Here is a 115,343-nt window from a genome sequence, read left to right as displayed (position 1 = left end):
TGTTCCCCGCCGATCCGATCCTGTCCAACTTCTCCGGGCTCGCGGACGGCATGGCCGGCATCCCTATTTCCACCTTCTTTCTCAACTCGCTGATGTACGCGGGGCTCGCTGTGGTCGGCGTTGTCGTCTCCAGCTCGCTCACCGCGTACGCTTTCGCGAAAATCCAATTCAAGGGAAAGAACCTTCTCTTCACCCTGATGATCGGGACCTTGCTGCTCCCTTATCACGTGCTGCTCATCCCGCAGTACGTGATGTTCCAGAAACTCCAGCTCACCGACACCTACGTGCCGCTGCTGGCCGGCAAGTTCCTCGCCACCGAGGCCTTCTTCGTCTTCCTGATGGTGCAGTTCATGCGCGGCCTGCCGCGCGAGCTGGACGAGGCAGCCCGTCTGGACGGGTGCGGGCATCTGCGGATCTACTGGTCGGTCGTGCTGCCGCTGACCCGGCCCGCGATCATCACCACGGCGATCTTCACCTTCATCAACGCCTGGAACGACTTCCTCGGTCCGCTGATCTACCTCAACAACCCGGACCGGGCCACGGTCTCGCTGGCCCTCATGATGTTCCGCGACCAGCAGGGCATCTCCGACTACGGCGGCATGATCGCCATGGCGATGGCGGCGCTCCTGCCTGTGCTCGCCTTCTTCCTCGCCTTCCAGCGCTATCTGATCGACGGTATGGCGACCTCCGGACTGAAGGGCTGAGACGGCCATGGCGTTCCGTACGGATGCGGCACGGACGAGGGCCCGGCAGGCACGGCAGGCCCGCAACGCCCGCCAGGCCCCCCACGAGTCCGTCCTCGCAGAGCGGTTCGGCCTGTTCGCCGAGTGCCTGCTCACCGGGGTGTGGATCGCGGTGGCCGCGCTGCCGCTCGTCACCTACCCGGCCGCGTTCGCCGCAGGGGCGCGGCACCTGCGCCGGAGGATCGCCCACGAGGGCGGCGGCTTGCGGGAGTTCGCGGCCGACTTCCGGCACGCGGTGCGCCGCGGCTGGCTCGCCGGTCTCGCCGGGTGGGCCGCGGTGGCCGTGGTCTGGGTGGACGTCCAGGCCGTACGCGCGGGGCTGCCCGGCGGCCGCCTGGTGGCTGCCATCGGGATCTTCGCCCTGATAGGGCTGGCCGTCGCGGGGCTGCGCGCCGCGGCTGTCTGGGAGCCCGGAGCGTCCTGGCGGGCCCTCCTCGCGACCGCGGGGCGCCGCACCGTACTGGACCCTGCCGGATCCTTCCTGCTCGTCGGCGGGATGGCCCTGGTGGCCGGATCCGCCTGGGTCACCCCGCCGCTGGCGGTCCCCGTCCTGGGGGCCGTCGCGGCGGCCGCCGTCGCCGTCGAGGAGCGGCTCCGGCGTCGCTGACCCGCCAGCCGGTGCCCGCGTCGCCGACGAGCCACCGGTGATGTCCCGCAGGCCGGCGCCCCCGGGCGCCGCGCACTCCTCTGTCATGCCCCTGACTCCCCGCACGTTGAACGGAAAGGAAAGGCCATGTCTCCCATCCCCCGCAGGTCCGTGCTCAAGGCGGCCGCCGTCGCCGGTGCCGCCGCCCAGTTCAGCTGGGCCTTGGGCACACAGGACGCCGTCGCCGCGCCAAGAGCCGAGGCCGCGGACGCGGCACCCGATCCCGTGACGCTGAACTGGCTCGAGGACGGCGGCCTCGGCGCCGCCCCCGGCTCCACCGTCGGCGTGCCCTGGCCCAAGGGCGCGTACGACAAGGACCAGACCTTCGCGCTGGCAACCGCCGACGGCAAGGAGGTGCCCGTCCAGAGCTGGCCCCTCGCCTACTGGCCCGATGGCTCACTCAAGTGGACAGCGCACGCCATCGGCCCCCAGACGACCGCCGACAAGTTCACGCTCACCACTGGCACGCCCGCCGCGCCCGAGAAGAAGATCACCGTCGACAAGAGCGGCGGCACCATCGACATATCGACCGGTGTCATCACTGCCAAGATCGGCAACAGCGGGTCCACCCTCGTCAAGTCCGTCACGCGCGGATCGACCGAGATCGCCAAGAACGGACGCCTCGTCCTGCTGCGCCAGGGAGAGCTCGAGGACGGCGACCAGGGCCAGGAGAAGTACGAGCGGTTCGAGAGCGCGATCTCCGAGACCGTGGTCGAGCAGGACGGCCCTGTCCGTGCCGTCGTCCGCATCGACGGCAAGCACCGCCGCGGCGACCGCGCCTGGCTGCCCTTCTCCATCCGGCTCTACTTCTACGCGGGCGCCGAATCGTTCCGCATGGTGCACACCATCACCTTCGACGGCACCCAGGAGCCCGGAAAGGCCAGCGGCGACTTCATCCGCGGCCTCGGCGTGCGCTTCACGGTGCCGATGCGCGACGAGGCCTACGACCGGCACATCCGTATCGGCGGCGACGACACCGGACTGCTGCGCGAGGCCGTCAAGGGCATCACCGGACTTCGCCGCGACCCGGGCGCTGCCGTGCAGGCCGCACAGTTCGAGGGCAAGAAGCTCCCCGACCCCTCCACCTGGGACCAGCGCGTCACCACCCGCCTGCACCTCATCCCCACCTGGGGCGACTACACCCTCTCGCAGCTCTCCGCCGACGGCTTCACGCTGCGCAAGCGCACCAAGGCGGGCCACGGCTGGATCGCGGCGGGCGGCGGACGCAGGGCGAGCGGCTTCGGATACGTCGGCGGCGCGAGCGGCGGACTCTCCTTCGGCCTCCGGGAGTTCTGGGAGAAGTTCCCCGCCCAGCTCGACATCCGGGACGCGCACACCGACGAAGCCGAGGTCACGCTCTGGCTCTGGTCGCCCGAGGCGCAGCCCATGGACCTGCGCTTCTACCACGACGGCCTCGGCCAGGACACCTACGCCGAGCAGCTCGAAGGCCTCAACATCACCTACGAGGACTACGAGCCGGGCTTCGGCACCCCCTACGGCATCGCCCGCACCAGCGAACTCCTCTTCTGGGCCAACGACTCCACACCCAGTCCCGAGACGCTCGCCCAGCAGGTCAACGCCGTCCGCACCCCGCCGCAGCTCGCCGCGCCGCCCAAGCAGCTCATCAAGGCCAAGGTCTTCGGCGGCCTCTTCTCCGAGCCCGACCGCTCCACCGCCGCGAAGGCGAAGATCGAGGACCACCTGGACTTCCTGTTCACCTACTACAAGGACCAGGTGGACATGCGCCGGTGGTACGGCTTCTGGGACTACGGCGACATCATGCACTCGTATGACCCGGCCCGGCACCAGTGGCGCTACGACGTCGGCGGCTACGCCTGGGACAACTCCGAGCTCTCGCCGGACTTGTGGCTCTGGTTCGCGTACCTGCGCAGCGGCCGCGCCGACATCTTCCGCTTCGCCGAGGCCATGACCCGCCACACCGGCGAGGTAGACGTCTACCACCTGGGTGAATGGGCCGGGCTCGGCACCCGCCACGGCGTGCAGCACTACGCGGACAGCGCCAAGCAGCAGCGCATCGCCAACACCACGTACCGGCGCTACTACTACTTCCTCACGGGCGACGAGCGGGTCGGCGACCTCATGCACGCCAACGTCGACTCCGACGAGACGTTCCTCGTCCTCGACCCGATCCGGAAGATCCGCACCGAGCCGTACACGCCCGACCGGCACGCGCTGTCCATCGGCTTCGGCACCGACTGGAGCGGTCTGGTGTCGGCCTGGCTCACCGAATGGGAGCGCATGGGCCCCAAGTGGGAGAAGGCCAAGGCACGCGTGCTCTCCACCATGGAGACCATCGCGGCCCAGCCCAACGGCTTCGTGCAGGGCAGCGGCCTGTACGACCTCGACACCGGCAAGTTCGCGATCGCCGACAAGCCCGTCGTCGGCGTCTCGCACCTGTCGGCGGTCTTCGGCCTCAACGAGCTGTGCGCCGAGCTGATCGACCTGGTCGACATGCCCAAGTTCAACGAGGCGTATTTCGACTACTGCCGCTACTTCAACGCGACCAAGGCCGAACAGGCGGCCCGCTACGGCTCCAACTTCGGGTCCCTGCTGCTCTTCCAGGGCCACTCGCGCCTGGACGCCTACGCGGCCGTCCAGACCGGCGACGAAAAGCTCGCCACGCGCGCGTGGCAGAAGTTCTACAACTCCGACGGCTACAAGGAGTCCGCCCCCTGGAAGACGGAGAAGGTGAGCGGGCCGGTCACCCTGGTGCCCGGCAGCGAGGCCAACTGGGTCTACACCAACGACACAGCGCTGTACGGCCTCGCCGCCATCGAGAACCTGGCACTCCTCGGAGACAAGATGCCGTAGCCGAGGGCTAGTTCATCTTGTCCAGCACCTCCCGCATCCGCCGGGCGTCCCGGATCCGCTGCTCGTACGTCGCACCGACGGCGAGCAGCAGGAGCCCGGCGAGTGCGGGAGGTACCCAGCGGGGGAGCGCGCCCGCTATCTGGACGAGGTACGGGGCGAGTTCGTGCAGCGCGTCCAGGGTGAGCACGGCGCCGCCGATGAGGAGCGGCGCCTGGAGGTGGTGCCGGGCGCCAAGCAGGGTGATCAGCAGCGCCGCCGCGCCGAGCAGCAGCGGACGCAGCCAGTGCGGATCGCCCCAGGCCGCGATGAGGCTGGGCACGAGCGTGGCGGCGAGTCCGGCGCCGTATGCCGTCCACGACGAGGCCTGGGGGTCACGGCGCCTGCGCAGAGCGCCGACGAACAGCGCAGGGACGGTCACCGGCAGCGTGTACGCCTCCGGGGTTTCCACGTCCCAGGAGGCCAGCCTCACCCAGGTGGCCAGGACGAACAGGGCGGCCGCCGCGTAGCCGACGGGGCGGCGGTCGGACCGGACCGCGGTGCCGGCGGCGATCACCCCGCACAAGGCGAGCACCAGGGCGAGCATCGGCGGGTCGGCGACGGTCAGTGCGACGGCGAGCAGTCCGGCGGCGGCTCCCGTCACCTCGACCGGCACGGTCGCCGGGGAGCCACCGAGCCGCGCGGCGAGCAGGGCCGCGGTCACGGGCACCACCAGGACGAGCAGGGCCGTGTGCTCCGGCCGCCAGCCCACGGAGGCGCCCGTCGCGCAGGCCAGCGCGGCCGCGTACGCGAGCGCGGCCGGGGCCGTGACGGGAGCCAGGCGCGCGAACCACGAGGCAGCCGCGAAGAGCACGGTCAGGGCGACGAGGACCACCAGCGTCGCGCCCTCGGAGGCGAGCGACAGGAAGGCGAGGGAGAGGGAGGCGACCACCGAGAGGACGGTGGCGGCCGTCTGCGCGGTCGGGACCTGGCGGGCAGCGGCTGCTGCCGCGAGGGCAGCAGCCGTCGTGATGCCCTGGGCCGACAAGCCGACGCCGTAGGGGAGTTCAAGGACCGCCGGGAGGACGAGCGCGGTCGCCCAGGCCAGAACCAGCACGCCGGTCAGGGCCCGCGGCCGCCAGGTCGCGTTCCGGACCGCCGCCAGCACACCGGCGATGACGGCCAGGACGACGGCGGCCGCCGCCGCGTACGGCGGCCACGGAACGTCGACCGTCACTGCCGCGCGGGCGTCCGACGGCACGCCGGTCCAGGCCCGCTCCGCCCAGCCGACCGGGCCAAGCAGCACGACCACGACGAGCGGCAGGGCCCAGAGCAGAGCCAGCGCCTGGACCGTGCCGGAGGCCCACGCGAGGCCACGACGGACCGGCTTGGCAAGGTGCTGCCCGCGTACCGCCGCCAACAGCGCGACACCACCCGCCAGATAGCCGAGGACCGTCCAGCCGCCGGGCAGGACCGCGCGCAGGATCCCGCCGACCGCCGCGGCCAGGACGAGCCCGCCGACGAACGCGGTGCCCATGGCATTACCCGGTTTCGGCAGCTGCCGTGCGGCGCCCAGCGCGATGGCCGCCGCGAGGGCGAGGAGAGCCGACGCACGGACGGCGGCGCTCGGGCCACCCGCGTCCCAGGAGAGCCAGCCGGCCGTCAGTACGCCCAAGCCGCCCGTGCCGTACGCGCCGACGACGGCGACGACACGCACGGACTTGGAGGTGGTCCGGAGCGCCACAATCGTGTCGAACCCAGCCGTCACCAGGAGCGCGGCAGTGATCCAGTCCGGACCCGCGTCGACCGCGATCGCCCAGAGAAGCAGCGGGAGCTGGGCAGCGGCCAGAGCGGCGGGCAGGGGCAGGCGCAGCGGGAGGGGTCGGGCCTCCTCCCGCGCAGAGTGGTCGGAGGCGCCGGAACTCAGGTCGGGCAGCAGGCCGAGCCCCCGGCCGTATGCCGCCCACACCCCCGCCAGCACCGCCGACGCAACCGCCGCGTACCCCGTGCCGTCCGTGCCCGTGAGCGCGGCCGCATGCAGCGCGTAGGCGTCGAGCACCGTCAGCGCGAGTCCGAGTCCCGCCACCGACTCGGCCGTCGAGCGCAGCCCGCGCTTCAGGAGCGGCACCGGCGCGGCGAGCACGGCCAGCGTGACCGAGCCGAGCACCAGGGCCCGCCCGGCGATCCCGAGGTCACCCCAGCTGACCAGCGTGAAGGCCGCCGCGGCGACGGTGAGCAGGACGCCGCCGAGCACGAGGAGCACGTTCTGGACGCGCGGCGCGCTGGTCTCGGGGCGAGGCGCGACGGGCACCGGTGCGACCGGCTGCGCTTGCAGCGCGGCGACCAGCCAGGCCCGCCGGGCAAGCAACTGGGCCCGGCGGCCATCGAGTTGCCACAGCTCGGCGTCGAGGAGCCGCAGCTCTTCGGCCGGAGGCGGGATGTGTGTCATGCCTCGGAGTGTGGTCCCCGTCACGTCGTACGGCATGAGTGTGAGTACTCAGAACGTACTCAGCTCGCGTACGGGAGGCCTCCGTACAGGCACACTCGGTACATGGACTGGTGCCATTACCGCTTCCGCAGCCTCTGGAAGCTGCCGGCGCCGCCGGCCGACGTGTACGCCGTGCTGGAGCGTGCCCAGGAGTATCCGCGCTGGTGGCCGCAGGTGCGGGCGGTGACGCCCCTCGGTGAAGGGGTCGCCGTGGCCCGCTTCCGGTCCCTCCTGCCGTACGACCTTGTCGTCACGGTCCAAGAGCGGCGCCGGGACCCCACGGCCGGCGTCCTCGAGATCGGGATGACCGGCGATCTGGAGGGCTGGGCCCGCTGGACGCTCGCACCTGCCACCGGCGGGATGGGCACGCGCGCGTGCTACGACCAGGAGGTCGAGGTGCGCAAGCCGGTCATGCGGCGCCTCGCCGTGCCCGCACGTGGTCTGTTCCGGGCGAACCACGCGCTGATGATGCGCGGTGGCCGCCGAGGGCTGACCGCCCTGCTGAATGCGGTTTGAACGACACCCCCCGAGACCTGTATGGTTCACTGCGTTCCCGGGCGATTAGCTCAGTGGGAGAGCGCTTCGTTCACACCGAAGAGGTCACTGGTTCGAACCCAGTATCGCCCACCCGGAGAGGCCGGTCCGCCAGCAGGCGGACCGGTTTTCTGTTGTGCTCACGTTTCTGTTGTGCTCAGGCCGCTGCCGGAAGCTCCGGCCGCAGCGGCCACGCCGGGTCCACCGCCTCCTGTGAGCCGCTCCGGGCGAACCAGGCCTGCAGCCCGCGCGCCTGCGCCGCATGCCACACCGCCTGCAGCGTGTGCAACTCGGCCGGCGACAGACGCTCCAGCCGGGCCGAGAAGCGCCGGCCTATCGCTCGTACGACATCCAGGGCGGCCAGTGCGTCGGCGGCAGCGTCATGGGCGCCGTCGAGCACCACGCCGTAGTGCTCGCACAGATCGGTGAGCGTGCGACGGCCCTTGCGGTAGCGGTCCAGGTGCTTGTCGAGGACCCGCGGATCGAGCACGCACAGGGGGGAACTTTCCAGATAGTGGGAGAGCGAGGAGGCGCGATGGCGCCTCAACTCCCGGTCCAGCAGCGTCAGATCGAACGGCGCGTTCATCACCACGAGCGGGCGGCCCGCCGCCACATGCTCGGCGAGCGTCCTGGCCACCTCCTCCATCACCGGGGCCGGCCAGCGGCCGTTGCGTCGCAGGTGATCCTCCGTCAGACCGTGGACCGCCGTGGCCGCTTCGGGCACCGGCACGCCCGGGTTCACCAGCCAGCGGCTCACCCGCGCGCGGAGGCCCGCGGTGTCCTGGACGACGACGGCGGCGGACACGATCCGGTCGGTCTCGACGTCCACGCCGGTGGTCTCGGTGTCGAATGCAACCAGGGGTCCCTCGTACCAGCACGTCATACGCACACAACTCCTCGTTCACCCTTCGGCAGTTGACGTGCGTCCCCTGCCCGACCTGGTGATACCCGGCCGTTTGCGGCGTACGCAGGGGGGAGACAACACAGATACGGGCCACGCCACTTCAGGGCCCGAACGGGGATTCACCACAGCGGAAGGCTTGTTGGAGATGGCGCTCGCGCAGCCCGAAAGGGGCGGGCTGCTGCCCGAGCGGATGGCACCGCCGCGCGGCTCGCTCGCCACCACCGCCTGTATGGAGACGCTTCAGGTGGGCTATCTGCATGCCGTGGCGGCCGCCGCGGGCTGCTCGCTGTCCCAGCCCTTTCCGGACAACGGCATCGACTGGCACGTCAGCCACAGCGCCCCCGGGCACACGGTCGACGACGAAGTGACCATCAAGGTGCAGCTCAAGGCCACGTACCAGATCGCGCCGAACCCGCCGGGGCCCGCGTTCTCGTTCACGCTCGACAACGCGCACCTGGCGAAGCTCGCCCGCACCCCGGTCTCGGTGCACAAGATCCTCGTCGTGATGATCGTGCCCAGGTCCCAGGACGACTGGCTGCGCGCCGGCCACGACCGGCTCGACCTGCGGCACTGCTGCTACTGGATCAACCTCGCCGGGCACCCCATCACCGGCCGCCGCAGGACCACGGTGCGCATACCGACCGCGCGCATCTTCGACGACCGGGCGCTCTGCGAGATCATGACGCGGGTCGGGACCGGAGGGAAACCGTGACGCACCGCCCGATCGACGAACCACTGCGCCCGGTCGGCGCCGTGCGCGCTCACCCCGCCGACGCCGCGGCCCTGGGCGCGCAACCGCCCGAGCCAGCCCAGGTCGACCCCGCCGTGCTGAGCGCGCTCCTCGACCGGCACGGCTGGCAGCGCCGCGGCGGCGCCACCGGGCGGTACGCGCGCTGGACCCCGCCGGGCCCTGGCAGCGGCCGTACGAGCCTGCTCGTACCGGAGAGCCGCGCCTTCCCCGACAGCGACGACCTGCTCGGCGAGGCCCTGGTCGCGCTGAGCCGCAGCGGCACGCCCGCCGCCCGCGAGGTGCTGGTCGGGCTCACCGTGCCCAGCGACGAGATCCGCTGGTGGCGCGATGTACCCACCGGGCCCGCGGGCGCCGCGCCCTGGACCGCCGAGGAACAGCTCCGCAACGCCGCGCGGCAGCTGCTGCTCGCCGGAGCCTTGGCGGTGCGCGGGCGCGCCGGATACTACGGGGCACGCCATCGGCGGCCGGCCGCCGCGGCCCTTGGGAACGTAATGGTGGGGCCGGCGCCGGGTGGCCGCCAGCTGACCGCGTTCGTGCCCGTGACCCCCGGGCGCCCCCTCGCCGTACGGCTGCACCAGGCGCTGTACGCGGCCCGCGAGGCCATCGACTACCAGCGGGCCACCGGCGGCATGGACGCCTTCGACGGAGCCGTGGAGGCGGGTGTCAGCCATGAGCTGACGGAGGCGCTGGTCGCCCTCGTCCGTGGCTCGCAGGGCGCCCGTATCGCCGTGGAGTGGGCGCCCGCCGCCGGGGTCCCCGAGGGATGCGCGACGCCCGCGGAGCCGGTCGAGTTCTCGCCCGGCGATCTGTCCGTACTGCGTGAGGCGAGCGCGCGCTACAGGCGCGTGGAGCCGTCGGTTCCGGTGCGCCTCACCGGCACCGTGGTGCGTCTGCGCAGGTCGGGGCCGCGCGGCGAGGGCACGGTGCGGCTGCGCGTCATCGCGGGCGCGGAGGTGCCGCACGTACGGCTCACGCTGGACGAGGAGGCGTACCGCATAGCCGGACACGCGCACCTCGTCGGGCTGCCGATCCGGGTGCACGGAAGGCTGGAGAGCCGGGGCGGGTTCCGTCGGCTGACCGGGGCGTCCGGGGTGGCGCCGGTGCAGGTGGACGAGGCGGAGCGGGACCGGCTGATGAAGTCCCTCCAGGAGAATCTGGACTTCCTCGAGGAGGCGTGCGGCGCCGAGGACTGAACCTTCGCCTTGGAGTCCCGGCAGTGCCGGGTGTCAGGTCGCCGGACGGTGGGCGTACAGGTCCCGCAGCAGGGCGATCTCCGCGCCGTGGTGCAGCATCTCGCGGTTGATGTGCAGGACGAGCGTGGCCATGGGCTCCTCCGCGTAGGGCCCCTCGGCCGGGCCGCAGGGGCGGGCGAGGCCGCTCTCGCCCAGGCCGCGCACGCCCGCCGTCCACTCCGCGTACGCCGCGTCCAGCCGCTCGAGCGCCGCCGAAGCCGTGCCCGGATAGGAGTACGTCGTGTAGTCCACGGGCACCGCCCCGAAATGCGCGGCGTTACGGACTCCGAGGACGCCCACCAGGATGTGCCCCAGGCGCCAGGCGATCGTCGTCACCGGCGCGGGCTGCGGCTCCGGGTACGCGAAGTCGATGGTGAAGTCACCGGAGCCGGCCGCCATCGGCGCGGTGCTCGTGCCGCGCCTGCGCACGTTCCAGCAGTCCGGGACCGGCTCCCAGAAGTACTCGTCGTCGGTCAGCCCTGCCAGGCGAAGGCGCAGCTGGTGTCCCCAGTGCCAGTCGAGCTGGTCGATGAGGAGCTTGTTCCAGTCGAGTGCCATGCGGCTCACACTAGGACGCCGGGCGCGGGGCGTCCCGTCGAGCGCGGTCCGGGAAACCGTTTCGCGAGTGGGCCCGGCGACTCGGTACGATCCGTTAGTGCGCCGCCTTTCGTCGTGGCGTGCGAAATCCACCTTCAGGCAGGAGAGACCGGTGTCAGACGTCCGTGTGATCATCCATCGCGATTCCGAGCGGGAAGAGCGCGTGGTGACGACGGGCACTACGGCCGCCGACCTCTTCGCCGGTGAGCGCACCATCGTCGCGGCCCGCGTGGACGGCCAGCTCAAGGACCTCGCGTACGCGATCAAGGACGGCGAGAAGGTCGAGCCCGTCGAGATCTCCTCCGAGGACGGCCTGAACATCCTGCGCCACTCGACCGCGCACGTCATGGCGCAGGCCGTGCAGGAGCTGTTCCCCGAGGCCAAGCTGGGCATCGGCCCGCCGGTCAAGGACGGCTTCTACTACGACTTCGACGTCGAGCGGCCGTTCACCCCCGAGGATCTCAAGGCCATCGAGAAGAAGATGCAGGAGATCCAGAAGCGCGGGCAGCGCTTCTCGCGCCGTGTCGTCACCGACGAGGCCGCACGCGAGGAGCTCGCCGCCGAGCCGTACAAGCTGGAGCTCATCGGGCTCAAGGGCTCGGCGTCCTCGGACGACGGCGCGGACGTCGAGGTGGGCGCGGGCGAGCTGACCATCTACGACAACCTCGACGCCAAGACCGGCGACCTGTGCTGGAAGGACCTCTGCCGGGGTCCGCACCTGCCCACCACCCGGAACATCCCGGCGTTCAAGCTGATGCGGAACGCGGCGGCGTACTGGCGCGGCAGCGAGAAGAACCCCATGCTGCAGCGCATCTACGGCACCGCCTGGCCGTCCAAGGACGAGCTGAAGGCGCACCTCGACTTCCTCGCCGAGGCGGAGAAGCGCGACCACCGCAAGCTGGGCAGCGAGCTCGACCTGTTCTCCATCCCGGACCAGATCGGCTCGGGCCTCGCGGTCTTCCACCCCAAGGGCGGCATCATCCGCCGGGTCATGGAGGACTACTCGCGGCGGCGCCATGAGGAAGAGGGCTACGAGTTCGTCTACACCCCGCATGCCACCAAGGGGAAGCTCTTCGAGACCTCGGGCCACCTGGACTGGTACGCCGACGGCATGTACCCGCCCATGCAGCTCGACGAGGGCGTGGACTACTACCTCAAGCCCATGAACTGCCCGATGCACAACCTGATCTTCGACGCGCGCGGCCGCTCGTACCGTGAACTGCCGCTGCGCCTCTTCGAGTTCGGGACCGTGTACCGGTACGAGAAGTCGGGCGTCGTGCACGGCCTCACCCGTGCCCGCGGCTTCACCCAGGACGACGCGCACATCTACTGCACCAAGGAGCAGATGGCGGACGAGCTCGACTCGACGCTCACCTTCGTGCTGAACCTCCTGCGCGACTACGGCCTGACCGACTTCTACCTGGAGCTGTCCACCAAGGACCCGGAGAAGTTCGTCGGCTCGGACGAGGTCTGGGAGGAGGCGACCGAGACCTTGCGCAAGGTCGCCGAGAAGCAGGGCCTCCCGCTGGTCCCCGACCCGGGCGGCGCGGCCTTCTACGGTCCCAAGATCTCCGTCCAGGCCAAGGACGCCATCGGCCGGACCTGGCAGATGTCCACCGTGCAGCTGGACTTCAACCTGCCGGAGCGCTTCAACCTCGAGTACACTGGGCCCGACGGCTCCAAGCAGCGGCCGGTCATGATCCACCGCGCGCTGTTCGGCTCGATCGAGCGCTTCTTCGCGGTGCTCCTCGAGCACTACGCGGGCGCGTTCCCGGCGTGGCTGGCTCCGGTGCAGGCCGTCGGCATCCCGGTCGGCGACGTGCACGTGCCGTACCTGCAGGAGTTCGCGGCCGAGGCCAAGAAGCGGGGCCTGCGGATGGAGGTGGACGCATCGTCCGACCGGATGCAGAAGAAGATCAGGAACCAGCAGAAGCAGAAGGTCCCGTTCATGATCATCGTCGGTGACGACGACATGCACGCCGGGACGGTCTCCTTCCGCTACCGCGACGGTTCGCAGGAGAACGGCATCCCGCGGGACGAGGCGCTCGACAAGATCGCCGATGTGGTGGAGCGCCGGATCCAGGTGTGAGGCGGTAGCCCGCTCATGTGGGCTCAGGACCCCGGGGGCTTAGGGACTTCCCCGGGGTCCTTTCTCTGTCCGCGTGCGCCTCGGCTCAGCGCGCCTCGTCCTCACGCGTGAACAACTGGATGAGCCACGCATACACGGCCAGCCGGGGTTGATGGCGCCGACGCAAGGCGTCGCGCCAGGGCCCGGGCAGGGACTGCCCGGGCACCCACACCCCGTATCCGGCCAGATACGCCAGCGACGCCACACCGCGTGGGATCTCCGTCCGGCTCTCCCAGCGTGCCCGCCGGATGCCGGCGTGTGACGAGCGGCTGTCGTGATCCATCCGGCCGGCTCGGCCGGGTACCGTGCGGGGCCGCCCCGGCGACACGTTCCGAACGGGCGAAGCCATATGCTGCACAGCATGACGAGTGAGCCGGAGCAGCAGATCGGAGTGGGGACGCAGGACGCGTTCCAGCGTTTGTGGACGCCCCACCGGATGGCCTACATCCAGGGCGAGAACAAGCCGACCGGTCCGGGGGCGGACGACGGCTGCCCCTTCTGCTCGATCCCGGGGAAGTCCGACGAGGACGGGCTCGTCGTCGCGCGCGGCAAGCAGGTGTACGCGGTGCTCAACCTGTACCCGTACAACGGCGGTCATCTGATGGTCGTGCCCTATCGCCATGTGGCCGACTACACGGATCTGACCGGGCCGGAGACCGCCGAACTCGCCGAGCTCACCAAGCAGGCCATGGCGGCGCTGCGCCGTGCCTCCGGGGCCCACGGATTCAACATCGGCATGAACCAGGGCACGGTGGCGGGCGCCGGGATCGCGGCGCACCTGCATCAGCACATCGTGCCGCGGTGGGGTGGCGACACGAACTTCATGCCGGTCGTCGGCCACACGAAGGTGCTGCCGCAGTTGCTGGCCGATACGCGCAAGATGATCGCCGAGGCCTGGCCGGCGGCGTAACCGCGGCCCAGGCCTCCGCGAGCGGCGGCCTGCTACCCCTCGTATACGTCCGCCGTTGTCGGTGTCGGGGCCTGGATCAGGTTGCTGAGCAGGAGCGAGCGGGTGTCGAACTTCTCCGTGTCCACGCCGTTCTCGGCCAGCACCTTGAGTGCTGCGGCGTGCACCACGCGCAGTACCGGCGTGGCGGTGCGCAGCGCGTCGTCGGCCATGAAGCGGTGGCGCCACGGCTTGTCCGCCCAGGCGTGCCGCAGGCCGAACGGCTCGGGAAGCTTGAGTTTGCCGCCCAGGAAGTCGAGCAGCGGCGGATACCAGGTGAAGGGGGCGCGCACCGCGAGGCGCACCACCTCGTCGGGCTCGACCAGGGGCAGCTTCTTCTCCTGGACTTCCCAGAACTTGATCGGCTTGGGGACCTCCTTCACCTTGGCCTTGGGCTTGGTGGTGAAGAGGGCGTGCACGGGCCCGAGCGCATGCCCGGTGACCTCGATGCGCAACGTCTCGTGCAGCACCGTCACGGTGATCAGCATGGTGAGCACCAGCTGGCCGCCCCAGAGCGTGAACTGCACGCCCAGATAGTGGCGGTCGCCGCTGCCGAACTGCTGCTCGTTGCAGATGCGCTGGACCTCGTGCCCCCTGATCTGGAAGGCCTCGACGTCCGTGCCGCTCGGCCGGGCCACCTCGTCGGCGTTCTCACCGATGGGCGAGACGATCCAGTGCCGTATGGAGGGCTTGGGGAAGCCGCCGGTGTGCAGCGGGCCGCGCTCCAGCATGCGCAGCTGGTCGTGGATGGACCGGATGACGTCCCAGCTGCGGAAGGGATGGATCTCCGTGCCCTTCTCGCGGGGCACCAGCTCCTCGGCGAGCTGCCAGCTGCCCCAGCGGGTGCCCATGCCGAGGATGCCCTTGGGTCCGGCGTAGAAGACGACGTTGGACTGCTGCTCTGCGGTCAGCCGGGCCAGGCCCTGACGGAGCCGCTCGGCCGCGGTCTCGCCGGGGCTGCCCGGCACCGCCTCCGGGATCTTGGCGCCGATGCCCCCGCCGGACAGCAGACCGCCCCAGCGCTCGCGCATGTCCTTGGCGGTGCGCTCGCAGATCTGGCGTGCCCAGAACCAGCCGGCCACGGGTGCGACGATCGCCGCGCGTGTGTACCAGGCCCAGAAGCCGTCGAAAGGCAGCCGGAGGAGGAAGATCACTGCCAGCACGCCCACGGCGACCAGCACGGCGGTGGCGAGCACCGAGGCGCGCTTGTCCTTGGTGTCGTTGATCGTCTTTCTGATCTGGAAGACCAGCAGCCACACCGCGAGCCCCGGAAGGAAGAGCAGCCCGCACAGCGCCATCACGGCCGTGAGCCAGCTGTCGCGCTCGCGGCGGATGCGGTTCGCCGCGAGGCAATGCTCAACGACAGCCTGCGGTTCGGTTCCGAAGGACTGGATGAGTGGCTTGCGGGCGCCGCCGAGCATCCGGACCTGGACCGCGCGCGCGTACGCCTCGCCGAGGTTCGGCTCGAAGAGGTCCCAAAGCCCCTTCTTCCACTCGGACTTGTGCCAGTCGCTGTTGGCCTTGAGGATCTCCTCGACCTTGTTGTCCCGGTACGCGGCTGACGCAAGGGCCTGCGTCGCCGCGGTCTGGCCCGCGGCGCCCGACAGCGGCACCTGCGCCCCGGGCCTGAAATCGAATACGTCGTCCGCCACCCGCCCACCACCCCCATCGCCGCCGCGCCTTCGCTGCTGCGGCCCTTCCCGACTTCCCTACCCCGCACACCTGTTGATCAGCTCATCGACTTGATCAGGTCATCAGCGTATCGGGGAGCACCGACATCCGTCAGTGCGCTTACGGGGCGCACACACAGCACGCCATGGGTAGTGCGAACGGGCCGAAGGCCGCCCGCCCAGAAGGGGATTGGGCGGATGGCCCCGGCCTTCGGGCCGCCCGGCCGGGCCTCGTGTGGGAGACCCGGCCGGACGCGTGCCGTCTGCAACTACGCGGCAGCGCCGGTCTTTTCGCGAACCTTGTCGGCGATCTGTGGCGGCATCGGTTCGTGCCGTGCGTACCTGCGGCTGAACCGTGCGGTGCCGTGCGACAGCGACCGCAGGTCCACGGCGTAGCGGCCGATCTCGATCTCGGGGACCTCGGCTCGTACGAGCGTGCGCCCGCCGGGCGTCTGCTCGGTGCCGACCACCCTGCCGCGGCGCCCCGACAGATCGCTCATCACCGGCCCGACGTAGTCGTCGCCGACGAGCACCTGAACCTCGGCGACCGGCTCCAGCAGATGGATCCTGGCGTCCGCCGCGGCCTCCCGCAGCGCCAGGGCGCCCGCCGTCTGGAACGCGGCGTCGGAGGAGTCCACCGAGTGCGCCTTGCCGTCAAGCAGCGTGACCCGCACGTCGATGAGCGGATAGCCGGCGGCCACGCCCTTCGCGGCCTGGGCGCGCACGCCCTTCTCGACGGACGGGATGAACTGCCGCGGCACCGCCCCGCCGACGACCTTGTCGACGAACTCGATGCCCGAGCCGCCCGGCAGCGGTTCTATCTCGATCTCGCAGATCGCGTACTGACCGTGGCCGCCCGACTGCTTCACATGGCGGCCGCGCCCGGCGGACTTGCTCGCGAACGTCTCCCGTAGGGAGACCTTGTGCGGTACGACATCGACCTGGACGCCGTAGCGCCCGCGCAGCCGCTCCAGGGCGACGTCCGCATGCGCCTCGCCCAGGCACCAGAGCACCACCTGGTGGGTGTCCTGGTTCTGTTCGAGCCGCATCGTCGGGTCCTCGGCGACCAGCCGGGCGAGGCCCTGGGAGAGCTTGTCCTCGTCCGGCTTGCTGTGTGCCTGGATGGCGATGGGCAGTAGGGGGTCCGGCATGTCCCACGGCTCCATGAGCAGCGGATTGTCCCTGGCTGACAGGGTGTCACCGGTCTCGGCACGGCCCAGCTTCGCCACGCACGCGAGGTCGCCCGCGATGGCCTGCGAGATGGTCCGCTGCTGCTTGCCGAACGGGGCCGACAGGGCGCCGATGCGCTCGTCGACGTCATGGTCCTCGTGCCCGCGGTCGGCCAGACCGTGCCCCGAGACGTGCACGGTCTCGTCGGGGCGCAGAGTGCCCGAGAAGATGCGCACCAGGGACACCCGGCCGACATACGGATCGGACGCCGTCTTGACGACCTCCGCCACCAGCGGCCCGTCCGGATCGCATGTGACGTCCGGCCGGGACTTGCCGTCCGGGGTCGTGACCGCCGGGCACTCGTGCTCCAGGGGCGTCGGGAAACCGCGGGTGATCAGCTCCAGGAGCTCGACGGTGCCCAGCCCCTGGCGGCCGCCCTCGGCGGCGGGCGCTGCGGCCAGCACGGGATGGAAGCTGCCGCGTGCGACTGCGCGCTCCAGGTCCTCGATCAGCGTCTTGACGTCGATCTCCTCGCCGCCGAGATAGCGATCCATGAGGGTCTCGTCCTCGCTCTCGGCGATGATGCCCTCGATCAGCCGGTTGCGTGCCTCCTCGATCAGCGGGAGCTGGCCGGGGCCAGGCTCGGACTCCTTCCGCTCGCCGGACGAGTAGTCGAACAGCCGCTGGGTCAGCAGGCCGATCAGACCCGTCACGGGCGCGTGCCCGTCCGGTCCCGGCTCGCCGCGCAGCGGCAGGTACAGCGGCAGTACGGCGTCGGGGTCGTCCCCGCCGAACGTCTCCGCGCAGATCCGCGTCATCTCCTCGAAGTCGGCCCGCGCCGCCTCCAGGTGCGTGATCACGATGGCCCGCGGCATGCCGACCGCCGCGCACTCCTCCCACACCATGCGGGTCGAGCCGTCGACGCCGTCGGCCGCCGAGACGACGAAAAGGGCCGCGTCCGCCGCTCGCAGACCGGCCCTCAACTCCCCGACGAAATCGGCGTATCCGGGGGTGTCCAGGATGTTGATCTTGTATCCGTCCCATTCGACGGGAACCAGCGAGAGCTGCACCGAGCGCTGCTGACGGTGCTCGATCTCGTCGTAGTCGGAGACGGTGCCGCCGTCCTCCACGCGGCCCGCCCGGTTCACCGCCCCCGCGGTCAGCGCGAGGGCCTCCACCAGAGTCGTCTTGCCCGATCCGCTGTGGCCGACCAGAACCACATTCCGTACGGACGCGGGGTGGTCGGCCGTCGCCGCCCTGCCGGCGGCTCCGGGGTGTGCATTCGCCTTGTCGCCCATTGTCCTGCCTCCCGGGTGTGTGCACGGTGAGGTCTCTCAGGGCGTGGACCTGCGGATTCCCTTCTCCAGCCTCTGGCCGGGGGCACCCCAGCGGTGGCGGCTCCGGCGACGCCCCGATGTTTTCGAGCTTTGCACTCCCGTCACGCTGCGTCCATACGTCGTACGAGATCGCCCGGCCTGGACGCCCGGCACTCGCGTCCACGCGCGCGTGGCTACGATGGGCCAGCCGGTGGCCAGCAGGGGTCACGCGGCCCACCGACCCTCGGGAAGGCCATGCTGAACAAGTACGCGCGTGCATTCTTCACGCGTGTCCTCACACCGTTCGCCGCGTTTCTCATCCGCCGAGGGGTGAGCCCCGACACGGTCACGCTCATCGGGACGGCCGGTGTGGTGGCGGGTGCGCTGGTCTTCTACCCCCGGGGCGAGTTCTTCTGGGGCACCGTCGTCATCACGCTGTTCGTGTTCTCGGACCTGGTCGACGGGAACATGGCGCGCCAGCTGGGCCGCTCCAGCCGCTGGGGCGCCTTCCTCGACTCGACGCTCGATCGCGTGGCCGACGGCGCGATCTTCGGTGGGTTCGCGCTCTGGTACGCGGGTACCGGCAACGACGACATCCTGTGCGCCGTGGCCATCTTCTGCCTGGCCAGCGGGCAGGTCGTGTCGTACACCAAGGCGCGCGGAGAATCGATCGGCCTGCCGGTCGCCGTCAACGGTCTCGTCGAGCGCGCCGAGCGGCTGGTGATCTCGCTGGTCGCGGCGGGCCTCGCGGGTCTGCACGCGTTCGGGGTGCCCGGCATCCAGGTGCTGCTGCCGATCGCGCTGTGGATCGTGGCCGTCGGAAGCCTGGTCACGCTCATCCAGCGCGTCGTGACCGTCCGCAGGGAGTCCGCGGAGGCCGAGGCCGCCGCGTCCTCCCAGGACTCGCAGGAGAGTGGGGCCGCGTCATGAGCCCTGTCCAGGACCGGCTCTCGGACGCGCTGTACGGACTGGGCTGGGCCACGGTCAAGAATCTCCCCGAGCCCGTCGCCGTGCGGCTCGGCCGGACCATCGCCGACATCGCGTGGAAGCGCCGCGGCAAGGGCGTGCAGCGCCTCGAGGCCAACCTCGCGCGCGTGGTGCCCGACGCGAGCCCCGAACGCCTCGCCGAGCTCTCCAAGGCGGGCATGCGCTCGTACCTGCGCTACTGGATGGAGTCCTTCCGGCTCCCGGTCTGGAGCAAGGAGCGGGTGAACGTCGCCGTCGAGGTGAAGGACATCCACTACGTGACGGACAGCCTCGCCGCTGGCCGGGGTGTCATCATCGCGCTGCCCCACCTGGCCAACTGGGATCTCGCCGGCGCCTGGGTCACCACACATCTCGGTGTCCCGTTCACGACCGTCGCCGAGCGGCTGAAGCCGGAGACGCTGTACGACCGGTTCGTCGCCTACCGCGAGAGCCTCGGCATGGAGGTGCTGCCCCACACCGGCGGCTCCGCCTTCGGCACGCTGGCGCGGCGCCTGCGCGCAGGCGGCATGGTGTGCCTCGTCGCGGAGCGTGATCTGTCGGAGTCGGGCGTCGAGGTGCAGTTCTTCGGCGAGGCCACGCGGATGCCTGCTGGGCCGGCCATGCTCGCCCAGCAGACCGGCGCGCTGCTGCTGCCGGTCACCCTCTGGTACGACGACTCGCCCGTCATGAAGGGATGCGTCCACCCACCCATTTCCGTGCCGGAAACAGGTACCCGGGCCGAGAAGACGTCTGTCATGACACAGGCGATGGCCGACGCCTTCGCCACGGGGATCGCCGAGCATCCGGAGGACTGGCACATGCTGCAGCGCTTGTGGCTCGCGGACCTGGAGCCCGGGAAGGGGCCGAGGGCATCCGCCGAGCCGGGGGAGCCGTCCGGCTCTGCCGATGCGGGAAATCCTTCCGGCTCTGCCGGGGCGGGGGAGCGGGCGTGAGGATCGGCATCGTCTGCCCGTACTCCTGGGACGTACCGGGCGGCGTCCAGTTCCACATCCGCGACCTGGCCGAGCACCTCATCCGCCTCGGGCACGAGGTGTCCGTCCTCGCCCCCGCGGACGACGACACCCCCCTTCCGGGGTACGTCGTGTCGGCGGGCCGGGCGGTCCCGGTGCCGTACAACGGCTCGGTCGCGCGGCTCAACTTCGGCTTCCTGTCCGCGGCGCGGGTGCGGCGCTGGCTGCACGACGGCACCTTCGACGTCATCCACATCCACGAGCCGGCGTCGCCGTCCCTGGGTCTGCTCACCTGCTGGGCCGCGCAGGGCCCCATCGTCGCCACCTTCCACACGTCCAACCCCCGGTCCCGGGCGATGATCGCGGCGTATCCGATCCTGCAGCCCGCGCTGGAGAAGATCAACGCGCGGATCGCGGTGAGCGAGTACGCACGCCGGACCCTCGTCGAACACCTGGGCGGCGACGCGGTCGTGATCCCCAACGGCGTGGACGTCGACTTCTTCGCCGACGCCGAGCCCAAGGCCGAGTGGCAGGGGCAGACCATCGGCTTCATCGGCCGCATCGACGAGCCCAGGAAGGGCCTTCCGGTGCTGATGAAGGCCCTGCCGAAGATCCTCGCGGAGCGGCCGGAGGCCCGGCTGCTGGTCGCCGGGCGAGGCGACGAGGAGGAGGCCGTCGAGACGCTGCCCGCAGAGCTGCGCGACCGCGTCGAGTTCCTCGGCATGGTGAGCGACGAGGACAAGGCCCGGCTGCTGCGCAGCGTCGACCTGTACGTGGCGCCCAACACCGGCGGTGAGAGCTTCGGGATCATCCTGGTCGAGGCGATGTCCGCGGGCGCGCCCGTCCTCGCCTCCGACCTGGACGCGTTCGCCCAGGTACTGGACCGGGGCGCGGCGGGCGAGCTCTTCGCCAACGAGGACGCGGACGCGCTGGCCGTTTCGGCGGTACGCCTCCTCGGCGACGCCGATCGCCGGGCGGAGCTTCGCGCACGCGGCAGCGCGCACGTACGCCGCTTCGACTGGACGACGGTCGGTGCGGACATCCTCGCGGTCTACGAGACGGTCGCGGACGGAGCCGCCTCGGTGGCCGCCGACGAACGCAACGGGCTGCGGGCGCGGTTCGGGCTGGCGCGGTACTGAGCGTCGGGGGGACGGCGCACGCGCGCGTGCGTGCGTCCCTCGCTCCACGTGCGTCCCCTCGCGGAGGACGCTGGTACGAGGACGGGGTACGCGGATAGCCGCGCGGCTTGTGTGCCGCTCCGGACGTGCAGGCTGTTTTGAGGGCCACAAACCATGTTTCGTGCCGCACAGCAGGACGGGTGTCTTGCTGCCGGAGGCCGCGCGCCGCTCGGTGGGCGCAGATCAGCAGATCAGCAGGGTCAGCGGCGGGGCCGCGCTGCCTGCGGACCGGCGGTGCGGGCTATGCGTCGCTCAGGCCTCGCCGCCCGTGCCGGGTGGCGAGCCGCCCCCCGGTAGCCTTGCCGCCCGTGACCTCCACACTGATCTGGATCCTGGTCGCCCTCGTCGCGATCGGCCTCTACCTGAGCTGGACCGCGGGACGTCTCGACCGGCTGCACGCCCGTATCGACGCGGCGCGTGCCGCGCTCGACGCCCAGTTGCTGCGCCGCGCGTCCGTCGCGCAGGAACTGGCCACCTCGGGTGTGCTGGACCCGGCCGCCTCGATCGTGCTCTACGAGGCGGCGCACGCGGCCCGGCAGGCGGAGGAGGAGCAGCGCGAGGTCGCCGAGAGCGAGCTCAGCCAGGCGCTGCGGGCGATCTTCGGCGAGCCGCAGCAGGTCGAGGCGGTACGGGAGGCCCCCGGCGGCGAGGAGGCCGCCCGTGAGCTGGCCCAGGCGGTGCGCCGGGTGCCGATGGCCCGGCGCTTCCACAACGACTCCGTACGGGCGGCTCGCGCACTGCGGCGGCACCGCACGGTGAGATGGTTTCGGCTGGCGGGTCACGCCCCGTTCCCGATGGCCTTCGAGATGGACGACGAGCCACCGGTGGCACTGGCGGACCGCGCGACGTCGTAAGTCCCGCCGAAGGCCGACGAGGCCCCCGCTGGAGGCCGTGAGGCCCGCCGGAGGTCCGTGATGAAGCCCGCCGGAGGCCCGTCAAGCCCACCGAGGGCCCGCTGTTCCGCTACGGCCCGGTCGTGCAGGGCGCAGGCCGCAGTGGGAAAATGAGCCACCGCGTCACCATTGGCCCTTGATGTGGCCTGCATTCCGACGGTTTCCTCAACGATGCAGAAACTCTCTTCACCGAGCGAGGTCATCCGTGTCCAGCACGCTTCCCCACACCACCCAGCCCGGCTCCGACACCGCCCCGGCGACCGGCACCGCGCGCGTGAAGCGCGGCATGGCCGAGCAGCTCAAGGGTGGCGTGATCATGGACGTCGTCACCCCCGAGCAGGCGAAGATCGCCGAGGACGCGGGTGCCGTCGCCGTCATGGCCCTGGAGCGGGTCCCCGCCGACATCCGTAAGGACGGCGGCGTGGCACGTATGTCCGACCCGGACATGATCGAGGGCATCATCGACGCCGTCTCGATCCCGGTCATGGCCAAGTCCCGCATCGGCCACTTCGTCGAGGCCCAGGTCCTGCAGTCCCTCGGCGTCGACTACATCGACGAGTCCGAGGTCCTCACCCCGGCCGACGAGGTCAACCACTCCGACAAGTGGGCCTTCACCACGCCGTTCGTCTGCGGCGCCACCAACCTCGGCGAGGCCCTTCGCCGTATCGCCGAGGGTGCGGCCATGATCCGCTCCAAGGGCGAGGCCGGCACCGGCAACGTCGTCGAGGCCGTCCGCCACCTGCGCCAGATCAAGAACGAGATCGCCAGGCTGCGCGGCTACGACAACCACGAGCTGTACGCCGCCGCCAAGGAGCTGCGCGCCCCGTACGAGCTGGTCAAGGAGGTCGCCGAGCTCGGAAAGCTGCCCGTCGTCCTCTTCTCCGCGGGTGGCGTCGCCACCCCGGCCGACGCAGCGCTCATGCGTCAGCTCGGCGCCGAGGGCGTCTTCGTCGGCTCCGGCATCTTCAAGTCGGGGGACCCCGCCAAGCGCGCCGCCGCCATCGTGAAGGCCACCACCTTCTACGACGACCCGAAGATCATCGCGGACGCGTCCCGCAACCTGGGCGAGGCCATGGTCGGCATCAACTGCGACACCCTCCCCGAGGCCGAGCGCTACGCGAACCGCGGCTGGTAACCAGATGAGCGACGCACTTGTCATCGGCGTCCTGGCGCTCCAGGGCGACGTACGGGAGCACCTCATCGCCCTGGCCGCGGCGGACGCCGTGGCCAGGCCGGTCCGGCGTCCCGAGGAGCTCGCCGAGGTCGACGGTCTGGTCGTCCCCGGCGGCGAGTCGACCACCATCTCCAAGCTGGCCGTCCTCTTCGGCCTCATGGAGCCCCTCCGCGCGCGCGTGCAGGCCGGAATGCCGGTCTACGGCACCTGCGCAGGCATGATCATGCTCGCCGACAAGATCCTCGACCCACGCTCGGGCCAGGAGACCATCGGCGGCATCGACATGATCGTGCGCCGCAACGCCTTTGGGCGGCAGAACGAGTCCTTCGAGGCCGCGGTCGACATCGCGGGCATCGAGGACGGCCCGGTGGAGGGCGTCTTCATCCGCGCTCCCTGGGTGGAGTCCGTGGGTGCCCGCGCCGAGGTGCTCGCCGAGCACGAGGGCCACATCGTCGCCGTACGCCAGGGCAATGCCCTGGCCACGTCCTTCCACCCGGAACTGACCGGAGACCACCGCGTGCACGCCCTGTTCGTCGACATGGTGCGCGAGAATCGGAACCCCGGGGCCTTGTAGGATCTCTGGAGTTCGTTTTCAAAGATGGGTTACGCGAAGGAGACAGGCAGATGTCCGGCCACTCTAAATGGGCCACGACGAAGCACAAGAAGGCCGTGATCGACGCCAAGCGCGGCAAGCTCTTCGCGAAGCTCATCAAGAACATCGAGGTCGCGGCCCGCATGGGCGGAGTCGACCTGGACGGTAACCCGACGCTGTACGACGCCGTGCAGAAGGCGAAGAAGTCGTCGGTCCCGAACAAGAACATCGACTCCGCAATCAAGCGCGGTGGCGGTCTCGAGGCCGGCGGCGCCGACTACGAGACGATCATGTACGAGGGCTACGGCCCCAACGGTGTCGCGGTGCTCATCGAGTGCCTCACCGACAACCGCAACCGCGCGGCCTCGGACGTCCGCGTCGCCATGACCCGAAACGGCGGCTCGATGGCCGACCCGGGCTCCGTCTCGTACCTGTTCAACCGCAAGGGCGTCGTGATCGTCCCCAAGGGCGGCCTGACCGAGGACGACGTCCTGGGTGCCGTGCTCGACGCGGGCGCCGAGGAGGTCAACGACCTCGGCGAGTCCTTCGAGGTGATCAGTGAGGCGACCGACCTGGTCGCGGTCCGCACCGCCCTCCAGGACGCCGGTATCGACTACGACTCGGCCGACGCCAACTTCGTCCCGACCATGCAGGTCGAGCTGGACGAGGAGGGCGCCAAGAAGATCTTCAAGCTGATTGACGCCCTCGAGGACAGCGACGACGTGCAGAACGTCTTCGCCAACTTCGACGTCTCCGACGACATCATGGAGAAGGTCGAGGCCTGACGGGCGTGGCATTCGCCTCTGTGCAGCGGGCTGGTGGGACTCGTCCCCCGGCCCGCTGTCGTTGTCAGTGACACCGGATAGCCTGACGAAGACAGTCAAAGATCGTCGTCCGCGGACCGCAACCATCATTTGAGGCACCCAGACGGCGATCAACCAGGTCCGCGAGAGCGGCGGCGGTTCAGCCGCAAAGAAGGGCGGGGCGGGTGCGGGTACTGGGCGTGGACCCGGGGTTGACCCGGTGCGGTGTCGGTGTGGTCGAAGGCGTCGCGGGGCGGCCCCTGACGATGCGCGGCGTCGGTGTCGTTCGGACCCCCGTCGAGGCGGACCTGGGCCATCGCCTCGTCGCCATCGAACAGGGCATCGAGGAATGGCTCGATGAGTACCAACCTGAATTCATGGCCGTAGAGCGGGTGTTCAGCCAGCACAACGTCCGTACGGTCATGGGCACGGCCCAGGCCAGTGCGGTCGCCATGCTGTGCGCCGCCCGGCGCGGCATCCCCGTCGCCCTGCACACTCCGAGCGAGGTCAAGGCCGCCGTCACGGGCAGCGGCCGCGCCGACAAGGCGCAGGTCGGTGCCATGGTGACCCGCCTGCTCCGCCTCGGAGCACCGCCCAAACCGGCCGACGCCGCCGACGCGCTCGCCCTCGCCATCTGCCACATCTGGCGCGCCCCCGCCCAGAACAGACTTCAGCAGGCTGTCGCCCTGCACGCATCGAAAGGCCGTACGGCATGATCGCCTTCGTCAGCGGCCCGGTCGCCGCCCTCGCCCCGGACGCCGCGGTGGTCGAGGTCGGAGGCATCGGGATGGCCGTCCAGTGCACGCCCAACACCCTCTCGACCCTGCGCATCGGCCAGCAGGCGAAGCTGGCCACGTCCCTGGTCGTACGGGAGGACTCGCTCACCCTCTACGGCTTCGCGGACGACGACGAGCGCCAGACCTTCGAGCTCCTGCAGACGGCGAGTGGTGTCGGTCCGCGTCTCGCGCAGGCGATGCTCGCGGTGCACAGCCCGGACGCGCTGCGCCGGGCCGTCGCGACCGGCGACGAGAAGGCCCTCACCGCCGTCCCCGGCATCGGCAAGAAGGGCGCCCAGAAGCTTCTGCTGGAGCTCAAGGACCGCCTCGGTGAGCCCATCGGCACGGGCGCGGGAGTCGGCAGCCCTGTCACTTCCGGCTGGCGTGACCAGCTGCACGCGGCGCTCGTCGGCCTCGGCTACGCCACCCGCGAGGCCGACGAAGCGGTCACGGCCGTCACACCGCAGGCGGAGGCGGCCGGGGGCAACCCGCAGGTGGGCATGCTGCTGAAGGCGGCGCTGCAGACACTGAACCGCACTCGATGAGCCGGCCGGACACCGTGACCGGCCCGGTGGGCTCGCCGCATCACCGGTCCTCAGCCACTACGGCGGCACACGCGACCGGCTGGGTAGCGGATGCGGCGTCCGTCCTCCACCGGCGCGCAGCCGCCCACCTGCCGGACTCGGGGCCGCTCCGACGGCGCTGGCCGGGGCCCGGGCGTGCGGGGCGTGCGACGGTCCAGGTCTTGGGGCCGGATCTGTTTGGACGGCGTCGGCGGTGCTCCGGGCCTGTGGGGCGTGCGGTGGCCCGGCTCTTGGGGCCGGATTTGTTCGGACGGCACCGGCCGTGTCTCGGGCCTGCGGGGCGTGCGGCGGTCCAGGTCTTGGGGCCGGATTTGTTCGGATGGCGTCGGCGGCGCTCCGGGCCTGTGGGGCGTGCGGCGGTCCGGCTCGCGGGGCCAGATTCGTTCGGACGGCACCGGCGGCGCTCCAGGCCTGTGGGGCATGCGGCGGTCCAGGTCTTGCGGCCGGATTCGTTCGGACGGCACCGGCCGTGTCTCGGGCCTGCGGCGGTCCAGGTCTCGGGGCCTGAATCGCTCGGACCGCGTCGGCCGTGTCTCGGGCCTGCGAGGCGCGCGGCCGCCCGTGTCCCCGAGCCGCAAACCCCGCAGCGGAACCGGCCGCGCCCCGGGCCCGCGGCCGTGGACCCCAGCGCTTCCGCGCGCCGCCGGCCCCCGTACGCCCCCACCACCCGTACAACAGGCGGCACGCCCGCCACCAACCCGTGAGGCGATCACCCGTGAACTGGGACGACACGTCACCCGTCACCGACGACACCCAGGCCGGCCGACTGGTCGGAGCCGCGGCCGACGGTGAGGACCAGGCCGTCGAGGCCGCGCTGCGGCCGAAGTCGCTGGACGAGTTCGTCGGCCAGGAACGGGTCCGGGAGCAGCTGGACCTCGTGCTGAAGGCGGCCCGGCAGCGCGGCGCAACAGCCGACCACGTCCTGCTCTCGGGCGCGCCCGGTCTCGGCAAGACCACGCTCTCCATGATCATCGCCGCGGAGATGGGCGCCCCGATCCGCATCACCAGCGGCCCGGCCATCCAGCACGCGGGCGACCTCGCCGCGATCCTCTCCTCCCTCCAGGAGGGCGAGGTCCTCTTCCTCGACGAGATCCACCGCATGTCCCGGCCCGCCGAGGAGATGCTCTACATGGCGATGGAGGACTTCCGCGTCGACGTCATCGTCGGCAAGGGCCCCGGCGCCACCGCCATCCCGCTGGAACTGCCGCCGTTCACCCTGGTCGGCGCCACCACGCGCGCGGGCCTGCTGCCGCCGCCGCTGCGCGACCGCTTCGGTTTCACCGCGCATATGGAGTTCTACGAGCCCGTCGAGCTCGAGCGCGTCATCCACCGCTCCGCGAGCCTGCTGGACGTCGAGATCGAGACCGACGGCGCCGCCGAGATCGCGGGCCGCTCGCGTGGCACGCCCCGTATCGCCAACCGGCTGCTGCGCCGGGTCCGCGACTACGCCCAGGTCAAGGCCGACGGCGTGATCACCCGCGACATCGCTGCCGCGGCCCTCGGCGTCTACGAGGTCGACGCCCGGGGCCTCGACCGCCTCGACCGCGCCGTTCTACAGGCTTTGCTCAAGCTTTTCGCCGGCGGACCGGTCGGCCTGTCCACCCTCGCCGTGGCCGTGGGGGAGGAGCGCGAGACGGTCGAAGAGGTGGCCGAACCGTTCCTCGTCCGGGAGGGGCTGCTGGCCCGGACCCCGCGCGGCCGGGTGGCGACGCCCGCCGCATGGGCCCATCTCGGCCTCACCCCGCCACACCAGGCGACCGGCGGAAACGGACAACAGGACCTGTTCGGGGCGTGACGCTGGGGCTCTGAGCGGGTCAGGAACTACGCTGCGATGCTGAGCGTTGTTCCATCCGTGTGGACTCGCCTAGACTCCGCCGATGCCGCCTCTGTGGGCGGCAGGCCCACCCCCATCCATCAGGCCGCCCCACCAGCGCGGTCGTGCGAAGGAAATTCCGTCCCGTGAATATCGTGACCCTCCTCCCGTTCATCGTGCTCATCGGGGCCATGTTCCTGATGACCCGCTCTGCCAAGAAGAAGCAGCAGCAGGCCGCCAACATGCGCGACCAGATGCAGCCCGGTACCGGCGTCCGCACGATCGGCGGCATGTACGCCACGGTCAAGGAGGTCAACACCGACACCGTCCTCCTCGAGGCCGCCCCCGGTGTCCACCTCGTCTTCGCGAAGAACGCGATCGGCGCCGTCCTCGAGGACGAGGAGTACAACCGCATCGTCCACGGCGCCGGCGACGACCTGGAGGTCGACAGCCCCGTCGTCCCCGACGACGCTTCCTCCCTCACCGAGACCGACGAGCGCGCCGACGCTTCCGACGACTCGCGCATCGACCTCGGCAAGAAGGACGAGGCCGCGCAGGCCGATGCCGCCGACACCGAGCCGAAGAAGACCGACGGCGAGTCCGACGCGAAGTAGCCACGACCGGGGACCGCGGAGCGCTCGCCTGCGCACCGCGGTCCCCGGGGCGTGCGGATGTTCGGCACGTCTCGACACCATGTCATGGCCGTATGCGCGTAGATTCTCGCGCAGGACGGTTGGAGAGGAAGAACGAGAAGGTGGCAGCACCGAAGAAGGGCCGGAGGACGAGCGCCCAGAGCAGGCCGGGCCGCTCGCTGGTCCTCATCCTGATCGCCATCGTGGCGCTCACCGGGGGGATGTTCCTCTCCGGGCACACCACTCCGCGTCTCGGCATCGACCTCGCCGGCGGCACCAGTATCACGCTCAAGGCGAAGAGTGAGCCGGGTCAGGAGAATGCGGTCAACCAGACCAACATGAACACGGCCGTGGGGATCATCGAGCGCCGTGTCAACGGTCTCGGCGTCTCCGAGGCCGAGGTGCAGACCCAGGGCAACGACAACATCATCGTCAACATCCCCCGGGGCACCAACGAGAAGCAGGCGCGAGAGCAGGTGGGCACCACCGCCCAGCTCTACTTCCGCCCGGTCATCGCGACGGAGGTCAGCGCCGGCGAGGCGACGGCCAGCCCCTCGCCGAGCGCGTCCGGCAGCGCCTCCCCTTCGGCTGACAAGGACAAGGCGACCTCGTCCGACTCCTCCGCCACCCCCTCGTCCTCCGCGACCCCCTCGGCCTCCGCCACCTCCCAGGGACGCGCGGTAACCGACGCACTCAAGGCGGACTCCACCGCGTCGCCGAGCGCGAGCGCCTCGCCGTCCGGCAGCGCATCCGCCGCGGCCAGCGCCTCCCCGGCCGCGACCGGCACGCCGGACCCCTCCAGCGACCTGCAGCAGCAGTACGCCGCGCTCGACTGCACCGACCCCGAGCAGCGCGCCAAGGCCGGTGACGGCGTCAAGCCGTCCGAGTCGACCGTGGCCTGCGGCACGAACTCGCAGGGCCAGTGGCAGAAGTACATCCTGGGCCCGGCCGAGGTCGAGGGCACCGACGTGGACGACGCCAGCGCCGTCTTCGACACGCAGAGCGCCGCGGGCTGGAAAGTCACGATGGAGTTCACCGACGCGGGCGCCAAGAAGTTCGCGGACATCACGGGCAAGCTCGCGCAGAACCAGTCCCCGCAGAACCAGTTCGCCATCGTGCTCGACGGCGAGGTCGTCTCCGACCCGTACGTCAGCCAGGCACTGACCGGCGGCAGCGCCGAGATCTCCGGCAGCTTCAACCAGGAGTCCGCGGAGAGCCTGGCCAACGTGCTCTCCTACGGTGCGCTGCCGCTCTCCTTCGAGGAGCAGAGCGTCACCACCGTCACCGCGGCCCTCGGCGGCGAGCAGCTGCAGGCGGGCCTGATCGCCGGCGCCATCGGCCTCGCGCTGGTCATCATTTACCTGGTGGTCTACTACCGGGGCCTGTCGCTCATCGCCATCTTCTCGCTGCTCGTCTCGGCCGCCCTGACGTACACGATCATGGCGCTGCTCGGCCCGACCATCGGCTTCGCGCTCAACCTGCCGGCGGTCTGCGGTGCCATCGTCGCGATCGGCATCACAGCGGACTCGTTCATCGTGTACTTCGAGCGCATCCGGGACGAGATCCGCGAGGGCCGCACGCTTCGCCCCGCCGTCGAGCGGGCCTGGCCGCGCGCCCGGCGCACCATCCTGGTCTCCGACTTCGTGTCGTTCCTCGCCGCCGCGGTGCTCTTCATCGTCACCGTCGGAAAGGTGCAGGGCTTCGCGTTCACGCTCGGCCTGACCACCCTGCTCGACGTGGTCGTCGTCTTCCTCTTCACCAAGCCGCTGATGACCATCCTCGCCCGCAGCAAGTTCTTCTCGAGCGGCCACTCCTGGTCCGGCCTGGACCCGAAGCGGCTCGGCGCGAAGCCGCCGCTGCGCCGCACCCGCCGCGTATCCGCCCCCGTCGAACCGAAGGAGGCGTGAGATGTCGCGACTCGGCACTCTCGGCGCCAGGCTCCACCGCGGCGAGGTCGGCTACGACTTCGTCGGCAAGCGCAAGATCTGGTACGGCGTCTCGCTCCTGATCACGGTGGCGGCCATCCTCGGCCTCACGGTGAAGGGGCTGAACATGGGCATCGAGTTCCAGGGCGGCGCCGTCTTCACCACCCCGAAGACCAGCGTCTCGGCCTCCCAGGCCGAGGAGAAGGCGGAGGAGGCCGCAGGGCACGACGCCATCGTCCAGGAGCTCGGGACCGGCGGTCTCCGCATCATGATCAGCGGTGTGGACACCGCCAAGTCCGACGAGATCAAGGCGGAGCTCGCCAAGGACCTCGGCGTCAAGTCGGACGACATCAACGCCGACCTCGTAGGCCCGAGTTGGGGTGAGCAGATCGCCAACAAGGCCTGGACCGGCCTCGGGATCTTCATGGTCCTCGTGGTGATCTATCTGGCGATGGCGTTCGAATGGCGTATGGCCGTGGCCGCGCTCGTCGCGCTGATCCACGACATCACCATCACCGTCGGGATCTACGCCCTGGTCGGCTTCGAGGTGACCCCGGGCACCGTGATCGGTCTGCTGACGATCCTCGGTTACTCGCTGTACGACACGGTCGTCGTCTTCGACTCCCTGAAGGAGAGCTCGAAGGACATCACCAAGCAGACCCGCTGGACGTACAGCGAGATCGCCAACCGCTCCATCAACGCCACGCTGGTGCGTTCCATCAACACCACGGTGGTCGCGCTGCTGCCCGTCGCGGGGCTGCTGTTCATCGGCGGCGGTGTCCTCGGCGCGGGCATGCTGAACGACATCTCGCTGTCGCTGTTCGTCGGTCTCGCCGCCGGTGCGTACTCGTCGATCTTCATCGCCACGCCGCTCGTCGCCGAGCTCAAGGAGCGCGAGCCGCAGATGAAGGCCCTGAAGAAGCGGGTGCTCGCCAAGCGCGCCGCGGCCGCTCAGGGCGAGGCCGCGGAGGCCACGGCACCCGGCGGCGCCCCCGAACCGCGGGACGCCGAGCCGGAGGACACGGCGCACGCGGTCGTCGGCCCCCGTACGCAGCCCGTCTCCCGCGGCCGCGGCCGCGGCCGACCCTCGGGGAAGCGCCGATGACCGACCTCCAGCAGCTCCTCCTCAGCCGTATCCGCGATGTGGCGGACTACCCGAAGCCGGGCGTGATGTTCAAGGACATCACGCCGCTCCTGGCCGACCCGGAGGCGTTCACCGCGCTCACCGACACGCTGGCCGACTTCTGCGTGCAGACCGGCGCCACGAAGGTCGTCGGCCTCGAGGCCCGCGGGTTCATCCTGGCCGCCCCGGCCGCGGTCCGCGCCGGCATCGGCTTCATCCCCGTACGCAAGGCGGGCAAGCTCCCCGGCGCGACGCTCCGCCAGGCGTACGACCTGGAGTACGGCTCGGCTGAGATCGAGGTGCACGCCGAGGACCTGGCCGCGGGCGACCGCGTCATGGTCATCGACGACGTCCTCGCCACCGGCGGCACCGCCGAGGCGTCGCTGCAGCTCATCCGACGTGCCGGGGCCGAGATCGCGGGCGTGATCATGCTGATGGAGCTCGGCTTCCTGGGCGGCCGCGCACGCCTGGAGGGCGCCCTGGACGGTGCCCCGCTGGAGTCGCTGCTCATCGTCTGAACACCTGGTCGACCTCGTCGTCACAGGCAGAGGCGGGTCCCGGAGGAATCCTGGGCCCGCCTCTCGCGTTGCAGGGGTACGAGGCCGTCTCACCGGCCAAGGGCTAACCGGAGGCCGGGGATCGATACCATGGGCTTCCGGGGCCTGATCGGGGGACCCGGATCGCGCACGAGGAGCCCTCTTGCCAGACGAGGCCCAGCCACTCTCCCCCAGCGCCGAACGCCTGGGGGCATCCCCAGCCGCCAAGGCCGACCAGAAGCAGCCCGGCCAGGCCGCGGCGGCCTCAGCCGCGCCCGCGAATACGGCCCAGGGCCAGGCGTCAGCGGAGCACGCGAAGCCCGCAGGCGCCCATGACACGGGGGCCGCGCAGACCGGCCGGGCAGCCGAGCAGGAGCGGCCCAAGCCACCGGCGGAGCAGCCGCGTCCCAAGCCCGCGGCCGAACGCCCAGCCCCCGCGCCCACTCCGACGCCCGCGACCCGGCCCGCAGGGGCAACCGCGCGCTCCGGCTCCTCCAACCGTGTACGCGCCCGCCTCGCCCGGCTCGGCGTCCAGCGGTCCAACCCGTACAACCCGGTCCTGGAGCCGCTGCTGCGTATAGTCCGCAGTAACGACCCCAAGATCGAGACCTCCACGCTCCGCCAGATCGAGCGCGCCTACCAGGTCGCCGAGCGCTGGCACCGCGGCCAGAAGCGCAAGAGCGGCGACCCGTACATCACGCACCCGCTCGCGGTGACGACGATCCTCGCGGAGCTCGGTATGGATCCGGCCACGCTGATGGCCGGCCTGCTGCACGACACGGTCGAGGACACGGAGTACGGCCTGGAGGCACTGCGCGTCGACTTCGGCGACCAGGTCGCCCTGCTCGTCGACGGCGTCACCAAGCTGGACAAGGTCAAGTTCGGCGAGGCCGCGCAGGCCGAGACCGTGCGCAAGATGGTCGTCGCCATGGCCAAGGACCCGCGCGTCCTGGTCATCAAGCTCGCCGACCGCCTGCACAACATGCGCACCATGCGCTACCTCAAGCGCGAGAAGCAGGAGAAGAAGGCCCGCGAGACCCTGGAGATCTACGCCCCGCTGGCCCACCGGCTGGGCATGAACACCATCAAGTGGGAGCTCGAGGACCTCGCCTTCGCGATCCTCTACCCGAAGATGTACGACGAGATCGTCCGTCTCGTCGCCGAGCGCGCCCCCAAGCGCGACGAGTACCTCGCGATAGTGACCGACGAGGTCCAGTCCGACCTGCGCGCCGCCCGGATCAAGGCCACGGTCACCGGCCGGCCGAAGCACTACTACAGCGTCTACCAGAAGATGATCGTCCGCGGCCGTGACTTCGCGGAGATCTACGACCTGGTGGGCATCCGTGTCCTGGTCGACACGGTCCGCGACTGCTACGCGGCACTCGGCACCGTGCACGCGCGATGGAACCCGGTCCCCGGCCGGTTCAAGGACTACATCGCGATGCCGAAGTTCAACATGTACCAGTCGCTGCACACGACGGTCATCGGCCCCAACGGCAAGCCCGTCGAACTCCAGATCCGAACGTTCGACATGCACCGCCGTGCCGAGTACGGCATCGCCGCGCACTGGAAGTACAAGCAGGAGGCCGTCGCAGGCGCCTCCAAGGTCCGCACCGACCTACCGAAGAAGGCCGGTAAGGACGACCACATCAACGACATGGCGTGGCTGCGCCAGCTGCTCGACTGGCAGAAGGAGACCGAGGACCCGAGCGAGTTCCTCGAGTCCCTGCGCTTCGACCTGTCGCGCAACGAGGTCTTCGTCTTCACACCGAAGGGCGACGTCATAGCGCTCCCCGCGGGCGCGACCCCCGTCGACTTCGCTTACGCCGTGCACACCGAGGTGGGCCACCGCACCATCGGCGCCCGAGTCAACGGACGTCTCGTACCGCTCGAGTCGACCCTGGACAACGGCGACCTGGTGGAGGTCTTCACCTCCAAGGCGGCCAGTGCGGCCCCGTCCCAGGACTGGCTCGGCTTCGTCAAGTCGCCGCGGGCCAGGAACAAGATCCGCGCCTGGTTCTCCAAGGAGCGCCGCGACGAGGCGATCGAGCAGGGCAAGGACGCCATCGCGCGTGCCATGCGCAAGCAGAACCTGCCGATCCAGCGCATCCTCACCGGCGACTCGCTGGTCACGCTCGCCCACGAGATGCGCTATCCCGACATCTCGTCCCTGTACGCGGCGATCGGCGAGGGCCACGTGGCCGCGCAGAACGTCGTACAGAAGCTCGTCCAGGCGCTCGGCGGGGAAGAGGCCGCCACCGAGGACATCGCCGAGACCGCACCGCCCCGTGGGCGCGGCCGCAAGCGCCGCTCCAGCGCGGACCCGGGGGTCGTGGTCAAGGGCGTCGACGACGTATGGGTCAAGCTGGCCCGCTGCTGTACGCCGGTACCGGGCGACCCGATCATAGGGTTCGTCACGCGCGGCAGCGGCGTATCGGTGCACCGCAGCGACTGCGTCAACATCGAGTCACTGTCCAGGGAGCCCGAGCGCATCCTCGACGTCGAGTGGGCGCCCACGCAGTCCTCGGTGTTCCTGGTCGCCATCCAGGTCGAGGCGCTGGACCGGTCGCGACTGCTCTCGGACGTCACGCGCGTTCTGTCCGACCAGCACGTGAACATCCTGTCCGCGGCCGTCCAGACGTCCCGCGACCGCGTCGCGACGTCCCGCTTCACCTTCGAGATGGGCGACCCCAAGCACCTCGGACACGTCCTGAAGGCGGTCAGGGGAGTGGAGGGCGTCTACGACGTGTACCGGGTGACGTCGGCGCGCAGGCCGTGACCTTCGCATAAGCGAGAGGGGCTCCCGTACCTCGGTACGGGAGCCCCTCTCGCGTATCGGACGACAGCCTCAGCCGCCGAACTCCTGCAGGCCCTTCAGCGCCTGGTCCAGGAGTGCCTGGCGGCCTTCCAGCTCCCGCTCCAGCTTCTCGGCCTTCGCGGTGTTGCCCTGCGCCCGCGCGGCCTCGATCTGGCCCTTCAGCTTGTCCACAGCAGCCTGGAGCTGACCGGTCAGACCCGCCGCACGCGCGCGTGCCTCCGGGTTCGTCCGCTGCCACTCGGCTTCCTCGGACTCCTGGATGGCCCGCTCGACGGCGTGCATTCGGCCCTCGACCTTCGGCCGCGCGTCGCGCGGCACATGGCCGATGGCCTCCCAGCGCTCGTTGATGGAGCGGAAGGCCGCACGGGCCGCCTTCAGATCCGTCACCGGAAGGAGCTTCTCGGCCTCCTCGGCCAGCTCCTCCTTGAGCTTGAGGTTCTCCGACTGCTCGGCGTCCCGCTCGGCGAAGACCGAGCTGCGGGCCGCGAAGAACACGTCCTGGGCGCCGCGGAAGCGGTTCCACAGATCGTCCTCGTGCTCGCGCTGCGCGCGGCCCGCGGCCTTCCACTCCGCCATCAGCTCGCGGTAGCGCGCGGCCGTCGGACCCCAGTCCGTCGACCCAGACAGCGCCTCGGCCTCCGCGACCAGCTTCTCCTTGGTCTTGCGGGCGTCTTCGCGTTGCGCGTCCAGCGCCGCGAAGTGCGCCTTGCGACGCTTGGAGAACGCCGACCGCGCGTGCGAGAAGCGGTGCCACAGCTCGTCGTCGGACTTCCGGTCGAGCCGGGGCAGGCCCTTCCAGGTGTCCACGAGGGCGCGCAGCCGCTCGCCGGCCGCCCGCCACTGCTCGCTCTGCGCCAGCTCCTCAGCCTCGGCGACCAGCGCCTCCTTGGCGTGCCGGGCCTCGTCGGACTGCTTGACCTTCTGTGCCTTGCGCTCCTCACGCCGCGCCTCGACCGCCTCGACAAGCTTGTCCAGGCGGGCCCGCAGCGCGTCCAGGTCGCCGACCGCGTGGTGCGCGTCCACCTGCTCGCGCAGATGGTCGATAGCGGTCTGGGCGTCCTTCGCGGACAGGTCGGTGGTCCTCACCCGACGCTCGAGGAGGCCGATCTCGACAACCAGGCCCTCGTACTTGCGCTTGAAATAGGCCAGTGCCTCGTCGGGCGAACCGGCCTGCCAGGAGCCGACGACCTGCTCGCCATCGGCCGTACGCACGTACACGGTCCCCGTCTCGTCGACGCGGCCCCACGGGTCGCTGCTCACAGCGCCTCCTCCACATGATGCTCGCGGCGGGCTCCGCGGCCCCCGGGCATCGTCCACAGTTTCGTCACGGCCAACATAGGCGACCGGCGGGGCGGCTGTCCGCATCCCGCGCGACCGAAATCAGGCACTCGGGCCTCAGGTTTTGGTCACAGCCGCCTTGTTGATCACGACCGTTGCGTTCGGGGCGCCGTCGCCCTGCCCGGTGCTCTCGCCGGCCGCCGCGATCTTCTTCAGCACCTTCATTCCGGATTCGGAAATCGTGCCGAACGGTGTGTAGTCGGGCGGCAGCTGACTGTCCTGGTAGACGAGGAAGAACTGGCTGCCGCCGGTGTCGCGGCCCTCCTTCGTGGAGGCGTTGTACTGGTTGGCCATCGCGACCGTGCCCGCCGGGTACACGTTGCCCTTCAGGCCTTTGTCCTTCAGGTTCTCGTCCGGGATCGTGTAGCCGGGGCCGCCCATGCCGGTGCCCTCCGGGTCGCCGCACTGGAGCACGTAGATGCCCATGGTGGTGAGCCGGTGGCACTTGGTGTGGTCCAAGTAGCCCTTGTTCAGCAGGAAGTTGAAGGAGTTGACCGTGTGCGGGGCCGCGGCGGCCTTCAGGTCGATGTCGATGTCGCCGCAGGTCGTCTGCAGCTTCATCGTGTACTTCGCCGACGTGTCGATGGTCATCGCCGGCTCCTTCTTGTAGCTCAGCGACTTCACCTTGCCCGCGGCGGCCTTCTCGCACGGGTCCGGGGCCTTGCTGGGGGAGGCGCTCGGTGTCGCCTCGGCGGCCGCCGTGTCCTTCGAGTCGTCAGCCTTGAACACCCCGGTCGCGTACGAGACGACGCTGCCCACCAGGACCACGCCGAGCACCGATGCGATCACCGCGTTACGCGCGCGTGCCTTGCGCCGTGCGCTCCTGCGCCGCTCCTGCTGCCGCAAGAACTTCTCCCGGGCGAGCTGCCGCCGCCGCTGTTCCTGGCTGACCACCGGTGTTCTCTCCTCGTGCGTCGCATACGTCGGGGTGGGACGCCTGCGTCCTGTGGGTCGCCTGCGTCATGAGTCAATGGCCTTTCGTTGTGCCCCGTACCGTATATGGGTTCGCTGTGGAATCGGCAGCGCCGGTAGGCTCTGATCTGCTGCAGCCTCTGCCGGAGAGCTTCGGACCAGCCACCGGAGCGGTACGGGAGGGTGCGGCGGCCTCCCGCCGGACGAGAAAAACGAAGGACGATCGTGCTCATTGCCGGGTTCCCCGCCGGGGCCTGGGGCACCAACTGCTACCTGGTCGCCCCCGCCGCAGGCGAGGAGTGCGTGATCATCGACCCGGGCCATCAGGCCACCCAGGGAGTCGAGGACGCACTGAAGAAGCATCGGCTCAAGCCCGTGGCGGTCATCCTCACCCATGGCCATATCGACCATGTGGCCTCGGTCGTCCCGGTGTGCGGAGCGCATGACGTACCGGCCTGGATCCACCCCGGCGACCGGTTCATGATGAGCGACCCCGAGAAGGCGCTGGGCCGTTCCATCGGGATGCCGCTGCTCGGCGAGCTGACCGTGGGGGAGCCCGACGACGTGCGGGAGCTGTCCGACGGCGCGGAGCTGAAGCTGGCGGGACTGGACTTCTCCGTCTCGCATGCGCCCGGCCATACCAAGGGGTCGGTGACCTTCCGGATGCCCGAGACCGCCGAGATCCCCTCGGTCTTCTTCTCGGGCGATCTGCTCTTCGCTGGCTCCATCGGACGCACCGACCTGCCCGGCGGCTCCATGGACGAGATGCTCGCGTCGCTGGCCCGCGTGTGCCTGCCGCTCGACGACTCGACCGTGGTGCTGTCCGGCCACGGCCCCCAGACCACCATCGGCCAGGAGCGCGCCACCAACCCGTATCTGCGGCAGGTGGCCGCCGGCCAGGGAGCGGCCCCCGAGGCTGCTCCCCGACGAGGAATGTGACGAGACTTCACCCGTGAGCACCTTCAAGGCCCCCAAGGGCACGTACGACCTGATCCCGCCGGACAGCGCGACGTACCTCGCCGTGCGCGAGGCCATCGCCGCGCCCCTGAAGAACTCCGGTTACGGCTACATCGAGACGCCCGGCTTCGAGAGCGTCGAGCTGTTCGCCCGCGGTGTCGGCGAGTCCACCGACATCGTGACCAAGGAGATGTACGCCTTCACGACCAAGGGCGGCGACGAGCTGGCGCTGCGCCCCGAGGGCACCGCGTCCGTGCTGCGCGCCGCGCTCGAGGCGAACCTGCACAAGGCGGGCAACCTGCCGGTCAAGCTCTGGTACTCCGGCTCGTACTACCGCTACGAGCGCCCGCAGAAGGGCCGCTACCGCCACTTCTCGCAGGTCGGCGCAGAGGCGATCGGCGCCGAGGACCCGGCGCTGGACGCCGAACTGATCATCCTCGCCGACCAGGCGTACCGCTCGCTGGGCCTCAGCAACTTCCGCATCCTGCTGAACTCCCTGGGCGACAAGGAGTGCCGTCCGGTCTACCGCGCCGCGCTCCAGGAGTTCCTGCGCGGCCTCGACCTGGACGAGGACACCCGGCGCCGCATCGACATCAACCCGCTGCGGGTCCTCGACGACAAGCGCGACGAGGTGCAGAAGCAACTCGTGGGCGCGCCGCTCCTCGGCGACTACCTGTGCGACGCCTGCAAGGCGTACCACGCGGAGGTCCGCGAGCTCATCACAGCCGCGGGCGTCGCGTACGAGGACGACCCGAAGCTGGTGCGCGGCCTCGACTACTACACCCGCACCACCTTCGAGTTCGTGCACGACGGCCTCGGCTCGCAGTCCGCGGTGGGCGGCGGCGGGCGCTACGACGGCCTGTCCGAGATGATCGGCGGTCCCTCGCTGCCGTCGGTCGGCTGGGCGCTCGGCGTGGACCGCACGGTGCTGGCGCTGCAGGCGGAGGGCATCGAGCTCGACATCCCGGCCGGCACCAGCGTGTACGCGGTGCCGCTCGGCGACGAGGCCCGGAAGGTCCTGTTCGGCGTGGTCACCGAGCTGCGCAAGGCCGGTGTCGCCGCCGACTTCGCGTACGGCGGGCGGGGCCTCAAGGGCGCGATGAAGTCGGCCAACAGGTCGGGTGCCCGGTACACGGTCGTGGCCGGTGAGCGCGATCTCGCCGAGGGCGTCGTCCAGCTCAAGGACATGGAGTCCGGGGAGCAGGAGGCGGTCCCCCTCGACGCGCTCCTGGAGAAGCTTCGCTCGCGGCTTGCCTGAGGTGAGCGCGGAGGCCGGACGGCAGGCGCCGTCCGGCCTAGGCCCTGTTGTCAAACTCCCTCCCCCAGCTACCGCGGGGAGGTGCCCCCAGCTACCGCTGGGAGGTGCCCCCAGCCCCGCGACGCCTGGCACGCACTCCCCCAGCTAACGCTGGGGGTGCCCCCAGGAGGTGCCCCCACGCCGCGTTGCCGAAAAGCCCTGTAGCTCCTCCCCGAAGGTCTTAAGGACCAGGGGGACCCCCACCGAGGACTCTCCGGCGCCTTGCGATCGCACGCACCAGACGCCGCGGGGCCCGCCCTTCGGGCGGACGGCGGGAGTTTGACGACAGGGCCCAGGTGCGTCATGGCGAAGAGCGTCCCGTGGGACCGAACGTTCCGGGACCCTCGGTCGTTCTTGATTTGTGTCCATCGAACGGTGGACGCACGCGCGCGTGCGGCACAATGACGGTGCCCGCAGGCCACCATTCGAGCGACGGAACGGCGTGATGAGCAAGACGATGACAGCAAGGGACGGCGTCGCCTCCTCCGATCCCGCCGGCCAGAACCGGCCCGAGGGCCCCCGGGCGGTCGGTGGGAGCCGCGGGCTCGCGCTGCTGCTGGTGATCACGGGCGCGGCGGGACTGCTGGCCGCCTGGGTCATCACCATCGACAAGTTCAAGCTGCTCGAGGCGAAGGTCGCGGGCACGACGTTCACGCCGGGCTGCAGCCTGAACCCCGTGGTCTCCTGCGGCAGCGTCATGGAGAGCAAGCAGGCCGCGGCCTTCGGGTTCCCCAACCCCATGCTGGGCCTCGTCGCGTACGGCATCGTGATCTGCGTCGGCATGAGCCTGCTGGGCCGGGCGCGCTTCCCGCGCTGGTACTGGCTGACGCTCAACGCCGGGACGCTCTTCGGCGTCGCCTTCTGCACATGGCTGCAGTACCAGTCGCTGTACAACATCAACGCGCTGTGCCTGTGGTGCTGCCTGGCCTGGGTCGCCACGATCGTCATGTTCTGGTACGTGACGTCGTTCAACATCCGTAACGGGCTGCTGCCCGCACCGGGATGGCTGCGCGGTTTCTTCGACGAGTTCACCTGGGTCGTTCCGGTGCTGCACATCGGGATCATCGGGATGCTGATCCTGACCCGCTGGTGGGACTTCTGGACCAGCTGACCCCGGTGCCGGACGAGCTCCGAGACCTTGCGGCGCAAGTGCGCGGAGGGACTGTCAGTGGGGTGACATAGGGTTCTCTGCGTGGAGCCCGACCTGTTCACCGCCGCCGCAGAAGCCCGCCAGGAGAAGGATCCGGCAAGCAGTCCCTTGGCCGTGCGGATGCGCCCGCGCACACTCGACGAAGTCGTCGGCCAGCAGCATCTGCTGAAGCCGGGCTCGCCCCTGCGCCGGCTCGTCGGCGAGGGCGGTGGGGGTCCGGCCGGGCCTTCGTCGGTGATCCTCTGGGGCCCGCCGGGCACGGGCAAGACGACCCTCGCGTATGTCGTCTCCAAGGCCACGAACAAGCGTTTCGTCGAGCTTTCCGCGATCACCGCGGGAGTGAAGGAAGTCCGAGCGGTCATCGACGGCGCCCGTCGCGCCACGGGCGGCTTCGGCAGGGAGACCGTCCTCTTCCTCGACGAGATCCACCGCTTCAGCAAGGCCCAGCAGGACTCCCTGCTCCCCGCCGTGGAGAACCGCTGGGTGACCCTGATCGCGGCGACCACCGAGAACCCGTACTTCTCGGTGATCTCACCCCTCCTGTCCCGCTCCCTGCTCCTCACGCTCGAACCGCTCACGGACGACGACATCCGGGGCCTGCTGCGCCGCGCGCTGGCCGACGAGCGCGGACTCGGCGAAGCGGTCAGCCTGCCCGAGGACTCCGGGGACCATCTGCTGCGTATCGCCGGGGGTGACGCGCGGCGCGCGCTCACCGCGCTCGAGGCAGGGGCCGGGTCCGCCCTCGCCAAAGGCGAGCAGGAGATCACGCTCCAGACCCTCGAGGAGTCGGTCGACCGCGCGGCCGTGCGGTACGACCGGGACGGGGACCAGCACTACGACGTGGCGAGCGCCCTGATCAAGTCCATCCGCGGCTCGGACGTCGACGCGGCGCTGCACTACCTGGCGCGGATGATCGAGGCGGGGGAGGACCCGAGGTTCATCGCCCGCCGCCTGATGATCTCCGCCAGCGAGGACATCGGGCTGGCCGACCCGACGGCCCTGCCGACGGCGGTCGCCGCCGCCCAGGCCGTCGCCATGATCGGCTTCCCGGAGGCCGCGCTGACGCTGAGCCATGCGACGATCGCGCTCGCCCTCGCCCCCAAGTCGAACGCGGCGACGCTCGCGATAGGCGCGGCAATGGATGACGTACGCAAGGGCCTCGCCGGCCCCGTCCCGCCGCACCTGCGCGACGGCCACTACAAGGGCGCGGCCAAGCTCGGCCATGCGCAGGGCTATGTGTACCCGCACGATGTGCCGGGCGGCATCGCACTCCAGCAGTACGCCCCCGACGCCATCGACGGCCGGCAGTACTACAAGCCCACGCGGTACGGCGCGGAGGCGCGGTACGCGGACGTGGTCGAGCGCGTCCGCGAGCGCCTCAGGGGCGAGCAGCCGGGAGCGGCCAAGGACGCGGGAGCGGCGGACGGCTGAGCGGCACGGCCGGTCTGCGGCACTGTCCGCGACCTAGTAGACTTCCCAGAAGCGCTGCGTTCCGCGTCCGGTTTCGGCCGGCACCACCAGAGCGGGACAGGCAGCCGGAGCCCCCAATGCCCTCGGGCGGGGAACTCCAGGAGCGTCGCGCACCGTCGAACGGTGTCGCGGGCAGCCCACCACCCCGGTGATACGGCGGTCGGTGGGCCACTCGCGTGCTGCACGTATGTGCCCAGACCAGGGAGCGGCTGCCCGCCGAGACCGCCGTGATCACACTCACGGCAGGCCCCGACGGGTTTCCCCGGCTGCGGATGCGACCTCCCCTAACCCTGGTGAAGCCGATTCACATAGATAGAGAGGTTTGGTTCGTGGCGAACCAGTCCCGCCCCAAGGTCAAGAAGTCGCGTGCACTCGGTATCGCGCTGACCCCGAAGGCCGTCAAGTACTTCGAGGCCCGCCCCTACCCGCCGGGTGAGCACGGCCGTGGCCGCAAGCAGAACTCGGACTACAAGGTCCGTCTGCTCGAGAAGCAGCGTCTGCGTGCGCAGTACGACGTTTCCGAGCGTCAGCTGGTCCGCGCCTACGAGCGCGCCAGCAAGGTCCAGGGCAAGACCGGTGAGGCCCTGATCATCGAGCTCGAGCGCCGTCTCGACGCCCTGGTGCTCCGCTCCGGCATCGCCCGCACCATCTACCAGGCCCGTCAGATGGTCGTCCACGGCCACATCGAGGTCAACGGCAAGAAGGTCGACAAGCCGTCCTTCCGCGTCCGCCCCGACGACGTCGTGATGGTCCGCGAGCGCTCCCGCGAGAAGCACCCCTTCCAGGTCGCCCGTGAGGGTGGCTACGACACCGACGGTGAGACCCCGCGCTACCTGCAGGTCAACCTGAAGGCGCTGGCGTTCCGCCTGGACCGGGACCCGAACCGCAAGGAGATCCCGGTGATCTGCGACGAGCAGCTCGTCGTCGAGTACTACGCCCGCTGATCAGCCTCGCCTGATCCGGTCGTAGACACCGCGATTCAGCCCGCCGCGTCCCCGCCCTGCTGGGTGGGAGAAGCGGCGGGCTTTCGCGTGTCCGGAGCGTCGTCGGAGGCGTCGTCCTCCTGCATCGGCCCCCGCTGCTGGGGCAGCAACCCCCGCAGGTCGGCGCGCTGCCGGTCCAGCACCCGAGCCACCGCGGCATCCGTACCGAGCCGCCCTCCGGCGCCGAGGCACTCCTCGTACCGCTCGGCACCGAGCTCCTCGCGGACCAGCTCCGCGCACAGCTGGTGCGGCGCGTTGAAGTGGCTCGAGCCGAACAGCGGCAGGCCGACCGAGGGCCAGATCCGGCCTGCCACTCCCTGCAGCAGAGCGGCCTCCTCCGGGTCCCCCTGCGCCACCGTGACCAGCGCGAGCAACTCGATCGAAAGCACGGAGCCCAGCAGATCGTGGAAGCCGTGGTGGATGGCGAGCGACTGCTCCAGCAGTTCCCGCGCCCGCTCCAGGCGGCCGTCCGCCCAGGCCGCGTACGCCAGGACGAACAGCGCATACGCCCGAGCCCAGCGCTCGCCGTGGTCCTCACACACCAGGCGTACGTCCTCGCACAGCACGACGGCTGCCGGCAGATCCCCCTGGAAGGCCATCGCCAACGCCAACTCGACCTGGCACATCAGCACGTAGCTGCTGAGCTCGCCGATCTCGTGATAGCGGTCGAGGGCCGCGCGCAGCAGCTCCTCGGCACGGGGCATGTCGTCCGTCACCAGCGCCAGACAGCCGGTGCGGTGCATCGCACTGGCGAACGCCGTCGCATGACCGTGGTGTTCGGCCCCGTCCCGGCACTCCTGCAGCGCGGTCAGCGCGGGAGCCACGTCGCCCTGCAGGATCGCCACATAGCCGAGCGCCCACAGGGCCTTCAGCCGCGACTCCACATGGTCGGCGCCCAGCTCGAGACTCCGCTCCAGCCAGTGCCGGCCCTCGGCCAGCCGCCCGCAGCCCGTCCAGTAGAAGCACAGCGTGCCCGCCAGATACTGGCCCATGTGCGCCTCGCCCGGCTCCGACAGGCACTGGTCCAGCGCGATCCGCAGGTTCGGCAGATCCGCCTCGACGCGTGCCGCGACCTCCCGCTGCCTGGGCGAGAACCACTCCATCTCGCACCAGGTGGCCAGGCCTATGTACCAGTCGCGGTGCCGGCGCCGCAGCCGGGCGCCGTCGCCCGTCGCCTCCAGCCAGTCGGCGCCGTACGCCCTGACGGTGTCCAGCATCCGGTAGCGCACCCCGGCCGGGGTCTCCTCGCGGGTCACCAGGGACTGCGCGAGCAGCTCACCCAGCACGTCGAGCACCGCTTCGTCGGACAGCCCGCAGCCACCGCAGACGTACTCGGCCGCCTCAAGATCGAAGTTCCCCGAGAACACCGAGAGCCGCGCCCACAGCAGCCGCTCGTCCGGCGTGCACAGCTCATGGCTCCAGCCGATGGCCGTACGCATGGTCTGGTGGCGCGGCAGGGCACTGAGCCCACCGCCCGTCAGCAGGCCGAACCGGTCGTCGAGCCGGGACACCAGCTGTGCCGGAGACAGGGCCCGCAGCCTGCCCGCGGCCAGCTCCACGGCGAGCGGAATCCCGTCCAGGCACCGGCACACCTCCAGGACGTCGGGAAGATTGCCGTCGTGCAGCGTGAAGTCGGGCAGTACGGTCGCGGCGCGGTCCGCGAAGAGCTCGGCGGCCTCCTCCGCAGGCATGGGGGAGAGAGGAAACAGCCGCTCGCCGTCGACGCCGAGCGGCCTGCGCCCGACGGCCAGCACCCGTAGCCCCGGGGCCCGGCACAGCAAGTCCCGCACGAGTGACGCGCTCGCCTCGACGAGATGCTCGAACCCGTCCAGTACGAGCAGCAGTTGGCGGTCCGCGAGATGGTCGAAGAGCACCTGGCGCGGCGGCCGGGTCGTGCAGTCCGTCAGTTCGAGCGCCTCGGCGACCGCGTACTCGACGAGCTCCGCCTCCTGCAACGACGCCAGCTCCACCAGCCAGACTCCGTCACGCGGCTCGGTCAGGGACGCGGCACGCGCCGCCAGCCGCGACTTGCCGACCCCTCCCACCCCGGTCACCGTGACCAGCCGCTCCGCCTCCAGCGCATCCCTCAACTCCTCGAGTTCGGCCGCGCGGCCCACGAAGGCGTTGAGGTCGAGAGTGAGATTGCCGGGCTTGATCGGCTTTCGTCCGGAGTCGCCCGGGCCGGGGCTTAAGCGCTCTAAGTGCCGCATGCAAACGCAGCGTACTCAGGCATATGCGATCCGTACAATCGCTTCACCCAAGTCCCTCCGGCCGCACGCGGACCGCAGGGGCCCGTGCCCGAGCGGGTAATGCGGTACGGAGCGGCGCCACCGGCGCGATAGGCTCGGGGACGACTTTTGGATGTTCACGCACGACGATCAGAGAGCGGTGCACAGTGTCCGGTGGAGAGGTTGCCGGGATCCTGGTGGCCGTCTTCTGGGCGATCCTGGTCTCCTTCCTCGCCGTGGCGCTGGCGAGGCTGGCCCAGACGCTCAGAGCGACCACCAAGCTCGTGGCGGATGTGACCGACCAGGCCGTCCCGCTGCTGGCCGACGCCTCCGCGGCAGTGCGCTCCGCGCAGACCCAGATCGACCGGGTCGACGCCATCGCGTCGGACGTCCAGGAAGTCACGTCGAACGCGTCGGCGCTCTCCACCACCGTCGCGTCCACCTTCGGCGGCCCCCTGGTCAAGGTCGCGGCGTTCGGCTACGGCGTGCGCCGGGCCATCGGCCGCAGGACCGGCCCCGCCGAAACGCAGGTGACCGCCGAGCGCTCGCGACGTACCGTGATCGTGGGCCGCACCCTCCCGTCTGCACGGCGCGGAAAGCGGAAGAAGGACTGACGCAGCGATGTTCCGCCGTACGTTCTGGTTCACCGCAGGCGCAGCCGCCGGAGTGTGGGCCACCACCAAGGTCAACCGCAAGCTGAAGCAGCTGACCCCCGAGAGCCTCGCCGCGCAGGCCGCGAACAAGGCGATCGAGGCGGGCCACAAGCTCAAGGACTTCGCCCTCGACGTCCGCGACGGCATGGCCCAGCGGGAGGCCGAACTCGACGAGGCGCTCGGGCTGAACGCCGGGACCGAATCCGGACTCCCCGCCCCGCGCGTCATCGCCATCGAAAACCGCAACAACCCGAAGCACGCCGACAGGACGGCGTACTCGTACAACCGGAATGAGGACCACTGATGGAGTCGGCTGAAATCCGCCGCCGCTGGTTGCGCTTCTTCGAAGAGCGCGGGCACACCGTCGTGCCGTCGGCGTCGCTGATCGCGGACGACCCGACCCTGCTGCTGGTCCCCGCCGGCATGGTGCCCTTCAAGCCGTACTTCCTGGGCGAGGTCAAGCCGCCCTATCCGCGCGCCACCAGCGTGCAGAAGTGCGTGCGCACGCCGGACATCGAAGAGGTCGGCAAGACCACCCGGCACGGCACGTTCTTCCAGATGTGCGGCAACTTCTCCTTCGGCGACTACTTCAAGGAAGGCGCCATCAAGTACGCCTGGGAGCTGCTCACCACGCCCCAGGACCAGGGTGGTTACGGCCTGGAGCCGGAGAAGCTCTGGATCACCGTCTACCTTGAGGACGACGAGGCCGAGCGCATCTGGCGCGACGTCGTCGGCGTCCCGGCCGAGCGCATCCAGCGCCTGGGCAAGAAGGACAACTACTGGTCCATGGGCGTCCCCGGCCCCTGCGGACCCTGCTCCGAGATCAACTACGACCGCGGCCCCGAGTTCGGCGTCGAGGGCGGCCCCGCCGTCAACGACGAGCGGTACGTGGAGATCTGGAACCTCGTCTTCATGCAGTACGAGCGCGGCGAGGGCACCTCCAAGGAGGACTTCGAGATCCTCGGCGAGCTGCCGAGCAAGAACATCGACACCGGTCTCGGCATGGAACGCCTCGCCATGATCCTGCAGGGCGTGCAGAACATGTACGAGATCGACACCTCCCGCGTCGTGATCGACAAGGCCACCGAGCTCACCGGCGTCCGCTACGGCGAGGCCCACACCAGCGACGTCTCGCTGCGTGTGGTCTCCGACCACATGCGCACGTCCGTCATGCTCATCGGCGACGGCGTCACCCCCGGCAACGAGGGCCGCGGCTACGTCCTGCGCCGCATCATGCGCCGCGCCATCCGCAACATGCGCCTGCTCGGCGCCACAGGACCGGTCGTCGGCGAACTCGTCGACACGGTCATCAAGACGATGGGCGAGCAGTACCCGGAGCTCATCACCGACCGCAAGCGCATCGAGAGCGTCGCCCTCGCCGAGGAGGAGCGCTTCCTCAAGACGCTGAAGGCCGGCACCAACGTTCTCGACACCGCGGTGACCGAGGCCAAGGCCGCCGGCTCCGCCGTGCTGCCCGGCGACAAGGCCTTCCTGCTCCACGACACCTGGGGCTTCCCGATCGACCTCACCCTCGAGATGGCCGCCGAGCAGGGCCTCTCCGTGGACGAGGACGGCTTCCGCCGCCTGATGAAGGAGCAGCGGGAGCGCGCCAAGGCCGACGCCCAGGCCAAGAAGACCGGCCACGCCGACCTCGGCGCCTACCGCGAGATCGCCGACGCCTCCGGCGAGACCGACTTCATCGGCTACAGCGACACCGAGGGCGAGTCCAGGGTCGTCGGCATCCTCGTCGACGGCGTCTCCTCGCCCGCCGCCACCGAGGGCGACGAGGTCGAGATCGTCCTCGACCGCACCCCGTTCTACGCCGAGGGCGGCGGGCAGATCGGCGACACCGGCCGGATCAAGATCGACACCGGTGCCGTCATCGAGGTCCGCGACTGCCAGAAGCCGGTCCCGGGCGTCTACGTCCACAAGGGCGTCGTCCAGGTCGGCGAGGTGACCGTCGGCGCCACGGCCCACGCCACCATCGACACCCGCCGCCGCAAGGCCATCGCCCGCGCCCACTCCGCCACGCACCTCACCCACCAGGCGCTGCGCGACGCCCTCGGCCCGACGGCCGCCCAGGCCGGTTCCGAGAACCAGCCCGGCCGCTTCCGCTTCGACTTCGGCTCCCCGTCAGCCGTACCCACGGCCGTGATGACCGACGTCGAGCAGAAGATCAACGAGGTGCTCGCCCGCGACCTGGACGTCCGGGCCGATGTGATGAGCATCGACGAGGCCAAGAAGCAGGGCGCCATCGCCGAGTTCGGCGAGAAGTACGGCGAGCGCGTGCGCGTCGTCACCATCGGCGACTTCTCCAAGGAGCTCTGCGGCGGCACGCACGTCCACAACACCGCCCAGCTCGGTCTGGTGAAGCTGCTCGGCGAGTCGTCGATCGGCTCGGGCGTGCGCCGTATCGAGGCCCTCGTCGGCGTGGACGCCTACAACTTCCTCGCCCGCGAGCACACGGTCGTCGCCCAGCTCCAGGAGCTGGTCAAGGGCCGGCCCGAGGAGCTCCCCGAGAAGATCGCCGCCATGCTCGGCAAGCTGAAGGACGCCGAGAAGGAGATCGAGAAGTTCCGCGCGGAGAAGGTCCTCCAGGCCGCCGCCGGTCTCGCCCAGGGCGCCCAGGACGTACGTGGTGTGGCCCTCGTGACCGGCCAGGTCCCGGACGGCACGACTGCCGACGACCTGCGCAAGCTGGTCCTCGACGTGCGCGGCCGCATCCAGGGCGACCGCCCGGCCGTCGTTGCTCTGTTCACGACGGTGAACGGCAAGCCGCTGACGGTCATCGCCACCAACGAGGCCGCCCGCGAGCGCGGCCTCAAGGCCGGCGAGCTGGTCCGTACCGCCGCCAAGACCCTCGGCGGCGGTGGCGGCGGCAAGCCGGACGTCGCCCAGGGCGGCGGTCAGAACCCGGCCGCCATCGGCGAGGCCGTCGCCGCCGTCGAACGCCTCGTCGCTGAGACCGCGTGACGACGGCCATGCGCCGCGGCCGTCGCCTCGCGATCGACGTCGGGGACGCCCGTATCGGGGTCGCCTCGTGCGACCCCGACGGGATCCTCGCGACGCCGGTGGAGACCGTGCCGGGACGCGACGTCCCGGCCGCCCACCGGCGGCTGCGGCAGCTCGTCGAGGAGTACGAGCCGATCGAGGTCGTCGTGGGCCTGCCCCGCTCCCTGCGCGGGGGCGAGGGCCCGGCCGCGGCCAAGATCCGGGCCTTCGCCCAGGAATTCGCCCGTGCGATCGCGCCCGTTCCGGTCAGACTCGTGGATGAGAGGATGACCACAGTGACGGCCAGTCAGGGGTTGCGCGCCTCGGGAGTGAAGTCCAAAAAGGGCCGCTCTGTGATCGACCAGGCGGCAGCGGTGATCATCCTCCAGAACGCACTGGAGTCCGAACGGGCGTCAGGTAAAGCTCCGGGCGAGGGCGTTGAAGTAACCGCCTGACGAGGGGGTTCATAGCGTGACATTGCTGTGCCCTTGCGAATGACAAGGCATCGCGGGGAGCCCTGCATGCGACTTGCGGGGAGTTCGAACCCTGGAAATGAAAGTCAGCTGATCGCGATACGGTAACGTGCCCCCTTGTGCGGTGCTGCTCGAACAGCTGCCGCACAGACACAAGGGGCGTGGGGGACTGAGCTGCTCAGTCGCTACCGCCTCGCGGCTCTAGGGGATCGGTCACTCGCTCCCCAGTCGTCATGACTGGGGCTATTTCGTCCGAGAGAAAGCCCATGTGTGACCAGCCCGAGTCATCGTGTGGAGGAGGTGTGATCGGTGACTACGTTTCAGGTGAGTGAGAAGACCCACCAGGCCGTGCTTCCTCAGCGGCCTGCTCTGGAATCCATGGCAGCAGACAACCCTGGGAGCAGGGACGAAACGGGCTGTGGACCCTCCGTGCGACAGCATGGAGGAGCTGACTTGGGACATGGGCGAGGGGAGACGCGTGAATCCGGCCTCAAGGTTCATGCGCGACACCCCGAGGCGATCGCGTCAGCGAGCGCCGAGGGAGAACACGCTGCCGGTAACGGCGGCACCACACAGCCAGATGTCGCGTGCGGTGCGGCTTACGTGCCGGTACTTGATCGGCATGGTGTCCCACTCATGCCATGCCACCCCGCTCGCGCACGCGAGCTCCTGACTAAGGGGCGAGCAGTCGTGGTACGGCATACGCCCTTCGCTATTCGGCTGAGAGACCGGGATGCCGAGCGTTCAGCCGTGCCAGGCGTGGCCGTGCGCATTGATCCTGGCTCCAAAGGAACGGGCATCGCCGTCACTGCCGACTCGGAAGCAGCGAACGACGAGTACGGCGCTGGACGTCAAGTGCGGCGAGGTCTGATGGCGATCGAGCTTCAGCACCGTGGTGCACAAATTCATAAGGCAATGCAGCAGCGTGCCAACTACAGGCGTGCTCGAAGGTCACGGAACCTACGTTACCGATCTCCTCGATTTGACAATCGAACTCGCCCAGCAGGATGGCTTGCTCCGACGCTTCAGCATCGGGTAGACACTGTTGTATCGACCGTGAGACGACTGACGGGCTACCTTCCTGTCACTGAAATTCACATCGAACGGGTCTGCTTTGATACCCACGCCATGAGCGAGGGTGTGGATCGACTTGAAGGCGTGCGGTATCAGCAAGGCACTCTCGCCGGTTACGAAGTCCGTCGGTACTTGCTTGAGAAGTGGGGGCGGGCCTGCGCGTACTGTGGCGCCCAGGGTGTCGCCTTGCAGGTGGAGCACATCGAGTCGAAGGCGCGTGGTGGTTCCGACCGGATCTCCAACCTCACGCTCGCCTGTGGGCCGTGTAATCAGACCAAAGGCGCACGACCGGTGGCAGAGTTCCTGAGCCGTCGGCCTCACGTGCTGGAGCGGATCTTGCGCCAGGTCAAAGCACCGTTGAGGGACGCGGCTGCAGTGAACACGACGCGTTGGCGCATTGCGGATCAGCTTCAGTCGATAGGGCTGCCTGTGTACACGTGGTCTGGTGGGCGCACTCAGTACAACCGAATGACGCAGTGCCTTGCGAAGTCCCACACATTGGATGCGCTGGCAGTTGGATATATTGAGGACGACAGAAGTATTGTTCGCTACCCGAAGACGGTTCTCGTCGCTGCCGCGATGGGGCGTGGATCATATTCTCGCACTCGTCCGGATCGTAACGGATTTCCGCGGCTAAGGCTTCCTCGGAGTAAACAGTACTTCGGCTATTCGACGGGTGATCTCGTGCAGGCGGTAATTCCTACCGGGATGCATGCTGGCGTCAAGGTCGGGCGAATTGCCGTCCGTGCCACCGGGCGTTTCAACATTCGTTGCGCCCAGGGAGTGATTCAAGGAATTCACTACCGCCATATGCGCTTGCTGCAGCGAGCGGAGGGCTACGGCTACACCACCAGAGAGGAGGAAGGCGTGCGTCTCGAGGACGAGTGCCAGAGGCACGCCGACCACCCTAATGACTGAGTATGGCCGGGGCCCAGGCTCCGAACCGTGGCATCCCGAGGACCCGTTGTACGGGGACGGCGGATGGGGAGGACAGCAGGCAGACGCCGGCCAGTCCCCCTACGGCGGCCAGCCGGGGCATTATCCGCAGCAGCCGCAGCAACCCCAGCAGTACGACGAATGGGGCACCGGCCAGCAGGCGGCCTACGGACGGCCTCAGCAGCAGTCCCCCGGCTACGACACCGGGAACCAGGGCCCCGGCTATGACCCCCGGAACCAACACGGCGGCTACGGCGGGCAGCAGCAGCCCGGCGGCTACGGCCAGCAGCAGTACGGCGGTGGCTGGGACACGGGCCAGCACGGCCAGGTCCCGTACGCCGCTGATCCGGCGGACCCGTACGGCCAGCCTGCGTACGGGGGCGAGCAGCAGGACTACTACCGCACGTCCGAGGCGTACCCGCCGCCCGAGCCGCCCGCCCGTCGGCGCCCGGCGCCCGAACGGGAGACCGACTGGGACCCGGGCCCGGACCAGGGTGAGCACGCCTTCTTCGCGGGCGGCGACGATGACGACCGGGACGACGACGCTCCCGGCCGTAGAGGACGCGGCGACCGGCGCGGCCGCGGGGGCGGGCAGAAGAAGCGGCGCAGCGGATGCGCGTGCCTGGTCGTGGTGCTCGTCTTCGGCGGCGGCATCGGCGGGGTCGGGTACTTCGGCTACCAGTACTACCAGGACCGTTTCGGCCCGGCTCCGGACTACGCGGGTAGCGGGACCAGCGACAAGGTGAACGTCGAGATCCCCAAGGGTGCCGGCGGCTACGAGATCGGTCAGGCGCTGAAACGGGCAGGCGTCGTCAAGAGCGTGGACGCCTTTGTGGCCGCCCAGGCGACGAATCCGGACGGGAACAAGATCCAGGCGGGCGTCTACACACTCAATGCCAAGATGTCGGCGGCGAGCGCTGTCGAGCTCATGTTGAACCCGAAGAGCCGCAACAACCTGATCATTCCCGAAGGCCAGCGGAATTCCTGGGTCTACGCGCAGATCGACACACGCCTGGAGCTCAAAAAGGGCACCACGGCGAGCGTCGCCAAGAAGGAATGGAAGAGCCTGGGACTGCCGGACTGGGCGAACAACAACAAGGACATCAAGGATCCCCTCGAGGGTTTCCTCTATCCGTCCGCCTATCCGGTCGCCAAGGGCATGAAGCCCGACGTCGTGCTGAAGGGCATGGTCAAGCAGGCCACGGAGAAGTACGACGAACTGGGCCTCAAGGAAAAGGCCGACGGGCTGAATCTCGAAAACCCGCTGCAGCTCTTGACGGTGGCCAGCCTGGTACAGGCTGAGGGAAAGACCCACGACGACTACCGCAAGATGGCCGAGGTGATCTATAACCGCCTCAAGCCGACCAACACGGAGACGTACCAGCTGCTCCAGTTCGACTCGACCTTCAATTACCTGAAGGGCCAGAGCAAGATCCACATCAGCGAGTCCGAGATCAACAGCAATCAGGACCCGTACAACACCTACACTCAGAAGGGTCTCCCGCCGGGGCCGATCGACAACCCGGGCGCGGATGCGCTGGAGGCGGCGCTCGATCCCACCAGCGACGGCTGGATCTACTTCGTGGCGACCGACGGCATGGAAAAGACGGAATTCGCGAAGACTCACGCTGAATTCCTGAAGCTCAAGGACAAATTCAATGACAGTGCGGGAAGGTGAGGCGCGGCGAGCCGCAGTCCTCGGCTCGCCGATTGCCCACTCCCTCTCGCCGGTGCTGCATGGTGCCGCATACGAGGCACTGGGGCTGCACGACTGGACGTACGACCGGTTCGAGATCGACGAAGCGGCGCTGCCCGGCTTCATCGAGAAGCTCGGGCCGGAGTGGGCGGGGCTCTCGCTGACGATGCCGCTCAAGCGCGCGGTGATTCCGCTGCTCGACGAGATCAGTGACACCGCGGCCTCCGTCGAGGCGGTCAACACGGTCGTGTTCACCGAGGACGGTCGGCGCCTCGGCGACAACACCGACATCCCGGGCATGGTCGAGGCTCTGCGCGAGCGCGGCATCGACCGCGTCGAGTCGGCGGCCATCCTCGGCGCAGGCGCCACCGCCTCCTCCGCCCTGGCCGCGCTCTCGCGGATCTGTGAGGGCGAGGTCGTCGTCTACGTCCGCAGCGAGGCGCGCGCGGCCGAGATGCGGAACTGGGGCGAGCGGCTGGACGTCGAGGTGCGCACCGAGGACTGGGGCGACGCCGCACAGGCCCTGCGCGCCCCGCTGGTGATCGCCACGACCCCGGCGGGCACCACGGACGTGCTCGCCGCAGCCGTGCCCGAGCGGCCGGCCACGCTCTTCGACGTGCTGTACGAGCCGTGGCCGACCAACCTCGCAGCCCGCTGGTCTGCGTACGGCGGAGCGGTCGTCAGCGGCCTCGACCTCCTGGTGCACCAGGCGGTGCTCCAGGTGGAGCAGATGACCGGGCATGCGCCGGCACCGGTCGACGTCATGAGGAAAGCCGGCGAAGAGGCGCTGGCGGCCCGCTAGAGCCACGCCCTGGCGGGCGCCTGAAGCCCCATTCAGTCACGGAGTTCCCGTCGAACGCGTGGCACCCGCGTGGTCTCGTACGCGCCCCAGGCGCCCGGAGGACCGCCGGTCCTGACCGCCGCGCCGTCCGCCTTGTGGACCGAGGGCCGGGTCCGCCGCCCGACGTGGGAGGATCGGGGATGGCGGGCCAGGGCCGCGCACCCGGTCGCGCCATCGCCGTACGCGAGGACGCGCGTAGGCGAACGCAGTACGCAGTTCCGGGCGCGAGCATGAGGAGCACCGTTGAGCAGGTTGCGCTGGCTGACCGCGGGGGAGTCCCACGGACCCGCACTCGTCGCGACGCTGGAGGGACTTCCCGCCGGCGTGCCGATCACCACGGAGATGGTGGCGGACCACCTGGCCCGGCGGCGCCTCGGCTATGGGCGCGGTGCGCGCATGAAGTTCGAGCGCGACGAGGTCACCTTCCTCGGCGGCGTCCGCCACGGCCTCACCCTCGGCTCCCCGGTCGCGATCATGGTCGGCAACACCGAGTGGCCCAAGTGGGAGCAGGTCATGGCGGCCGACCCGGTGGACCCGGCAGAGCTCGCCGAGCTGGCCCGCAACGCGCCGCTGACCCGGCCGCGGCCCGGCCACGCGGACCTGGCCGGCATGCAGAAGTACGACTTCGACGAGGCCCGGCCGATCCTGGAGCGCGCCTCCGCGCGCGAGACGGCGGCCCGCGTCGCGCTGGGTGCGGTCGCCCGTTCGTACCTGAAGGAGACGGCCGGCATCGAGATCGTCTCGCACGTCGTGGAGCTGGCCGCCGCCAAGGCCCCCTACGGCGTGTACCCCAAGCCGTCGGACGTCGAGAAGCTGGACGCGGACCCGGTGCGCTGCCTGGACGCGGACGCGTCGAAGGCGATGGTCGCGGAGATCGACCAGGCCCACAAGGACGGCGACACCCTGGGCGGTGTCGTGGAGGTGCTGGCGTACGGCGTGCCGGTGGGCCTCGGGTCGCACGTGCACTGGGACCGCCGTCTTGACGCGCGGCTCGCCGCCGCGCTGATGGGCATCCAGGCGATCAAGGGCGTTGAGGTCGGTGACGGCTTCGAGCTGGCGCGGGTGCCGGGCTCGAAGGCGCACGACGAGATCCTGTCCACCGCGGACGGCATCAAGCGCGCGACCGGCCGTTCCGGGGGTACCGAGGGCGGTCTGTCCACGGGCGAGCTGCTGCGCGTCCGTGCGGCGATGAAGCCGATCGCGACCGTGCCGCGGGCCCTGGCCACCATCGACGTGGTCACCGGTGAGGCCACCAAGGCGCACCACCAGCGCTCGGACGTGTGTGCCGTCCCGGCGGCCGGAATCGTGGCCGAGGCCATGGTCGCGCTGGTCCTGGCGGACGCGGTGGCGGAGAAGTTCGGCGGCGACAGCGTGGGTGAGACCCGCCGCAACGTCACCTCGTACCTCGAGAACCTGAAGATCCGGTGAGCGCGGTGAACGGGCGGCCGGTCATCGTCCTCGTCGGGCCCATGGGCGTCGGCAAGTCCACGGTCGGCCAGTTGCTGGCCGAGCGGCTGGGCTGCGGCTACCGGGACACCGACGAGGACATCGTGGCCGCCGAGGGCAGGTCGATCGCCGACATCTTCGTGGACGAGGGCGAACCCCACTTCCGCGCGATCGAGAAGCGTGCGGTGCAGGCCGCGATCGCCGCGCACGACGGTGTGCTGGCGCTCGGCGGCGGCGCGATCCTCGACGCCGACACCCGCGCGCTGCTCGCGCCGCACCGCGTCGTGTATCTGTCGATGGACGTCGAAGAGGCCGTCAAGCGCACCGGCCTGAACACCGCGCGCCCGCTGCTCGCCGTCAACCCCCGCCGCCAGTGGCGTGAGCTGATGGAAGCACGCCGCCACCTGTACACCGAAGTCGCCGACGCCGTCGTGCCCACCGACGGCCGTACCCCCGAAGAGGTCGCCCAAGCGGTCCTCGACGCACTGGAGCTGAAGGAAGCATGACGGAGCAGGCAGTGACGCGTATCCAGGTCGGCGGCACGGCGGGCACCGAGCCGTACGAGGTGCTCGTCGGGCGGCAGTTGCTGGAAGAGCTCGACGGGCTCATCGGCGAGCAGGCGCAGCGCGTTGCGGTGATCCATCCTGAGGCGCTCGCCGAGACCGGCGAGGCGCTCCGCGCCGACCTGGCCGAGCAGGGCTACGAGGCCGTCGCGATCCAGGTGCCGAACGCCGAGGAGGCCAAGACCGCCGAGGTCGCCGCGTACTGCTGGAAGGCGCTGGGCCAGTCCGGGTTCACGCGTACGGATGTCGTGGTGGGTGTCGGTGGCGGCGCCACCACGGATCTCGCCGGGTTCGTGGCCGCGACGTGGCTGCGCGGGGTGCGCTGGATCGCCGTACCGACGACCGTGCTCGGCATGGTCGACGCGGCGGTCGGCGGCAAGACCGGCATCAACACGGCCGAGGGCAAGAACCTCGTCGGTGCCTTCCATCCGCCCGCCGGTGTCCTGTGCGATCTGGCCGCGCTCGACTCGCTGCCGGTCAACGACTTCGTGTCGGGTCTCGCCGAGATCATCAAGGCCGGTTTCATCGCCGACCCGGTCATCCTCGACCTCATCGAGGAGGACCCGCAGGCGGCCCGCACCCCGGCCGGGCCGCACACCGCCGAGCTCATCGAACGCTCCATCAAGGTCAAGGCCGAGGTGGTCTCCGGCGACCTCAAGGAGTCGGGGCTGCGCGAGATCCTCAACTACGGGCACACGCTGGCGCACGCCATCGAGAAGAACGAGCGCTACAAGTGGCGGCACGGCGCGGCCGTCTCCGTCGGCATGCACTTCGCCGCCGAACTCGGCCGTCTGGCCGGGCGGTTGGACGACGCGACCGCCGACCGTCACCGCACCATCCTGGAGTCGGTCGGACTGCCCCTCAGCTACCGCTACGACCAGTGGCCCAAGCTCCTCGAGACGATGAAGGTCGACAAGAAGTCGCGCGGGAACGTGCTGCGTTTCATCGTCCTCGACGGCCTCGCCAAACCCACCGTTCTGGAGGGGCCCGACCCGGCCGTGCTGCTCGCCGCGTACGGCGAAGTCGCGGGCTGAACACGCGGCTTGTCCGTCCAGTTCTCCGGGTAGTCAGGCCCGGGCACTTCGCGACGTCCCCGGCCGTTCACACAACGGCGGCCGGGGAAGGTACCGTTCGGTAGCGAGCGGCCCGCAAGACCCGCTCGCCCGCACCAGTTGCCTGTACGAGACGGAGTGGCACCGGATGCAGCATGCAGTGGGGGCTCCGCTGCCGCCGCCCTATCGGCCGGGGCAGGGGCCTGCCGACAGCGGGCCACCTGCTGCACGGCAGCCAGGATCGCATCCGGGCCCGGATGCCACGGGCCCCGCTCTTGCGGGCTCCGTCCCCGCGGGTTCACCGGTCGCCGCGTCCGCGCCGCAGGGACCTGTCGACGGTCAGCTGCCGGCAGCAGAGCAGGGACCCGCCGACGGCCGGCTGCCGGCAGCAGAGCAGCCGGGATCGCATCCCGGCCCCGCCCCCGCCCCCGCAGTCCCTGTTCCCGCCGAGTCCGTGCCCGCGGGGCCATCGGCCACCGCGCCGGGCCTAGGTGGAGCGCCGATCGGTCCGACCCCCACGCACCCGCCGCACGCTCACAGCGGCCACACCGCAGACCTGCCGCTGGGCTCACCTTCACCAGCTGCCGTGCCTTCGGCAACTGCCGGGCACCCGAGCAGCCCCGTCGCATCGCTCGCGACCGGCTCCCAGGGGCCGGCCGCCCCCCACCCCAACACGCCGATCCCCGCCCACGGGCCCGCCTCTCAGAGCCCTCCCACGCCGCCCCCGCCCACGACCACGCCGCCCCCGCCGCATGCCCATGTGCCCCAGGGCCCGGCCGCGCCGCCCCCACCTGGGCCGACCGCGCCGCATGCCCCCGTGTCCCAGGGTCCGGTCGCGCACCCACAGGGGCCCGCCGTGCCGCAGACCCCAGGCCAACCGCACGCTCCCGCACCGCAGCACCATGTGGGCCCGCACCACGCGTCGATGCCGCCCACTCCGGACACCACGGGACATGTCCAGCTACCGCCCGGCGGACCCGTGACCGTGCCGAGCGCGCCGCCCGCCCAGGGCGCCGCCGACGCCACCTCCACCACGCTCGCCGTGCTGCTCATCGGCCCCGCGGGCGCGGGCAAGACGAGCGTCGCCAGATACTGGGCGGACCAGCGCCGCGTCCCCACCGCGCACATCAGCCTCGACGACGTACGCGAATGGGTCCGCTCCGGCTTCGCGAACCCCCAGTCCGGCTGGAACGACAACTCCGAGGCGCAGTACCGCCTGGCCCGTCGCACCTGCGGCTTCGCCGCACGCAACTTCCTCGCCAACGGCATCTCGTGCATCCTCGACGACGCCGTCTTCCCCGACCGCCCGGTCGTCGGCCTCGGCGGCTGGAAGCGGCACGTCGGTCCCGGACTGCTCCCGGTGGTGCTCCTGCCCGGGCTGGACGTCGTCCTCGAGCGCAACGCCGAGCGCAGCGGCAACCGACGCCTGACGGACGAGGAGGTGGCCCGTATCCACGGCCGGATGGCCGGCTGGTACGGCTCGGGCCTGCCGATCATCGACAACTCCCAGCTCGACGTCCCGGCGACGGCCCGCGTCCTGGACGACGTCCTCGCCCGCTCAATTGCGAGCCCGCCCCAGTGGTGAGCGGGCTCCTGGGCTAGGCCCCGTCCGGCCCCTCGGCGTCGGACTGCACCGCCGTCGTGGGCACATCGGTCGGCCGAATCCCCCGACCGACCCGGACGGCCGCGCACACCGGGCCGCCTCCTGCCCCCGCTCGTACGCTCGAGATATGTCAGAGGTGTACGCGGCCCGCCGGGAGCGGCTGCGGGAGCGGTGTGCCGCGGGCGGCAGCGCGGCCGCGCTCGTGTCCCGCCCCGCCAACGTCCGTTATCTCGCGGGCGCGGCGCCGCACGGCGCCGTACTCCTGCTCAGCAGGAACGAGGACGTCCTGCTGTACGCCGGCCCGCCCGCCGGCCGCCCGGAGGACGAGCGGCCCGACGAGGCGCTGCCCACGCAGGTGCTGCCGGGTACGGACGGCGACCCGGCGGTCGCCGCCGCGGATCTCGCCGCCGGCCACGGCGTCGATTCCCTCGCGCTCGAGGAACACCATCTGACCGTCGCCCGGCACCGCGCGATCGGATCCGTCGTGCCCCGGCTGCGGCTCACGGACCTCGGCGGAGCGGTCGAGCAGCTGCGCCTGGTCAAGGACGAGGAGGAGATCGGCTGTCTGCGGATCGCCGCCGAGATCGCCGACCAGGCCCTGAGCGAGCTGCTGGAGTCCATCCTCGTCGGTCGTACGGAACGCCATCTCGCGCTCGAACTGGAGCGCCGCCTGGTCGACCACGGCGCCGACGGACCGGCCTTCCCCACCTCGGTCGGCACCGGCCCGAACTCCGGCCGCGGCGGTCACCGGCCCACCGACCGGCGCGTCGAGGAGGGAGATTTCCTCTCCGTCTGCCTCGGCGCCGCCTACCGCGGCTACTGCTGCGAGATCGGCCGTACGTTCGTGATCGGCACATCGCCCGCGGACTGGCAGATCGAGCTCTACGACCTGGTCTTCGCCGCTCAGCGGGCGGGCCGTGAGATGCTGGCCCCGGGCGCCGCCTGCCGTGACGTGGACCGCGCGGTACGCCAGGTACTGGACTCCGCCGGTTACGCCGAGAGCCTCGCGCGGCTCACCGGGCACGGGGTGGGGCTGGAAAACGACGAGGACCCGCAGCTCGGTCCCGCGGCCATGGGTAAACTGGACGCTTGCGTGCCGGTCACTGTCGAACCGGGGGTCCACCTCCCGGGCCGGGGTGGTGTCCGGATCGATGACACGCTCGTCGTCCGCCCAGAGGCGGATGGCGGACCCGAGCTACTCACCATCACGACCAAGGAGCTGCTCGCGCTCTAGCGACACCAGGGAAGTTCAGGCACGCACCGCACTTCCCCGGAGCCGCGCCGCGCGTGTCCCCTGGTCGTCACGTCAGTCCAGGAGATTCCGCAACCGTGGCTTCCACGAACGACCTCAAGAACGGCATGGTGCTCAAGCTCGAAGGCGGCCAGCTCTGGTCCGTCGTCGAGTTCCAGCACGTCAAGCCCGGCAAGGGCCCGGCCTTCGTGCGCACCAAGCTCAAGAACGTGCTTTCCGGCAAGGTCGTCGACAAGACGTTCAACGCCGGTGTCAAGGTCGAGACGGCCACCGTCGACAAGCGCGACATGCAGTTCTCGTACATGGACGGCGATTACTTCGTCTTCATGGACATGGAGACCTACGACCAGCTGCACGTCGACCGCAAGGCCGTCGGTGACGCCGCCAACTTCCTCATCGAGGGCTTCACGGCCACCGTCGCGCAGCACGAGGGCGAGGTCCTCTTCGTCGACCTGCCCGCCGCTGTCGAGCTGACCATCGCGGAGACCGAGCCGGGCGTCCAGGGCGACCGCTCCACCGGCGGCACCAAGCCCGCCACACTGGAGACCGGCCACCAGATCCAGGTTCCGCTCTTCATCACCACCGGCGAGAAGATCAAGGTCGACACGCGCACCAGCGACTACCTCGGCCGGGTGAGCAGCTAACCGTGGCTGCCCGTAACACGGCCCGTAAGCGCGCCTTCCAGATCCTCTTCGAGGGCGACCAGCGCGACACCGACGTCCTCACAGTCCTCGCGGACTGGATCCGGCACTCCCGGACCGACACCCGGCAGCCGCCTGTCAGCGAGTACACGATGGAGCTGGTCGAGGGGTACGCGAAGAAGGCGAACCGCATCGACGAGCTGATCGCGCAGTACGCGGTGGGCTGGACGCTCGACCGGATGCCGGTTGTCGACCGCAACATCCTGCGGCTCGGCGCGTACGAGCTGATCTGGGTCGACGGGACGCCGGACGCCGTGGTGCTGGACGAGGCGGTGGAGCTCGCCAAGGAGTTCTCCACGGAGGAGTCCCCGGCCTTCGTCAACGGTCTGCTCGGCCGGCTGAAGGACCTCAAGCCGACGCTGCGCCGAGACGAGGCGTGAGCGAGCCGCCGACTGAGAGCCGACGTCACGCCGGAGGGCCCGCAGCATACGAGCTGCGGGCCCTCCGGCGTTCCCCAGCGCCCTGCAACAGGCAACGCCGGGGCACTCGATGCGGCGCACGGAGTCGCGGCCCCAGCCGCGCGGCGCCTGGCTGTCGGCCGCACGCCGGTCCCTGGCATGTGCGGCAGGGCCTTGGGGGAACCACACGAGGTCGGGGGCACAAAAAGGCCGTCGGGGTAGCCGGAATCCCCATGGTCCCGGCCACCCCGACGGCACGTTTCTGCAGATATGCGTCAGCTGTCCTCGTGGGCGACGGCACGGCGCGCGTCGGCGTCGAGCACGCCCCAGCTGATCAACTGCTCGGTCAGGACCGAGGGGGACTGGTCGTAGATGACGGCGAGGGTGCGCAGATCGTCCTGGCGGATCGACAGCACCTTGCCGTTGTAGTCGCCACGCTGTGACTGGATTGTGGCGGCATACCGCTGGAGGGGGCCCGCCTTCTCGGCCGGGACATGGGCAAGGCGCTCCAGGTCCAGGACGAGCTTCGGCGGCGGCTCCGCGGCACCACCAGGGGTCGTGCCGGGCAGCAGCTCCTGCACCGGCACACCGTAGAAGTCGGCCAACTCGGCGAGGCGCTGCACGGTGACGGCGCGGTCGCCGCGCTCGTAAGAACCGACCACGACCGCCTTCCAGCGTCCCTGGGACTTCTCCTCGACACCGTGTAGGGAAAGGCCCTGCTGGGTGCGGATGGCCCGGAGCTTGGCCCCGAGCTGCTTGGCGTATTCGCTGGACATATAGCTCCCCGGACGCAGACTGGTAACTCACTGTGAGGTTACGCAGCGTTACGGTCCCCCGTCAAGCCGAATGGTACGGACCGACACTTCCGTGGAGCAGGTCATCACGGGTGTGCCAGGGGGTGCGGGGGGTGTGATCAGCGACGTCGGCGGCCTGGTACCGTTGGTGGCGCAAATCCGACGTCCTTTAAGGTCCGTCCCGTGAGGCGGAGAAGGAGGTCCGTTTCGTATGGACGCAAAGACCCACGACAGCGGCTCAGCTGTCGATTCCGATGCCGCCCGCCCCGTTCTCGAGGGCCCGGACATCGCGCGGGTGCTGACCCGCATCGCCCACGAGATCGTCGAACGCGCCAAGGGCGCCGACGACGTGGTGCTCCTCGGCATCCCGACCCGGGGCGTCTTCCTCGCCCAGCGGCTCGCAGCCAAGCTCGAGGAGATCACCGGACGCAAGGTCCCGGTCGGCTCCCTGGACATCACCATGTACCGCGACGACCTGCGCCTGCAGCCGCCGCGGGCGCTGGCACGCACGGAGATCCCCGGTGACGGCATCGACGGCCGCCTGGTGATCCTCCTCGACGACGTGCTCTTCTCGGGCCGCACCATCCGCGCCGCCCTCGACGCGCTGAACGACATCGGCCGTCCACGCGCAGTCCAGCTCGCGGTCCTCGTGGACCGCGGCCACCGCGAACTCCCCATCCGCGCCGACTACGTCGGCAAGAACCTGCCCACGTCGCTGCGGGAGACCGTCAAGGTCCAGCTCGCCGAGGAGGACGGCCGGGACGCCGTGCTGCTCGGTGCCAAGCAGACCTCCCCGGCAGGCCGGCAGTAGCTGCACTCGGCTCTCCGCGCCCGAGTGCGCTCCTGCGCGCCCGCATGCCCGTGTCCGGGGGACACCCCGGGCCCCGTCTCCTGAACTGCCTTACGGAGCCTTTCCAAGATGAAGCGACACCTCATCTCGGCCGCCGACCTCACCCGCGACGACGCCGTACGCATCCTCGACACCGCCGAGGAGATGGCCCGCGTCGCCGACCGGCCGATCAAGAAGCTGCCGACGCTGCGCGGCCGCACCGTCGTCAACCTCTTCTTCGAGGACTCGACCCGCACACGCATCTCCTTCGAGGCCGCCGAGAAGCGCCTCTCCGCCGACGTCATCAACTTCTCCGCCAAGGGCTCGAGCGTGTCCAAGGGCGAGTCGCTCAAGGACACCGCTCAGACGCTGGAGGCCATGGGCGTCGACGCCGTCGTCATCCGGCATGGCGCCTCCGGCGCGCCCTACCGGCTCGCCACCTCCGGCTGGATCGACGCCACCGTGATCAACGCCGGTGACGGCACGCACCAGCACCCCACGCAGGCGCTGCTCGACGCGTTCACCATGCGGCGCCGCCTCATCGGCCGCGACGCCGGTCTCGGCCAGGACCTGAGCGGCAAGCGCATCACGATCGTCGGCGACGTCCTGCACAGCCGGGTCGCCCGCTCCAACGTCGACCTGCTGCACACCCTCGGCGCCGAGGTCACCCTCGTCGCCCCGCCCACGCTGGTGCCGGTCGGCGTCGACCACTGGCCGTGCGAGGTGGCGTACGACCTCGACAGCGTGCTGCCGAAGTCCGACGCCGTGATGATGCTGCGCGTGCAGCGCGAGCGCATGAACGCCGCGTTCTTCCCGACCGAGCGCGAGTACTCGCGGCGGTACGGGCTCGACGGCGACCGCATGGCGAAGATGCCCGAGCACGCCATCGTGATGCACCCGGGACCGATGGTCCGCGGCATGGAGATCACCGCCGAGGTCGCCGACTCGGAGCGCTGCACCGTCGTCGAGCAGGTCGCCAACGGCGTCTCCATCCGCATGGCCGTCCTGTACCTGCTGCTCGGCGGCAACGAACCCGCCGTCACCCACACCCGCACCGAGGAGAAGTAAGAACGATGAGCAAGATCCTGATCCGTGGTGCGAAGGTGCTCGGCGGCGAGCCGCAGGACGTGCTGATCGACGCCGAGACGATCGCCGAGGTCGGTGCCGGTCTGTCCGCTGACGGAGCGGAGGTCGTCGAGGCCGACGGCAAGGTGCTGCTGCCGGGCCTCGTCGACCTGCACACCCATCTGCGCGAGCCCGGCCGCGAGGACTCCGAGACCGTCCTGACCGGAACGCGGGCCGCCGCGAGTGGCGGTTACACCGCCGTGTTCGCCATGGCCAACACCTTCCCGGTCGCCGACACCGCCGGCGTGGTGGAGCAGGTCTACCGGCTCGGCCAGGAGCACGGCTACTGCGACGTGCAGCCCATCGGCGCGGTCACCGTCGGCCTGGAGGGCAAGAAGCTCGCCGAGCTGGGCGCGATGCACGAGTCGGCGGCCGGCGTCACGGTCTTCTCCGACGACGGCAAGTGCGTCCACGACGCCGTGATCATGCGGCGGGCGCTGGAGTACGTGAAGGCGTTCGGGGGCGTCGTCGCGCAGCACGCGCAGGAGCCGCGGCTCACCGAGGGCGCCGAGATGAACGAGGGCGTCGTCTCCGCCGAGCTGGGCCTGGGCGGATGGCCGGCCGTCGCCGAGGAGTCGATCATCGCCCGCGATGTGCTGCTCGCGGACCACGTCGGCTCGCGCGTCCACATCTGCCACCTGTCGACCGCCGGCTCGGTCGAGATCGTCCGCTGGGCCAAGTCCCGCGGCATCGACGTGACCGCCGAGGTCACCCCGCACCACCTGCTCCTCACCGACGAGCTGGTTCGTACGTACAACCCGGTCTACAAGGTCAACCCGCCGCTGCGCACCGAGCGCGACGTGATGGCGCTGCGCGAGGCCCTGGCGGACGGCACGATCGACATCGTCGCCACCGACCACGCCCCGCACCCGCACGAGGACAAGGACTGCGAGTGGGCCGCGGCCGCCATGGGCATGGTCGGCCTCGAGACGGCGCTGTCCGTCGTTCAGCACACGATGGTCGAGACCGGTCTCCTCGACTGGGCGGGCGTCGCCGAGCGCATGTCGTTCAAGCCGGCACGTATCGGCCGCGCAGACGGCCACGGACGGCCCATCTCGGCTGGTGAGCCCGCCAACCTCACGCTGGTCGATACCGCATACCGTGGAGCCGTGGACCCCGCGGGCTTCGCCTCCCGCAGCCGCAACACCCCCTACGAGGGCCGTGAGCTGCCGGGACGCGTCACCCACACGTGGCTGCGGGGCCGGGCCACGCTCGTCGACGGGAAGCTCGCGTGACAGCTCTGACATCTCTGACGTACGCCTCTGCCGCGTACACCGCCGCGGAACAGAAGTCGGCGGAGGTGACCGACTGGGCCGCCCGCATCGGCTGGGTCGTCGGACTGCTGCTCTTCATCGCCCTCGTCTACTGGCTGATGCGCGAGGGCTGGAAGTGGCGCGGCACGCTCCAGGGCGACCTGCCCGAGCTGCCCGGCGCGCCCGCCGAGCCCGGTCCGGCGAAACTGACGATGAGCGGCCGCTACCACGGCTCCACCACGGCCGGACAGTGGCTCGACCGCATCGTGGCGCACGGCCTGGGCACCCGCAGCCGGGTCGAGCTCACGCTGACGGACGCGGGACTGGACGTGGTACGCCCCGGAGCGACCGACTTCTTCGTCCCGGCCGCGCAGCTCCGCGACGCCCGGCTCGACAAGGGCATCGCGGGCAAGGTCCTCGCCGAGGGCGGACTGCTCGTCGTCACCTGGGCCCACGGCGACAAGCTGCTCGACTCCGGATTCCGCTCCGACCGCGCGGCCGAGCACAACGAGTGGGTCGAGGCCTTGAACCAGATGATCAAGAAGACGCAAACGGAAGGCGCACGATGACCACCTCCACAAGGGGAGCCTCGAAGGTTCCCGCCGTACTCGTCCTGGAGGACGGCCGGATCTTCCGCGGCCGTGCCTACGGGGCCGTGGGGGAGACCTTCGGCGAAGCGGTGTTCTCCACCGGCATGACCGGTTACCAGGAGACCCTCACCGACCCGTCGTACCACCGCCAGGTCGTCGTGATGACCGCCCCACACGTCGGCAACACCGGCGTCAACGACGAGGACCCCGAGTCGAAGAAGATCTGGGTCTCCGGCTACGTCGTACGCGACCCCGCGCGCGTGCCGTCCAACTGGCGCGCCAAGCGCTCGCTGGACGAGGAGCTCGCGGCGCAGGGCGTCGTCGGGATCTCCGGCATCGACACCCGGGCCCTGACCCGCCATCTGCGCGAGCGCGGCGCCATGCGCGTCGGCATCTTCTCCGGCGAGGCGATCGCCGACGACGCGCAGCTGCTGGCCCGCGTGCAGGAAGCCCCCCAGATGAAGGGCGCGAACCTCTCCGCCGAGGTCGCCACCACCGAGACGTACGTCGTCCCGGCCATCGGGGAGAAGCGATTCACCGTCGCCGCCGTCGACCTCGGCATCAAGGGCATGACCCCGCACCGCATGGCCGAGCGCGGCATCGAGGTGCATGTGCTGCCCGCCACGGCGACCGCCGAGGACGTCTACGCGGTCAACCCGGACGGCGTGTTCTTCTCCAACGGTCCGGGCGACCCGGCCACCGCCGACCACCCGGTCTCCGTGATGCAGGCGGTGCTGGAGCGCGGCACGCCGCTCTTCGGCATCTGCTTCGGCAACCAGATCCTGGGCCGCGCCCTCGGCTTTGGCACCTACAAGCTGAAGTACGGCCACCGCGGCATCAACCAGCCCGTGCAGGACCGTACGACCGGCAAGGTCGAGGTCACCGCGCACAACCACGGATTCGCCGTCGACGCCCCGCTCGACAAGGTCTCCGACACCCCCTACGGCCGGGCCGAGGTCTCCCACGTGTGCCTCAACGACAACGTGGTGGAGGGGCTGCAGCTCCTCGACCGCCCGGCGTTCAGCGTCCAGTACCACCCCGAAGCGGCAGCCGGTCCGCACGACGCCGCCTACCTGTTCGACCGCTTCGTATCCCTGATGGAGGGCCAGCGTGCCTAAGCGCACCGATATCCAGTCCGTCCTGGTCATCGGCTCCGGCCCGATCGTCATCGGCCAGGCCGCCGAGTTCGACTACTCCGGCACCCAGGCGTGCCGCGTCCTCAAGGCCGAGGGCCTTCGCGTCATCCTCGTCAACTCCAACCCGGCAACGATCATGACCGACCCGGAGATCGCCGACGCCACGTACGTCGAGCCGATCACCCCCGAGTTCGTCGAGAAGATCATCGCCAAGGAGCGCCCAGACGCGCTCCTGCCGACCCTGGGCGGCCAGACGGCCCTCAACACGGCGATCTCGCTGCACGAGGCGGGCACGCTCGACAAGTACGGTGTCGAGCTCATCGGCGCCAACGTCGAGGCGATCAACAAGGGCGAGGACCGCGACCTCTTCAAGGAGGTCGTGGAGGCCGTCCGCGCGAAGATCGGGCACGGCGAGTCCGCCCGCTCGGTCATCTGTCACTCGATGGACGACGTGCTCAAGGGCGTCGAGACGCTCGGCGGCTACCCCGTCGTCGTCCGCCCCTCCTTCACGATGGGCGGCGCCGGCTCCGGCTTCGCGCACGACGAGGAGGAGCTGCGCCGCATCGCCGGCCAGGGCCTGACGCTGTCTCCCACCACCGAGGTGCTCCTGGAGGAGTCCATCCTCGGCTGGAAGGAGTACGAGCTGGAGCTGATGCGCGACAAGCACGACAACGTCGTGGTCGTCTGCTCCATCGAGAACTTCGACCCGATGGGCGTGCACACCGGTGACTCGATCACCGTCGCCCCGGCGATGACGCTCACCGACCGCGAGTACCAGATCCTCCGCGACATCGGCATCGCCGTGATCCGCGAGGTCGGCGTCGACACCGGCGGCTGCAACATCCAGTTCGCGGTGAACCCCGCGGACGGTCGCGTGATCGTCATCGAGATGAACCCGCGCGTGTCCCGGTCCTCGGCCCTGGCGTCCAAGGCCACCGGCTTCCCGATCGCGAAGATCGCCGCCAAGCTGGCCGTCGGCTACACGCTCGACGAGATCCCCAACGACATCACCGAGCAGACCCCGGCCTCCTTCGAGCCGACGCTCGACTACGTGGTGGTCAAGGCTCCGCGGTTCGCGTTCGAGAAGTTCCCGTCCGCCGACTCCACGCTGACCACCACCATGAAGTCGGTCGGCGAGGCGATGGCGATCGGCCGCAACTTCACCGAGGCACTGCAGAAGGCGCTGCGCTCGCTGGAGAAGAAGGGCAGCCAGTTCACGTTCGTCGGCGAGCCCGGCGACAAGGCCGAGCTGCTGCGCGAGGCGGTCCGCCCGACCGACGGCCGCATCAACTCCGTCATGCAGGCCATCCGTGCCGGTGCGACCCGGGAGGAGGTCTTCGAGGCGACGAAGATCGACCCGTGGTTCGTGGACCAGCTCTTCCTGATCAAGGAGATCGCGGACGAGCTGGCCGCCGCCGAGCGGCTCGACCCCGAGCTGCTCGCCGACGCCAAGCGCCACGGCTTCTCCGACGCCCAGATCGCCGAGATCCGCGGCCTGCGCGAGGACGTCGTCCGCGAGGTCCGGCACGCCCTCGGCGTCCGCCCGGTCTACAAGACGGTCGACACCTGCGCCGCCGAGTTCGCCGCGAAGACGCCGTACTTCTACTCCTCCTACGACGAGGAGTCCGAGGTCGCGCCGCGCACCAAGCCCGCGGTGATCATTCTGGGCTCCGGCCCGAACCGCATCGGCCAGGGCATCGAGTTCGACTACTCCTGCGTCCACGCCTCCTTCGCGCTCAGAGACGCGGGCTACGAGACCGTGATGGTCAACTGCAACCCCGAGACCGTCTCGACGGACTACGACACCTCCGACCGCCTGTACTTCGAGCCGCTGACGCTCGAGGACGTGCTGGAGATCGTCCACGCCGAGTCGCTCGCCGGCCCCGTCGCGGGCGTCGTCGTCCAGCTCGGCGGGCAGACCCCGCTGGGCCTGTCGCAGGCGCTCAAGGACAACGGCGTGCCGATCGTGGGCACCTCGCCGGAGGCCATCCACGCGGCCGAGGACCGCGGCGCCTTCGGCCGCGTCCTCGCGGAGGCGGGCCTCCCGGCGCCGAAGCACGGCACCGCCACCACCTTCGCCGGTGCCAAAGCCATCGCCGACGAGATCGGCTATCCGGTCCTGGTGCGGCCGTCGTACGTGCTCGGCGGTCGCGGCATGGAGATCGTCTACGACGAGGCGCGACTCGAGGCGTACATCGCCGAGTCGACCGAGATCAGCCCGACCCGGCCGGTCCTCGTCGACCGCTTCCTCGACGACGCCATCGAGATCGACGTGGACGCGCTGTACGACGGCGAGGAGCTCTACCTCGGCGGCGTCATGGAGCACATCGAAGAGGCCGGTATCCACTCCGGCGACTCGGCGTGCGCGCTGCCCCCGATCACCCTCGGCGGCTTCGACATCAAGCGGCTGCGCGCCTCCACGGAGGCCATCGCCCGAGGTGTCGGGGTGCGCGGACTGATCAACATCCAGTTCGCACTGGCAGGCGACATCCTGTACGTCCTCGAGGCCAACCCGCGTGCCTCGCGCACCGTGCCCTTCACCTCGAAGGCGACCGCGGTGCCGCTGGCGAAGGCAGCCGCCCGTATCTCGCTGGGCGCGACGATCGCCGAGCTGCGGGCCGAGGGCCTGCTCCCGGCGACCGGCGACGGCGGCGAGCTCCCGCTCGACGCGCCGATCTCCGTCAAGGAGGCCGTCATGCCGTGGTCGCGCTTCCGAGACATCCACGGCCGCGGCGTCGACACCGTCCTCGGCCCGGAGATGCGCTCCACGGGCGAGGTCATGGGCATCGACTCGGTGTTCGGCACGGCCTACGCCAAGTCGCAGGCGGGTGCGTACGGCCCGCTGCCGACCAAGGGCCGGGCGTTCGTGTCCGTCGCCAACCGCGACAAGCGGGCCATGATCTTCCCGGCGCGCGAACTCGTCGCCCACGGCTTCGAGCTGCTCGCCACGTCCGGCACGGCCGAGGTCCTCAAGCGCAACGGCATCAACGCGACCGTCGTGCGCAAGCAGAGCGAGGGCGAGGGCCCGAACGGCGAGAAGACCATCGTCCAGATGATCCACGACGGCGAGGTCGACCTGATCGTCAACACCCCGTACGGCACCGGAGGCCGCCTCGACGGCTACGACATCCGTACGGCGGCCGTGGCGCGGTCGGTCCCGTGCCTGACGACGGTCCAGGCGCTCGCCGCGGCCGTCCAGGGCATCGACGCGCTCAACCACGGAGGCGTGGGAGTGCGCTCGCTCCAGGAACACGCAGAGCATCTGACCGCGGCCCGCGACTAGCAGCCCAGGAGGGGGACACCGGAAACGGTGTCCCCCTCTTCGTGAGGCTTCTCAGTCTCTTGAGGCCTCTTCACGAGGCTTCAAGAGGCTTCATGAGGCCCTTCATGAGGACATGACCATGTACAAGCTTTTCTTCCGGCTGGTCTTCCACCGGATGGACCCCGAGCAGGCCCACCACCTGGCCTTCCGCTGGATCCGCCTCGCCGCCCGCATCCCGGTGCTCCGCACCTTCGTCGCGGCAGCGCTGGCGCCCCGCTACAAAGAGCTGCGTACCGAGGCCTTCGGGCTGCGTATGCACGGCCCGTTCGGGCTCGCAGCGGGCTTCGACAAGAACGCCGTCGCGATCGACGGCATGTCGATGCTCGGCTTCGACCACATCGAGATCGGTACGGTCACCGGCGAACCCCAGCCCGGAAACCCGAAGAAGCGGCTGTTCCGGCTGGTCCCCGACCGCGCCCTGATCAACCGCATGGGCTTCAACAACGACGGCTCGGCCGCCGTCGCCGCGCGCCTCGCGTCCCGCAATCCGGTCTTCAAGACCACCGTGGGCGTCAACATCGGCAAGACCAAGGTCGTGCCGGAGGCCGAGGCCGTCGGCGACTACGTGAAGTCGACCGAGCGGCTCGCCCGCCACGCCGACTACCTCGTCGTGAACGTGTCGTCGCCGAACACCCCGGGCCTGCGCAACCTGCAGGCCGTCGACCAGCTCCGGCCCCTGCTCAGCGCCGTCCGCGAGGCCGCCGACCGGAGCGTCCCCGACCGCCGCGTACCCCTGCTCGTCAAGATCGCGCCCGACCTCGCCGACGACGACATCGACGCCGTCGCCGACCTCGCCGTCGAGCTCGGCCTGGACGGCATCATCGCGACGAACACGACGATCGCCCGGGACGGGCTGGGACTCAAGTCCGACCCGGCCCTCGTCAAGGAGACCGGCGGTCTGTCCGGAGCGCCGCTCAAGGAGCGCTCCCTGGAGGTCCTGCGGCGCCTCTACGCGCGCGTGGGGGACCGGATCACCCTCGTGGGCGTCGGAGGCATCGAGAACGCCGAGGACGCCTGGCAGCGGATCCTCGCGGGCGCCACGCTCGTCCAGGGCTACAGCGCCTTCATCTACGAGGGCCCGTTCTGGGCGCGCGCCATCCACAAGGGCCTGGCCGCGCGGCTGCGCACCAGCCCGTACGCCACCCTCGCCGAGGCCGTCGGCGCCGACACCCGAAAGGCATCCGCATGAGCCCTCTGGAACCCTTCGGCGCGCGCCTGCGCCACGCCATGGACACCCGCGGGCCGCTCTGCGTCGGCATCGACCCGCACGCGTCGCTGCTCGCCGGCTGGGGCCTGAACGACGACATCCAGGGCCTGGAGACCTTCACGCGCACCGTCGTCGACGCACTCGCCGACCAGGTCGCCGTGTTCAAGCCGCAGTCGGCCTTCTTCGAGCGCTTCGGCTCGCGCGGCATCGCCGTCCTGGAGAAGGCCGTGGCGGACCTGCGCGACGCGGGTGGCCTCGTCGTCATGGACGCCAAGCGCGGCGACATCGGCTCGACCATGGCCGCGTACGCGGAGACGTACCTCCGCAAGGACGCGCCGCTGTTCTCGGATGCGCTGACCGTATCCCCGTACCTCGGATACGGATCGCTGAAGCCGGCCGTCGATCTCGCGCGGGAGAGCGGCGCCGGACTCTTCGTCCTCGCCCTCACCTCCAACCCGGAGGGCGCCGAGGTCCAGCACGCGGTGTGCGCGGACGGCCGCACCGTCGGCGCGACCATGCTCGCGCACCTCGCCGACGACAACGCGGGCGCCGAACCGCTCGGCTCCTTCGGCGCGGTCGTCGGCGCGACACTGGGCGACCTCTCGTCGTACGACCTCGCCATCAACGGCCCGCTTCTGGCCCCCGGCATCGGCGCCCAGGGCGCCACCCCCGCCGACCTTCCGCGGGTCTTCGGCGACTCGGTACGCAATGTCGTGCCGAACGTCAGCCGGGCTGTCCTGAAGGCCGGCCCCTCGCCGGCCGCCCTGCGCGACGCGGCGGTCCGCTTCGCAGACGAGGTGCGCGAGGCGGTGGAGGGGGCGTAAGAGGCCGGGCACTGGCCGCCGCGGAGCTCGCCCGCGGCGAGTCGCCCGCGCACAGCGTGGTGCTCGCTGGTGTCTGCGACGATTGGTGGCCGGGCGGGCTGCTCCGGGCCGGTCCTGACCCCAGTGGCCTGGCGCTCGCCGTCCGGCTCTGGGGGCTGAGGCACGGCACCAGCATGGGTTCATCGCTCCGAGGGCCGGTCGCCCCTGGTGGCCGGGCGGGGCTGCTTCGGCCCGGTCCTGACCCCCGTTGCCCCGGCGCGCTTGCCGCCCGGCTCTGGGCCCGCATCGCCGGCCCCGGGCCTGGGGCGCAGCACGGCCGCCGCGCACCGCTCCAGTGCCCCGTAGCGCCCTGCGGCCGGACAATCGCCCGCAGCCCGCAGCCCGCAGCCCGCAGCCCGCAGTCGTAGCCCGCAGCCCGCAGCCGCAGCCCGGCACGCCCCCACCCCACCCGACCCCACCCAACCCGCCCGCCCGACGCTCCGAGGGAGCGTTTCTTCTGGCTCTGGGGGCCTCCCCGCACGCCCCGCAGGGCGTCCAAGCCCCTCGTCACAGGGCCTCGCGGCCCAAGCTCCAGGTGAATACACCCTCAAATCCGGGGCAATATGCCCCTTATGTCGGGTTCAATGGAGGCTGACCAGGACTTTTCGTCTGTTCTCGCTGACTCCGGCGGACTTGGCCGCTAGTCTCCGTCGAGAGTGCACGGGCAAAGCGTTGCTCGTTGCTCCCCAGGTGTGGGGCGACTAGGTTCCTCACCGGTCCGTATCCGACAGTTCGACATCCGAGGTGACGTAGGCGTGGCTCTTCCGCCCCTTACCCCTGAACAGCGCGCAGCCGCGCTCGAAAAGGCCGCCGCGGCTCGCCGGGAGCGGGCCGAGGTCAAGAATCGACTCAAGCACTCCGGCGCCTCCCTTCACGAGGTCATCAAGCAGGGCCAGGAGAACGACGTCATCGGCAAGATGAAGGTCTCCGCCCTCCTCGAGTCCCTCCCGGGCGTGGGCAAGGTCCGCGCCAAGCAGATCATGGAGCGACTCGGTATCTCCGAGAGCCGTCGGGTGCGCGGCCTCGGCTCCAACCAGATCGCCTCCTTGGAGCGCGAGTTCGGCGGCGGCGCCGCCTGACGTTCTCGGGCACCCCTGAGAACCTGGATAATCACTGCATGGCTGCAACAACCCGGGGGGCGACCCCCGCACCCCCGGACGTACGTCCGCGGCTGACCGTGCTCTCCGGCCCCTCCGGGGTCGGCAAGAGCACGGTCGTCGCTCATATGCGCGCAAAGCACCCCGAGGTCTGGCTCTCGGTGTCGGCGACGACCCGCAAGCCGCGCCCGGGTGAGCGGCACGGCGTCCACTACTTTTTCGTCACCGACGAGGAGATGGACAAGCTGATCGCCAACGGCGAGCTGCTGGAGTGGGCCGAGTTCGCGGGCAACCGCTACGGCACCCCCCGCCGTGCCGTGGTCGAGAAGCTGGAGGCCGGCGAGCCCGTTCTCCTGGAGATCGACCTCCAGGGCGCGCGTCAGGTCAGGGAGTCCATGCCGGACGCCCTGCTGGTGTTCCTGGCTCCTCCCTCCTGGGAGGAGCTGGTGCGTCGGCTGACCGGCCGCGGCACCGAGCCGCCCGAGGTCATCGAGCGCCGTCTGGAAGCAGCCAAGGTCGAACTCGCGGCCGAGTCCGAGTTCGACACCACCCTGGTCAACACCTCCGTCGAGGACGTGGCGCGTGAGCTGCTAGCCTTGATGGCGGTGTCTTCTGGGGAATAGGGATCCACTCCCAGCGGGGAACGCCCCCCAATGGGGGAACGAGCCCGGCGGGGAACAACCCCCGGATCCCAGCATCCCCCTGACCCCAGTGTTTGATCTTTCTGGTTTTCCCATCCATCGGAAGGTAGAGCGTGTCCTCTTCCATCACCACGCCCGAGGGCATCATCAACCCGCCGATCGACGAGCTCCTCGAGGCAACCGACTCGAAGTACAGCCTCGTGATCTACGCGGCCAAGCGTGCTCGCCAGATCAACGCGTACTACTCGCAGCTCGGCGAGGGTCTCCTCGAGTACGTGGGTCCGCTCGTGGACACGCACGTGCACGAGAAGCCGCTCTCGATCGCCCTGCGCGAGATCAACGCGGGACTGCTGACCTCCGAGTCCGTCGAGGGCCCGGCTCAGTAAGGCGTTTTCCGAAGCGCCCAAGGGGGCGTTTCGCAGCACCACAGGCCCGGCAGCTCGACTGCCGGGCCTGTGGTGTGTCATGGGTGGGTACGTGTTCGTCAGCAGGTCAGCAGGTCAGCAGGTCAGCAGGTCAGCAGGTCAGCAGGTACAGGTCAGCCGGCAGGTCAGCGGGCCGGCAGCCGACAGGGAGAAGAGCAGACGGTGGACAAGCCGAAGGTCGTTCTGGGCGTCAGCGGTGGCATCGCCGCCTACAAGGCATGCGAGCTGCTGCGGCAGCTGACCGAGTCGGGGCACGACGTACGCGTCGTGCCCACCGAGTCCGCGCTGCACTTCGTCGGCGCCGCCACCTGGTCGGCGCTCTCGGGCCACCCCGTGTCGACCGAGGTCTGGTCGGACGTGCACGAGGTCCCGCACGTACGGATCGGGCAGGCCGCCGACCTCGTCGTCGTCGCGCCCGCCACCGCCGACATCCTCGCCAAGGCCGCCCACGGCCTCGCCGACGACCTGCTCACGAACACCCTGCTCACGGCCCGGTGCCCGGTGATCTTCGCCCCCGCCATGCACACCGAGATGTGGGAGCACCCCGCCACCCAGGAGAACGTCGCGACGCTGCGACGCCGCGGCGCCGTCGTCATCGAGCCCGCCGTCGGCCGCCTCACCGGCGTCGACACCGGCAAGGGCCGCTTCCCGGAGCCCGTGGAGATCTTCGAGGTCTGCCGCCGGACCCTGGCCCGCGGCACGCACGCGGCGGACCTCGCCGGCCACCACGTCGTCGTGAGCGCAGGCGGCACCCGCGAACCGCTCGACCCCGTCCGGTTCCTGGGGAACCGGTCCTCCGGCAAGCAGGGATACGCGCTCGCCCGTACCGCCGCGGCGCGCGGCGCCAGCGTCACGCTGATCGCCGCCAACACGACCGGGCTGCCCGACCCGGCGGGCGTGGAGGTCGTCCCCGTGGGGACCGCCGTCCAGCTGCGCGAGGCGGTCATCAAGGCTGCGGCGCACGCCGACGCTGTCGTGATGGCCGCCGCCGTGGCCGACTTCCGCCCGGCGGCGTACGCCACGGGCAAGATCAAGAAGAAGGACGGCGAGGACCCGGAGCCGATCACCCTGGTCCGCAACCCGGACATCCTCGCCGAGATCTCCGGTGACCGTCCCCGCCCCGGCCAGGTGATCGTCGGCTTCGCCGCCGAGACCGACGACGTACTGGCGAACGGCCGCACCAAACTGCGTCGCAAGGGCTGCGACCTGCTCGTCGTGAACGAGGTGGGGGAGCGCAAGACCTTCGGCTCCGAGGAGAACGAGGCCGTCGTGCTCAGCGCCGACGGCAGCGAGATCCCCGTGCCGTACGGCCCCAAGGAGGCGCTCGCCGACACGGTGTGGGACCTGGTCGCACAGCGCCTCGCCTGAGCCGCCTCGCCTGAGAGAGGTCAGCGGCGTCGCGGCCCGCCTGTGGCGGGTGACACACCCAAGGCGACGGCAGCACATACGGTGACGCGACACGCCGAAGGATCCGCCATCGGCCGTGTCATTCTTCATTCGAACAATGATTGGAGGCGCCGTTCACGCGAACGTCGCCTTGCGTTCCACCGGACGTCGCGGACCCCGCATTTTCGGGGCCCGAAGCCCTGGTGTGGGCCGATCGTCGTACCGCAGAATGCCAGTGCCCCAGGTCACAGGGCTCCCATGTGTCGAGACACGTGGACCGGCGGCCGGGCACGACCGATAAACTGGTCTTGGACAACGCCGGGCGCAGCCTCCGGCCGGTCCATCAATGATCAGCCAGCAGCCGCTGCAACCACAGGGAGCGTTGTGTCCCGTCGCCTGTTCACCTCGGAGTCCGTGACCGAGGGTCACCCCGACAAGATCGCTGACCAGATCAGCGACACCATTCTCGACGCGCTTCTGCGGGAGGACCCGACGTCCCGGGTCGCCGTGGAGACGCTGATCACCACCGGACTGGTGCACGTGGCCGGCGAGGTCACCACCAAGGCGTACGCGGACATCGCGACGCTCGTCCGGAACAAGATCCTCGAGATCGGGTACGACTCCTCGAAGAAGGGCTTCGACGGCGCCTCCTGCGGTGTGTCGGTGTCCATCGGCTCGCAGTCCCCGGACATCGCGCAGGGTGTCGACACGGCGTACGAGTCCCGTGTCGAGGGCGACGACGACGAGCTGGACAAGCAGGGCGCGGGCGACCAGGGCCTGATGTTCGGCTACGCGTGCGACGAGACGCCCGAGCTGATGCCGCTGCCCATCTACCTCGCGCACCGGCTCTCGCGCCGCCTGACCGAGGTCCGCAAGAACGGGACCATCCCCTACCTGCGCCCGGACGGCAAGACGCAGGTCACCATCGAGTACGACGGCGACAAGGCGGTCCGTCTGGACACCGTCGTCGTCTCCTCGCAGCACGCGAGCGACATCGACCTGGACTCGCTTCTCGCGCCCGACATCCGCGAGTTCGTCGTCGAGCCGGAGCTGAAGGCCCTGGTCGACGACGGCATCAAGCTGGAGACCGACGGCTACCGGCTGCTGGTCAACCCCACCGGTCGCTTCGAGATCGGCGGCCCGATGGGCGACGCCGGCCTGACCGGGCGCAAGATCATCATCGACACGTACGGCGGCATGGCCCGCCACGGTGGCGGTGCCTTCTCCGGCAAGGACCCGTCCAAGGTCGACCGCTCCGCCGCGTACGCGATGCGGTGGGTCGCCAAGAACGTCGTCGCAGCGGGCCTCGCGGCCCGCTGCGAGGTGCAGGTCGCCTACGCGATCGGCAAGGCCGAGCCCGTCGGCCTCTTCGTGGAGACGTTCGGTACGAACACCGTGGACCCGGAGAAGATCGAGGCGGCCATCGGTGCCGTGTTCGACCTCCGCCCGGCCGCGATCATCCGCGACCTGGACCTGCTGCGCCCGATCTACGCCCAGACCGCGGCGTACGGCCACTTCGGCCGCGCACTGCCGGACTTCACCTGGGAGCGCACGGACCGGGTGGACGCGCTGCGCAAGGCAGTGGGGCTGTAAGGCCCGCAAGAGCGAGCATGCCGCGAGGCCCGGACCCCACCAGGGGTCCGGGCCTCGCGCCGTTTCCGGACACCGTCGGCCGGGAGCTCGGCCTGGGCCGGTTGTCGGTGGTGTCTGGTAGGAATGCTGCTGTGAGCAGCGACAACGGGCAGGGTGCGGGCGCGGGGGGCGTGCCGCCGGAGCAGCTCGCGCTGATTCGGGAGAGTGTGCGGAGGGCCAGGACGCCGCGGGCCAAGCCACGGACCTGGCGGGGCGCCGCGCCTGCCAAGGAGCGGCCGGTGGCGCGGGTGCTCGTCAACAAGGGCGTCCTGCACCTCGACAGGTACTTCGACTATGCGGTTCCGGAGGAGCTGGACGAGCAGGCGCAGCCGGGCGTGCGGGTCCGGGTGCGGTTCGGAGCCGGGCGGCATCACGTGCGGGAGGGGCGTCGCGAGGGCGGCGGGCTCGTCGACGGGTTCCTCGTCGAGCGGGTCGCCGAGTCGGACTACTCCGGGCCGTTGGCCGCGCTGGCGCAGGTGGTGTCCACGGAGCCCGTGCTCAGCGAGGAACTGCTCGGGCTGGCACGGGCCGTCGCCGACCGGTATGCCGGGAGCCTCGCCGATGTGCTGCAGCTGGCCGTTCCGCCGCGCAACGGGCGGGCAGAGGGAAAGCCCTCGCCGGAACCCCTGCCGGCACCACCGGCACCCGAACCCGGATCGTGGGGGCGGTACGCGCAGGGCGTGGCGTTTTTGGAGGCGCTCGCCACGGGGGCCTCTCCGCGGGCGGTGTGGAACGCCCTGCCGGGGCCTGAGTGGGCGGACGAGCTGGCGCGGGCCGTCGCCGCGACGCTCGCCTCGGGGCGCGGAGCCCTGGTCGTGGTGCCGGACGGGCGGACGGTCGCCCGGGTCGATGCCGCACTGACCGCGGTGCTCGGCACGGGACAGCACGCGGTCCTGACCGCCGAGGCCGGGCCGGAGAAGCGGTACCGGGAGTGGCTCGCCGTGCGGCGCGGGTCCGTACGGGCCGTCGTGGGGACGCGGGCCGCGATGTTCGCTCCGGTCCGCGATCTGGGGCTTGTGGCGATCTGGGACGACGGGGACGGCAGCCACAGCGAGCAGCATGCGCCGCAGCCCCATGCACGCGAGGTGTTGCTGCTGCGGGCCGCGCACACCAAGTCCGCCTTCCTGCTCGGGAGTTGGAGCTGCACAGTGGAGGCCGCTCAACTGGTCGACAGCGGCTGGGCACTGCCCCTCGTCGCCGACCGCGAGCAGATACGCCGCGCGGCTCCTCTCGTACGCACGGTGGGGGACGCGGACCTCGCGCGGGACGAGGCGGCGCGGACCGCACGCCTGCCCACACTGGGCTGGCAGGTCGTCAGGGACGCGCTGCAGCACGGGCCCGTGCTGGTGCAGGTGCCGCGACGTGGCTATGTGCCGAGGCTGTCGTGTACGCAGTGCCGGGCGCCTGCCCGCTGCCGGCACTGCGCCGGGCCGCTGGAGGCCGCCCAGGACGCCGGGCCGCTGCGGTGCGCCTGGTGCGGGTGGGACGAGACCGCCTGGCACTGCCCCGAGTGCGGGGGCTTCGGGCTCCGGGCCCGGATAGTCGGGGCCCGGCGCACCGCTGAGGAGCTGGGACGAGCGTTCCCCGCGGTGCCGGTGCGCACCTCCGGGCGCGAACACGTGCTGGACACGGTGCCGGCGGCGCCTGCCCTGGTGGTGAGTACGCCGGGGGCCGAACCCGTCGCCGAAGGCGGCTACGCGGCGGCGTTGCTGCTGGACGGCTGGGCGATGCTGGGGCGGCCGGATCTGCGGGCGGGTGAGGATGCGCTGCGCCGGTGGATCGGGGCTGCCGCGCTCGTACGGGACCAGGGCGCGGGCGGGACGGTTGTGGTCGTCGCCGAGCCGACGCTGCGGCCTGTTCAGGCACTGGTGCGGTGGGACCCCGTCGGGCATGCGGCGCGCGAGCTCGCCGAGCGGGCGGAGCTGGGCTTTCCTCCGGTGTCCCGGATGGCGGCGGTGTCCGGGACACCGGAGGCTCTCGCGTCCTTCCTCGCCGGGACCGAACTGCCGCCGGACGCCGAGGTGTTGGGCCCCGTGCCGCTGCCCGTGACGGGGCCCGGTCCGTCGCGCCGCCCGGGGGCGCCGCCGCCCGGCGAGCACTGGGAGCGGGCGCTCATCCGCGTGCCGCCCGGCCGCGGAGCGGCACTGGCGTCCGCGCTGAAGGCAGCCCAGGCCGCGCGGATGGCGCGGGGTGGTGCGGAGCCGGTCCGGATTCGGATCGATCCGCCGGACATCGGGTGAGCCTTCGCGGGGAGGGACCCAGCACCTGAGGGGCCGAGAGAGCGCACTGCGGGACTGCGGGGCGGCGACCGAGAGGCTCGGCGCCTCCCGGCCAGGGGCTCGAGCAGGGCGGCGGAGACCTCGGCGAAGGGCGCTCGTCCCGAATCGGTCGGTCTTCCCCGCCAGCGCCGAGTCCCTGGCGGACGGCGTGCGTGAGCTCCACGATGCCGTCGCGGAAGCGAGGCCGCCGCCTCACGGAAGCGCGGCCGACCGCCCCACAGCGGCGGCCGGCCGCTGGCGCGGGAGGAAGACGGCGATGGCGAAGCTGCGGCAGCACCGCGCTCGGGCTTCACCCGAGCGCGCGCCGACCGGGATGGATGCGCAGCCCGGCGCCGCGGGGGCTCGGCTGTGCCCAGCCCCAGCCCCAGCCCCAGGCTCTCGGCTCTCACGAGCAAGGGCCCAGTCACCCTGGGGCACCCCCCGGCGTTAGCCGGGGAAGGAGGAACGCCTGCCCGCAGCGGGTGCGGCGCATGCCCAGGCGCTCAGGGGCTCCATGTGAGCCCGCAGGCTAGGCAGACGCTGGGGTCAGCCGTTGCGCGGGCCGGGGAAGGCCCCAGGACGCGCCTCGTCGCGGAGTCCGGGGCTGCCCGCTGTCGGCTGGGTCGGCATGGATCGGGCGGCGGGGACGGCCGGGATCGCCGTGCTGAGGGGCACGGCGCGGGCGCCCGACGGTTCCGCCGCGCGCTCCGCGTTGGCCGCCGCCTGGGCCGCGGCCCGCCGGGCCCCGTACCGCCGGTGCACCGCCTGCTTCGTCACCCCGAGCGCCGAGCCCACCGCGTCCCACGAGAACCCCAGTGAGCGATCGAAGTCCACGGCGGCCGTGACCAGGGTCTCTACGCTGTCCCGCAGCTCCTGGGCGAGACGGACCGTGGGGGCGGGTGCACGTCCGTAGACGACGAAGCCCGTGGCGGGGCCGGAGCGGCGCGGGCGGTAGACGTTGCCCAACTGGGCGGTGAGGGTGCGCAATGCGTCCACCTGCCGGCGGACCCGCTCGATGTCCCGCACCAGCAGGTGCAGGCTGGCCCGAGCCTGGGCGTCGTGGGTTGCATGGTCGGCCATGAACAAGCCTCTCGAACCGGCGTTGAAAGGGATCGGGCCGTGTCGGCGGCCCATGGTGTCAACTCTTTCTTGACCAACGCGCCGAGCGGTGTGTGGTCACGCTGAAAGGGCGTAAGGGCATATGCGCAGGGCGCACATCTGCGCGTACGCCCCCGCGGTGTCCGCTCGAGGTCATCGGCTGCCCGCTCGGCGTCACCGACCAGGCAGAGTCTTCGCCCGCCCCTGGCCCATAGACTGGTGAGCTGCCGTCACAGACCCGGCCAGCGGCCGGGCATATGTGGGCCTGCACGAGAGATGCGAGGTATTTCCGAGTGAAGCTGGTCTTCGCAGGCACCCCCGAGGTCGCCGTTCCCGCTCTGGACGCCCTGATCGCCTCCGGACGGCACGAGGTGGCCGCTGTCGTCACCCGGCCGGACGCGCCCGCCGGGCGCGGACGCCACCTGGTCGCCAGCCCGGTCGCCGCGCGCGCCGAGGAGGCCGGGATCGAGGTGCTCAAGCCCGCGAAGCCGCGCGACGAGGACTTCCTGACGCGGCTGCGGGAGATCGCGCCCGACTGCTGCCCGGTCGTCGCCTACGGGGCGCTGCTGCCCAGGACCGCCCTCGACATCCCGGTCCACGGCTGGGTCAACCTGCACTTCTCGCTGCTGCCCGCTTGGCGCGGCGCCGCGCCCGTGCAGCACGCCCTCATGGCGGGCGACGAGATCACCGGCGCGTCCACCTTCCTCATCGAGGAGGGGCTCGACTCCGGGCCCGTCTACGGCACCGTGACGGAACAGGTGCGCCCCACCGACACCAGCGGCGATCTGCTCACCCGGCTCGCCTTCGCGGGCGCCGGGCTGCTCGCCGCGACGATGGACGGCATCGAGGAGGGCACCCTCAAGGCCGTGCCGCAGCCCACCGAGGGCATCACCATCGCGCCGAAGATCACCGTCGAGGACGCGCAGGTGGACTGGTCGGCGCCCGCGCTACGCGTGGACCGCGTCGTGCGCGGCTGCACGCCGGCGCCCGGTGCGTGGACCGTTTTCCGGGGCGAGCGGCTCAAGCTCATCCAGGTCGCGCTCACCCCTGACCGGGACGACCTCGCTCCGGGGGAGCTGTCCGTCGGCAAGAACAACGTGTACGTCGGTACCGGGTCGCACGCCGTGGAACTGCTGTGGGTGCAGGCCCAGGGCAAGAAGCCGATGCGCGCGGCGGACTGGGCCCGCGGCGTCAGGATCGCCACCGGCGAGCGGCTCGGGGGACAGGGCTCGCGGTAGGACTCCGGGTAGAACTCCGATAGGACTCGCCCTGCGGTGGTCCCGGGGCGGGGGTCCGGTGGTCTCGGGATCGGCCCCGCCGCGACCCCCGACGCGGGCCACGTACGCTTGACGGGTACGTCATCCAGGATCCGGAGCACCTTTTTCGTGAGCGAGTCACCTCGTCGTCCCCGTCCGGGGGCCAAGCCGTATCGCCGTCCCCAGAAGGACCCCGTACGCATACTCGCCTTCGAGGCGCTGCGCGCCGTCGATGAGCGGGATGCGTACGCCAACCTCGTCCTGCCCCCGCTGCTGCGGAAGGCCCGCGAGAAGGACGGCTTCGACGGGCGGGACGCGGCGCTCGCCACCGAGCTCGTGTACGGGACGCTGCGCCGGCAGGGCACCTACGACGCGATCATCGCGGCCTGCATCGACCGGCCGCTGCGCGAGGTGGACCCGCCCGTCCTGGACGTGCTGAGCCTCGGTGTGCACCAGCTGCTCGGCACCCGCATCCCGTCGCACGCGGCGGTCTCCGCGACCGTGGAGCTTGCGCGGGTCGTCCTCGGCGACGGGCGCGCCAAGTTCGTCAACGCCGTACTGCGAAAGGTCGCCCAGCACGATCTGGACGGCTGGCTGGAGCAGGTCGCACCGCCCTACGACGAGGACCCCGAGGACCATCTGGCCGTCGTGCACTCGCATCCGCGGTGGATCGTCTCGGCGCTCTGGGACGCGCTCGGTGGGGGCCGGGCCGGGATCGAGGATCTGCTGGAGGCCGACAACGAGCGGCCCGAGGTGACGCTCGTCGCGCGGCCGGGCCGCTCGACCGCCGAGGAGCTGCTCGGCGGCCTGGGTGAGGAGGCGGCGCTGCGCGGCCGCTGGTCGCCCTACGCGGTACGGCTCACCGAGGGCGGCGATCCCGGTTCGCTCGACGCCGTCCGCGAGGGGCGCGCGGGCGTGCAGGACGAGGGCAGCCAGCTGGTGGCGCTCGCCCTCGCGAACGCGCCCCTCGAGGGGCCCGACCGGGCATGGCTCGACGGGTGCGCGGGCCCCGGAGGCAAGGCCGCGATGCTCGCAGGGCTCGCCGCGCAGCGCGGTGCCGTGCTCCTCGCCTCTGAGAAGCAGCCGCACCGCGCCGGACTCGTCGCCAAGGCGCTCGCCGGTAACCCAGGCCCGTACCAGGTCATCGCCGCGGACGGCACGCGCCCGCCGTGGCGGCCCGGCACGTTCGACCGCGTCCTGATGGACGTGCCCTGCACCGGGCTCGGTGCCCTGCGCCGCCGGCCGGAGGCCCGGTGGCGGCGCCGCCCGGACGATCTGGAGAGCTTCGCGCCGCTGCAGCGCGGGCTACTGCGCACGGCGCTCGCCTCGGTTCGCGTCGGCGGTGTTGTCGGGTACGCGACCTGCTCGCCGCATCTCGCCGAGACCCGCGCCGTGGTCGACGACGTGCTCAAGCACGACGGCGGCGCCGAGCTCATCGACGCACGCCCGCTCCTGCCCGGCGTACCGGCGCTGGGCGAGGGACCGGACGTGCAGCTGTGGCCGCATCTGCACGGCACGGACGCGATGTATCTGGCGCTGCTGCGGCGCACCGGCTGACGGCAGGCGAGGGCCGGCGGGCCGTGCACGTCACGGCGCCGCGGCGGCCTGGTCCGGCCCTCGTCGTACTCGGGTGTCGTACTCAGGTACGCCGGGGGGAGCAACCAGCCTCGGGCATGGCAGGCTTGGGGCATGGCCGTGCAGATCAACCCCAGCATCCTGTCCGCCGACTTCGCCCGCCTCGCCGAGGAGGCACGGGCCGTCGAAGGCGCTGACTGGCTCCATGTCGACGTGATGGACAACCACTTCGTCCCGAACCTCACGCTCGGCGTGCCGGTCGTGGAGTCCCTGAGCCGTGCGACGGACACCCCGCTGGACTGCCATCTGATGATCGAGGACCCCGACCGCTGGGCTCCGCAGTACGTCGAAGCGGGCGCCGGTTCGGTCACCTTCCACGTGGAGGCGGCGGCCGCCCCCGTGCGTCTTGCGCGCGAGATCCGTGCGAAGGGGGCCCGGGCCTCCATGGCACTGAAGCCGGCCACGCCCATCGAGCCGTACGAGGACCTGCTCCCCGAGCTGGACATGCTGCTGATCATGACCGTCGAGCCCGGCTTCGGCGGGCAGGCGTTCCTCGACATCATGCTTCCGAAGATCCGCCGTACCCGTGAGCTGATCAGCAAGCACGGTCTGGAGCTGTGGCTGCAGGTCGACGGCGGTGTCTCGGCCTCCACCATCGAGCGCTGCGCCGAGGCCGGCGCGGACGTCTTTGTCGCCGGTTCCGCGGTGTACGGAGCGGACGACCCGGCCGACGCGGTACGTGCACTGCGCACCCAGGCCGAGGCGACGACCGCCACCGCCGGGTGGGCATGCAACCACTGACCGACGACTACGTGAACGCCGCCCATCAGGGCTGATCAAATACGCCGGATCTGCAAGGATGAGCGGCGTATCCAAGAGTGTGAACAGCAGTGAGGAGAGCGCCGTGACTGGCATGTCGGCGGGACGGCCAGCCCTGCGGATGGGACCCGCTGAGCTGGTGCAGGCGGCGGCCATGGCCCGTCGCTTCTACCTCGAGGGCAAGTCGAAGATCCAGATCGCTGAGGAGTTCGGCGTCAGCCGGTTCAAGGTGGCGCGGGTTCTGGAGACGGCACTCGAGCGCGACCTCGTACGCATCGAGATCCGGGTGCCGGCCGAGCTGGACGCCGACCGCTCCGACGCGCTGCGCTCCCGGTACGGCCTGCGGCACGCCGTGGTCGTCGAGTCCCCGGCGGATGCCGAGGAGTCCCCCGACCCCGAGAACCTCGGCGAGGTCGCGGCGGACCTCCTCGGCGAGCTCGTCCACGAGGGCGATGTCCTCGGCCTCGCGTGGGGCCGCTCGACGATCCACATGGCGGCGGCGCTCGACCGGCTGCCGCCCTGCACCGTCGTGCAGCTCACGGGCGTGTACGACGCCGGGACCGCCGAGCGCGGCTCGGTCGAGGCGGTCCGGCGCGCCGCGCAGGTGTCCGGCGGGGACGCGCACCCGATCTACGCGCCGATGCTGCTGCCCGACGCGGCCACGGCCGCGGCGCTGCGCAACCAGACCGGTATCGCCCGAGCCTTCGAGTACTTCGACAAGGTGACCGTGGCCTGCGTGTCCATCGGCTCCTGGGAGCCGGGCATCTCCACGGTCCACGACATGCTCAGCGACGAGGAGCGAGCGCACTACGCGTCGCTCGGTGTCGCCGCCGAGATGTCGGCGCACCTCTTCGACGCCGAGGGGCGCCGGGTGGGGCGGGACCTGGGCGAGCGGTGCATCACCGTCGAGGCGGACCGGCTGCGGCGGATCCCCGAGGTCGTCGCCATCGCGGGTGGTCAGCGGAAGGCTGCGGCGATCGATGCGGTGCTGCGGTCGGGGCTGGTCACCAGCCTCGTCACGGACACCTCGGCCGCGGACTTTCTGATGGCCGCGGGGCCGACGCCGCGGCCGGCGCTGGACCGGGCGGACCCGGACGGGCCGTGATGACTGGGCACGGTTGGGCCACCGTCCTCCTCGACCTCACCGGGGCCGAGGAGAAGGCGGAGTTCATGGAGCGCTGCGCGCGGGCGCTGGAGCTCCCGGAGTGGTTCGGGCGGAACTGGGACGCGCTCGCGGACAGCCTCACCGACGTCTCCGTATGGCCGTCGTCCGCCGCCGAGCGCCCGGATCGCGGCCTGCTGGTCGTCGTCACCGGCTGGCAGGGGTACGCCGCGGCGCAGCCGGGGGAGTGGGACGTCGCGCAGGAGGTGTTCGCGGAGGCCGTGGACCGCATGCGGGAACGAGGCCCGGCGCTCTCGGTGATGCTGGCGCTCGGAGGATCCGACCAGCCCTTCACCGACATGACTGGATGATTGTCCCGCCCGCTGTACAGCCCTCCCGTGGGACAATGAAGTACGTGCTTCTTCCCCTCGGCTGACCTGCCCGGGGGCCACCTCTGATCGACTGGGATGTGCAGCACGTGCGTTTCCTCAACGACATCCAGCCCCCGTACGACCTGACGTACGACGACGTCTTCATGGTGCCCAGCCGCTCCGCGGTCGGGTCGCGGCAGGACGTCGACCTTGCGTCCCTGGACGGCTCCGGCACGACGATCCCGCTGGTCGTCGCCAACATGACCGCGATCGCGGGCCGCCGGATGGCCGAGACCGTGGCCCGGCGCGGCGGTCTCGTCGTCATCCCGCAGGACATCCCGATCGAGGTCGTCACCGAGGTTGTTTCCTGGGTCAAGCAGCGCGATCTCGTGCTGGACACCCCGATCGTGCTGGCCCCGCACCAGACCGTCGCCGATGCGCTGTCCCTGCTGCACAAGCGGGCGCACGACGCCGGTGTCGTGGTGGACGACGGCCACAAGCCGATCGGCGTGGTGACCGACGCCGACCTCAGCGGCGTCGACCGCTTCACGCAGCTGACCGAGGTCATGTCGAAGGACCTGTTCCTCCTCGACGCCGACATCGAGCCGCGTCAGGCCTTCACCACGCTCGACGGCGCCAACCGCCGGTACGCGCCCGCCGTGGACGGCGACGGCCGGCTCGCCGGCATCCTGACCCGCAAGGGCGCCCTCCGCGCGACGCTCTACAAGCCCGCCGTGGACGCCCACGGCAGGCTGCGCATCGCCGCCGCCGTCGGCATCAACGGCGATGTGGCGGGCAAGGCCAAGCAGCTGCTCGACGCGGGCGTGGACGCACTCGTCGTCGACACCGCGCACGGGCACCAGGAGTCGATGATCACCGCGCTGAAGGCCGTGCGGGCGCTCGACCCGCAGGTGCCGGTCGTCGCGGGCAACGTCGTCGCGGCCGAGGGCGTCAGGGACCTGATCGAGGCCGGCGCGGACATCGTCAAGGTGGGCGTGGGCCCGGGCGCCATGTGCACCACCCGCATGATGACCGGTGTCGGCCGCCCCCAGTTCTCGGCCGTCCTCGAGTGCGCCGCGGAGGCCAGGAAGTACGGCAAGCACGTGTGGGCCGACGGCGGTGTGCGACACCCGCGTGACGTCGCCATGGCGCTGGCCGCCGGCGCGTCGAACGTGATGATCGGCTCGTGGTTCGCGGGCACCTACGAGTCGCCCGGCGATCTGCAGCAGGACGCCGACGGACGGCTCTACAAGGAGTCCTTCGGCATGGCGTCCTCGCGCGCCGTCCGCAACCGTACGAGCGAGGAGTCCGCGTACGACCGCGCCCGCAAGGCGCTGTTCGAGGAGGGCATCTCGACGTCCCGGATGTTCCTCGACCCGCACCGCCCGGGCGTCGAGGACCTGATCGACGCGATCATCGCGGGCGTCCGCTCCTCCTGCACCTACGCGGGCGCGAACTCGCTCGAGGAGTTCGCCGAGAAGGCGATCGTCGGCATCCAGAGCGCGGCGGGCTACGCGGAGGGCAAGCCGCTGCACGCCAGCTGGAACTGAGCCGGCGACACGCTGCAACGGCCCCTCAGGGCACACATGCTGCGACGGCCCCCACGGCCCGGCCGTGGGGGCCGTCGGGCCGTGTTCTACTTGACTTCCTGTACGGCCACCGCTGCTCTCCACCCGGTCTTGCGACCGACCCGGCCGCCTGAGCCCTCTCCCGGAAAAGTGATCCACCCGCAGTGCTGAACGATCTCGACGAACGCATCGTGCACGCCCTCGCCGAGGACGCCCGCCGGTCCTATGCCGACATCGGCCAGCTGGTCGGCCTGTCCGCGCCGGCCGTCAAGCGGCGCGTGGACCGGCTGCGCGCCACCGGCGCCATCACCGGTTTCACGGTCCGCGTGGACCCGGCCGCGCTCGGCTGGGAGACCGAGGGGTTCGTCGAGATCTACTGCCGGCGCAACACCTCGCCCGAGACCATCCAGCGCGGTCTCGAGCGCTACCAGGAGGTCGTGGCCGCCTCCACCGTCACTGGTGACGCGGACGCCGTCGTGCAGGTCTTCGCCTCCGACATGCGGCACTTCGAGCGGGTCCTTGAGCGGATCGCCGGGGAGCCGTTCGTGGAGCGCACCAAGTCCGTGCTGGTGCTGTCGCCGCTGGTGCGCCGGTTCTCGTCGGGTTCGCCGACCTAGGCCCTGTCGTCAAACTCCCTCCCCCAGCTACCGCTGGGAGGTGCCCCCAGCCCCGCGGCGCCTGGCACGCTCCCCCACTGCCTTAAGGGCGTGGGAGGTGCCCCACCGCGTCGCCTCCCTCCTCCGCCTTGCAGCTGCACGCACCAGGCGCCGCGGGGCCCGCCCTTCGGGCGGACGACGGGAGTTTGACGACAGGGCCTAGAAACCGGGAGCGTCTCCGCAGGGCGCCATCTGGGCCGGACGGGGGAGCCCGTCTAGCATCGGTCCCATGACCTGGCGACATTGATCCACCAGCCGTGCCTCCCGAGGGCCGCCTCGGGCGCCGTATCCCCGGCGTCCGAACTGTCCCTGCGGGAAGGCCTCATGACTCTTTCACCCGCGCGTGTGCCCGGCACCGGTGTCCGGCGGCTGACGGCCACGCTGTACGGCTACGCGTTCCTCGACGACTTCGTCCTGCTCTACCCGGTGTACGCGCTGCTGTTCCGCGACACCGGTCTCACGGTCTGGCAGATCTCCTCGCTGTTCGCCCTGTGGTCGCTGACCGGTGTCCTGCTGGAGATCCCCTCCGGTGCCTGGGCCGACGGCGCCTCGCGGCGCGTGCTGCTGTGGTTCGGGCCGCTGCTCACCGCTGCCGGCTTCGCCCTGTGGGTGCTCACCCCGTCGTACTGGTCGTTCGCCCTCGGCTTCGTGCTCTGGGGCGCCAAGGGAGCGCTGAGTTCCGGTGCGTTGGAAGCACTGGTGTACGAGGAACTCGACCGGCTCGGTGCGGCCGACCGGTACGCGCCCGCGATGGGCCGGGCCCGGGCGGCCGGGCTGGTGGGCGTGATGGCGGCGATGGGCCTGGCCGGGCCGGTGTTCGCGGCCGGCGGGTATCCGGCCGTCGGGCTCGCCAGCGTGCTGGTATGTCTGCTGGCCGCGGTCACCGCGTCCCGGTTCCCGGAGCACCGGACGGCGCCGACTGCCGCCGTGGTCAGGCCCTCGACCGACGAGCCCTCGGCTGAGGAGCCCTCGACGGACGAGCCGTTGGCTGACGGGCCCTCGACCGACAAGCCCTCGGCTGACGAGCCCGGCGACGGGTGGGCCCGGACCCTGCGGGCCGGACTCGCCGAAGCCCGCAGCAACCGGTCAGTACGCGGGGCCCTGCTGCTCGTCCCCGCCGTCACCGCCGTGTGGGGCGCGCTCGACGAGTACACGCCGCTGCTGGTGCGCGACACCGGCGTGCCGGAAGGCGCCGTACCGCAGCTGCTGTTGCTGGTCTGGGCAGCAGCGACGGTCGGCGGTCTGCTGGCCGACGTGGGACAGCGGCTGGGCACGGGTGGACTTGCCGGGCTGCTGGCGGGCTCCGCGCTGGCCCTGGCCGCGGGTGCGGTGGCGCGGACCCCGGCCGGCATCGCGCTGGTGGCGATGGCCTTCGGCGGTTTCCAGCTGGCGAGCGTCCTGGCCGACGCCCGGCTCCAGCAGCGCATCGAGGGGACCGGCCGGGCCACCCTGACCTCGGTGGCCGGTGTGGGCACCGACCTGACCACGGTCGCGGTGTACGGCGGGTACGCGGTGATCGGCTCGACGGCCGCACACGGCACCGTCTTCGCCCTGTTCGCGGTGCCCTATCTGGTGACGGCGCTGATCCTGGCCACCAGGAGGACTCCAGCCCGGACGGCTCGCACGGCCGACACCTCGGCTCCCACGGCACCGGGGTGAGGCCGCCCGCGCCCAGCACGCGCTCCTGGGAACCCGCGCCGCCCTTACCCGCGTTCCCGGGACCTTGGCCTCCAGCCGAAAGGGGCCCTGACCTGCGCCCCCTGGCGCAAAGGGCCCCGCCGGCCGGGTGCGCAACGAATCGCTGCCGACCCCGGGCGGGACGCAACGATTGGTGCTCCGGTGCGCAACGGCTCCGCCTTGTCGGCCCGGATGCCGGACCGTACCGTCTTTGAGGCCCCCGAATCCCCGTCCCACGGTGAGGAACACGCATGCGCACCGCCCTGCTCCAGAGCTCCGGCCGACCCGGTTCGGTCGTCGAGAACCTCAAGGTCCTCGACGAGGCCGCGGGCCGGGCAGGGGCCGCTGGGGCGGGGCTGCTGGTGGCGCCGGAGATGTTCCTGACCGGGTACGCGATCGGCGACGACATCGCGCGGCTCGCCGAGCCCGCCGACGGAGAGTCCGCCGACGCGATCGCGGAGATCGCCGGACGGCACGGCCTCGCGATCGCCTACGGCTACCCCGAGCGCTCCGGGGACCTCGTCTTCAACTCCGCCCAGCTCATCGCGGCCGACGGCACACGCCTCGCCAACTACCGCAAGACCCACCTCTTCGGCTGTTTCGAACGGGACCACTTCACGCCGGGCGACGAACCGGTGGTGCAGGCGGAGCTGAACGGTCTCCGCGTCGGCCTGATGATCTGCTACGACGTCGAGTTCCCGGAGAACGTCCGTGCCCACGCCCTCGCGGCCACGGACCTGCTGCTGGTGCCCACGGCCCAGATGCACCCGTTCCAGTTCGTCGCCGAATGCGTGGTCCCGGTGCGGGCCTTCGAGAACCAGATGTACGTGGCGTACGTCAACCGGGTGGGCCAGGAGGGGGAGTTCGACTTCGTCGGGCTCTCCACGCTGGCCGGGCCCGACGGGGTCGCCCGCACGCGCGCCAGACGCGGTGAGGAACTGGTCTTCGCCGACGCCGACCCCGCTTTTCTCGCGGCCTCACGTGAGGCGAACCCGTATCTGAAGGACCGGCGCCCCGGCCTCTACGGGTCCCTCATCTGATCCAAGTCCCGTCTCAACCCAGCCCTGTCTGATCCAAGCGCCGTCTGAACCACCAGCACGCCCGCCTGCGCGCCGCCCGCCCCCGAGAGTCTTCACGCAAGGAGTCCGTACCCCATGACGTCCACGGTGCCCAACGCCGTCCAGCACGCAGACGACGCGCAGCCGCCGATCACCATGTTCGGGCCGGATTTCCCGTACGCGTACGACGACTTCCTCGCGCACCCCGCGGGGCTGGGCCAGATACCCGCGACCGGGCACGGCACCGAAGTTGCCGTCGTCGGCGGCGGACTGTCGGGCATCGTGGCCGCGTACGAGCTGATGAAGATGGGCCTCAAGCCGGTCGTCTACGAGGCCGACCGGATCGGCGGGCGGCTGCGGACCGTCGGCTTCGACGGCTGCGACCCCTCGCTCACCGCCGAGATGGGCGCGATGCGCTTCCCGCCGTCGTCGACGGCGCTCCAGCACTACATCGACCTGGTCGGCCTGGAGACCCGGCCCTTCCCGAACCCGCTCGCCGAGGCCACACCGTCCACGGTCGTCGATCTCAAGGGCGAGTCGCACTACGCCGAGACCCTCGACGATCTTCCGCAGGTCTACCGCGACGTGGCGACCGCCTGGAACGCCTGTCTGGAGGAGGGGGCCGACTTCTCCGACATGAACCGCGCCCTGCGGGAGCGCGACGTCCCGCGTATCCGTGAGATCTGGTCCCGGCTCGTCGAGAAGCTCGACAACCAGACCTTCTACGGCTTCCTCTGCGACTCGGAGGCCTTCAAGTCCTTCCGGCACCGCGAGATCTTCGGCCAGGTCGGCTTCGGCACCGGAGGCTGGGACACCGACTTCCCCAACTCCATCCTCGAGATCCTCCGCGTCGTCTACACCGAGGCGGACGACCACCACCGCGGCATCGTCGGCGGCAGCCAGCAGCTTCCGCTGCGGCTGTGGGAGCGTGAGCCGGAGAAGATCGTGCACTGGCCCTACGGCACGTCCCTCAAGTCGCTGCACGTGAACGGCGAGCCGCGTCCGGCCGTGACCCGGCTGCACCGCACCGCCGGCAACCGCATCACCGTCACGGACGCCTCGGGCGACATCCGCTCCTACCGAGCCGTGATCTTCACCGCCCAGTCCTGGATGCTGCTGTCCAAGATCGCGTGCGACGACGAGCTCTTCCCGATCGACCACTGGACGGCGATCGAGCGCACCCACTACATGGAGTCCAGCAAGCTCTTCGTGCCCGTCGACCGTCCGTTCTGGCTGGACAAGGACGAGAAGACGGGGCGGGACGTGATGTCGATGACGCTGACCGACCGTATGACGCGCGGGACCTACCTGCTCGACAACGGGCCCGACCGGCCCGCCGTCATCTGCCTCTCCTACACCTGGTGCGACGACAGCCTGAAGTGGCTGCCCCTGTCGGCGAACGAGCGCATGGAGGTCATGCTCAAGTCGCTCGGCGAGATCTATCCGAAGGTCGACATCCGGAAGCACATCATCGGCAACCCGGTGACCGTGTCCTGGGAGAACGAGCCGTACTTCATGGGCGCGTTCAAGGCCAACCTGCCGGGCCACTACCGCTACCAGCGGCGCCTGTTCACCCACTTCATGCAGGACCGCCTCCCCGAGGACAAGCGCGGCATCTTCCTCGCCGGTGACGACATCTCCTGGACGGCGGGCTGGGCCGAGGGCGCCGTGCAGACCGCGCTCAACGCCGTGTGGGGCGTCATGCACCAGCTGGGCGGGGCGACCGACCCGACGAACCCTGGGCCAGGCGACGTGTACGACGAGATCGCGCCGGTGGAACTGCCCGAGGACTGACGGGAAGCGGGCGGGCGGGAACCCGAGGATGCCGCTGAGCCTGAGGCACCTGCGGGCTCCTGGGTTCCCGCCCCGGACACCGGTCGGAGCGCCGCCGACCGGTCCCGCGGCTCAGACCCGTCAGACCCCGGCCGCCCGCACAGACCCGTCAGACCCCGGCCGCCCGCGCCGTCTCGTACACCTCGGCCGCCACGTCCTTGAGCTCCTCCGCATCCCGCGCTGAGCCACTGAGCTCAAGGAAGATCTCGTCGAGACCGACCTCGGCGTGCGCCACGAGATCCTCGGTGATCTGCTCGGCGTTCCCCTGGAAGGCGGCACGGTCCTCGCCCTCGTACGCCTTCGCGGAGTACTGCGCGTTGACCCGGAGGACGCTCTGGACCGGCTCCGTGCGGCCCTTCTCTGCGGCCAGGTCCTGGACCTTCCGCCACTCGGCGGCCAGTCGCTCGGCGCCCATGCCGACCGGCATCCAGCCGTCGGCGCGCTCCACGAGCCGGCGCAACGCGCGCGGGCTGTTCGCCGGGAGCAGGACCGGAATCGGCCGGGCGGGCTTGGGGCCCACCTCCGACGGCGCGATCCTGGTCAGCGACCCCTCGTACGCCACGGGATCCGGGCCCCAGACCGCCCGGCACACGTCGAGCAGCTCGTCCAGGACCTTGCCGCGCTGCTCGAACGGGGCCACCGACGCGGCCGCGTACTCGTCGAGGGACCAGCCCGTGCCGAACCCGGCCACCACCCGGCCGCCGCTCGCCGCGTCCAGCGTGGCGAGTGAACGGGCCAGCTGGAAGGGCACATGCAGCGGGGCGACCAGCACGCTGGTGCCCAGCCGCGCCCGCTCGGTGACGGCCGCGGCCAGTGTCAGCGTCACCAGCGGGTCGGCCACCGAGCGGTACTCGTCGGGCCAGGCCAGGCCCGGGATGCCGTAGAGGCCCTGCGTCGCGGGCTCGGGGAACAGGATCCGCTCGAACACCCACAGGCTTTCGTATCCGATGTCCTCGGCGGCCTTCGCCACCGCGGGCACGTCGCGTCCGAGGTCGTACTGCTTCAGCTGCGGGAGTGCCAGTCCGAGGGGAATCGCCATGCCTGTGCTCCTTCGCATCGGGTCCGGTCGCGGCGGCGCGCGCTGTGTACGCCGGGCCGCTGCCCGGCGCGGTGGTTCGCATCAGGGTCCAGCTCGTCAACGTACAGCGGAGCAACAGGAATTCCAGGCGTTGACGACCCGTCATGGCGGGATCAGTACAACCGCACTCCAGCGGAGAGGCCCGTATCTGGCGGATGCCCGCCACCATGCGCCGCCGCGGTCCCGGTCAGTCCGGGAGCGGGGTGAGCAGCATGCGGCCGACCAGCCCCACGCCTGCGTCGAGCCGCTGGGTGAACTCCTCGACGACCTCCGGGAGTTCCCGTAGTGCCCAGAGCGTCCGGGCCGCCGCCCATGCGCCGTCCCGCGCCCGTTCCAGGCTCCAGGAGCCGAGCAGATGCGTCAGCGGATCGGCGATCTGCAGGAGATCGGGACCGGGCATCAGATCTTCGCGGATGCGCTCCTCCAGCGACACGAGGAGGTCGCCCACGCGGTCGAACTCGTCCTCCAGCTCGGACGGTTCGCAGCCGAGCGTACGACAGGTGTCCACGACCGCGAGCGCCAGATCGTGCCCGATGTGCGCATTGATGCCCGCGAGTGCGAACTGCATCGGACGTACTCCGGGATGTCGCCGGTACTGGAACAGAGGCCGCCAGCACGCGGGCGGGCGGCGTTCACCGGCCACCGCGTCGACCGCCGCGAGATAGCGCTCGGCGAACCGAACGTCCAGCGTGGCGGCGGCTCGCGGATCGGGGAACTCCCCTGTGTCGATGAGCCGGTCGACCTCCAGTGTGACGGCCAAGTAGACGCGGTTGAAGACCGCTACGCCGTCATGGTCCGGCCAGGCCGCGCCGAGCGCGCGCATCCGCGCCACCACCGCGTCGACCCCCTGGGGCGAATGTGTGAACTGTTCCAACTGCGCCATGGGGGCAGGGTCCCAGCCATAGGCTGGCGCGCGTGCCGCCGGGCCACGGGCTTCCCCAGAACGGGGGAACGCCACCGGCACCGGCAGACAACGACCGTGGCGCAGGGGAGCGTCACGGAGAAGAGGGGGAACAGCACGTGTCAGGCCCACGCGCGCAGCGCCTGGCGGAACGCAGAAAGCGCCGCGGGCGCACCGGCCGCGGTGCCATGGCCGCGGCAGCCTCGGTCGTGGTCGCTGTCGGCACGGTCACAGGCTTTGTCAACGCCCTTGACCAGGACGGCGGAACGGACGAGGCGCGGCCGACGGTGACGCGGTCGCCGAGCCTCCAGCCGCTGCCCGCGGGGCCCAGCGCGTCCCCGTCCACCACCTCGGCCTCACCGTCGCCCTCCAAGTCCTCGTCCAAGCCGTCACCCAAGGCCAAGGCCACCCCGAAGGCGCCGAAGACGACCGCGGCCGCCGCACCCGCCGTGTCGGCCCGCCTGTACCGGCACAACGACTCGCAGGTGCTCGACTGGGTCCGGGCCAACCGCAGCGATCCGCGGCGGCCGCTCATCGAGTCGCGGATCGCCGACCAGCCGGCCGCGGTGTGGTTCGCCGACTACACGCCGTCGACGATCACCTCACGCGTGCGTGCGGTCACATCGACGGCCGCGGCGAGCGGCCGCGTGCCGGTCGTCGTGCCGTACGCGATTCCGAACCGCGACTGCGGGGGCGCGTCCCAGGGCGGGGCGCCCGACCTCGGCGCGTACGACGGGTGGATCGACAAGTTCGCCGCCGGGCTCGGCTCCGGTGAGGTCATCGTGGTCCTGGAGCCCGACTCCCTCGCCCTGATCGACTGCCTCTCGGCGGGCGACCGGGCGCGGCGGTACGCGTCGCTGGCCCGCGCGGGCCGCGTCCTCAAGGCGGCCAATCCGAGGGCCAGGGTCTACTACGACGCGGGCCACTCCGGCTGGAACGCGGCAGCCGCGCAGGCGGCCCGGCTGCGGCAGGCGGGCGCGGCGTCGGCCGCCTCGTCCGACGGCGTCTTCACCAACGTCTCGAACTTCCACCGCACCGCCGAGGAGGCGGCCTACGCCCGGCAGGTCCTGTCGGCGCTGGCCGGCCCGTCGAGCCTGGGCGCCGTCATCGACACCAGCCGGAACGGGAACGGTGCTCCAGCCGAGGGCGAGTGGTGCGACCCGGCGGGCCGCAAGCTCGGACAGGCGCCGACGTTACGTACGGGACAGTCCCGTATCGACGCCTACCTCTGGGTCAAGCTGCCGGGGGAGTCCGACGGCTGCAAGGGCGCGCCGGGCACCTTCACCCCGGGCTACGCCTACGACCTGGTGACGGGCGGCTGACCCTTCGACGCGTCGTCGCCCGCCTGCTGCCCGGCCGCTTCCTGCCCGGCTGTCTCCTGCTCGGCGGCATCCTTCTCGGCGTCCTTGTCGTACGTCGAGGTGCCGGCGTCGAGCAGCGGCTCCTGCGTCTTGAGGTGGGCGGGGGCCATGGCGCGGAGCGCGTGGTAGCCGCTGATGACGACGAGCGTGCCGAGGGCGATGCCGCTCAGCTCGAAGTTGTCGGTGAACTTCAGCGAGACGCCGCCGACGCCGATGATGATGCCCGCCGCCGCCGGGACCAGGTTCAGCGGATTGCGCAGATCCACCTTGGCGTTGATCCAGATCTGGGCGCCGAGCAGGCCGATCATGCCGTAGAGGATGACGGTGATGCCGCCGAGCACGCCGCCCGGGATGGCGGCCACGACCGCGCCGAACTTCGGGCAGAGGCCGAACAGCAGGGCGAAGCCCGCGGCGGCCCAGTACGCGGCTGTCGAGTAGACGCGGGTTGCGGCCATGACGCCGATGTTCTCGGAGTACGTCGTGTTGGGCGGGCCGCCGACCGCGGTGGAGAGCATCGACGCGGCGCCGTCGGCGGCGATCGCGGTGCCGAGCTTGTCGTCCAGCGGGTCGCCGGTCATCTCGCCGACGGCCTTGACGTGACCGGCGTTCTCGGCGATCAGCGCGATCACGACGGGCAGCGCGACGAGGATCGCCGACCACTCGAAGCTCGGGCCGTGGAAGGACGGCAGTCCGATCCAGTCGGCCTTGGCGACGCCCGAGAGGTCCAGACGCCAGTGGTCGACGGCCTCGGTGCCGCCGCTCACCGAGTGGATCTTGCCGAAGACGCGGTCGAAGACCCACGAGATGCCGTATCCGAAGATCAGCCCCAGGAAGATCGCGATGCGCGACCAGAAACCGCGCAGGCACACCACGGCCAAACCGGTGAAGAGCATGGTCAGCAGCGCCGTCCACTGGTCCTGCGGCCAGTACGTCGCGGCCGTGACCGGCGCCAGGTTGAAGCCGATCAGCATGACCACCGCGCCGGTGACGATCGGCGGCATGGTGGCGTGGATGATCCGCGCCCCGAACCGCTGCACAGCAAGCCCGGCGAGGAACAGCGCGATGCCGACCACGAACACGGCACCGGTCACCACGGCGCTCGAACCGCCCTGCGCCCTGATCACCGCCGCCACGCCCACGAAGGACAGCGAACAGCCCAGGTAGCTGGGCACGCGGCCGCGTGTGGCCAGCAGGAAGATGACCGTCGCGAGGCCCGACATCATGATCGCGAGGTTCGGGTCGAGACCCATCAGGACCGGTGCGACGAAGGACGCGCCGAACATGGCGACCACGTGCTGGGCGCCGAGCCCGACGGTGCGCGGCCACGAGAGCCTCTCGTCGGGTCGGACGACGGCTCCGGGGGCGGGGGTGCGCCCGTCGCCGTGCAGCCTCCAGCGCACGCCGAGATCCATGGTGAGTTTCACTTTCTGTACGCCGAGACAAACAGTGCAATGCTAATGCGGCATGCGTAGTGCTTCTCCCCGCGGCAAGGGAGAGCCGACTCGACGTAGTGGGGGAGCGACCGCCTCGGCGAGTGGCGGAGCGGCCGTCTCGGCACGTCGCGGAGCGGTCGTCCAAGGCGACGCGGCCGCGTCCGCTCAGGGTCGCGGATCAGCCGCCGTCGCGCTCGTCGGTGCACCGGCCCGGACACTCTCCCTGCCTCCCGTGCGCAGCACGCCCCCGAAGACGACCAGGCCGAACGCCAGCACCGTCACCAGCCCGAAGGACACGATCAGGCTGGTCGCCTGGGCGAGCGAGCCGATCGCCGAGGGCGCGATCAGACCCGAGGTGTACGTGATGGTGGCGACGCCCGCGATGGCCTGGCTCGGGTTGGGCCCGCTGCGCCCGGCCGCGGCGAAGGCCAGCGGTACGACGACCGCGATGCCGAGGCCCAGCAGCGCGAACCCGGCCATCGCCGCAGCGGGGTGTGAGGCGGTCACGACGAGCAGACCGCCGAGTGTGGCCAGCACCCCGCCCACGCGCACGGTGCGTACGGCGCCGAACCGGTCCACCACCGCGTCGCCCGCGATCCGGGCGAGCGCCATGGTGAGCGTGAAGCCCGTGGTGGACGCGGCCGCCAGGCCCGCCGACGTGTTGAGGACGTCGCGCAGATAGACCGCGGACCAGTCGAGGCTCGCGCCCTCCGCGAACACCGCGCAGAACCCGACCGCGCCGATCAGCAGCGCCGACCTCGGCGGCAGGGCGAACCGCGGCGGCTCCTCGTCGTCGGTGGGCCGCAGGTCCAGTACGCCCTGGCACGCGGCCAGCCCCGCGACGGTGAGGACCGCCGCGGCCAGCAGGTGGTGGAGGCGGGCGTCGGAGCCCAGATGGGCGGCGAGCGTGCCCGCCGCGGAGCCGATCAGGGCGCCCGCGCTCCACATGCCGTGCAGCCCGGACATGATCGACTTGCCGAGCCGGTTCTCGATCTCGACGCCCAGTGCGTTCATCGCGACGTCCGCCATGCCGGCCGTCGCGCCGTACGCGAACAGCGCCGCGCACAGCGCGACCAGGTTGGGCGCGAGCGAGGGCAGCACAAGTGCGAGCGTCCAGAGCGCGAGCAGGCCGCGCAGGGCGGTACGGGCGCCGAAGCGGTGGCTCACCCAGCCGGCCACGGGCATCGCCACGGCGGCGCCGAATGCGGGGAAGGCGAGGGCAACGCCGAGTTGGCCCGCGCTCACCGACGCATGGTCCTGGATCCACGGCACACGGGTCGCGAAAGAGCCGGTGACCGCGCCGTGCACGGCGAAGACGGCGGCCACGGCGTAACGGGCGCGACTCACTTCGCGTTTGTCGTAGACCACTTCACTCATGCGGTGAGTTCCTCCCCGATGCCCTGATGTCCCGATTCCTGTTTCCCCGGACGTACGTCCGCGACGTCGGGCCGCTGCCTCGCACGCCGTAAGCTAGCAGAACTATCAGGGACCCTGCCTGATAATTACGGGCAGGGGAAGCCCGATGCCCAGCCACAGCAACAGCGATCTGGAAGGATCCCGGCATGCCCGCATCACCGAGCACCGCCCGGGCCATCAACGACCGGCTCGCCCTCCGACTGCTGCAGCAGCAAGGCCCCCTGACCGCAGGCCAGTTGAAACAGCTGACCGGGCTGTCCAGGCCCACCGTCGCCGACCTCGTCGAGCGGCTCCAGAGCGCCGGACTGATCACGGTGGTCGGCGAGACGGGCGCGGAGCGCAGGGGGCCGAACGCTCGCCTCTACGGGATCGTCGCCGACCGCGCGCATCTCGCCGCCCTCGACGTACGCACCGACGGTCTCACCGTCGTTGTCGCCGACCTGCTCGGCACGGTGCTCGCCGAGGCGTCCGTACCGATCGGCGGGGACACCGGCACCGGGCCTGCCGTCGAGCAGGCCGTCGCCCTCGTCGAGCGCACCGCCAAGGAGGCCGGCGCGGAGCGGCTGCACAGCGTCGGTGTCGGCGCGCCCGGGCTGATCGACCCGGCGACCGGCGAACTCCGCGACTCCAGTGGGCTGCCCGCCTGGCACCGGCGCCTGGCCGGCGCCCTCCAGGAACGGCTCGCGGCCCGTGTGCTCGTGGAGAACGAGACCAACCTCGCCGCCCTCGCCGAACAGCGCGACGGTGTCGCCGTCGACCGCGACACCTTCGTCCTGCTGTGGCTGGGCCATGGCGTCGGGGCCGCCGTCGTGCTCGACGGTGCCCTGCGCCGGGGGGCCTCGGGCGGCACCGGCGAGATCGGCTTCCTGCCGGTCCCCGGCACGGACGGGCTCCCGTCGGCGACCGGGTGCGAGGGCGGCTTCCACTCGCTGGCCGGTGCGGCGGCGATCACCGAACTCGCCGCGCGGCACGGCCTGGTGCCGCCCGCCGAGCCCCACTCGCACGAGCCGCCGGCCGCGACGGTCGTGCGGGCAGCGGTGGCGGCGATGGGCGGCACGCCGACCGAAGGGAGCGAGGCACGCGCCGTGTCGGCCCCAGACATGGCACCCGACAGCGGCGCCACGGACGCCCGCGCCGCTGCGGCCTTTCTCAACGCCCTCGCCGACCGGCTCGCCATCGGGGTGGCGTCGGTGACGGCCGTACTCGACCCCGGATGCGTCGTCCTCGGCGGCGAGATCGGACAGGCGGGCGGCGCGGCCCTGGCCTCGCTGGTACAGGACCGCCTCACCACGATGTCGCCCCTCCACACAGAGGTACGGGCCGGCGCACTGGGTGGCGGGGCGGTCCTGCGTGGCGCACTCTTCACGGCCCGCGACGCGGCACAGGACGAACTCTTCCCACTGTTCGCACCGCAGGCGTGAAAGCACGAACTCATCCCTGCGTGAAGTTACCCCTGCACGGACTCACCCCTTCACGAACTCCCCCTGCACCGACTCACCGCTCGGCAGGGAACCGGGTCGCCGGATACTCCTCGAACGAGCCCTTGCCCACGGCCCGGTTCGGGGTCAGTTGGCCGCCCGCCCGCAGAGCAACGAGCTCGCGCTGCTGCTCGGGCGCGGGCCGGAAGCGGGCCGGCGGCGTCGCCACGCGCTGCACCGCCCTGCGGTACAGCTGACGGGAGTTGGCCTCGCTCGGGTCGAGAACCCCGGCGATGTCCCGGTGGGTGTACGCGAACGCCTCCCGCAAGGACGAAGACGGCCGCGCTCCGTCGGGGTGAGCTGCTCCAGCAGCACGAGCAGCGCCGCCGACACGGCATCGCGCTGCTCCGCCGACTCCATGGGGCCGAGGGCTCCGTCCTCCGTGAACACGGGCTCCGGCAGCCAGGGCCCCACGTACCGCTCGCGCTGTGCGCGGGCCGAGGTGAGCCGGTTGAGGCAGAGAGGTTGCGAGTAGAGCGGTGGGGTTGCGAGGAGAGCGATGGGGTGCTGTGAGCAGGCCCACAGGAATCGCCCGCATGGCACGCGATCAGGCGTGGCACACTGTCCCTGTACCAGAAGCAGCGCACTCCGGGGTCGGTGAAAGTCCGAACCGGCGGTTACAGTCCGCGACCCGGCCGCATCCAGTGGCCGGTTGACCAGGTGAAATTCCTGGACCGACGGTTAAAGTCCGGATGGGAGGCAGTGCGCGGCGGGCGGACACTCATGTGTACGCCGCCGTCGGTCCGTCCGTAGAGGACGGCCGCCGTCCGGCCTTACCCGTGGAGTCCCGCTCGTACATTCTGTCGTCATCGACAGCCCCGGAGTCCGTGCCCGAAGAGGCAGGAGGACCCGGTGGCCCCCACCGCAGCCGAAGCAGCAGCGATGCGTCGCGCCATCGCGCTCGCCGCGCGCGGACTCGGCTCGACCAGCCCCAACCCGGTCGTCGGCTCCGTCATCCTCGACGCCTCGGGCGACATCGTCGGCGAGGGCTTCCACCAGCGCGCCGGCGGCCCGCACGCGGAGGTCCACGCCCTGCGCGCGGCCGGCGACAGGGCCAGAGGCGGCACCGCCGTCGTCACCCTCGAACCCTGCAACCACACGGGCCGTACGGGCCCCTGCGCCCAGGCCCTCATCGACGCCGGGATCGCCCGGGTCGTCTACGCGGTCGGCGACCCCAACCCCTCAGCCACGGGCGGCGCGGAGACCCTGCGCCGCGCCGGCATCGACGTCGAAGGCGGCCTCCTCGCCGATGAGGCCGAGGCGGGCAACATCGCCTGGCTCACGTCCGTACGCCTCGGCCGTCCCCATGTCACCTGGAAGTACGCGGCGACGCTCGACGGCCGGATCGCCGCCGCCGACGGCACCAGCCGCTGGATCACCTCCGCCGAGTCCCGCGCCGACGTGCACCGGCTGCGCGCCGAGTGCGACGCGGTCGTCGTCGGATCCGGCACGGCCCGCACCGACGACCCGCACCTCGCGGTCCGCGGCATCGACGGCGTCGTACAGCCGCTGCGCGTCGTCCTCGACACCCACGCCACGATCCTGCCGACCGCCCGCGTCCTCGACGACGCGGCACCCACGCTGGTCGTCGTCGCCGAGGACGCCGACACGCGCCATTTGCCGGGCGTCGAACTGCTCCGGCTGCCCCTGCACGACGGGCGCCTGGGCGTGCACGACCTGCTCACGAACCTGCACCTGCGCGGCGTCCGGTCCGTGCTGCTCGAAGGCGGCCCGACACTCGCCGGAGCCTTCGTCGCGGCGGGCGCCGTCGACCGGATCGTCGGCTACCTCGCGCCCGTACTGCTCGGCGAGGGCAGTGCGGCCCTCGCCGCCGCCGGAATCACCACCATCACCGACGCGTTGCGGCTCGACGTCACCGAGTCCGTGCGTATCGGGCCCGACCTGCGCATCACCGCCACCCTCGCAACGAAGGAGCACTGAACGTGTTCACCGGAATCGTCGAAGAGCTGGGAGAGATCACCGCCGTCGAGAACCTCGGCGACGCCTCCCGCTTCCGGCTGCGCGGCCCCGTCGTCACCGAAGGCGCCAAGCATGGCGACTCCATCGCCGTCAACGGCGTCTGTCTGACGGTCGTGGAGCACGAGGGCGACGAGTTCACCGCGGACGTGATGGCGGAGACGCTGAACCGGTCGAGCCTCGGCGCCCTCGCCGTCGGCTCCCGGGTCAATCTGGAGCGGCCGACCGCGGTCGGCACGCGGCTCGGCGGGCACATCGTGCAGGGCCACGTCGACGGCACCGGCCAGATCCTCGAGCGCAAGCCCTCCGACAACTGGGAGATCGTCAAGATCTCGCTGCCCGCCGATCTCGCCCGGTACGTCGTCGAGAAGGGCTCCATCACCGTCGACGGCATCAGCCTGACCGTCGTCGACGCGGGCCCCGACTACTTCACCATCAGCCTCATCCCCACCACGCTCGCCCTGACGACGCTCGGCATCAAGCAGCCCGGCGACCCGGTCAACCTCGAGGTGGACGTCATCGCCAAGTACGTCGAGCGGCTGCTGGCCGCCAAGGACGCCGAACACGCCAACGACCCCGCGAACGCCGAGAGCAAGGAGAGCGCTCAGTGAACTGGCTGAACTCCGAGGCGTTCACCGTCCTCGGCCAGCACATCCGGTGGTCCGACATGATCGGCAACACCATCGGCCTGATCGCCCTGGCGCTCGGCTGGCGCCGCTCGATATGGACCTGGCCCGCCCAGCTCCTGTCCGGCGTCATCCTCCTCGCGGCCTTCGCGACCGCCCACCTCTCGGGAAGCGCCGGCAAGCAGCTGGTCGTCATCGTGGTGGCCGTGTTCGGCTGGCTGCAGTGGAACCGCGGCAAGCAGCAGGAGCAGGACGGCTCGATCGCCGTGCGGTTCGCCACCTGGCGTGAGCGCGGTTACCTGGCCGGCGGCGCCGCCCTCGGCACGCTTGCGGTCGGCGGCCTGTTCACCGCCTTCCCCACGCTGTCGTGGGACCCGTGGCCCGACGCCTACATCTTCGTCGGCACGATCGTCGCCATGTACGCCCAGGCGCGCGGCATGGTCGAGTTCTGGTTCGCCTGGCTGCTCGTCGACGTCGTGGGCGTGCCGCTCAACTTCGCCAACGGCTTCGCCTTCTCCGGCTTCGTCTACATCGTCTACGGCGCCCTCGTCCTGTGGGGCATGCGCGACTGGTGGCTGCGCTCCCGTCAGGCCGGCCGGCCCATCCCGGAAGGAGCTCCGGCATGACATCGACTCTCTGGTACGGAACCGACAAGGTCGAGGACTTCACCCTCGACCCGGTCGAGCAGGCCATCGCGGACATCGCGGCAGGCCGCCCGGTCGTCGTCGTGGACGACGAGGACCGCGAGAACGAGGGCGACCTCGTGATCGCCGCCGAGAAGGCCACGCCCGAGATCGTCGCGTTCATGATGAGCGAGTGCCGCGGCCTGATCTGTGCCCCCATGGAGGGCGACGAGCTGGACCGCCTGGAGCTGCCGCAGATGGTGCAGCACAACACCGAGTCGATGCGGACGGCCTTCACCGTCTCCGTCGACGCGTCCGCCGCGCACGGCGTCTCCACCGGCATCTCGGCGGCGGACCGCGCCACCACCCTCCAGCTGCTGGCGGGCGGCGTGACCGGCCCCGCCGACTTCGTGCGGCCAGGACACATCTTCCCGCTGCGCGCCAAGCCCGGCGGCGTCCTCGTCCGCAACGGCCACACCGAGGCCGCCGTCGACCTCGCGCGCCTCGCCGGACTGCGCCCCGCCGGAGCGATCGTCGAGATCGCAGGCGAGGACGGCACCATGCTGCGCCTGCCCGAACTGATCCCGTTCGCCCGCAAGCACGGCCTGTCGATCATCTCCATCGAGGACCTGATCGCCTACCGCCGCTCCTCCGAGCCGACGGTCCGCCGCGAGGCGGAGGTCCAGCTCCCCACCGCCTTCGGCGACTTCACGGCGTACGGCTACCGCTCCACGGTCGACGGCGTCGAGCACATCGCGCTCGTCCACGGCCGTCTCGGCGACGGCGAGGACGTCCTCGTCCGGGTCCACTCCGAGTGCCTCACCGGCGACGTCTTCCACTCGCTGCGCTGCGACTGCGGCCCCCAGCTGCAGGCGTCCATGCAGCGCATCACCGACGAAGGCCGCGGTGTCGTCGTCTATCTGCGCGGCCACGAGGGCCGCGGCATCGGCCTGATGTCCAAGCTGCGCGCCTACGAACTCCAGGAGCGCGGCCGCGACACGCTCGACGCCAACCTGGAGCTGGGCCTCCCCGCGGACGCCCGCGACTACGGCGCCAGCGCGCAGATCCTCCAGGACCTCGGCGTACGGAGCCTGCGGCTGATGACCAACAACCCCGACAAGACCGACGCGCTCGTCCGCCACGGGCTCAAGGTCACCGGCCGTGAGCCGATGCCCGTCCAGGCCGGCGAGCACAACCTCCGCTATCTGCGCACCAAGCGCGACCGCATGGGCCACGACCTGCCCTGGCTCGACGCCGCCAAGGCGTCGTCGCCCTGCGGCAGCCAGTGATCCCGCACCACCCAGTCACACCCACATCGACACTTACGACACCTACGAGGAGCAGCGCGTGAGCGGCAAGGGCGCACCCGAACTGAGCGTGAAGAACTGCAGCGACCTGCGAGTCGCGGTCATCGCCGCCCAGTGGCACGAGAAGGTCATGGACGGACTCGTCGACGGCGCCCTGCGCGCCCTGCACGAGCTCGGCATCGACGAGCCCACACTGCTGCGCGTGCCGGGCAGTTTCGAGCTCCCGGTCGTCGCCAAGGTCCTCGCGGGCCGTGGCTACGACGCGGTCGTCGCGCTCGGCGTAGTCATCCGCGGCGGCACCCCGCACTTCGAGTACGTGTGCCAGGGCGTCACCCAGGGCCTCACCCAGGTGTCGGTGGACACCGGCGTCCCCGTCGGCTTCGGCGTGCTCACCTGCGACACCGAGGAGCAGGCCCTCGACCGCGCGGGCCTCGAGGGCTCCAACGAGGACAAGGGCCACGAGGCGGTCACGGCGGCCGTCGCCACGGCGATGACGCTGCGTACCGTCTCCGAGCCCTGGCGCTAGCGGGAGCGGGCGGCCGCGTAGAGTAGGCACCACCATGTCCAAGAAGACGTTCGAGGAGCTCTTCACCGAGCTCCAGCACAAGGCCGCAAACGGCGACCCCGCCACGTCCCGCACCGCCGAGCTGGTCGGCAAGGGCGTCCATGCCATCGGCAAGAAGGTCGTCGAGGAGGCCGCCGAAGTGTGGATGGCCGCCGAGTACGAGGGCAAGGAGGCGGCCGCCGAGGAGATCTCGCAGCTCCTGTACCACGTGCAGGTGATGATGGTCGCCCGCGGCATCTCCCTCGACGACGTCTACGCCCACCTGTAGCCCGCAGACACGCAGAACCAGCAGACCCCGCACCCAGCTCCGTATCGAATGCCCCTTCGCACCAAAGGAATCCGACCTCATGCTGCGCATCGCCGTCCCCAACAAGGGTTCCCTGTCCGGCCCTGCGGCGGAGATGCTGCATGAGGCCGGATACCAGCAGCGCAGGGAATCCAAGGAGCTGGTGATCGTCGACCCGGACAACGAGGTCGAGTTCTTCTATCTGCGCCCCCGCGACATCGCGATCTACGTGTCGTCCGGCCGTCTCGACATCGGCATCACCGGGCGCGACCTGCTGATCGACTCCGGCGCCAACGCCGAGGAGATCCTGCCGCTCGGCTTCGCCCGCTCCACCTTCCGCTTCGCCACCAAGCCGGGAACGGCGAAGGGCGTCGAGGACCTGGGCGGCATGACGATCGCCACCTCGTACGAGGGCATCGTCGCCAAGCACCTCGCGGACAACGGCGTGGACGCCTCGGTGGTCCACCTTGACGGCGCCGTCGAGACGGCCATCGAGCTCGGCGTCGCGCAGGTCATCGCCGATGTCGTGGAGACCGGGACGTCGCTGCGCAACGCCGGCCTCACCGTGATCGGTGAGCCGATCATGAAGTCGGAGGCCGTGGTCATCCGCCGCACCGGCGCCGACGCCGACGACCCGAAGGTCCAGCAGTTCCTGCGCCGCCTCCAGGGCGTCCTCGTCGCGCGGACGTACGTGATGATGGACTACGACTGCCGCGCCGAGCACCTGGAGAAGGCCGTCGCCCTCACCCCCGGCCTCGAGTCGCCGACCATCTCTCCGTTGCACAACGAGGGCTGGGTCGCCGTCCGCGCCATGGTCCCCGCCAAGGAGGCGCAGCGGATCATGGACGATCTGTACGCACTCGGGGCGCGGGCCATCCTGACGACGGCCATCCACGCCTGCCGTCTCTGAAGGACCTCCGAAGGACTCGATAGCGATGACAGAAATGCGGGATATGTCGGCTATGCCGGATGCGTCTGCCGTGCCCGCGCTGCCCGTCACCTTCCGCCCGTCCCGCACCCGGGCCGTCCTGCTGGCCGCCGCAGTCGCGATCTTCGTGGTCATCACGGTGATCGCGGTGATGCTGCCCAGGCTCGGCCCGGGGGAGCGGCTCAGTTTCGTCCTCACCGCCGCACTGCTCTCCGGTGTCCTCGTCCTGCTCAGCAGGCCCAAGGTCGTCGCCGACGAGTCCGGCGTCACCGTCGTCAACATCGTCACCCGGCGGCACCTCGACTGGGCGGAGATCCTGCACGTCAACCTCCGGGTGGGCGACCCCTGGGTGTTCATTGACCTCAGCGACGGCACCAGCCTGCCGGCCCTCGGCATCCAGCCGGGTATCGCCAAGGAGCACGCCATCCGTGACGCCCGCGCCCTGCGTGCGCTCGTCGAGACGCGAGCCGTCGGCGACCCCGAGCGGTAGCCGAGCAGCTCGAAGTCACAATTCGGGCAAGAGGCGTAAATCACACCCTGGCTGACGTGGGAACAGTCGACGTGAGGAACATCAGTGCCGACTTGGGGCGTTCACCCTGACGTTCCGGGGCTTGTCTTGATTAATCTGTTGACGAGGTGCGCCTCATGCCGCCTCGCCCCTCCGTCGGCCGCCCGGCCGCGCGGGGGGCTCCTGCTATCAGAGGAGTGACCCTCTCCGGCGATGGACGGTTCGTCCTGTAGTACCTGCGCCGCCCCCTCCCGAACCCCCGCGGACCCCCTCCGCGTCGGTCCGGAGGCGGTGGCATGACCATCCCCCTGTTGCTCCTTGCGGCGGCCTTCCTCCTGATTCTCGCCAACGGATTCTTCGTCGCGGCCGAGTTCGGCCTCATCACCGTCGAGCGGCCGGACGCCGAGCGGGCAGCGGCCGCCGGCGACCGACGGGCCCGCAGCGTCGTGAACGCCCTCCGGGAGCTCTCCTTCCAGCTCTCCGGCACCCAGCTCGGCATCACCATCACCTCACTGGTCGTCGGCATGCTCGCCGAACCGGCCCTGGCGGAGCTCCTCTCCGGCCCGTTCACTGCCGTCGGTGTGCCAGAAGGCGCCGTCTCCGGTGTGTCCGTGATCGTCGGCATGCTGCTGGCCTCCGCCGTGCAGATGGTGATCGGCGAACTCGTGCCGAAGAACTGGGCGGTGTCACGGCCCCTGCAGGTCGCGCGGTTCGTCGCCGGCCCGCAGCACGTCTTCTCGCGGCTGTTCAGGCCGGTCATCGCCGGGCTGAACGCGGTCGCCAACCGTCTCGTACGCGCCCTCGGTGTCGAGCCCGCCGACGAGCTGGCCTCCGCCCGCACCCCGGAGGAGCTGGTGTCCCTCGCCCGGCACTCCGCACAGGCGGGCGCGCTCGAACAGGACACCGCCGACCTGTTCGTACGCACCCTCTCCCTCGCCGACCTGACCGCCCAGCACGTGATGACGCCCCGTGTGAAGGTCAGCGCACTGCAGTCCTCCGCCACCGCCCAGGACGTCGTCAACCTCACCCGGGCCACGGGCCTGTCCCGCTTCCCCGTCTACCGGGAGCGCATCGACGAGATCATCGGCATGGTCCACCTCAAGGACGCCCTCGCCGTGCCCTCCGCCAACCGGCTGCGCACGCCCGTGGTCAGCATTGCGCAGGCGCCGCTGCTCGTCCCTGAGACCCTGCCCGTACAGCCCCTGCTCGAACGTCTGCGCAGTGAGCAGCCGATAGCCATAGTCGTCGACGAGTACGGCGGCACGGCCGGCGTCGTCACACTCGAGGACATCATCGAGGAGCTCGTCGGCGAGGTGCGCGACGAGCATGACGGACACGACCTGCCCGAACTCGCCGCGGCGCCGCCGGAGGACGGCCGCCCCGCCTGGGACGCCGACGGCAGCTGCCGCGTCGACACCCTGCGGCGCATAGGACTCGACGTGCCGGAGGGCCCGTACGAGACCGTCGCCGGACTCGTCGCCGATCTGCTCGGCCGGATCCCCGTGCCCGGCGACCGCGCCGAACTCCCCGGCTGGCGGCTGTCGGTGCGCCAGGTCGGGCACTACCGCGCGGAGCGGGTCCGCATCGTCCGGACAGCGGACGCCGACGGTACCTCCGATGCCACCGCTGCAGTGGAGCAGCCCGCGGTGGAGGCCGTCCGATGAGCCTGCTCCAACTCCTCTTCGCCGTTCTGCTCGTGCTCGCCAACGGCTTCTTCGTCGGCGCGGAGTTCGCACTGGTCTCCGTGCGCCGCAGCCAGATCGAGCCCCTTGGGTCCGCACGGGCCCGCCAGGTCCTCTACGGCCTGGAGAATCTGCCGCAGATGATGGCGGCCGCCCAGTTCGGTATCACCGTCTGCTCGCTGACGCTGGGCGCGGTGGCCGAGCCGACCGTGGCGCATCTACTGGAGCCTGCCTTCGAGGCGATTCATCTGCCCGAGGGCATGATCCACCCGCTCGGCTATGTGATCGCGCTCGCCGTGGTCGTCTTTCTGCATCTTGTCATCGGCGAGATGGTCCCGAAGAACCTCGCCATGGCGGCCCCCGAGAAGACCGCGCTGTGGCTGAGCCCCGGCCTGGTCGCCTTCGCCCGGCTGTGCAGGCCGGTCACCGTGGGCCTGGGAGCCTGCGCCCGGCTGGTCCTCAAACTCTTCCGGGTCGAACCCAAGGACGAGGTCGAGGCCGTTTTCACCAGCGAGCAGCTCAACCGGCTCGTGGAGGACGCCGGCCAGGCCGGCCTGCTCGACCCCGAGGAGCAGGAGCGACTGGAGGACGCCCTGGAGCTGGGCTCCCGCCCGGTGACCGACGTTCTGCTGGACAGCGCCTCGCTGGTGACCGTGGGACCCTCGGTCACCCCCGGCCAGGTCGTCGCACTCACCGCCTCCACCGGGTACTCCCGTTTCCCGGTGTGCGCGGAGGGGGGCGCCTTCATGGGCTACCTCCACGTGAAGGACGTACTGGATCTGGAGGACAGCGACCGTGCCGTGCCGCAGCACATCTGGCGGCCCATGACGACGCTGCGGGCCGAGCTGCCGCTCGACGACGCGCTGACCCTGATGCGGCGCGCCGCGACGCACCTTGCGCAGGTCGCCGACGCGTCGGGGCGGGTGCTGGGGCTCGTGGCGCTCGAGGACGTACTGGAGTTGCTGGTGGGCGAGGTGCGGGATCCTGCGCACCGGGCTGCCGCGGAGGCGGCGCCCGCGCCGCCCCGGGTCACGGAGCCGCGGACGACCGGGGCTCCTGAAGGGGCGCTGGCGGGCTGACGGCGAGCGAGCCGGTTTGTGGGCACGCGTTCCGCTGGGCCCCCAGGCCTTTTAGGCACTGGGGGAGGAACGGGGGCACAAACCGGCCACGGCCCGCAGACGGGCATGGCGGGGGGCGGACTCAGACCCCGGTCGGGCCGCCCGGACCGCGGCCCGACAGAACCTCCCCGTACGCCTGCATAAGATCCGGCAGCCGCAACGTCGCCAGGTCGTCGCGTGTGGGCGTCGCCGCATACCCCGACAGCCGCAGATCCCGGTAAGCGCAGCTCTTCTCGTAGAGGGTCCGCAGAAAGCGGCCGTTGCCGAGCTCGTCGATCCAGCCCTGGTCGACGACATGCCCGCTGATGGAGCGCAGCTCCTCCAGCGCCTCCTCGTCCCAGGCGTCGCCGTTCTCGGCCGCCAGCACCTCACCGATCGCGGTCAGTTCGAGCGGGCGGTACGACGGGAAGTCCACGCGGGTGGTGAAGCGGGAGCTCAGCCCTGGATTGGCGGCGAGCAGACGGTCCATGCCCTCGGGATAGCCCGCGAGGATCACGACGAGATGGTCGCGGTTGTCCTCCGCCCGCTTGAGGAGCACCTGCAGGGCCTCGTCGCCGTAGGCGTCGCCCTTGCCGTAGCCCGAGTTGGACAGGGCGTACGCCTCGTCGACGAAGAGGACGCCGCCGATCGCCGAGTCGATCAGTTCGTTGGCCTTGACGGCGGTCTGGCCCAGGTATTCGCCGACGAGATCGGCGCGCTGGGCCTCGACCAGATGGTCACCGCCGAGCAGCCCGAGCGCGTAGAAGACCCTGCCTAAGATGCGGGCCACCGTGGTCTTGCCGGTGCCCGAGGGGCCCGAGAAGACGAAGTGCCGTTTCGGCGGCTGGACCGGAAGGCCCTGTCCGGCGCGCAGCCGGGCCATGTTCAACTGGGCCGAGAGTGCCTTCACCTGGCGCTTCACGGGCTCGAGACCCACCATGCGCTCCAGCTCGTTGAGCGCTTCTTCGAGCAGGGCCGAGTCTGCGGGGCCGGACGGGAACTGCGGGGGTCCCGGCTGCACCGGCACCACGGCCTTCTCGCGCACCGCGTCGGTGTCGTCCTGCACCGTGCCGGGCGCCGGCACCGCCCCGGCAGGCGGAGGCAGATCGGGTTCGCCCACCTTGAGGTCGCGACCGTCCGTGCCGGCCAGCGGATCGGTGCCGTCGAGCCCGTCCACGGTGTCCTGACCGATCCCGGTGAGAGTGATCGACGCGAGGTCGGCCGTCTCGTCGTAGCCGTCCCCCTCCGCTATCGCCGCGAGCCGCGCCGAGGTGTCCATGAATGCGGGGTCGACCCTGTGCACCGCCCGGTACAGCGGCAGCGCCGCCGCGCTGCGCCCCGTGCCCTCGTGCGCCCGCGCCAGCCAGTAGCGCAGCTCCTTGCGCTGCGGCTGCTCGCTGCGACACCGCATCAGCGCGGCGGCCAGCAGCGGTTCGGCCTGGGTGTACGTCTCGAGGCGGACCCGCGCCATGCCCGCGAACAGGCCAGCCTCGATACCCAGGACGGGGTCGTCGATCAACGGGTCGGTGTGGCGGACGAGTTGGTCCCAGTCCTTGACCAGATAGGCCCGGCACGCGTGCAGGAACCGCACCTGCGGATCGGCGTCGACCGGCGGCAGCCCGGCCAGGGCCCGGTCCAGCTCGGGCACATGGCGGCCGTCCAGCCAGTGCGAGGCGTGCGCGAGCAGCAGGTCGCGCGGCGACTCCAGGACCGGCTGCACCCACCACCCCAGCCAGTACCAGGAGTTGAGCGCGCGGCGGTGCCTGGCGCGCTGTTCGCCGAAGCGGTCCCGGTGCCGGAACATCCGCAGCAGCGCCGTCGTCGTCTCGATACGCAGCGCATGCAGTCCGAGCCAGCCGTCGGCCATGCCCGGGTCCATCCGTACGGCGTCCCGGAACTCCTCCTCCGCCTGCGGATACGCGCCCATCGTGTAGGCATCGACCCCGCGCAGCCAGGCGAGGTCCGCCGGGCCCGGTGCCCCCTGCGTGCCGAAGTCCATCACGTCCCCCACATACCGTGCCCGTGCCCCCGTGGTGCCGCCGGGCCGGTGCCCGCCGACAGCCCTCGTCGAACCGCATTGCCGTGGACGGGAGTTGACCCGGTGCGATGAGCAGCCGTCCGAAGGTCGCACCGAGAGGCATCGTACCTGCGGGGGATCGTCGGCCGAAGGGCGGCGCAACGCGGGATCGGGCAGGTGGGAGCAGAGAGGGCGCACACCCGAATGGTGACCGAGGGTGAGCGAATCACCGCTCCGCGCAGGCGCCGAAAGAAGAAAAGGACAGAACGAAGCCCCCGATCACGGGGGAACAACCGGGGGCTTCGCGTCTGTCGGGCAGCCTCTGAAGGCTGCACAAAGAACGTAAGTCCTGTACGACGTGTCGGTCAAGCCGAGTTGAGGACACTCTCCGAAAGTCGGGGAAGCCGTTCTCCGCGGCTTCAGCGCACCGCAGACGGGTCATCACGAAGCGTGACGGCGCGAGTTGTCCCGCGGCCGCAGCAGGTCCCGGCAGCACCTCGTATCCCTCGAGACACTGCCGTACCAGAAGGTCGGCGAAGGGCCGGGAGGGGTCTTCGGCGAAGTGCTCCCGCTCGGCGGCGACCCATCCTTCCCAGAACTCACTCTGCTCGGGACCGTCGCGTCGGCGGCCTCTGTCCCATGACTCGTCCGCCGGGTGCTCCATCCACAGCAGAAGTGCCAGCCGCGGCCGCAGTGCCCGGCGGCCCGCACCGACGCCCTCGACCAGGACCACCGGAGCGGGCTCCAGGGCGCGCGCGGCTCCGAACCGGCGGGCGTGCCAGTCGTAGGGGAGATAGCGCGCGGTCTCGCCGCGCGACAGCGGCTCGATCACCTGCTCGCCCAGCCGCTCCGTCCAGCTGAACAGCTCTTCGTGCGTCGCGATGTCGTCGAGGCGGAGCACCGGGGCTCCGCCCAGCGCCTCGGACAGCCGCGCGGCGAACGTGGACTTACCGGATCCCGCGTGCCCGTCCACGCCGACCACCCGGACGGGACCGCACGAAGGGGGCAGCGCCCGCAGGGTGTGGGCGAGTCGGGGGAGTGGCGATCGCATGGTCATCGCCTCAAGCGTACGGGCGCGCAGGCGCCGGAATATTCAGAGGTCAAGGCCAATATTGGTGGGCGTGGCGGCCTCCGAGGTGCTGGCAGAACGCGCTTGGCACCCGCCATAGTTGGCCCACTGTCGTGTCGTGAACCTGACCTACCTCTTCCGGATCCGCCGTCCACTGGGGGCCCTGTCCATGACCAGATCCCACTCGATGTCCCGTAGGACCGTGCTTGCCGCCGCCGTCGCCGCCGCGGCGGCCGGGGGCACAGGCAGCGCATCGGCCGCCGGCAGCGCGTCCGCCTCCGCCGGTGCCGCGCGGGCCACGGCCACCGCATCCCTGGTCGACAACCGCGCCTGGACCTCGTACACGGACTGGTGCGGCGGCGTGTCCGCCGGGACCCGTGTGGTCGCGGGCAGCCGTCCCGGCGTGGTGATCGGTCGGCCCGCGGGCACCACCGACTACACGGACCCGCACACCGGGGCCACCGGGATCTGGGAGTACGCCGAGTGGACCTCGCCCGTCCACCGTCTCGCCGTGCCCTCGACCGAGGCCATCGCGTTCTGGAACGCCCACACTCCGGCCGGCACCTGGCTCCAGGTCGAACTGAAGGGCACCTACACCGACGGCACGGACACCCCTTGGTACGTGATGGGGCGCTGGGCCGCCGGTGACCAGGACATCAAGCGCACCTCGGTAGACGACCAGACCGACGACAAGAGCAGCATCTGGACGGACACCTTCGCGATCGACGCCCCGGCGTCCGGGCTGCGCCTCGTCTCGTACCGGCTGCGCCTCATGCTGTACCGCAAGCCCGGCAGCAAGGCCACGCCCACGGTGTGGCGGCTCGGCGCGATGGGCTCCGACATCCCTGACCGCTTCACGGTCCCGGAGTCGACCCCGGGCCTCGCCAGGGAACTGACCGTTCCGCGCTACTCGCAGAACATCCACGTCGGCCAGTACCCGGAGTACGACAACGGCGGCGAGGCGTGGTGCAGCCCCACCTCCTCACAGATGATCATCGAGTACTGGGGCCGGAAGCCGACGGCCGAGGTCCTGGCCTGGGTCGACCCCTCCTACGCCGACCCGCAGGTGTGCCATGCGGCGCGATTCACGTACGACTACCAGTACGAGGGCTGCGGCAACTGGCCGTTCAACGCCGCCTACGCGGCGACGTACAAGGACCTGCAGGGCGTCGTCACCCGGCTCGGCTCGCTGACCGACCTGGAGACGCTGATCGGCGCGGGGATCCCGGCGATCACCTCGCAGTCGTTCCTCGAGGAGGAGCTCACGGGGGCCGGTTACGGCACGTCGGGGCATCTGATGACGGTGATCGGCTTCACCGCCGACGGCGACGTGATCGCGAATGACCCGGCGTCGCCGGGCAACGAGGCGGTACGGCGCGTCTACGACAGGCGCGAGTGGGAGACGATCTGGTTGAGGACCAAGCGGTACAACTCCACCGGAAAGGTGGTCTCCGGTACCGGCGGTGTCTGCTACCTGTACTTCCCTGCCCGGCCGACCCCGCAGCAGGCGAGGGCACTGGCCGCTGTGGGCGTGCGCTGAGCACCCCGGCTGCTGGTGCGTGACCTGTCTCGGCGTGCGTGACCGATGTCTCGGCCGTGAGGGCCCTTGGGGAGGACTTTTCGGTGGCAAAGTGGACGGATCAGTGGGGGGAGTCCACTGCCGTACGACGTCAAGCGAGATGCCATGACCTCGACCTCCGCCACCGCCGGCCGCGCCCGGACCCGCACCCGTACCGGCGGGCCCGACGACGGACCCAAGATCCTGGAACACGTCCTGGGCTGGACCCTGGTCGTGGTTCTCGCGATGTTCGTCACGCAGGCCGGGCTCATGTGACAGCTGTGGCTGAAGAGGCACCTGGGCTCGCTGACCCCGCCTGATTCCGGGTCGTCCGGCCGAGATCCGTTCACGCCGTGACGTGCTGCCTCCGATCGGGCATACTCAACGCGCCACAGCCGCTGATCAGCCCGTTCCGCGACCCGGGAGGGCAGCATCGGCTGAGGCGTGCAGAGTTTTCCGGGGCCGGTGACCCGGCGGCTGCCGCCGTCGGACCCGGACCCGTCGGCGGCGCCGCCACACCCCGTGCGCGCGTCCGCCGCAGTGCCCGACAGGGAGGAGAGCGTCGCCATGCACGACCGCGCCCCGCAGCCGGTGGACCGTCAACTGCCCACGGACGAGGCCCGGGATCTGTTCTCGCTCGTACGTGATCTCGTACAGCGCGAGATCGCCCCGACGGCGGCCGAGGAGGAGGACGCCGGGCGCTTTCCGCGCGAAGTCTTCACCCTTCTCTCCGAGTCAGGACTGCTCGGACTGCCCTACGACTCCGAGTACGGCGGCGGTGACCAGCCGTACGAGGTCTATCTCCAGGTCCTCGAAGAGCTTGCCGCCGCGCGCCTGACGGTCGGCCTCGGCGTCAGCGTCCACTCCCTCTCCTGCCATGCGCTCGCGGGCTACGGCTCCAAGGAGCAGCAGAACGAGCACCTGCCCGCGATGCTCGGCGGCGGTCTGCTCGGTGCGTACTGCCTGTCCGAGCCCGCCTCCGGTTCCGATGCGGCGTCCCTGCGGACGAAGGCGGTACGGGACGGCGGCGACTGGGTGCTCACCGGCACCAAGGCCTGGATCACGCACGGTGGTGTCGCCGACTTCTACACGGTGTTCGCCCGCACCGGCGCCGAGGGCAGGCACGGCATC

At 70.8% G+C, this 115,343-nt stretch carries 98 protein-coding genes, 1 tRNA gene, 1 pseudogene and 1 riboswitch (2 of these 101 cut by a window edge); of the genes and pseudogenes, 82 read left to right on the top strand and 18 right to left on the bottom strand.

The genetic code is table 11. The features are described from left to right. The 3 genes from H1D24_RS10800 to H1D24_RS10790 form a co-directional block, all read left to right on the top strand. Positions 1 to 704 carry the 3' portion of a carbohydrate ABC transporter permease gene (locus tag H1D24_RS10800; RefSeq protein ID WP_309484270.1) on the top strand. Its footprint begins 187 nt before the window's first position, so 704 of the gene's 891 nt are visible here — the last part of the coding sequence; its start codon lies off the left edge, out of view; its stop codon occupies positions 702 to 704. Positions 705 to 711: 7 nt separating this feature from the next. Beyond that, positions 712 to 1,350 carry a hypothetical protein gene (locus tag H1D24_RS10795; protein ID WP_258563986.1) on the top strand — a complete coding sequence of 213 codons (639 nt, stop codon included), beginning with the start codon at positions 712 to 714 and terminating at the stop codon, positions 1,348 to 1,350. A gap of 126 nt (positions 1,351 to 1,476) precedes the next feature. Continuing rightward, positions 1,477 to 4,221, top strand: coding sequence for an exo-rhamnogalacturonan lyase family protein (locus tag H1D24_RS10790; protein WP_181657226.1), 2,745 nt, complete (start codon positions 1,477 to 1,479; stop codon positions 4,219 to 4,221). A 7-nt stretch (positions 4,222 to 4,228) separates the two neighbouring features. On the opposite strand, the gene H1D24_RS10785 is transcribed toward H1D24_RS10790, so the two are convergent. Then, the gene (locus H1D24_RS10785; RefSeq protein WP_258563985.1) at positions 4,229 to 6,646 is read right to left on the bottom strand and encodes an SCO7613 C-terminal domain-containing membrane protein; all 2,418 of its coding nucleotides are present in this window, start codon (positions 6,644 to 6,646) and stop codon (positions 4,229 to 4,231) included. 102 nt (positions 6,647 to 6,748) lie between these two features. Between H1D24_RS10785 and H1D24_RS10780 the strand changes: the two genes are divergently transcribed. After that, positions 6,749 to 7,201, top strand: coding sequence for an SRPBCC family protein (locus tag H1D24_RS10780; protein WP_181657224.1), 453 nt, complete (start codon positions 6,749 to 6,751; stop codon positions 7,199 to 7,201). Positions 7,202 to 7,240: 39 nt separating this feature from the next. Continuing rightward, positions 7,241 to 7,312, top strand: a tRNA-Val gene (locus H1D24_RS10775). A 64-nt stretch (positions 7,313 to 7,376) separates the two neighbouring features. Here H1D24_RS10775 and H1D24_RS10770 read toward each other — a convergent pair. Continuing rightward, the gene (locus H1D24_RS10770) at positions 7,377 to 8,102 is read right to left on the bottom strand and encodes a 3'-5' exonuclease (protein ID WP_181657223.1); all 726 of its coding nucleotides are present in this window, start codon (positions 8,100 to 8,102) and stop codon (positions 7,377 to 7,379) included. Between the two features lie 166 nt (positions 8,103 to 8,268). Here H1D24_RS10770 and H1D24_RS10765 point away from each other — a divergent pair, with 166 nt between their 5' ends. Together H1D24_RS10765 and H1D24_RS10760 are read left to right on the top strand one after the other, a co-directional pair. Beyond that, positions 8,269 to 8,835: a DUF4365 domain-containing protein gene (locus H1D24_RS10765; protein ID WP_181657222.1), complete on the top strand. Its 567-nt coding sequence runs from the start codon at positions 8,269 to 8,271 to the stop codon at positions 8,833 to 8,835. Beyond that, positions 8,832 to 10,067: a hypothetical protein gene (locus H1D24_RS10760; protein WP_181657221.1), complete on the top strand. Its 1,236-nt coding sequence runs from the start codon at positions 8,832 to 8,834 to the stop codon at positions 10,065 to 10,067. Before H1D24_RS10765 ends, H1D24_RS10760 begins: the two co-directional genes overlap by 4 nt. 33 nt (positions 10,068 to 10,100) lie before the next feature. On the opposite strand, the gene H1D24_RS10755 is transcribed toward H1D24_RS10760, so the two are convergent. Then, positions 10,101 to 10,664, bottom strand: coding sequence for a DinB family protein (locus H1D24_RS10755; RefSeq protein WP_181657220.1), 564 nt, complete (start codon positions 10,662 to 10,664; stop codon positions 10,101 to 10,103). Positions 10,665 to 10,815: 151 nt separating this feature from the next. Between H1D24_RS10755 and thrS the strand changes: the two genes are divergently transcribed. After that, on the top strand, positions 10,816 to 12,792 hold the full coding sequence (gene thrS / locus H1D24_RS10750) for a threonine--tRNA ligase (RefSeq protein ID WP_181657219.1): 1,977 nt from the start codon (positions 10,816 to 10,818) through the stop codon (positions 12,790 to 12,792). 85 nt (positions 12,793 to 12,877) lie between these two features. Here thrS and H1D24_RS10745 read toward each other — a convergent pair whose 3' ends face one another. Further along, positions 12,878 to 13,114 (bottom strand): hypothetical protein, encoded by a 237-nt coding sequence (locus H1D24_RS10745; protein ID WP_181657218.1) that lies wholly within the window; start codon positions 13,112 to 13,114, stop codon positions 12,878 to 12,880. A gap of 66 nt (positions 13,115 to 13,180) precedes the next feature. Here H1D24_RS10745 and H1D24_RS10740 point away from each other — a divergent pair, with 66 nt between their 5' ends. After that, positions 13,181 to 13,741, top strand: coding sequence for an HIT family protein (locus H1D24_RS10740; RefSeq protein WP_181657217.1), 561 nt, complete (start codon positions 13,181 to 13,183; stop codon positions 13,739 to 13,741). A 32-nt stretch (positions 13,742 to 13,773) separates the two neighbouring features. On the opposite strand, the gene H1D24_RS10735 is transcribed toward H1D24_RS10740, so the two are convergent. Together H1D24_RS10735 and H1D24_RS10730 are read right to left on the bottom strand one after the other, a co-directional pair. Then, a complete protein-coding gene (locus H1D24_RS10735) occupies positions 13,774 to 15,429 on the bottom strand; it encodes an AbeC-like domain-containing protein (protein WP_181657216.1) in 1,656 nt (551 codons plus the stop codon). A gap of 287 nt (positions 15,430 to 15,716) precedes the next feature. Continuing rightward, a complete protein-coding gene (locus H1D24_RS10730; RefSeq protein WP_181657215.1) occupies positions 15,717 to 17,915 on the bottom strand; it encodes an elongation factor G-like protein EF-G2 in 2,199 nt (732 codons plus the stop codon). 273 nt (positions 17,916 to 18,188) lie between these two features. Between H1D24_RS10730 and pgsA the strand changes: the two genes are divergently transcribed. The 15 genes from pgsA to H1D24_RS10655 all read left to right on the top strand — a co-directional run bounded on the left by pgsA (position 18,189) and on the right by H1D24_RS10655 (position 34,678). Continuing rightward, positions 18,189 to 18,863, top strand: coding sequence for a phosphatidylinositol phosphate synthase (pgsA, locus tag H1D24_RS10725; protein ID WP_181657214.1), 675 nt, complete (start codon positions 18,189 to 18,191; stop codon positions 18,861 to 18,863). After that, positions 18,860 to 19,852 (top strand): phosphatidylinositol mannoside acyltransferase, encoded by a 993-nt coding sequence (locus tag H1D24_RS10720; protein ID WP_181657213.1) that lies wholly within the window; start codon positions 18,860 to 18,862, stop codon positions 19,850 to 19,852. The genes pgsA and H1D24_RS10720 overlap by 4 nt, the downstream gene beginning before the upstream one ends. Next, positions 19,849 to 21,009: a glycosyltransferase family 4 protein gene (locus H1D24_RS10715; RefSeq protein WP_181657212.1), complete on the top strand. Its 1,161-nt coding sequence runs from the start codon at positions 19,849 to 19,851 to the stop codon at positions 21,007 to 21,009. Before H1D24_RS10720 ends, H1D24_RS10715 begins: the two co-directional genes overlap by 4 nt. Positions 21,010 to 21,356: 347 nt before the next feature. Next, positions 21,357 to 21,902 (top strand): hypothetical protein, encoded by a 546-nt coding sequence (locus H1D24_RS10710; RefSeq protein ID WP_181657211.1) that lies wholly within the window; start codon positions 21,357 to 21,359, stop codon positions 21,900 to 21,902. A 244-nt stretch (positions 21,903 to 22,146) separates the two neighbouring features. Next, positions 22,147 to 23,076 carry a pyridoxal 5'-phosphate synthase lyase subunit PdxS gene (gene pdxS, locus H1D24_RS10705; RefSeq protein WP_181657210.1) on the top strand — a complete coding sequence of 310 codons (930 nt, stop codon included), beginning with the start codon at positions 22,147 to 22,149 and terminating at the stop codon, positions 23,074 to 23,076. A gap of 4 nt (positions 23,077 to 23,080) precedes the next feature. Then, positions 23,081 to 23,689: a pyridoxal 5'-phosphate synthase glutaminase subunit PdxT gene (pdxT, locus tag H1D24_RS10700; RefSeq protein ID WP_181657209.1), complete on the top strand. Its 609-nt coding sequence runs from the start codon at positions 23,081 to 23,083 to the stop codon at positions 23,687 to 23,689. A gap of 50 nt (positions 23,690 to 23,739) precedes the next feature. Further along, a complete protein-coding gene (locus H1D24_RS10695; RefSeq protein WP_181657208.1) occupies positions 23,740 to 24,492 on the top strand; it encodes a YebC/PmpR family DNA-binding transcriptional regulator in 753 nt (250 codons plus the stop codon). A 203-nt stretch (positions 24,493 to 24,695) separates the two neighbouring features. Continuing rightward, positions 24,696 to 25,226, top strand: coding sequence for a crossover junction endodeoxyribonuclease RuvC (gene ruvC, locus H1D24_RS10690; RefSeq protein WP_181657207.1), 531 nt, complete (start codon positions 24,696 to 24,698; stop codon positions 25,224 to 25,226). Beyond that, a complete protein-coding gene (gene ruvA, locus H1D24_RS10685; protein ID WP_181657206.1) occupies positions 25,223 to 25,831 on the top strand; it encodes a Holliday junction branch migration protein RuvA in 609 nt (202 codons plus the stop codon). Before ruvC ends, ruvA begins: the two co-directional genes overlap by 4 nt. Before the next feature lie 754 nt (positions 25,832 to 26,585). Beyond that, entirely contained in the window at positions 26,586 to 27,665 is a 1,080-nt protein-coding gene (gene ruvB / locus H1D24_RS10680) for a Holliday junction branch migration DNA helicase RuvB (RefSeq protein ID WP_181657205.1), read from the top strand. Between the two features lie 164 nt (positions 27,666 to 27,829). Beyond that, entirely contained in the window at positions 27,830 to 28,297 is a 468-nt protein-coding gene (yajC, locus tag H1D24_RS10675) for a preprotein translocase subunit YajC (protein WP_181657204.1), read from the top strand. Between the two features lie 140 nt (positions 28,298 to 28,437). Next, on the top strand, positions 28,438 to 30,222 hold the full coding sequence (gene secD, locus H1D24_RS10670) for a protein translocase subunit SecD (protein WP_181657203.1): 1,785 nt from the start codon (positions 28,438 to 28,440) through the stop codon (positions 30,220 to 30,222). A 1-nt stretch (position 30,223) separates the two neighbouring features. Further along, positions 30,224 to 31,345: a protein translocase subunit SecF gene (gene secF, locus H1D24_RS10665; RefSeq protein WP_181657202.1), complete on the top strand. Its 1,122-nt coding sequence runs from the start codon at positions 30,224 to 30,226 to the stop codon at positions 31,343 to 31,345. Beyond that, entirely contained in the window at positions 31,342 to 31,881 is a 540-nt protein-coding gene (locus tag H1D24_RS10660) for an adenine phosphoribosyltransferase (protein ID WP_181657201.1), read from the top strand. The genes secF and H1D24_RS10660 overlap by 4 nt, the downstream gene beginning before the upstream one ends. A gap of 181 nt (positions 31,882 to 32,062) precedes the next feature. Next, positions 32,063 to 34,678 (top strand): RelA/SpoT family protein, encoded by a 2,616-nt coding sequence (locus H1D24_RS10655; RefSeq protein ID WP_374064206.1) that lies wholly within the window; start codon positions 32,063 to 32,065, stop codon positions 34,676 to 34,678. 69 nt (positions 34,679 to 34,747) lie between these two features. Here the strand turns inward: H1D24_RS10655 and H1D24_RS10650 are convergent, their stop codons facing one another. Together H1D24_RS10650 and H1D24_RS10645 are read right to left on the bottom strand one after the other, a co-directional pair. Continuing rightward, positions 34,748 to 35,977 carry a DUF349 domain-containing protein gene (locus tag H1D24_RS10650; protein ID WP_181657200.1) on the bottom strand — a complete coding sequence of 410 codons (1,230 nt, stop codon included), beginning with the start codon at positions 35,975 to 35,977 and terminating at the stop codon, positions 34,748 to 34,750. A gap of 135 nt (positions 35,978 to 36,112) precedes the next feature. Next, on the bottom strand, positions 36,113 to 36,949 hold the full coding sequence (locus tag H1D24_RS10645; RefSeq protein WP_181657199.1) for a peptidylprolyl isomerase: 837 nt from the start codon (positions 36,947 to 36,949) through the stop codon (positions 36,113 to 36,115). A 243-nt stretch (positions 36,950 to 37,192) separates the two neighbouring features. Between H1D24_RS10645 and H1D24_RS10640 the strand changes: the two genes are divergently transcribed. From H1D24_RS10640 to rpsD, 5 genes are all read left to right on the top strand, one after another. Then, positions 37,193 to 37,906, top strand: a complete 714-nt coding sequence (locus tag H1D24_RS10640) for an MBL fold metallo-hydrolase (RefSeq protein ID WP_181657198.1) — start codon at positions 37,193 to 37,195, stop codon at positions 37,904 to 37,906. 13 nt (positions 37,907 to 37,919) lie between these two features. Next, on the top strand, positions 37,920 to 39,182 hold the full coding sequence (gene hisS, locus H1D24_RS10635) for a histidine--tRNA ligase (protein ID WP_181657197.1): 1,263 nt from the start codon (positions 37,920 to 37,922) through the stop codon (positions 39,180 to 39,182). A 484-nt stretch (positions 39,183 to 39,666) separates the two neighbouring features. After that, complete coding sequence (locus H1D24_RS10630) at positions 39,667 to 40,332, top strand: vitamin K epoxide reductase family protein (protein WP_181657196.1); 666 nt, start codon at positions 39,667 to 39,669, stop codon at positions 40,330 to 40,332. Positions 40,333 to 40,413: 81 nt separating this feature from the next. Further along, positions 40,414 to 41,802: a replication-associated recombination protein A gene (locus tag H1D24_RS10625; RefSeq protein WP_181657195.1), complete on the top strand. Its 1,389-nt coding sequence runs from the start codon at positions 40,414 to 40,416 to the stop codon at positions 41,800 to 41,802. A 368-nt stretch (positions 41,803 to 42,170) separates the two neighbouring features. Next, positions 42,171 to 42,785 (top strand): 30S ribosomal protein S4, encoded by a 615-nt coding sequence (rpsD, locus tag H1D24_RS10620; RefSeq protein ID WP_181657194.1) that lies wholly within the window; start codon positions 42,171 to 42,173, stop codon positions 42,783 to 42,785. A 35-nt stretch (positions 42,786 to 42,820) separates the two neighbouring features. Here rpsD and H1D24_RS10615 read toward each other — a convergent pair whose 3' ends face one another. Next, on the bottom strand, positions 42,821 to 45,034 hold the full coding sequence (locus H1D24_RS10615) for an ATP-binding protein (RefSeq protein WP_181657193.1): 2,214 nt from the start codon (positions 45,032 to 45,034) through the stop codon (positions 42,821 to 42,823). A 185-nt stretch (positions 45,035 to 45,219) separates the two neighbouring features. On the opposite strand from H1D24_RS10615, the gene H1D24_RS10610 reads away from it, so the two are divergent. From H1D24_RS10610 to nusB, 14 genes are all read left to right on the top strand, one after another. Further along, positions 45,220 to 45,666, top strand: a complete 447-nt coding sequence (locus tag H1D24_RS10610; RefSeq protein ID WP_181657192.1) for a DUF948 domain-containing protein — start codon at positions 45,220 to 45,222, stop codon at positions 45,664 to 45,666. Between the two features lie 7 nt (positions 45,667 to 45,673). Further along, on the top strand, positions 45,674 to 46,009 hold the full coding sequence (locus H1D24_RS10605; protein ID WP_181657191.1) for a DUF6167 family protein: 336 nt from the start codon (positions 45,674 to 45,676) through the stop codon (positions 46,007 to 46,009). Further along, entirely contained in the window at positions 46,009 to 48,678 is a 2,670-nt protein-coding gene (gene alaS, locus H1D24_RS10600) for an alanine--tRNA ligase (protein WP_181657190.1), read from the top strand. Before H1D24_RS10605 ends, alaS begins: the two co-directional genes overlap by 1 nt. Positions 48,679 to 48,686: 8 nt before the next feature. Beyond that, positions 48,687 to 49,151: a Holliday junction resolvase RuvX gene (gene ruvX / locus H1D24_RS10595; RefSeq protein ID WP_181657395.1), complete on the top strand. Its 465-nt coding sequence runs from the start codon at positions 48,687 to 48,689 to the stop codon at positions 49,149 to 49,151. 396 nt (positions 49,152 to 49,547) lie between these two features. Then, the gene (gene iscB / locus H1D24_RS10590; RefSeq protein WP_220136590.1) at positions 49,548 to 51,161 is read left to right on the top strand and encodes an RNA-guided endonuclease IscB; all 1,614 of its coding nucleotides are present in this window, start codon (positions 49,548 to 49,550) and stop codon (positions 51,159 to 51,161) included. After that, the gene (gene mltG, locus H1D24_RS10585; protein ID WP_181657188.1) at positions 51,154 to 52,857 is read left to right on the top strand and encodes an endolytic transglycosylase MltG; all 1,704 of its coding nucleotides are present in this window, start codon (positions 51,154 to 51,156) and stop codon (positions 52,855 to 52,857) included. The genes iscB and mltG overlap by 8 nt, the downstream gene beginning before the upstream one ends. Continuing rightward, entirely contained in the window at positions 52,838 to 53,677 is an 840-nt protein-coding gene (locus H1D24_RS10580) for a shikimate dehydrogenase (protein ID WP_181657187.1), read from the top strand. The genes mltG and H1D24_RS10580 overlap by 20 nt, the downstream gene beginning before the upstream one ends. Positions 53,678 to 53,959: 282 nt before the next feature. Next, on the top strand, positions 53,960 to 55,144 hold the full coding sequence (gene aroC, locus H1D24_RS10575) for a chorismate synthase (RefSeq protein ID WP_181657186.1): 1,185 nt from the start codon (positions 53,960 to 53,962) through the stop codon (positions 55,142 to 55,144). A gap of 41 nt (positions 55,145 to 55,185) precedes the next feature. Continuing rightward, complete coding sequence (locus tag H1D24_RS10570) at positions 55,186 to 55,668, top strand: shikimate kinase (RefSeq protein ID WP_181657394.1); 483 nt, start codon at positions 55,186 to 55,188, stop codon at positions 55,666 to 55,668. Further along, positions 55,665 to 56,759 (top strand): 3-dehydroquinate synthase, encoded by a 1,095-nt coding sequence (gene aroB / locus H1D24_RS10565; RefSeq protein ID WP_181657185.1) that lies wholly within the window; start codon positions 55,665 to 55,667, stop codon positions 56,757 to 56,759. Before H1D24_RS10570 ends, aroB begins: the two co-directional genes overlap by 4 nt. Before the next feature lie 697 nt (positions 56,760 to 57,456). Beyond that, positions 57,457 to 58,362, top strand: coding sequence for an AAA family ATPase (locus tag H1D24_RS10560; protein ID WP_374064215.1), 906 nt, complete (start codon positions 57,457 to 57,459; stop codon positions 58,360 to 58,362). A 145-nt stretch (positions 58,363 to 58,507) separates the two neighbouring features. Then, entirely contained in the window at positions 58,508 to 59,614 is a 1,107-nt protein-coding gene (locus tag H1D24_RS10555; protein ID WP_181657184.1) for an aminopeptidase P family protein, read from the top strand. A gap of 95 nt (positions 59,615 to 59,709) precedes the next feature. After that, positions 59,710 to 60,276, top strand: a complete 567-nt coding sequence (efp, locus tag H1D24_RS10550; protein ID WP_181657183.1) for an elongation factor P — start codon at positions 59,710 to 59,712, stop codon at positions 60,274 to 60,276. 2 nt (positions 60,277 to 60,278) lie between these two features. Beyond that, the gene (gene nusB, locus H1D24_RS10545) at positions 60,279 to 60,713 is read left to right on the top strand and encodes a transcription antitermination factor NusB (RefSeq protein ID WP_181657182.1); all 435 of its coding nucleotides are present in this window, start codon (positions 60,279 to 60,281) and stop codon (positions 60,711 to 60,713) included. A 293-nt stretch (positions 60,714 to 61,006) separates the two neighbouring features. Here the strand turns inward: nusB and bldD are convergent, their stop codons facing one another. Then, on the bottom strand, positions 61,007 to 61,507 hold the full coding sequence (gene bldD / locus H1D24_RS10540) for a transcriptional regulator BldD (protein WP_181657181.1): 501 nt from the start codon (positions 61,505 to 61,507) through the stop codon (positions 61,007 to 61,009). Between the two features lie 229 nt (positions 61,508 to 61,736). Between bldD and pyrR the strand changes: the two genes are divergently transcribed. The 14 genes from pyrR (at position 61,737) to H1D24_RS10470 (ending at position 79,271) form a co-directional block, all read left to right on the top strand. After that, positions 61,737 to 62,336: a bifunctional pyr operon transcriptional regulator/uracil phosphoribosyltransferase PyrR gene (gene pyrR, locus H1D24_RS10535; protein ID WP_181657180.1), complete on the top strand. Its 600-nt coding sequence runs from the start codon at positions 61,737 to 61,739 to the stop codon at positions 62,334 to 62,336. A gap of 108 nt (positions 62,337 to 62,444) precedes the next feature. Then, positions 62,445 to 63,422, top strand: a complete 978-nt coding sequence (locus H1D24_RS10530; RefSeq protein ID WP_181657179.1) for an aspartate carbamoyltransferase catalytic subunit — start codon at positions 62,445 to 62,447, stop codon at positions 63,420 to 63,422. A gap of 5 nt (positions 63,423 to 63,427) precedes the next feature. Then, the gene (locus tag H1D24_RS10525) at positions 63,428 to 64,714 is read left to right on the top strand and encodes a dihydroorotase (RefSeq protein WP_181657178.1); all 1,287 of its coding nucleotides are present in this window, start codon (positions 63,428 to 63,430) and stop codon (positions 64,712 to 64,714) included. Next, the gene (locus H1D24_RS10520) at positions 64,711 to 65,301 is read left to right on the top strand and encodes a PH-like domain-containing protein (protein WP_374064204.1); all 591 of its coding nucleotides are present in this window, start codon (positions 64,711 to 64,713) and stop codon (positions 65,299 to 65,301) included. Before H1D24_RS10525 ends, H1D24_RS10520 begins: the two co-directional genes overlap by 4 nt. After that, complete coding sequence (gene carA / locus H1D24_RS10515; protein ID WP_181657177.1) at positions 65,298 to 66,440, top strand: glutamine-hydrolyzing carbamoyl-phosphate synthase small subunit; 1,143 nt, start codon at positions 65,298 to 65,300, stop codon at positions 66,438 to 66,440. Before H1D24_RS10520 ends, carA begins: the two co-directional genes overlap by 4 nt. Beyond that, entirely contained in the window at positions 66,433 to 69,741 is a 3,309-nt protein-coding gene (gene carB, locus H1D24_RS10510) for a carbamoyl-phosphate synthase large subunit (RefSeq protein ID WP_181657176.1), read from the top strand. The genes carA and carB overlap by 8 nt, the downstream gene beginning before the upstream one ends. 118 nt (positions 69,742 to 69,859) lie before the next feature. Further along, positions 69,860 to 70,969: a quinone-dependent dihydroorotate dehydrogenase gene (locus H1D24_RS10505; RefSeq protein ID WP_181657175.1), complete on the top strand. Its 1,110-nt coding sequence runs from the start codon at positions 69,860 to 69,862 to the stop codon at positions 70,967 to 70,969. Next, complete coding sequence (gene pyrF, locus H1D24_RS10500) at positions 70,966 to 71,811, top strand: orotidine-5'-phosphate decarboxylase (protein WP_181657174.1); 846 nt, start codon at positions 70,966 to 70,968, stop codon at positions 71,809 to 71,811. Before H1D24_RS10505 ends, pyrF begins: the two co-directional genes overlap by 4 nt. A gap of 794 nt (positions 71,812 to 72,605) precedes the next feature. Continuing rightward, entirely contained in the window at positions 72,606 to 72,929 is a 324-nt protein-coding gene (locus H1D24_RS10495) for an integration host factor (RefSeq protein WP_005319887.1), read from the top strand. A gap of 38 nt (positions 72,930 to 72,967) precedes the next feature. Then, entirely contained in the window at positions 72,968 to 73,570 is a 603-nt protein-coding gene (gmk, locus tag H1D24_RS10490; protein ID WP_181657173.1) for a guanylate kinase, read from the top strand. Between the two features lie 131 nt (positions 73,571 to 73,701). Then, positions 73,702 to 73,974: a DNA-directed RNA polymerase subunit omega gene (gene rpoZ / locus H1D24_RS10485; RefSeq protein ID WP_067276962.1), complete on the top strand. Its 273-nt coding sequence runs from the start codon at positions 73,702 to 73,704 to the stop codon at positions 73,972 to 73,974. Between the two features lie 201 nt (positions 73,975 to 74,175). Continuing rightward, entirely contained in the window at positions 74,176 to 75,381 is a 1,206-nt protein-coding gene (gene coaBC, locus H1D24_RS10480) for a bifunctional phosphopantothenoylcysteine decarboxylase/phosphopantothenate--cysteine ligase CoaBC (protein WP_181657172.1), read from the top strand. Between the two features lie 402 nt (positions 75,382 to 75,783). After that, the gene (gene metK / locus H1D24_RS10475) at positions 75,784 to 76,992 is read left to right on the top strand and encodes a methionine adenosyltransferase (protein WP_181657171.1); all 1,209 of its coding nucleotides are present in this window, start codon (positions 75,784 to 75,786) and stop codon (positions 76,990 to 76,992) included. Between the two features lie 131 nt (positions 76,993 to 77,123). Continuing rightward, positions 77,124 to 79,271 (top strand): primosomal protein N', encoded by a 2,148-nt coding sequence (locus H1D24_RS10470; RefSeq protein ID WP_181657170.1) that lies wholly within the window; start codon positions 77,124 to 77,126, stop codon positions 79,269 to 79,271. Between the two features lie 564 nt (positions 79,272 to 79,835). On the opposite strand, the gene H1D24_RS10465 is transcribed toward H1D24_RS10470, so the two are convergent. Continuing rightward, entirely contained in the window at positions 79,836 to 80,369 is a 534-nt protein-coding gene (locus H1D24_RS10465; protein ID WP_181657169.1) for a hypothetical protein, read from the bottom strand. Between the two features lie 311 nt (positions 80,370 to 80,680). Between H1D24_RS10465 and fmt the strand changes: the two genes are divergently transcribed. The 10 genes from fmt to H1D24_RS10415 all read left to right on the top strand — a co-directional run bounded on the left by fmt (position 80,681) and on the right by H1D24_RS10415 (position 92,263). Further along, entirely contained in the window at positions 80,681 to 81,625 is a 945-nt protein-coding gene (fmt, locus tag H1D24_RS10460; protein WP_181657168.1) for a methionyl-tRNA formyltransferase, read from the top strand. 147 nt (positions 81,626 to 81,772) lie between these two features. Beyond that, positions 81,773 to 83,200 carry an RsmB/NOP family class I SAM-dependent RNA methyltransferase gene (locus tag H1D24_RS10455; RefSeq protein WP_181657167.1) on the top strand — a complete coding sequence of 476 codons (1,428 nt, stop codon included), beginning with the start codon at positions 81,773 to 81,775 and terminating at the stop codon, positions 83,198 to 83,200. A 132-nt stretch (positions 83,201 to 83,332) separates the two neighbouring features. Next, positions 83,333 to 84,019 (top strand): ribulose-phosphate 3-epimerase, encoded by a 687-nt coding sequence (rpe, locus tag H1D24_RS10450; protein WP_181657166.1) that lies wholly within the window; start codon positions 83,333 to 83,335, stop codon positions 84,017 to 84,019. Between the two features lie 79 nt (positions 84,020 to 84,098). Then, positions 84,099 to 85,142, top strand: coding sequence for a sugar-binding transcriptional regulator (locus H1D24_RS10445; protein ID WP_181657392.1), 1,044 nt, complete (start codon positions 84,099 to 84,101; stop codon positions 85,140 to 85,142). Further along, a complete protein-coding gene (locus H1D24_RS10440) occupies positions 85,142 to 85,510 on the top strand; it encodes a barstar family protein (protein ID WP_181657165.1) in 369 nt (122 codons plus the stop codon). Before H1D24_RS10445 ends, H1D24_RS10440 begins: the two co-directional genes overlap by 1 nt. A gap of 107 nt (positions 85,511 to 85,617) precedes the next feature. After that, complete coding sequence (locus tag H1D24_RS10435) at positions 85,618 to 87,060, top strand: GuaB1 family IMP dehydrogenase-related protein (RefSeq protein ID WP_181657391.1); 1,443 nt, start codon at positions 85,618 to 85,620, stop codon at positions 87,058 to 87,060. A 182-nt stretch (positions 87,061 to 87,242) separates the two neighbouring features. Next, positions 87,243 to 87,695 carry an Lrp/AsnC family transcriptional regulator gene (locus tag H1D24_RS10430; RefSeq protein WP_181657164.1) on the top strand — a complete coding sequence of 151 codons (453 nt, stop codon included), beginning with the start codon at positions 87,243 to 87,245 and terminating at the stop codon, positions 87,693 to 87,695. Positions 87,696 to 88,058: 363 nt separating this feature from the next. After that, positions 88,059 to 89,393, top strand: coding sequence for an MFS transporter (locus tag H1D24_RS10425; RefSeq protein WP_181657163.1), 1,335 nt, complete (start codon positions 88,059 to 88,061; stop codon positions 89,391 to 89,393). A gap of 269 nt (positions 89,394 to 89,662) precedes the next feature. Beyond that, positions 89,663 to 90,451 carry a carbon-nitrogen hydrolase family protein gene (locus H1D24_RS10420; protein WP_181657162.1) on the top strand — a complete coding sequence of 263 codons (789 nt, stop codon included), beginning with the start codon at positions 89,663 to 89,665 and terminating at the stop codon, positions 90,449 to 90,451. Positions 90,452 to 90,565: 114 nt separating this feature from the next. Continuing rightward, a complete protein-coding gene (locus H1D24_RS10415; protein ID WP_181657161.1) occupies positions 90,566 to 92,263 on the top strand; it encodes a flavin monoamine oxidase family protein in 1,698 nt (565 codons plus the stop codon). Positions 92,264 to 92,411: 148 nt separating this feature from the next. On the opposite strand, the gene H1D24_RS10410 is transcribed toward H1D24_RS10415, so the two are convergent. Together H1D24_RS10410 and H1D24_RS10405 are read right to left on the bottom strand one after the other, a co-directional pair. Further along, on the bottom strand, positions 92,412 to 93,341 hold the full coding sequence (locus tag H1D24_RS10410) for an LLM class F420-dependent oxidoreductase (protein ID WP_181657160.1): 930 nt from the start codon (positions 93,339 to 93,341) through the stop codon (positions 92,412 to 92,414). A 226-nt stretch (positions 93,342 to 93,567) separates the two neighbouring features. Next, the gene (locus H1D24_RS10405) at positions 93,568 to 94,263 is read right to left on the bottom strand and encodes a DUF5995 family protein (RefSeq protein WP_181657159.1); all 696 of its coding nucleotides are present in this window, start codon (positions 94,261 to 94,263) and stop codon (positions 93,568 to 93,570) included. Between the two features lie 206 nt (positions 94,264 to 94,469). Between H1D24_RS10405 and H1D24_RS10400 the strand changes: the two genes are divergently transcribed. Next, positions 94,470 to 95,603 (top strand): glycoside hydrolase family 6 protein, encoded by a 1,134-nt coding sequence (locus tag H1D24_RS10400; RefSeq protein ID WP_181657390.1) that lies wholly within the window; start codon positions 94,470 to 94,472, stop codon positions 95,601 to 95,603. Here the strand turns inward: H1D24_RS10400 and H1D24_RS10395 are convergent. Then, entirely contained in the window at positions 95,579 to 97,054 is a 1,476-nt protein-coding gene (locus H1D24_RS10395; RefSeq protein WP_181657389.1) for a uracil-xanthine permease family protein, read from the bottom strand. The genes H1D24_RS10400 and H1D24_RS10395 overlap by 25 nt on opposite strands. A gap of 186 nt (positions 97,055 to 97,240) precedes the next feature. After that, a complete protein-coding gene (locus H1D24_RS10390; RefSeq protein WP_181657158.1) occupies positions 97,241 to 98,452 on the bottom strand; it encodes an MFS transporter in 1,212 nt (403 codons plus the stop codon). A 185-nt stretch (positions 98,453 to 98,637) separates the two neighbouring features. Here H1D24_RS10390 and H1D24_RS10385 point away from each other — a divergent pair, with 185 nt between their 5' ends. Then, entirely contained in the window at positions 98,638 to 99,912 is a 1,275-nt protein-coding gene (locus H1D24_RS10385; RefSeq protein WP_181657157.1) for an ROK family transcriptional regulator, read from the top strand. A gap of 73 nt (positions 99,913 to 99,985) precedes the next feature. Here H1D24_RS10385 and H1D24_RS44000 read toward each other — a convergent pair whose 3' ends face one another. Continuing rightward, positions 99,986 to 100,237, bottom strand: coding sequence for a hypothetical protein (locus H1D24_RS44000; RefSeq protein WP_374064203.1), 252 nt, complete (start codon positions 100,235 to 100,237; stop codon positions 99,986 to 99,988). Positions 100,238 to 100,548: 311 nt separating this feature from the next. Continuing rightward, a riboswitch (FMN riboswitch) is annotated at positions 100,549 to 100,679 on the top strand. Between the two features lie 172 nt (positions 100,680 to 100,851). On the opposite strand from H1D24_RS44000, the gene ribD reads away from it, so the two are divergent. From ribD to H1D24_RS10330, 10 genes are all read left to right on the top strand, one after another. After that, positions 100,852 to 101,910: a bifunctional diaminohydroxyphosphoribosylaminopyrimidine deaminase/5-amino-6-(5-phosphoribosylamino)uracil reductase RibD gene (gene ribD, locus H1D24_RS10375; protein WP_181657388.1), complete on the top strand. Its 1,059-nt coding sequence runs from the start codon at positions 100,852 to 100,854 to the stop codon at positions 101,908 to 101,910. A 2-nt stretch (positions 101,911 to 101,912) separates the two neighbouring features. After that, complete coding sequence (locus tag H1D24_RS10370) at positions 101,913 to 102,557, top strand: riboflavin synthase (RefSeq protein WP_181657156.1); 645 nt, start codon at positions 101,913 to 101,915, stop codon at positions 102,555 to 102,557. Further along, a complete protein-coding gene (pnuC, locus tag H1D24_RS10365; RefSeq protein WP_181657155.1) occupies positions 102,554 to 103,198 on the top strand; it encodes a nicotinamide riboside transporter PnuC in 645 nt (214 codons plus the stop codon). The genes H1D24_RS10370 and pnuC overlap by 4 nt, the downstream gene beginning before the upstream one ends. Continuing rightward, positions 103,195 to 104,484: a bifunctional 3,4-dihydroxy-2-butanone-4-phosphate synthase/GTP cyclohydrolase II gene (locus H1D24_RS10360; RefSeq protein WP_181657154.1), complete on the top strand. Its 1,290-nt coding sequence runs from the start codon at positions 103,195 to 103,197 to the stop codon at positions 104,482 to 104,484. The genes pnuC and H1D24_RS10360 overlap by 4 nt, the downstream gene beginning before the upstream one ends. A gap of 58 nt (positions 104,485 to 104,542) precedes the next feature. Further along, complete coding sequence (gene ribH, locus H1D24_RS10355; protein ID WP_181657153.1) at positions 104,543 to 105,028, top strand: 6,7-dimethyl-8-ribityllumazine synthase; 486 nt, start codon at positions 104,543 to 104,545, stop codon at positions 105,026 to 105,028. A 34-nt stretch (positions 105,029 to 105,062) separates the two neighbouring features. After that, positions 105,063 to 105,335, top strand: a complete 273-nt coding sequence (locus H1D24_RS10350; protein WP_031486114.1) for a phosphoribosyl-ATP diphosphatase — start codon at positions 105,063 to 105,065, stop codon at positions 105,333 to 105,335. A 79-nt stretch (positions 105,336 to 105,414) separates the two neighbouring features. Beyond that, a complete protein-coding gene (hisG, locus tag H1D24_RS10345; protein ID WP_181657152.1) occupies positions 105,415 to 106,263 on the top strand; it encodes an ATP phosphoribosyltransferase in 849 nt (282 codons plus the stop codon). A 52-nt stretch (positions 106,264 to 106,315) separates the two neighbouring features. Next, complete coding sequence (locus tag H1D24_RS10340; protein WP_181657151.1) at positions 106,316 to 106,771, top strand: PH domain-containing protein; 456 nt, start codon at positions 106,316 to 106,318, stop codon at positions 106,769 to 106,771. Between the two features lie 314 nt (positions 106,772 to 107,085). Beyond that, positions 107,086 to 108,453, top strand: coding sequence for a hemolysin family protein (locus H1D24_RS10335; RefSeq protein WP_181657150.1), 1,368 nt, complete (start codon positions 107,086 to 107,088; stop codon positions 108,451 to 108,453). Then, a complete protein-coding gene (locus H1D24_RS10330) occupies positions 108,450 to 109,550 on the top strand; it encodes a hemolysin family protein (protein ID WP_181657149.1) in 1,101 nt (366 codons plus the stop codon). Before H1D24_RS10335 ends, H1D24_RS10330 begins: the two co-directional genes overlap by 4 nt. Before the next feature lie 121 nt (positions 109,551 to 109,671). On the opposite strand, the gene H1D24_RS10325 is transcribed toward H1D24_RS10330, so the two are convergent. Together H1D24_RS10325 and H1D24_RS10320 are read right to left on the bottom strand one after the other, a co-directional pair. Continuing rightward, positions 109,672 to 111,567, bottom strand: coding sequence for an AAA family ATPase (locus H1D24_RS10325; RefSeq protein ID WP_181657148.1), 1,896 nt, complete (start codon positions 111,565 to 111,567; stop codon positions 109,672 to 109,674). Positions 111,568 to 112,051: 484 nt separating this feature from the next. Then, positions 112,052 to 112,636 (bottom strand): annotated as a pseudogene (locus H1D24_RS10320) (uridine kinase family protein); the annotation flags it as partial. Positions 112,637 to 112,823: 187 nt separating this feature from the next. Here H1D24_RS10320 and H1D24_RS10315 point away from each other — a divergent pair. The 3 genes from H1D24_RS10315 to H1D24_RS10305 all read left to right on the top strand — a co-directional run. Beyond that, entirely contained in the window at positions 112,824 to 114,194 is a 1,371-nt protein-coding gene (locus H1D24_RS10315) for a C39 family peptidase (RefSeq protein ID WP_181657387.1), read from the top strand. A gap of 144 nt (positions 114,195 to 114,338) precedes the next feature. Continuing rightward, positions 114,339 to 114,488 carry an SCO1431 family membrane protein gene (locus H1D24_RS10310; protein ID WP_181657147.1) on the top strand — a complete coding sequence of 50 codons (150 nt, stop codon included), beginning with the start codon at positions 114,339 to 114,341 and terminating at the stop codon, positions 114,486 to 114,488. Positions 114,489 to 114,779: 291 nt separating this feature from the next. Then, positions 114,780 to 115,343, top strand: the beginning of a protein-coding gene (locus H1D24_RS10305; RefSeq protein ID WP_181657146.1) for an acyl-CoA dehydrogenase family protein. It continues 609 nt past the right edge of the window; the window shows 564 of its 1,173 coding nt (coding positions 1-564); the start codon lies at positions 114,780 to 114,782; the stop codon falls past the right edge of the window.

It is taken from the genome of Streptomyces himalayensis subsp. himalayensis (assembly GCF_013778455.1).
Classification (GTDB): domain Bacteria; phylum Actinomycetota; class Actinomycetes; order Streptomycetales; family Streptomycetaceae; genus Streptomyces; species Streptomyces himalayensis.
Note: the sequence above shows the minus strand (reverse complement) of the source record. Positions and strands in the feature narration are given on the sequence as shown.

Excerpts from the sequence above, each read along its gene's own strand:
- H1D24_RS10795 (WP_258563986.1), top strand. The coding sequence starts at position 712 with ATGGCGTTCCGTACGGATGCGGCACGGACGAGGGCCCGGCAGGCACGG.
- H1D24_RS10790 (WP_181657226.1), top strand. The coding sequence starts at position 1,477 with ATGTCTCCCATCCCCCGCAGGTCCGTGCTCAAGGCGGCCGCCGTCGCC.
- H1D24_RS10785 (WP_258563985.1), bottom strand. The coding sequence starts at position 6,646 with ATGACACACATCCCGCCTCCGGCCGAAGAGCTGCGGCTCCTCGACGCC.
- H1D24_RS10780 (WP_181657224.1), top strand. The coding sequence starts at position 6,749 with ATGGACTGGTGCCATTACCGCTTCCGCAGCCTCTGGAAGCTGCCGGCG.
- H1D24_RS10770 (WP_181657223.1), bottom strand. The coding sequence starts at position 8,102 with ATGACGTGCTGGTACGAGGGACCCCTGGTTGCATTCGACACCGAGACC.
- H1D24_RS10765 (WP_181657222.1), top strand. The coding sequence starts at position 8,269 with ATGGCGCTCGCGCAGCCCGAAAGGGGCGGGCTGCTGCCCGAGCGGATG.
- H1D24_RS10755 (WP_181657220.1), bottom strand. The coding sequence starts at position 10,664 with ATGGCACTCGACTGGAACAAGCTCCTCATCGACCAGCTCGACTGGCAC.
- H1D24_RS10745 (WP_181657218.1), bottom strand. The coding sequence starts at position 13,114 with ATGGATCACGACAGCCGCTCGTCACACGCCGGCATCCGGCGGGCACGC.
- H1D24_RS10740 (WP_181657217.1), top strand. The coding sequence starts at position 13,181 with ATGCTGCACAGCATGACGAGTGAGCCGGAGCAGCAGATCGGAGTGGGG.
- H1D24_RS10730 (WP_181657215.1), bottom strand. The coding sequence starts at position 17,915 with ATGGGCGACAAGGCGAATGCACACCCCGGAGCCGCCGGCAGGGCGGCG.
- pgsA (WP_181657214.1), top strand. The coding sequence starts at position 18,189 with ATGCTGAACAAGTACGCGCGTGCATTCTTCACGCGTGTCCTCACACCG.
- H1D24_RS10720 (WP_181657213.1), top strand. The coding sequence starts at position 18,860 with ATGAGCCCTGTCCAGGACCGGCTCTCGGACGCGCTGTACGGACTGGGC.
- pdxT (WP_181657209.1), top strand. The coding sequence starts at position 23,081 with ATGAGCGACGCACTTGTCATCGGCGTCCTGGCGCTCCAGGGCGACGTA.
- H1D24_RS10695 (WP_181657208.1), top strand. The coding sequence starts at position 23,740 with ATGTCCGGCCACTCTAAATGGGCCACGACGAAGCACAAGAAGGCCGTG.
- ruvA (WP_181657206.1), top strand. The coding sequence starts at position 25,223 with ATGATCGCCTTCGTCAGCGGCCCGGTCGCCGCCCTCGCCCCGGACGCC.
- secF (WP_181657202.1), top strand. The coding sequence starts at position 30,224 with ATGTCGCGACTCGGCACTCTCGGCGCCAGGCTCCACCGCGGCGAGGTC.
- H1D24_RS10660 (WP_181657201.1), top strand. The coding sequence starts at position 31,342 with ATGACCGACCTCCAGCAGCTCCTCCTCAGCCGTATCCGCGATGTGGCG.
- H1D24_RS10630 (WP_181657196.1), top strand. The coding sequence starts at position 39,667 with ATGAGCAAGACGATGACAGCAAGGGACGGCGTCGCCTCCTCCGATCCC.
- H1D24_RS10615 (WP_181657193.1), bottom strand. The coding sequence starts at position 45,034 with ATGCGGCACTTAGAGCGCTTAAGCCCCGGCCCGGGCGACTCCGGACGA.
- H1D24_RS10605 (WP_181657191.1), top strand. The coding sequence starts at position 45,674 with ATGTTCCGCCGTACGTTCTGGTTCACCGCAGGCGCAGCCGCCGGAGTG.
- alaS (WP_181657190.1), top strand. The coding sequence starts at position 46,009 with ATGGAGTCGGCTGAAATCCGCCGCCGCTGGTTGCGCTTCTTCGAAGAG.
- ruvX (WP_181657395.1), top strand. The coding sequence starts at position 48,687 with ATGCGCCGCGGCCGTCGCCTCGCGATCGACGTCGGGGACGCCCGTATC.
- iscB (WP_220136590.1), top strand. The coding sequence starts at position 49,548 with ATGGCAGCAGACAACCCTGGGAGCAGGGACGAAACGGGCTGTGGACCC.
- mltG (WP_181657188.1), top strand. The coding sequence starts at position 51,154 with ATGACTGAGTATGGCCGGGGCCCAGGCTCCGAACCGTGGCATCCCGAG.
- H1D24_RS10580 (WP_181657187.1), top strand. The coding sequence starts at position 52,838 with ATGACAGTGCGGGAAGGTGAGGCGCGGCGAGCCGCAGTCCTCGGCTCG.
- H1D24_RS10570 (WP_181657394.1), top strand. The coding sequence starts at position 55,186 with ATGGGCGTCGGCAAGTCCACGGTCGGCCAGTTGCTGGCCGAGCGGCTG.
- aroB (WP_181657185.1), top strand. The coding sequence starts at position 55,665 with ATGACGGAGCAGGCAGTGACGCGTATCCAGGTCGGCGGCACGGCGGGC.
- H1D24_RS10555 (WP_181657184.1), top strand. The coding sequence starts at position 58,508 with ATGTCAGAGGTGTACGCGGCCCGCCGGGAGCGGCTGCGGGAGCGGTGT.
- bldD (WP_181657181.1), bottom strand. The coding sequence starts at position 61,507 with ATGTCCAGCGAATACGCCAAGCAGCTCGGGGCCAAGCTCCGGGCCATC.
- pyrR (WP_181657180.1), top strand. The coding sequence starts at position 61,737 with ATGGACGCAAAGACCCACGACAGCGGCTCAGCTGTCGATTCCGATGCC.
- H1D24_RS10530 (WP_181657179.1), top strand. The coding sequence starts at position 62,445 with ATGAAGCGACACCTCATCTCGGCCGCCGACCTCACCCGCGACGACGCC.
- H1D24_RS10525 (WP_181657178.1), top strand. The coding sequence starts at position 63,428 with ATGAGCAAGATCCTGATCCGTGGTGCGAAGGTGCTCGGCGGCGAGCCG.
- carA (WP_181657177.1), top strand. The coding sequence starts at position 65,298 with ATGACCACCTCCACAAGGGGAGCCTCGAAGGTTCCCGCCGTACTCGTC.
- H1D24_RS10505 (WP_181657175.1), top strand. The coding sequence starts at position 69,860 with ATGTACAAGCTTTTCTTCCGGCTGGTCTTCCACCGGATGGACCCCGAG.
- pyrF (WP_181657174.1), top strand. The coding sequence starts at position 70,966 with ATGAGCCCTCTGGAACCCTTCGGCGCGCGCCTGCGCCACGCCATGGAC.
- gmk (WP_181657173.1), top strand. The coding sequence starts at position 72,968 with ATGGCTGCAACAACCCGGGGGGCGACCCCCGCACCCCCGGACGTACGT.
- H1D24_RS10465 (WP_181657169.1), bottom strand. The coding sequence starts at position 80,369 with ATGGCCGACCATGCAACCCACGACGCCCAGGCTCGGGCCAGCCTGCAC.
- rpe (WP_181657166.1), top strand. The coding sequence starts at position 83,333 with ATGGCCGTGCAGATCAACCCCAGCATCCTGTCCGCCGACTTCGCCCGC.
- H1D24_RS10440 (WP_181657165.1), top strand. The coding sequence starts at position 85,142 with ATGACTGGGCACGGTTGGGCCACCGTCCTCCTCGACCTCACCGGGGCC.
- H1D24_RS10425 (WP_181657163.1), top strand. The coding sequence starts at position 88,059 with ATGACTCTTTCACCCGCGCGTGTGCCCGGCACCGGTGTCCGGCGGCTG.
- H1D24_RS10420 (WP_181657162.1), top strand. The coding sequence starts at position 89,663 with ATGCGCACCGCCCTGCTCCAGAGCTCCGGCCGACCCGGTTCGGTCGTC.
- H1D24_RS10415 (WP_181657161.1), top strand. The coding sequence starts at position 90,566 with ATGACGTCCACGGTGCCCAACGCCGTCCAGCACGCAGACGACGCGCAG.
- H1D24_RS10410 (WP_181657160.1), bottom strand. The coding sequence starts at position 93,341 with ATGGCGATTCCCCTCGGACTGGCACTCCCGCAGCTGAAGCAGTACGAC.
- H1D24_RS10405 (WP_181657159.1), bottom strand. The coding sequence starts at position 94,263 with ATGGCGCAGTTGGAACAGTTCACACATTCGCCCCAGGGGGTCGACGCG.
- H1D24_RS10400 (WP_181657390.1), top strand. The coding sequence starts at position 94,470 with ATGGCCGCGGCAGCCTCGGTCGTGGTCGCTGTCGGCACGGTCACAGGC.
- H1D24_RS10395 (WP_181657389.1), bottom strand. The coding sequence starts at position 97,054 with ATGGATCTCGGCGTGCGCTGGAGGCTGCACGGCGACGGGCGCACCCCC.
- H1D24_RS10390 (WP_181657158.1), bottom strand. The coding sequence starts at position 98,452 with ATGAGTGAAGTGGTCTACGACAAACGCGAAGTGAGTCGCGCCCGTTAC.
- H1D24_RS10385 (WP_181657157.1), top strand. The coding sequence starts at position 98,638 with ATGCCCGCATCACCGAGCACCGCCCGGGCCATCAACGACCGGCTCGCC.
- ribD (WP_181657388.1), top strand. The coding sequence starts at position 100,852 with ATGCGTCGCGCCATCGCGCTCGCCGCGCGCGGACTCGGCTCGACCAGC.
- H1D24_RS10360 (WP_181657154.1), top strand. The coding sequence starts at position 103,195 with ATGACATCGACTCTCTGGTACGGAACCGACAAGGTCGAGGACTTCACC.
- H1D24_RS10350 (WP_031486114.1), top strand. The coding sequence starts at position 105,063 with ATGTCCAAGAAGACGTTCGAGGAGCTCTTCACCGAGCTCCAGCACAAG.
- hisG (WP_181657152.1), top strand. The coding sequence starts at position 105,415 with ATGCTGCGCATCGCCGTCCCCAACAAGGGTTCCCTGTCCGGCCCTGCG.
- H1D24_RS10340 (WP_181657151.1), top strand. The coding sequence starts at position 106,316 with ATGCCGGATGCGTCTGCCGTGCCCGCGCTGCCCGTCACCTTCCGCCCG.
- H1D24_RS10335 (WP_181657150.1), top strand. The coding sequence starts at position 107,086 with ATGACCATCCCCCTGTTGCTCCTTGCGGCGGCCTTCCTCCTGATTCTC.
- H1D24_RS10330 (WP_181657149.1), top strand. The coding sequence starts at position 108,450 with ATGAGCCTGCTCCAACTCCTCTTCGCCGTTCTGCTCGTGCTCGCCAAC.
- H1D24_RS10325 (WP_181657148.1), bottom strand. The coding sequence starts at position 111,567 with ATGGACTTCGGCACGCAGGGGGCACCGGGCCCGGCGGACCTCGCCTGG.
- H1D24_RS10315 (WP_181657387.1), top strand. The coding sequence starts at position 112,824 with ATGACCAGATCCCACTCGATGTCCCGTAGGACCGTGCTTGCCGCCGCC.
- H1D24_RS10310 (WP_181657147.1), top strand. The coding sequence starts at position 114,339 with ATGACCTCGACCTCCGCCACCGCCGGCCGCGCCCGGACCCGCACCCGT.